We start from the raw sequence: 113,581 nt of genomic DNA on the forward strand, positions 1-113,581 counted from the left end.
GAGATCCTGCGGCTCGTCGCCGAGAGGCGTCCGGAGGAGGCCGCGGAGCTCATCCACCGCCACATCGTCGGCACGCACGAGCGCCTGCTGCAGGCGCTGGATGCGGATGCCCGGACGCTGCGCGGCCGCGGCCTCGCGATCGTCCGTTAGCCGCGAGGGCCGTCCAGCAGCTCCGACACCGGGGCGATCCGCACGAGGCGGTCGGCGCCGGGATACTGCGCGGGTGCGTCGCTGACCAGGGTGTCGGCGTGGAGCCGGGTGAGCGCCACGTACTCGGCCGCCTCGGTCTGCGCCCAGCCCAGCTCGGATGCGACCTTCCACGCGGTGCGCCGGAGCACCCGGTCGCCCAGCAGACGCACGCCGAAGGCGTCCACGGCAGCGAGGAGGGCGCGCGCCTCCTCATCCGGCCGGCGGCCCGTGACGGTGTCTGCGTGCAGCGCGGAGAGCGTCTGCGCGCGGAGCAGGGTCGGGGCGAGCAGATCGTGGCCGCCGCTCCAGCCGGCTTCGGCGAGCCGGATGGCGGCGGAGGCGTCGATCACGTAAGCGGCCATCCCGCATTCCACCATCCGTGGCGGGGAAACGGAAGAGGGCGACCCGTCCGAGTCGCCCTCTCAGTCCTCGTCGCCCGCAGGCTCGTCGCCCGCAGGCTCGTCGCCCGCAGGTTCCGGGTCGTCGTCCGGCAGCTCCTCGAAGAGCCCGGCCGGCGGCGTCAGCGTCACGGTCCCGGCGGCCAGATCGACCTCGGGGACGATCGCCTTCACGAACGGGACGAGCACCTCGCCGTTGCCGGTCGCGATCGCGAGCAGGTCCTGCGCCGGCAGGTGGTCGACACGGACGACCCGGCCGACGCTGGCGCCGTCACGGATGGCGTCGAGCCCGACCAGCTGGTGGTCGTACCAGGCGTCGTCCTCCTCGGGCAGCTCCTTCACGTCCTGGCTCACCCAGAGGATGGCCTTGACGAGGGTCTCCGCCTCGGTCCGGTCGTCGACGCCCTCGAAGAACCCGACGGGGTGGCCGTTGTACCAGCGCAGCTCGCGGAGCTCGAGGGTCTTGCCGTGCCATTTCGACGCCGTCGGCACCTGGAGCGTGAACACAGCGCCCGGGACGAACCGCTTCTCCGGCTCGTCGGTGTACAGCTCGAGCTTGATGGCGCCCTTCAGCCCGTGGGCCTTGGTGAGGCGCCCGACGCGCAGCTCGGTCTGACCGGGCCGGGGGGCGACCTCCTTGCGGGGCAGTTTGTGGTCCGCCACCTCAGTCGTCGACGACGTCGACACGGACGCGCCGGCCGTCGGCCAGCGCGGTCACGAGCGTGCGGAGAGCCTTGGCGGTCCGGCCGGAGCGGCCGATCACCCGGCCGAGGTCCTCGGGATTCACACGAATCTCGAGGACCTCGCCACGCGGGGAGCTCTTGGCCACGACGTGGACGTCGTCAGGGTGATCGACGATTCCCTTGACCAGGTGCGTGAGCGCGGGTGCGAGCAAGACGTCAGGCCTTCTCGTCCGACGCGTCCTCGGCAATAGCCTCGGCCTCGGCGACGACGTTGGCCTCGTCGGCCTCCTCGCGCTCGACCTCGGCCTCGACGACGGCCTCCGCCTCGGCGGCGGTCGGCTTCTCAGCCTTGGGCTTGAGCACCGGCTTCTTCTTCTCGTCGGCGACGAACGCGACCTTCTCGTCGGCGACCTTCACGGTCGAGACGGCGTTCTTGTCGCCCTTGAACTTGCCCCAGTCGCCGGTGAGCTTCAGCAGCGCGGCGACCTGCTCGGTCGGCTGGGCGCCGACGCTCAGCCAGTACTGCGCACGGTCGGAGTCGACCTCGATGCGCGAGGGCTCCTCGGTCGGGTGGTACAGACCGATCTCCTCGATCACACGACCGTCGCGCTTGGTGCGCGAGTCGGCGACGACGATGCGGTAATACGGAGCGCGGATCTTGCCCAGGCGCTTCAGTCGGATCTTTACAGCCACGATTCTCCTGTATGAGTGGATGAGTTGTGTCGAACTGACTGCCGTGGGCGTGGGGGCACACGCGGCAGGAGGTCTAATGTTCGTCCCACGCACCGGATAGAGGGTCGGGTACGTCGAACTCAACTAGCTATTCTGTCAGACATTGCGCCGCTTTGAACAATCGGATGGACGGTACCCGACGCATGCAGATCGAATTCTCGGAGTCCGAGCGCTCCACCGTGGGTATCGAGTGGGAGCTGGCGCTGGTCGACGGCGCCACCGGCGACCTCGTCAACATCGCCGACGAGGTGCTGCGTGAGCTCGGAACGCCGGACGGCGAGGAGCACCCGCAGATCACCCACGAGCTGCTGCTGAACACGGTGGAGCTGGTCAGCCGCGTGCACAAGACCGTTCCGGCCGCGATCACCGACCTGCAGGAGCTGATCGGGCTCGTCCGCGGAGTGACCGACCCCCTCGGCGTCGAACTCATGTGCGCAGGGACGCATCCCTTCGCCCAGTGGTTCGACCAGAAGGTCACCCCGAACGATCGCTACGACCGGCTGCTCGACCGCACCCAGTGGTGGGGCCGGCAGATGATGATCTGGGGCATCCACGTGCACGTGGGCATCGACTCGGTGGACAAGGCGCTGCCGATCGTGAACGGCCTGCTCACCTACTACCCGCATCTGCAGGCGCTGAGCGCGTCGAGCCCGTTCTGGGCGGGCGCGAAGACCGGGTACGCCTCGAACCGCGCCCTGATGTTCCAGCAGCTGCCGACCGCGGGCCTCCCCTGGCAGTTCGGCACCTGGGCGAACTACGAGGAGTACGTGCAGGACCTGGTGACGACCGGTGTCGTGGAGGACCACAGCGAGGTGCGCTGGGACATCCGGCCGTCGCCGAAGTGGGGCACGGTGGAGATGCGCGCCTGCGACGGGCTCTCGACGGCCGACGAGGTGGGCGCGGTGTCCGCGCTCATCCACTGCCTCACGGACCGCATGTCCGGGCAGCTGGACGACGGGGTCGAGCCGGTCACGCTGCAGCCCTGGTTCGTCCGCGAGAACAAGTGGCGTGCCGCCAGGTACGGGCTCGACGCCGAGATCATCCTCGCCCCGGACGGCAACGAGCGGCTCGTCTCGGACGACCTGCGCGACCTGGTCGAGGACCTGCAGCCGGAAGCCGAGCGCCTGGGCTGCGTCGACGAGCTCGCGACGGTCCTCACCATCCTGGGCACCGGGGCGAGCTACCAGCGGCAGCTGGCCGTCGCCGAGGCGAACGGCGGCAGCCTGCAGGCGGTGGTCAGCTCGCTGACGCACGAGCTGCGCAGCGGCCTCTCCCGCTGACGAACCGGGCAGCGGATCCATAGGATCCGAGCGTACTTTTGATGTCATGCTCGCCCGTCGCCCCCTCGCCGCAGCGGCGGCCTCGATGACGGCCGCGCTTCTGGCGCTGGTCGCGCTCTCGGGCTGCGCGGTGGCCGCTGCCGGTCCGCTTTCCGGCGCGGTCGTTCCGACGGGCGCCGAACGTGTCGCGGTGATCGGCGACTCGATCGAGTCCGGCCTCGGCCTCGACCCCGACGAATCGTGGCCCGCCCTCGTCGCCGCCAGTCGCGGCTGGCGGCTGAGCAACCTCAGCGTGCCGGGGGCCGGCTTCGTCGCGCAGGGCACGGACGGAGGCGACTTCTCGGCGCAGGTCGCGACCGCGATCGCCCAGCATCCGCAGCTCGTGTTCATCGGCGCGTCCGACAACGACCTCGGCACCGACCCCGCCACCGTTGGCGCGGCCGTCGAGAAGGCGGTCGACCAGATCCGCTCCGCCCTGCCGCACGCCAGGATCGTCGGCTTCAACGCGCTGACGGGACAGGCGGGCGACGACGACCTCGCTCCTCTCGACGCCGCCGTCAAGAAGGCGGTGGAGGCCGACGGCGGCACCTGGCTCGACCTGGGCCAGCCCTATCGCGGTCGCGCCGGCCTCGTGCAGGACGACGGCGAGCATCCGACGCTTCCCGGGCAGCAGGCCATCGCCGCGGCCGTCGAGGCGCAGCTCCCCGACTGAACGACCGCCCGGCGGCCTCCAAGAATGCGTGCATATGCTGTGGGGCGTGACGAACCGACGCCCCCGCCACCGTGTCGCCACGGCCCTCCTCGCCGGCGCGCTCGCGCTGTCGACGGTGGGGTGCACGGCCGCCGGCGGCCAGGCGGCGCAGCCGACCGCCACCACGACGCCGGAGTCGCGTCCGCCGACGGCGGCGGCGATCGGCGACTCGATCGCCATCGGCTATGGGGTGCCTGCCGACGACGCGTGGCCGCTCCTGGTCGCCAAGCGACTGGGCTGGGACCTCACCGACCTGGCCGACAGCGCCTCCGGCTTCACGCGCAAGGGCGGAAGCTCGCACACCTTCGACGACCAGGTCAGCGCCGTCATCCGGCTGCGACCCGACATCGTGGTGGTGGCGGCGACCCGCAACGATGCGGATGCGCCTCCCGCGACCCTGAAGGCCGCCGCCACCTCCGCTCTCGAACGCCTTCGCGCCGCACTCCCGGACGCCCGCATCATCGGCGTCAGCCCGATCTGGGGCGCCGACGCCCCCACTGCCCAGCTCGGCTCCGTCCGCGCGACGGTCCGCGCCGCCGTCCTCGACGTGGGCGGTTCGTGGGTGGACATCGGCCAGCCGTTCACCGGCCATCCGGAGTTGCTCATCGACAGCAAGCACCCCACCGTCGACGGCCAGGAGGAGGTCGCGACGGCTGTCGCGGAGAAGGTCGCCGCGATGCTCGCCCGCGGGTGACTCACGGCGGTTACCACCCCGCCGACACTCCCGGAAGCCAGTCACAGGCTGTTCGCAGCTTCGAGGCCGTAGCGTCGCTTCCGTGCGCACCCGTACCCGACGCCTCGCAACGCGGCTCCCCCTCGTCGCCACCGCCGCTCTGACGGCCTCGCTGCTGGCCCTCGCGGGCTGCTCCGCCGCGCCGGCGGCGCACCCCGTCGCCGCGCAGTCGAGCGACGTCGCAGCCCCCGTCGCCGGCACCGCCGCCGGAAGCACGGCCACGGTCGACGCGGTCGCCATCGGCGACTCGATCGCCTTCGGGAAAGGCGTGACCCCGGCGGAGGCCTGGCCCGCGCTCGTCTCCGCCGCCCACGGCTGGCGCCTCACCGACCTCGCGGTGTCGGGCTCGGGCTTCGTGAAGCCGGGCTGGAACGGCTCCACGTACCGTCAGCAGGTGGACGCCGCCCTCCGCCTCCACCCGCAGGTCATCCTCCTTGCCGCCACCCGCAACGACCGCGAGCAGGACCCCGCCGCGGTGACCGCCAACGCCGACCGGATGCTGCGCGAGCTCCGCGAGCGGTTCCCGAAGGCGACGATCGTCGGCATCACGGGCATCTGGGGATCCGACCAGCCGCCCGCGACCATGACGCGCGTCGACGGGATCGTCGGGGATGCGGTGCGCGACGTGAACGGCACCTGGCTGGACATCGGCTTCCCGCTGGTGGGCCACCCGGAGCTGGTGCAGGCCGACGGCATCCACCCGAACGCGGCAGGGCAGAAGGTCGTGGCGCACACGATCGAGTCGAAGCTGCGGCCGCTCGACCTGGCGCTCTAGCAGGCTCCGGCCAGCGACCTGGCGCCCTAGCGACCTGGCGCCCTAGCGGCCCAGGAACTTCTGCAGCGCGGCCATCTCGTCCTCGGAAGGGCCGCCGTCCTTCGCGCCGCCGCCCGAACCGAGACCGAAGCCGCTGCCGCCGCCCGGGGCTCCGGCCGGCTTCACACCGGCCGCGAGGGCCGCGTTCTCCGCCGCCCGCTTCGCCGGGTTGCCCGAGCGCGAGCCGCCCTTCTTCTTGTTCTTCTGCTGCTTGCGCCCGGCGTAGGAGGCACCCGGGATCGGGCCCATGCCCGGCACGTTCGGCACGCCGCCCTTCGCGACCGTCTTCATCATCTTGGCGGCCTGCTCGAAGCGGGTGACGAGCTGGTTCACCTCGGTGACGGTCGTTCCGGAGCCCTTGGCGATGCGCAGGCGACGGGAGCCGTTCAGCAGCTTGGGGTTGGTGCGCTCGGACTTCGTCATCGACTGGATGATCGCCTCCGTGCGCACGATCTCCTTCTCGTCGAAGTTGTCGAGCTGCTGCTTCATCTGGCCGGCGCCCGGCAGCATCCCCATCATCTTCTTGATGGAGCCCATGTTGCGCAGCTGCTGCATCTGCTTGAGGAAGTCGTCGAGCGTGAAGCTGTCGGTCGCGAACTTCTCGGCGACCTTGCGCGCCTCCTCCTCGTCGAAGGCCTCCTGGGCCTGCTCGATGAGGGTGAGGATGTCGCCGAGGTCGAGGATGCGCGACGCCATGCGGTCCGGGTGGAACGGCTCGAAGTCGTCCAGCCCCTCGCCGGTGGACGCGAAGATGATCGGGCGGCCGGTCACGGACGCGACCGACAGTGCTGCGCCGCCTCGGGCGTCGCCGTCGAGCTTGGAGAGCACGACGCCGGTGAAGTCCACGCCGTCCTGGAACGCCTTCGCGGTCGCCACCGCGTCTTGACCGATCATCGCGTCGATGACGAACAGCACCTCGTCGGGGTCGGTCGCCTTGCGGATGTCGGCCGCCTGCTTCATCAGCTCGGCGTCGACGCCGAGCCGGCCCGCGGTGTCGATGACGACCGTGTCGTACTGCTTGGTCTCGGCGAACTTCATCGCGTCCTTCGCGACCTTCACCGGGTTGCCGACGCCGTTGCCCGGCTCCGGCGCGAACACGGCGACACCGGCCTGCTCGCCGACGACCTGCAGCTGCGTGACGGCGTTGGGGCGCTGGAGGTCGGCGGCCACCAGGAGCGGCGTGTGGCCGTCCTTCGCGAGCCACTTGCCGAGCTTCCCGGCGAGCGTCGTCTTGCCCGCACCCTGGAGGCCGGCGAGCATGATGACCGTCGGCGGACGCTTGGCGAACTCCAGCCGGCGCTGCTGGCCGCCGAGGATGGCGACGAGCTCCTCGTTGACGATCTGCACGACCTGCTGCGCCGGGTTGAGGGCCTTGTTCACCTCGTCGCTCAGCGCGCGCTCGCGCACCTTCGCGGTGAAGTCCTTGACCACAGGGAGCGCGACGTCGGCATCGAGCAGGGCCCGGCGGATCTCCCGCACGGTGCCGTCGACGTCGGACGGCGACAGCTTGCCCTTGGTGCGCAGGTTCTTGAAGGTGTCCGCAAGACGGTCGGACAGCGTGCCGAAAGTAGCCATGATCTTCTCATTCTACCGGGCACGGCTGGTGGAGCGCCGTGCACGGCAGACCGGTCAGGACTGGGTCTCCACGTTCACGACGTCGCCGCGCACGTCGAACGACACCGTGAGCAGCGCATCCGACTCGTCCGGCGCGATCGAGTAGTCGAAGGTCGCGAACACCTCGTCCTCGTCGGCGTGGTCGGCCTGGATGACGACGGTCAGCAACTGAAGCGACCGCAGCACGTCGATGGCGATGTCGCCGGAGTTGTAGACCAGCAGGTCGACCAGGCTGTCGCCCAGCTTGTCCACGTGCTCGTCGATGTAGCTCGTCGTGGCCGACTGCCGCGAGCTCAGCTCGGCGACCAGCGCGTCCCTGGCCCGGGCGTCGAACCCCTCCAGCGCCTGGATGAGTGCCGCCGCGGCATCCAGAGCGAACTCCGGGACGCCGGACTCGTCGTCGGCCAGCAGCTCGACCGCGACCGCCTGGTCGCCCAGCTCGACCGTGTCGTCCCAGGCGAGACCGCCGCTCGCGGTCTCGTCGATGATGCCGAAGAAATCGTGCTCGATCGCCATCGGAACCCCCCTATCCGACCAGCTGCTGCGCGAACACGTGCGGCGTGAAGCCGGTCAGGTCGTTGATGCCCTCGCCCTGCCCGACGAGCTTGATCGGGATGCCGGTGCGCTCCTGCACCGCCAGCACGAAGCCGCCCTTCGCGGAGCCGTCGAGCTTGGTCAGGACGAGTCCCGTCACGCCCGCGTGCTCCAGGAAGGCCTCGGCCTGCGCGAGCCCGTTCTGGCCGGTCGTCGCGTCGAGCACGAGCAGCACCTCGGCGATGGGCGCCTGCTTCTCGACGACGCGCTTGATCTTGGACAGCTCGTCCATGAGGCCGCCCTTGGTCTGCAGCCGGCCCGCGGTGTCGATGATGACGATCTCCGTGCCGTCGCGCTTGGCCTTCTCGACCGTCTGGAAGGCGACGGACGCCGGGTCCTGCCCCTGCTGCTGCGGCCGCACGATCTCGGCACCCGCACGCTCCGCCCAGGTGGCCAGCTGCTCGACGGCCGCCGCACGGAACGTGTCGGCGGCCCCGACCACCACCGACCGGTCGTACGTGCGCAGGAACTTGGCGAACTTGCCGATCGTCGTGGTCTTGCCGACGCCGTTCACCCCGACCACCAGCACGATCGCCGGCCGGTCGCTCAGCTTCAGCGTCGTGTCGAGCTTCGACAGCCGCTCCTCCATCGTCTCCCGCAGCATCCGCTGCAGGTCGGCGGGGTCGGTCGTGTGATAGCGCTCGACCTTGGCGCGGAGGTCGTCGACGACGGCCTCGGTGACATCGGGACCGAAGTCGGCCGTGATCAGCGCGGTCTCCAGGTCGTCCCAGGTGTCGTCGTCGATGGTCTTCTTCGCGAACAGCCCGCGGAGGGCGCCCGACAGAGACCAGGGGGTGCGGTCAGCCATGACACTCAGACTAGCCGCGGATGTACGGTGTGCTCGTGTACGCACTGGTGGGGGTCTCCGCGGAGCTGGCCGAGCAGCTGGTCGCGATCGAGACGGGAGGCGAGGATGCCGTGCACCAGGCGCGCACGCGCGTGCGGCGGTTGCGCAGCATCCTGAGCGTCTACAAGAAGGCGTTCGACCGCGAGGAGGCGCGCAGGATGCGCGACCGCCTGACCCGGCTGGGCGAGCGGCTCGGCGCCGTCCGCGACCTGGAGGTGCGCAGCCGCGACCTCGAGGATCTGCTGCAGGCCGAGTCCTCCCCCGAGCTCGTGGACGCGGTGGAGGCGCTGGCCGCCGAGTCGCGTGCCGCCCACGACCGGGCGCTCGCCGAGCTGCTCTCGCACCTGCGCGGCCGGAGCCACCGCGTGCTCCTGGCCGACCTGCAGCGGTTCGCCGCCGACCCTCCGCTGGCGAAGGCCGGACGCAGGCATCCCGGGCGCGTCACGCGGAAGGGCCTGGCGAAGGCCGTCGAGCGCGTGCGCCGGAACACCGGCATCACCCTGGAGCAGCGGCACGAGCTGCGGAAGGCCGCCCGCCGCCTCCGCTACGCCGCGGAGGCCGTCATCGACGACCGCGGGCGATCGGCCGTGCGGCTCGCCGCCGCAGCGGAGACGGTGCACGACCGGCTGGGCGACCACCGCGACCTGGTGCTGCTCGGGCGGCACCTGCGCGAGCACACCGCCGGCCGCGGGCTCAGCCCGTCAGCCACCGCGGGAATCGCGATGCTCGCCGCCGACTGCGACCGGCGCGCGGAGGAGAAGCTGGACGGCCTGGACGAGGCGCTGGACGCGATCGAGTGGTGAGCAGCGGGCGCCTCCGGCCTCAGCCGGCCTGCTCCTGCGCCACGCGCTGGCCGACGACGGCCGAGACGCCGTCCTGGCGCATCGAGACGCCGTAGAGGGCGTCGGCGATCTCCATCGTCCGCTTCTGGTGCGTGATGACGATGAGCTGGCTGCTCTCGCGGAGGTCCTCGAAGATCGTGAGCAGCCGGCCCAGGTTGGCGTCGTCGAGCGCCGCCTCCACCTCGTCCATGATGTAGAACGGGCTGGGGCGCGCCTTGAAGATCGCGATCAGCAGGGCGACCGCGGCGAGCGACCGCTCCCCGCCGGACAGCAGCGAGAGCCGCTCGATCTTCTTGCCCGCAGGCTTCACCGTCACCTCGATCCCGGTGGTGAGCAGGTCGTCCGGGTTCGTCAGCCGGATGCTGCCCTGCCCGCCGGGGAACAGGATGGGGAACACGCGGGTGAAGGCCGCCTCGGTGTCGGCGAAGGCCGACTCGAAGATGGTCTGCATCCGCTCGTCGATGTCCTCGATGATCGTGAGCAGGTCTTTGCGGGTGTTGGTCAGATCCGTGAGCTGCTCGGTGAGGAACTTGTGCCGCTGCTCCAGCGCGGCGAACTCCTCCAGCGCCAGCGGGTTCACCCGGCCGAGCTGGGAGAGCTTGCGCTCGGCCGACGCCAGGCGCTTCTGCTGCTGCTCGCGGGAGAACGGGACGGTCTCGACCTCCCGCTCCTCCTCCGCCTCGCCTGCAGCCTCTGCGGCCTCCGCCGCCTCGATCTCCTCGCGCCGCCGGTCGACCGGGACGGGGACCTCCGGGCCGTACTCCGCGACCAGCACGTCCTCGACCAGACCCAGCTCGCTCCCCGCGCGCTCCAGCAGGCTGGAGAGGTGCAGCTTCTTCTCGTAGATCTGCAGCTCCAGCCCGTGCACCGACTCGGTGATCGCCTGCAGGCGCTCGCGCACGGCGTTCTCGTCCCGGCGGAGGGTGGCGAGCTCCTCGTTCTGGCTTGCGCGCTCCGCCTCGGCCGCGGCGAGCTCCAGCCGCGCCTGCGCCACCGACCGATCGGCGGAGGCCAGCACGGCGGGGAGGGCGGCGATGACGCTCTGGGCGGCGTCCAGCTGGCGGCGGCGGATGACGGCGCGCCTGGCCGCCTCCTCCGCGGCGGCGCGCTCGGCCTCCAGCCGGCGGGCGAGCGCCTCGCCGCGCGCCTGCTCTGCGCGGACGCGCTCCTTCGCGGTCTCGACCGACAAGCGCACCTCCACCTCCGCCTCGCGCGCGGCGTCGAGTTCGGCCGACAGGGCGTCGCGGGCGCTCACATCCAGGATGGGACGGGGACGCGATCGTGCCGCCTCCAGCTCCGCCTTCGCCTTCTCGGCGGCCTGCTCGGCCTCGGTGACCCGCTCCGACGCCTGCTCGAGCGCACGGTTGAGCCGGTCGGACTCCGCTTCCGACGCCTCCAGCTGCACCTTCAGGCGGTTCAGCTGCTCGGTCTGCGCGGCGAGCTTTGCGTCGAACTCCCGGAGGGTGGCGAGCGCCGCCTGCGACTGCTCCTTGGCGACCTGCAGCACACCGCGCTGTTCCGCGAGGGCGAACGTCGCCCGGTCGATGAGGGAGGTCACCTCGCTGAGCCGCTCCTGCGCGGCCTCGCGGTCGGCGATCAGCTCGATGCGGCTCTGCTTCGCGCCGGACCCGCCCCGCAGCACGTGCTCGCTCAGCACGTCGCCGTCGCGGGTGATGATCGTGACGGGAACGCCGAGGCCGCGGCCACGGAACGCGTCGAAGGCGCGGCGTGCGGCCTCCACGTCGTCGGCGATGGCGGTGAAGGCGAGGATGCCGCGCACGCCGTCCGGCGCGTCCACCACGCTCGTGGCGGGCACGACGCCCGCGACGCCGGTCAGGTCGACACCGGCGGCGGGAGCATCGGCGACGACGACCTCCACCCGGCCCAGGTCGTCGGCCGCCGCGTGCGCGACCGCCGCCATCGCGGAGTCGCGGTCGTCGGCCAGCACGGCGTCGGCGAGCGTCCCGAGGGCTGCGGCGATCGCGGCCTCGAAGCCCGGGTGCACGCGGACGTGCTCGGCCACGAGGCCCCGCACGCCGGAGAGCCGCGCGGAGACCAGTGCGGCGGAGCCGTCCTTCTGGTCGAGGGCGAGCGACAGAGCGCTGGTGCGGGCGGCCAGGGCGTCCCGCTCGCGCTCGAACGTGTGCAGTTCCTCGCGCAGCCGCTCGATCTCGGCCTCCGCCTCGAAGACGGTCGCCTGCGCCAGCTCGTACGCCTCGTCGAGGTCGCCCTCGCCCACATCGGAGAGCGCGGCCTCGGCCTCGCGGGCGGCGAAGTCGGCGCGGGCGCGCTCGCGACGCTCGGTGGCGGCGTCGAGCGCGTTCTGCTGGCGGAGCACCTCGCCCCGGACCGCGGCGAGCCGCTGCGCGGCGGCGTCGGCCTGGCCGTTCAGCTTCGAGATCTCCAGGTCGTGGCGGGAGACGAGGGCGCTCTGGGCGGCGATCTCCTCGTCGACCGCGTCGAGCCGGGCGCGGGCGTTCCTCGTCGCCGCCTGTGCCGCCGTCCAGGCGGTCTCCGCCTCCACGACGACGCCGCGCAGGCGCTCGACCTCGTCCCGGGCGTCCTGAACGTTCTGCGGGGTGACGCTGGGGCCCGAGTCAGGAGCGTCGCCCTGGCTGCCGAGCAGCGCGACCCGCTGGTTGGCGAGGGTGAAGAGCCCGCGCAGCCGCTCCTGCACCGACTCGAGGGCGAACGCGGTGCTGCGGGCGGTGTCCACCGCGTCGCCGACCTGCGCCTGCTCCAGGCGGGTACGGCGCAGCTGCTTCTGCTCCAACTGCTCCTGCAGCACGATCTGCTCGCTGTGCCGTTCCGCCTCGGTGCGGCTGTGGTCGTCGAGGGTGCGCCGAAGGGTGACCACCTCGTCGGCCAGCAGACGGGCGCGCGCGTCGCGCACGATCGCGGCGATGGACTGCGCCTCCCGCGCGATCTCCGCCTGGTGGCCGAGGGGCTTCAGCTGGCGGCGCACCTCCCCCGCCAGATCGCTCAGGCGGGTCAGGTTGGTCTGCATCGCCTCCAGCTTGCGAAGGGTCTTCTCCTTGCGGCGGCGGTGCTTCAGGATGCCGGCGGCCTCCTCGATGAAGCCGCGGCGCTCCTCCGGGCTGGCGTGCAGCACCGCGTCGAGCTGGCCCTGTCCGACGATGACGTGCATCTCGCGGCCGAGGCCGGAGTCGCTCAGCAGCTCCTGCACATCCAGGAGCCGGCAGGACTGCCCGTTGATGGCGTACTCGCTTCCGCCGTTGCGGAACAGCGTGCGCGAGATGGTCACCTCGGAGTACTCGATCGGCAGCGCGCCGTCGGAGTTGTCGATGGTCAGCTGCACCTCGGCGCGGCCGAGCGGGCCGCGGGTGGCGGTGCCGGCGAAGATGACGTCCTCCATCTTGCCGCCGCGCAGCGTCTTGGCGCCCTGCTCGCCCATCACCCAGGCGAGGGCGTCCACCACGTTCGACTTGCCGGACCCGTTCGGCCCGACCACGCAGGTGACGCCCGGCTCGAAGGCGAACGTCGTCGGCTGCGCGAACGACTTGAAGCCTTTGAGCGTCAGACTCTTCAAGTACACGCAGGCGAATTTACCGGACGTTCACTGCCGCGCCGCGCCGGAACGCCGCTCCAGCAACGAGGTATCCCTCGGGACGTTGCTGTAGAAACTGGGATGCCCGTCCGGATACCCGAGCGTTCGGAGGAGCATCACCGCCTTGTCGGGAAGCGACTCTCCGCGGAAGTAGTCAGCGAAATGGTCGTCCGCGTTGACGATGGTCTCGATTCCGCAGGCCGTCATCAGGGCCCGGATGTCGTCATCGTCGCGCCCCGCGCGAGAAGCGTTGAGCTTCATGGCGAGAAGCGCTTCCTGCGTCGCAAGCTCCACCGTCAATGCACCGTGGGACAGCTGCGGACTCGCCTCCCAGAGCGGCCGTCCGGAGTACGCGGGATACAGCCCCTGGGCTTCGAGGTTGATCCAGTTGGTCGGCCATCCACGCTGCTGAGCGACACGGGCGGCGATTCGGCCGATGACATCCTCAGGAAGCAGGACGACCGCGTCGATATCCACGGTGGACCGGCGCTCCGCGTGGCCGCCGAGGATCATCGCCGAGCCGCCGATGATCTTGAGGGTGCCGTGCTCGCCGTGAGCAGCCAGGCCATCGCGGATCTGCTCGAGACCCCAGATGATGTCATCCTCGGTGAGGATCCGGTCACCGGCCATCAGACACTCGCGAGGGTCTCACGCGGCAGGATCACGCCGTGCTCGATCAGGATCGGATCGGTGTCGTCGTAGTGGCGCACGTACCACCGGTACCCGAGCGACTCCTCCGCGATCGGCGCGTACCGCCCCTCCGCCGTCACCCATGCCGGGCTCTCCAGCCCCAGCTCGCGGAGTCGAAGCTCCGCTAGCCCCGCGATGGCGGCGTCGAAATGCGGGTCACCCGTCGGGTCGGGCTCGACGGCGAGGGTGAGGGCGATCCGGAAGGAGTCGCCGGCGCGCAGGTCGTCCGAGAACTGGATGAGCGCACGGAACGCCGTCGCCGTGTCTCCGTCGGCCAGCTGAGCGCGGATGAACTGGGCCACATCGGCCGCCGCGTTGATCCGGCCGGGGACCGCGATCAGGGTCACGCCGAGGCTGTCGGCCAGGGTCTCGAGCGTCCCCGTGGTGACGCCGGCCTTCCCGCTCTCGTAGCGGGAGATCGCGCTGTGAGCGATGCCGGAACGGGCGGCGACGTCTTTCTGCGTCCACCCCGCCTGTTCGCGCGCCTTCTTGAGCTGTCCGTTGAGCTGCATGGTCGGCGTCCTTCGATTAGCGAATTCACTAATCGTAGCCGACGAGAATGAGACCGTCATACCCTTCTGACGCAGAAGTGCGCCGGCCCGTGACGGGCCGGCGCACTCTATGAAGGCAATGCAGACGTCACGCGACGCCCAGGTAGGCCTCCTTGATCGCCGGGTCGGCGAGCAGCTCGCGTCCGGTGCCGGCCCGGGTGATGACCCCGGTCTCCAGCACGAACGCGCGATGCGCGCGGGCCAGCGCCTGGTTGGCGTTCTGCTCCACGAGCAGCACCGTGGTGCCCTGCTTGTTGATCTCGGTGACGATCGTGAAGATCTGCCGGATGAACTGCGGCGCGAGACCCATCGACGGCTCGTCCAGGAGCAGCAGGCGCGGGTTCGACATCAGCGCGCGGCCGATCGCGAGCATCTGCTGCTCGCCGCCCGACATGGTGCCGCCGACCTGCGTCTTGCGCTCGGCGAGCCTCGGGAACAGGGCGAACACCCGGTCGAAGTCCTCGCCCATCTTGGAGCGGTCCTTCCGACCGAACGCGCCCATGTCCAGGTTCTCCATCACCGTCATGCCGGGGAAGATCCCCCGGCCCTCCGGCGCCTGCGAGATCCCGCGGACCACGCGGATGTGCGCCTTCATCTTGGTGATGTCCTCGCCGTCGAACAGGATCGACCCCTTCGACGGGTTCAGGATGCCCGAGATCGTCTTCATGGTCGTCGACTTGCCGGCGCCGTTCGCCCCGATGAGGCTGACGATCTCGCCCTCCTCCACGGAGAAGGACATGTCGTGGATGGCCTCGATGCGGCCGTAGGACACGCTGATGTTCTTCAGCTCAAGCAACGTCATCTTCGGGCTCCCCGAGGTAGGCGGCGATCACTTTCGGGTCGTTCCGGATCTCCTCCGGGCTGGCGTCGGCGATCTTGCGCCCGAACTCCAGCACCACGATCCGGTCGGTCACGCCCATGACCAGCTTCATGTCGTGTTCGATCAGCAGCACGGTGTACCCGTCGGCGCGGATGGTGCGGATGAGCTCCATCAGCTCCTCCTTCTCCGCCGGGTTGAAGCCGGCGGCCGGCTCGTCCAGGCAGAGCACCTTCGGGTCCGTGGCGAGCGCCCGCGCGATCTCCAGCCGGCGCTGATAGCCGTATGGGAGCGACCGCGACAGGGACCCCGCGTGGTCGGCGATGCCGACGAACTCCAGCAGCGCCATCCCGCGGTCGATCGAGGACTTCTCCTCGCGCTGGTGCCGCGGCAGACGCAGCAGCGCGCCCGGCACGGACGTGCGGTGCCGCGCGTCCAGGCCGACGACCACGTTCTCCAGGGCGGTCATCTCGCCGAACAGGCGGATGTTCTGGAATGTGCGCGACAGGCCCATGCGGGTGATCTGGTGCTGCTTGCGGCCCTTGATCGTCGCGCCCTCCAGCAGCACGTCGCCGCTCGTCGGCTTGTACACGCCCGTCATGGCGTTGAAGCAGGTGGTCTTGCCCGCTCCGTTCGGGCCGATCAGGCCCAGGATCTCGCCGCGCTTGATGTCGAAGGTCACGTCGTCGAGCGCCGTCAGACCGCCGAACTTGACGGTCAGGTTGCGCACCTCCACGATGTTCTCCCCGACCTCGACCGCGATCTCGCGGTCCGGCGCTGCGGCCTCGGCGACCGTCAGGTCCACGCCTGCGGCCTCCAGTTCGTCCTCGTTCGCGCCGAGGACCGGCTCCTGCTCCGGAGCGGTGTTCCGTGCATCCGTCATCGTGCGCCTCCCTTCGCGCCGTCACCGTCGAGTGATCCTTCGTCGAGCGCTCCGCCGCTGACCGCGGGCGTCGCGCCCGTGGCGGTCGTCGGCCGACGCTTGGCCGCATCCGTCACCAGGCGGTACGCATGCCTCCCGTATGCGAGCAGCTTCTGCCGCGCCGGGAACAGGCCCTGCGAGCGGAAGATCATGATCAGCACGAGCGCGATGCCGAAGATCAGGTACTTGTAGTCGGCGATCACGGTGAACCGGAGCGGGATGTACGCGACGATGGCGCCGCCCAGCATCGCGCCGACCTTGTTGCCCGCACCGCCGAGGACGACGGCCGCGAGGAACAGGATCGAGGTCTGGACGTCGAACTTCTGGTTGTTGACGAAGCCGACCTGACCGGCGAACAGCGCACCCGAGAGACCGCCGACGCCCGCGCCGATCGCGAACGCCCACACCTTGTACTTGAAGGTGGGCACCCCCATGATCTCCGCCGCGTCCTCGTCCTCGCGGATCGCCACCCAGGCGCGGCCCACGCGGCTGCGCTCCAGGTTGCCGACCAGCAGCAGGATGACGATGATCACCGTGATGGTGAGCCAGTACCAGGGCACGCCGTTGGAGTTGGAGAAGATCGGGACGCCGTTCGCGTTCTCCCCGGGCGGGTGGCCGACGTTCTGGAAGCCGACCTGGCCCTTCATCGCCGGGATGATCGTGGCGAGGATGCGCACGATCTCACCGAAGCCGAGGGTCACGATCGCCAGGTAGTCGCCGCGGAGGCGCAGCGTCGGGACGCCGAGGATGATGCCGAACGTCATCGTCACCGCGATGGCGACCGGGATCGTCCACAAGTACGGGATCTTGAGGAACGGCGAGTCGGGGCTGGTCAGCATGGCTGCCGTGTACGAACCGACCGCGAAGAACGCGACGTACCCGAGGTCGAGCAGGCCGGCGTAGCCCACCACCACGTTCAGGCCGATCGCGATGAGCGCGTAGACGGCCATCGAGAAGCAGGCGAGCGCCCAGTCGTTGCCCGGCGCCGTGCTCAGCGGGAAGAAGTTGAGGTACGGCAGCGCGTACGCCAGCGCGACGACGATCAGCAGCCATGCCCACTGGATGGGGCGGGGCAGGTTGTTCCAGCGGTCGCGGAGCTGCTGGAACGGGCCATGGCCGCGCTTGCCGCGGCCGGCCTCCATCGCGTCGACGGCCTGCTCTTCGCGGCCGTCGGGGAGGACCCGGGGACCTTCCGTCATGCTCATGCGCGGCTCCTTCCGAGGGAGGTGCCGAGGATGCCGCTGGGCTTGACCAGCAGCACCAGCACCAGGACGACGAAGGCGACGACGTCGGTCCACTGCGAGTCGCCGAGCAGGATCTGGCCGTAGTTGCCGATCACGCCGAGCAGCAGACCGCCGAGCAGTGCGCCTCGGACGTTCCCGATGCCGCCGAGGACGGCCGCGGCGAACGCCTTGACGCCGAGGATGAATCCGCCGTTGTAGATGACGCCGGAGGGCACCAGCATCACGTAGAACAGGGCGGCGGCACCGGCGAGGATGCCGCCGGTGATGAAGGTGATCTGGATGATCCGCTCCTTGTTCACGCCCATCAGGGTGGCCGTGTCCGGGTCCTGCGCGACGGCGCGGATGCCGCGCCCGGTGCGGGTGCGGCGGATGAACCAGTCGGTCGCGAGCATCAGGATGACGGAGGCGATCACGATGATCAGCTGCTGGCTGTTCACGATGGTGCCGAAGACGTCGAAGATCGGCTGCGGGATGAACATCGTGACCGCCGGCTCCGCGTTCGCGCCGCGGATCAGGAAGATCAGGTACTGGATCGTGAAGGACGCGCCGATCGCGGTGATCAGGAACACGAGGCGAGGGGCGTTCCTCTTGCGCAGCGGCCGGTAGGCCACGCGCTCCAGGATCCACGCCGTGCCGCCGGCCGCGACCATGCCGACGAGGAGCGCGAGTATCAGGTCGCCGATGATCGCGACCGGACTGAGGTTGGGGGCGCTCGGGCCGAAGCCGAGCGTGGTGAGGGTGACGACGACGCCGTAGGCGCCGACGATGAACACTTCGGAGTGTGCGAAGTTGATCAGGTTGAGCACGCCGTAGACGAGCGTGTAGCCGACGGCGATCAGACCGTAGACGGCGCCGAAGGTCAGGCCGTCGAAGGTCGCGCTCCAGAAGTTCTGGACGAGCGCATTGACGTCGAAGTTGATCCAGGAACTGTCGAGGGCGGGATGGAGGACGAGGGTTTCGAGCATTCGAGCATCCAGGGTTCAGTGCCGGATCATCGTCGATCCGATCGATTTTCGAGCGTAGTCCGAAAAGAAGGGTGCCGCGGACCGCCGGCCCGCGGCACCCCTCCCTGTCGGTGGATCAGCCGATGGTGCCGATCGGCACGATCTTGCCGTTCTCGACCTTGTAGCCGTAGACGGCCGGGGCCTGCAGCTCACCCGTGGAGTCCCACTTGTAGTGCTTGCTCAGACCGTCGGCGTCGTAGTCCTTGACCCAGGAGAGCAGGTCGGCGCGGGTCGTCTTGCCCTTGTCGATGCCCGCCAGGAGGACGGTGGTGGCGTCGTAGCCCTCGATCGAGTACGTGCCCGGCTCGGCGTTGGCGAGCTTCTTGTAGGCCGACTCGAAGTCGGGGATCAGCTCACCCGGGATGCAGGGGCAGGTGAAGTAGGCGTTGCCCGAGGCGTCGCCGGCCAGCTTGATGAACTGGTCGTCCTTCACGCCGTCGGGGCCGACGAACGTGCCCTTGTAGCCCTTGTTGACCAGCTGCTGGTCGAACGGAGCGCCCTCGGCGTAGTAGCCCGCGTAGTAGACCGCATCCGGCTTCGCGTTGATGATCTTGGAGATCGTCGCGGAGAAGTCCTTCTGGCCGGTGGTCACCTTGTCGGTGCCGACGAGCGCGTCGCCGAGCGCCTTCGAGGTCTGCGTGCCGAGGCCGATGCCGTAGTCGGAGTCGTCCTGGACCAGGTAGACCTTCTTGGCCTTCAGCTTGTCCGTGAGGAACTTCGCCGCGGCCGGACCCTGCACGGCGTCGTTGCCGAGGCCGCGGAAGAAGGTCTTCCACCCGTTCTGGGTCAGGCCGGGGTTGGTGGCCGACGGGGTGATGTGGACGAGACCCTGCTGCTCGAAGATGTTGCCGGTCGCCTTGGACTCGCCCGAGAACGGCAGGCCGACGACGCCGACGATGTCGGACTCGTTGACCGCCTGGGTCACCGGACCGGTCGCCTTGTTCGGGTCGCCCTCGGTGTCGAACTTCTTGAAGCCGACCTGGCAGCCCTTGTTGGCCTCGTTGTGCTGGTTGATCGCCAGCTGGATGCCGTTGTAGATGTTGATTCCGAGCTGGGCGTTCGGGCCCGTCTCGGCACCCACGTAGCCGATGGTCAGGCCAGCAGGACACGTGGCCTTTCCGTCGCCGGCGGGGAGGACGGCGTCCTTCGGGACATCGACCGACGTGATCGCCGGGATGTCCACCTTGGACGAGCCCCCGTTGCTGGATCCTCCCGTGGACGGCTGGTTGGCACATCCGGCGAGGAACAGTGCGACTGACGCTGCAACAGCCGCACCGATGATGACTTTCTTCCGTAGCATCTCTTGCCTCTCGACGTTATTGCGTCACGAACTCGCCGTTTTCGCCGGTTCGTGCCACGAATATGTGTGCTGAGAATACAGGGCTCGCAACGATTTGCAACCAACATCGGAACGCAGATTTACACGATCGAAACCAAACGGTGAAGGCGGGTTCACACGCAATCGGCGCCTGGATAGGCTGATTGCCTCGCGACCGGCCCGAGGAGGTGTTCGCGCGATGCGTGTGATGCGGCTGCCCATCCCTGAGGCCGTCGGCACGCCCGGATCCGCCGCCTTCGAGGAGCTCGTCGGCGTGCTGAACGGCATCGTCGTCGACCTGTGGGGCGACGACGACTTCGTCGAGACCGCGGAGCAGGCGCTCGCCGCCCACCAGGAGCAGGACTACACCGAGCGCACCGTCTTCGTGGCCGTTGAGGAGGGGGCGATCGTGGGGCGGGTCGAGGCGATCTTCCCGCTGGAGCCGGACTCGGAGACCGTGTCGTTGCTGGTCGACGTCGTCCCCGCTCTGCGCGGCCGTGGGATCGGGTCGGCGCTGCTGGCGAAGGGCGAGGAGCTCGCGGCCGACGGCGGCAGGCGGGTGATCTCGACGTACACCGAGCACCCGATGCGGACCCTGGAGCCGACCGACCGGCTCGTGCGGGCGCAGGCGGGGACCGCCGGGCTGCCGCCCGAGTCGCGCGACGTGCGGTTCGCCCTGCGCCATGGCTACACCCTCGGCCAGATCGAGCGCTCGAGCGAGCTGCAGCTCCCGCTCCCCCGCGAGCGGGAGCACGGGCTGACGATGACGCTCGACGGCTACCGGCTGGTGTCGTGGTGGGGCGCGGCGCCCGACGACCTGCTCGAGCAGTTCGCTGCGATGAAGTCACGGATGTCGACCGACATCCCGCAGACCGGCATCGCGGTCGACCCGGAGGACTGGGACGGCGAACGCGTGCGGTCGCAGGAGCGCACCCTGGTCGCGCACGGCGAGCCGCTGCTGGTCACCGCGGCCGTGCACGAGGCGACCGGCGGGATCGCCGCCTACACGGAGCTCGCGGTCCCCGCCGACGGGACCAAGGCGGAGCAGTACGACACGCTCGTCGCCCGCGCGCACCGCGGCCACCGGCTGGGGACCGCGGTCAAGCTGCGCAACATCCAGGAGCTGGGGCGGCGCGCCCCGCACATCCGCCGCATCCTGACCTGGAACGCGGACGAGAACGACCCCATGCTGGCGATCAACCGCGCCTTCGGCTTCCGCCCGCACGCGCTGACCGGCCACTGGCAGAAGACCCTCGACTGAGCCCCCGCGATCAGGCGGCGGCGCGCGGGCGGCGCAACCGCTGGCAGTGCGGGCAGAAGTGCGAGCCGCGGTTCATGAACTGCTCGCGGACGATGAGGGTTCCGCAGCGCGGGCACGGCTTCCCCTGCTGGCCGTACGCGTTGAGGCTGTGCGAGAAGTACCCCGACGCGCCGTTCACGTTGACGTACTGCGCGTCGAAGCTCGTGCCGCCCTCGGCGAGGGCCTTCTCGAGCACGTGCCGCACCTCCGCCAGCAGCGTGCGGGCTTTCGCCCGGCTGAGCGTGTTCGCGGGCTGGGCGTAGTGGATGCGCGCCGCCCAGAGCGCCTCGTCGGCGTAGATGTTGCCGATGCCGCTCACCAGGGTCTGGTCGAGCAGGGCGCGCTTGATGTCGGTCTTCTTGCACGCCAGCGCAGCGAAGAACGCGGCATCGTCGAACGCGGGATCGAGCGGGTCGCGCGCGATGTGGGTGACCTGCGTGGGGATGAGCGCCTCGTCGGTCCCGAGGCCCGCCGGTGCGCCGTCGGCGGTCGGGACGAGCGCATCCACCGCCATGGAGCCGAAGATGCGCTGGTCGACGAAGTGCACCCACAGTTCGCCGTGCACAGGATGTTCGATGTGCAGCCGGATGCGCAGCAGCCCCGCCTCGACCATCCCCGGCTCGCGGAGCAGGATCTGGCCGCTCATCCCGAGATGGGCCACGATCGCGCGGCGAGGCATCCCCTCCAGCGGGAGCCAGAGGAACTTGCCGCGGCGCACCGGGCGTTGCATGACCCGGCCGGTCAGCAGCGTCTCGAAGACGCCGGCGAGCGGGTCGTGCCGTTTCAGCGAACGCGGCTCGAAGACCTCGACGCCGAGGATGGTCGCACCCGTGACCGCCGGTTCGAGCCCGGCGCGGACGACCTCAACCTCGGGGAGCTCTGGCACGTCGTCTCGTCAGTTCCGTCCAGGCGCTGAGCGCCGCGGCCATCTCGGCCTGCTTCTTGCTCGTTCCCTCGCCGGTGGCGGTGACGAGCTCGCCGACCTCGACGGTGGCGTGGAAGGTCTTGGAATGGTCCGGGCCGGAGTTCGTGACCGAGTAGACCGGGGCCCCGGCGCCGCGGCGCGCGGCGACCTCCTGCAGGCTGGTCTTCGGGTCCATCGCGGCGCCGAAGCGCTCCGGGTCGTCGAGCAGGGGTTCGACCAGCCGCAGGACGAGCGCCGTCGCGGCGTCCCCGCCGGCGTCGAGGTAGGCGGCACCGATGAGCGCCTCCACCGTGTCGGCGAGGATGGAGGCCTTCTCGCGGCCGCCGCTCTGGTTCTCGCCACGGCCGAGCCGCAGGTACTCCCCCAGTCCGATGCCGCGCGCGACCTCGGCGAGGGCGACGGAGCTGACGAGGCTGGCGCGCCGCTTGGCGAGCTCCCCTTCGTCGAGGTCCGGGTTCTCCCGGAACAGCTTGACGGTGACCGCCTGCCCGAGGATCGAGTCGCCGAGGAACTCCAGGCGCTCGTTGTTCGGGATGCCGCCGTGCTCGTACGCGTACGAGCGGTGCGTCAGCGCAAGCTCGAGAAGCTCGGGGCCGATCTCGACCCCGAGCTTCTGGAGAAGTGCAGTGCGGTCAGTGTTCTCTCCGACCACGGTGTTCACTCGCGTGAGCGCGACGATCAGACGTCGGCGACCTTGCGGCCCTTGTACTCGAGGAAGAGGGCGGTGCCCGCCGAGTCCTCGACGACCTTGGCGCGGTGCGGCAGGCTGTAGGTGACCTTGCCGTTCTCGATCGTCTTCACGAGCGTGGGGGCCGAGGCCTTCCACTGCGAACGACGGGCGTGGGTGTTGGCGCGCGACTGCTTCCGCTTGGGAACGGCCATGGCTATCTCTTCTCTGTGTTCGTTCCGGACACATCCGGGCGGTCATCGGTGTCGGAAGCCTGGAAACCAGCGAGCGCGGACCAGCGAGGATCGATGGTCTGCGTGGGCTCACGGTCCGGTACATCCGCCAGCCTCTCCCCGGTCTCGGGGTCGAGACCCGGGCAGTCCGGCCGGCACACCGGCTGGAACGGCAGTGACAGCACCACCGCATCCCTGATCAGAGGTTCAAGATCCACGTGGTCGTCGTGAACCTCATGATCGAAAGCTTCGTCAGAAGGATACGCGAAAAGTTCCTGGAAATCGACTTGGACAGGCTGCTCGATGTCGATCAGGCAGCGTCCGCAGACGCCGACGGCGGTCGTCGTGGCGTCTCCGGTGGCGAGGATCCCCTCGTGCATCGACTCCAGCCGAAGGTCGAGATCGATGGTCGCGCCCTCGGGGACGCTGATCAGCCCCTCGCCCAGTTTCGCCGTCACCGGGATGCTGATGCGCTCCTCGCGCATCGTGCCGGGACGGCGCTCGAGGTCGTACACATTGATCGCGTACGGGGAGTTCTTGGTAGTCACGAGGGACTATTTTACGCGGCATTCCGCGGCCTGACGGCGGAAGACCAGCCCGCTGGCAGCAACGACACAGGAACGAGCAGCGCCTTCGCGCGCAGCGCAGGGCCGGCCTGCGCCTCCAGCGCGCCGAGCACCGCCTCGAGGTCGTCGGCGAGGCCGCCCGCCCACCTCCGCATCGGCGGTCCGTAGGCGTCGCGCTCCATCGCCGCGAGCAGCCGGCGGAGCGCCTCCTCCGCCGGCGTCCCGGCGACGGCCGCGCCCACCCGGTCGGCGAACACCCGCGGCGTCTCGGTCGGCGGCGCGGTCCAGCCGAGGTCGCGCACCGTGTCGCGCAACTCGTCCCACGCGAGGGACGCACCGCCCCACTCGTCGCTCAGCTCCCGCAGCCGCCGTCGGCGCCGCAGCCGCCGCCACACCGCGGGGGTGAGGAGGACGCCGACGGCCAGCAGGGCGACGCCGATGCCGGTCGCCAGCGGCTGGCCGCCGGAGGTCGTGGTCGAGGTGGCGGCGCCGGCCGGGTTCGCCGGGTCGGTCGGGACGAGGGCGCGCGGGGCGGAGGTGGAGCCGGAGGTCGAGCTCGGCGCCGGCGCGGCGGCATCCACCTGCGGGCGGGTGTAGTCGGGAACGGTCCCCCGCCCGACGGTCGGCTCGAACGGCACCCAGCCCACGCCCGCGAAGTACAGCTCCGGCCACGCGTGCAGGTCGTCGCTCGTCACGGTGTACTCGCCGGGGTTGGTCGCGGTCCCCCCGCTCGTGGCGCCGGGCAGGTAGCCCTCCGCGACACGCGATGGGATGCCGAGCGTGCGCGCCATCAGGGCCATCGCGGACGCGAAGTGGACGCAGTACCCGCTCTTGACCTCGAGGAACCGCGCGATCACGCGGGAGCCGTCGCCGTCGTAGCCCTGCTTCAACGGTGTCTGGGTGGAGTAGACGAAGCTGTTGTCGCGGAAGTAGTCCTGCAGCGCCACCGCCTTGTCGTACTCGGTGAGCGCGTCCTTCGTCGCCGAGAGCGCGGTGTCCTGGATGATCGACGGCAGGTTCGGCGGCAGGAAGAGGTCGCGCTGAACGTCCGCCGGGACGAACCCGCCCGCCGCCTTCAGCTGATCGGCGGTCGGCTGCAGCACGAGGCTCGTCGCCGTGTACTTCTGGCCCTGCGTCGTCGCGTTGATGCCACCGATCGTGAGGTCGTCCGGATCCCACGACCAGGTGCCGTTCAGCCCCTTCACCGACTGCACCGGCGCCGGGGCGGGAAGCCAGCGGCTGGTCATGTTGTCGATCGAGACGGTCGTGGTGATCTTCGTCGTCTTGACCGTGTCCGCGAGCCCCGCGACGGGCCCGATCTTCGCGCCGTCGCTGAGCCGGTTGGTGTCGCGCTCGCGGTGCTTCCAGACCGACCCGGTGAACTGGTCGAGGGAGGCGAGCTTGAGGTACTGGCCGCTCTTCGCCGACGTCGTGTACGTCAGTGCACGCACGGCGGCGGGGCGGCGCAGGTCCTTGCCCAGGTCCACGAGCGGCGTCACGGTGCCACCGATGGAGATTCCCCCGGCGGTGAAGGACGTGGCTCCTCCCTGGTCGAAGCCGGGCGCCGTGCCGGCGAGCAGCACCGCGACGACGACGGCGGACGCCCCGACGGAGAGCGCGGGCACCGGACGCGGAGTGCCCTGCCGCCGCGTCCGGATGTCGCAGCGCAGCAGCCAGAGGTAGGCGGCGGCCGAGGCGGCGAGGGCGATCGGGTCGAGACCGTCGCCGAGCAGGGCGCCGGGCACGACCAGCACCGCGCCGACCCCGAGGGCGGTGAAGGCCGGTGCGCGGATGGCCACGGCCAGGAGGTCGAGGATGACCGCGAGCAGGCAGCCGCCGCCGACCACGAGGAACAGGAACTCGGGGAGCGCCTGCGCGGGCGTCCCCTGCTGATAGATGGAGAGCAGCGCCTGCTGCCCGTAGTCGGACCAGCTGCGGACGGTCGCCGGCGTCGGGATGAGGCCGAGCAGCCCTGTGCCCCGGCCGAACGCCACCGTCATCACCACCGCCGCCTCCACGGCGAGCAGCACGGGGACGAGCCCGCGGTGCACGCCGACGGCGCGCAGCCCTGCGCCGGTGACGAGGATGCCGGCGGCGGTCGCCACCAGGGCGAACCACCATCCCGCGCCCTGGATGAGGCCCGAGAGCGCATAGCTCAGCGCGAGCACCTGGACGATCAGCGCACCCGTGATGCGCCAGTACGCGACCCGGTGCCGACCGGCGACCCGGGGCACCGCGACGGCGAGCGACTCAGTCGCCACGCGAGACCACCCCCTCCCGCTGGCGGCGGACGGCGCGCTGCCACGCGTCCGCGGGGTCGTCGCCCGCCTCGAACCGCACGCACATCCACCCGGCGTCCGCGAGCACCTCGACCGCGTCGTCCGGCAGGGACGCGGCGACGAAGGCCACGGCGGGGTCGCCCATCGAGCGCAGCGAGGCGAGCGCCCCGAGCTCCGTCGGCGGGGTGCTCCCGAGCACAGCGAACACGGGCACCGGGCGGCCCGCGCGGCGCAGGCCCGCCCCGAGCTCGGCGACCGCGTCCTCCCGCCCCGCAGGCGACGACTCGACCGCGGCGAGGTCCGCCAGCAGCATCCGGTCGGCGCTTCCGGTGTCGTAGGTGGCGGTCGTCGCGCCCATCGTGCCCGTGCGCCCGGCGCCGCTGCGGCCGGAGAGCTGCCGCTCGCCGGTCTCGACGATGCTGAGCACGAAGCCCTCGTCGAGCAGATGCACGCCGATCGAGGCGACCAGATCGACGAGGGTCTCGAACTCGGCCGCGGCGGCCGCGTCGTGCGCCGGCAGGGGCCGCGTGTCCATCAGCATCCACGCCTCGGGGTTGCTGCGCTGCTCCTCCTGCCGCACCATCAGCTGGTCGTGCTTCGCCGTCGCTCGCCAGTGCACCCGCCGCAGCGGATCGCCGGGCCGGTACTCGCGCGCGATGAGCTCGTCGGCGCTCGGGATGCTGTGGCGCAGCAGCTCGTGCTCCGTGCCCTCGCTGTGCGCGACATCCAGCTCGCCCCGGCTCAGCGCGACCACGCGCGGCGTGACGAGCAGCTGCCGCGGCTGGCCGAGCGCGTACTCGGCGTACGCGACGCCGAACGGGTCGGTGCGGCTGACGACGAGCGGGCCGACGGGATGAGCGCCGCGCCGCTCCGGGACCACCTCCTGCCGGAGCACCGTGGTGTCCCTGCCGTGATAGCCCTCGGCCTGGTGGGCGCCCAGCCGCGGAAGCGGTGCCGGCCCCTGCACCCCGACCTCCGGCGCCGCCGACTCCCGCCAGCGCGCCGCAGGGCTCGGCCGCGCCGACTGGTTGCGCACGGTCGTCACGATCGTGGTCCGCTCCCCCGCCGCGACCACGTCGGGGTGGAAGCTGCGCGTCACGGTCAGTCGCGGCCGGTCCACCGTCACCGAGATCATGGCGGCGAGGGGCAGCACGGTCAGGAAGACGCCCACGAACAGCACGTCGGTGCGCCCGAACCAGGCGGAGGCGATCAGCGCGACGACGCCGACGGCGCCGAGGGTCCAGCCGCGCGCGGTCGGCCGCGGCCGCTTCAGCGGCGAGGAGGCGCGACCGCGGGCGGGCACCCTAGCGACCCTGGCCGCCGACCGAGCCGGAACCCACCGGGACCGGCGTCGACGCGACGATCCGCCGCACGATGTCGGCGATGACGGGCGCACTCTCGTGGTGGTGCCCGAGAGCGCGGCTGGTGGGGAGCAGCCGGTGGCCGAGCACGGGAACGGCCAGCGCGTCCACGTCGTCGGGGAGGACGAAGTCGCGGCCGGCGAGCGCCGCCATCGCCTTGGCGGCTCGGATCAGCTGCAGGGTCGCACGCGGGCTGGCGCCGAGCCGCAGGTCGCGGTCCTCGCGCGTCGCGCGCACCAGATCCACCGCGTACTGCTTGACCGGGGTCGAAGCGAAAACGCTGCGCGCGGTGACCATCATCGCCCGCAACTCGTCGGAGGTGACGACGGGACGGATGCGCGAGAGCGGGCTGGAGGTGTCGCGCGTGGTCAGCATGGCGAGCTCGGAGCCTTCGTCGGGGTAGCCCATGGCGATCCGGGCCATGAAGCGGTCGCGCTGCGCCTCGGGCAGGGCGTAGGTGCCCTCCATCTCGACCGGGTTCTGCGTCGCGACCACGATGAACGGCGCGGCGAGTGGATAGGTCGATCCGTCGACCGTGACCTGGCGCTCCTCCATGCACTCCAGCAGCGCGGACTGCGTCTTGGGGCTGGCCCGGTTGATCTCGTCGCCGATGACGATGTTCGCGAAGATGGCGCCCGGCTTGAACTCGAACCGCCGCTCCGCCTGGTTGTAGACCGACACGCCCGTCACGTCGCTCGGCAGCAGGTCCGGCGTGAACTGGATGCGGCTCACCGTGCAGTCGACCGATTTGGCCAGCGACTTGGCGAGCATGGTCTTGCCGACGCCGGGGACGTCCTCGATCAGGAGGTGCCCCTCGGCCAGGAGCACGACCAGGGCGGTCTGCACGGCTTCGTGCTTTCCGTCGATGACGGACTCGACGTTGGCGGTGATCTGCTCCGCGGCGCGTCTCAGCTCGTCCAGGTCCATCCCGGGCGCCGCGCCCGTCTCCTCCTCCGGCGCGACCGAGGACTCGGTGGGCTGACGCGTCGCGTAACTGTTCATGGCTCCCCCGGTGGCTAGGTCTCTTGGAGGTACTCGTGGACGGCCGGCGGCACGTACGGGCTGACGTCGCCGCCGAGGGCGGACACCTGGCGCACGAGCGAGCTCGACACGTGGGCGTTCGCCGGGTTGGGCAGGAGGAACACGGTCTCGACGTCGGCGAGATGCCGGTTGACGATGGCCATCGGGGTCTCGTAGGTGACGTCCACCTGCGAACGGATGCCCTTGACCAGGACGTGGGCTCCGACATCCGTGCAGTAGTCGACGAGCAGGCCGACCGACCAGGACGCGATGACGATGTTGCCGACGATGCCCGCGTCCTCGATCGAGCGCTCGATCAGCGCGACCCGCTGCGCGATCGGCAGCAGCGCGGATTTGTCCGGATTGTGCACCACGACGACGTGCACTTCGTCCCACAGGCGCGCCGCACGCTCGATCACATCGAGGTGCCCGAGGGTGACCGGGTCGAACGATCCAGGGACAACGGCGATCCTGTTCATAGACCTCCAGACTATCCCGCGGTTCCCGGCATTTCGTTGTGAATCCGTTACCAAACGATTGCGTCGGCGTGGCGTGGGCCCGCGGCTACGACTTGCCGAGGAAGGCGCGCTCGCTCTCGTCCAGGCGCCGGGCGAGCGCGGCGGCGAGTGCAGGGTGGGCCGCGAGAGTCGGGTCGCCCTCCAGCGTCTCCTCCGCGGCGACGCGCGCGTCGGCGATCAGCTCGCCGTCGCTGGCGACGCGCAGCAGCCGCAGCGACGAGCGGCCGCCGGACTGCCTGCTGCCGAGCACGTCGCCTTCGCGGCGCAGCTCCAGGTCGACGTTCGCGAGCTCGAAGCCGTCGAGGGTCGCGGCGACGGCCTCCACCCGCTCGCGGGCGAGGGTGTCCTGCTCGGCGGAGGTCACCAGCAGGCAGAGGCCCGGGATGTCGCCCCGCCCCACACGCCCGCGCAGCTGGTGCAGCTGCGACACGCCGAAGCGGTCCGCGTCGAGCACGACCATGGCCGACGCGTTCGGGACGTTGACGCCCACCTCGATCACCGTTGTGGCGATGAGCAGGTCGATGTCGCCCGCGGCGAACGACCGCATCACCTCGTCCTTCGTCTCGGAGGGCAGCCGTCCGTGCAGCACGCCGATGCGGGCCTGGGCGAAGAGCGGGTCGGCCCGCACCTGCGCGGCGACGGCCTCCACGTTGGCGATCGGCCGCGGCGTCGCGCCCTCCGCGGACTCGGTCGGCTCCGGCTCCTCGCCGTCGTCCTCCACGTCCTTGCCGGAGATCGCCGGGCAGACGACGAATACCTGCCGCCCCTTCGCGATCTCCTCGGAGGCGCGCTCCCAGATCCTGCGCTCCCACCCCGGCCGGTCGGCGAGCGGGACGACGAAGCTCTCGATGCCCTGGCGGCCGGCGGGCAGCTGGGCGATCGTCGAGACGTCCAGGTCGCCGAAGACGGTCATGGCGACGGTGCGCGGGATGGGTGTCGCCGTGAGCACGAGCACGTGCGGCGGCGTGCCACCCTTCGCGCGCAGCGCCTCCCGCTGCTCGACGCCGAAGCGGTGCTGCTCGTCCACCACCACCAGCCCGAGGTCGAAGAAGGTGACGGCGTCGCCGAGCAGGGCGTGTGTGCCGACCACGATCCGCGCCTGCCCGGAGACCGTGCGCAGCAGGGCACGCTTGCGCTCGGCGGTCGAGAGCTGCCCGGTGAGGAGCGTCGGCATGAGCTGGGCCGAGAGGTCCGGACCGAGCATCGAGGCGATCGATCGCAGGTGCTGCGCGGCGAGCACCTCGGTGGGGGCCAGCAGCGCCGACTGGCCGCCGGAGTCGGCGACCGCGAGCATGGCCCGCAGGGCGACCAGGGTCTTGCCGGAGCCGACCTCGCCCTGCACCAGCCGGTGCATCGCCGCCGTGTCGGCGAGGTCGCGCTCGATCTCACGGCCCACGACCTCCTGGTCGCCCGTGAGCGAAAACGGCAGGGCCGCGTCGAAGCGCTCGAGCAGGCCGCCCGGCACGGCGGTCCGCGGGGTGGCGGCGACCTGACGGGTCGCGGCGCGCTGCTGCAGCAGGGCCGCCTGCAGCACGAACGCCTCCTGGAACCGCAGCGCGTCGCGGGCGCGCTGCCACTGCGCGTCCTTCTGCGGGCGGTGGACGCCCTCCAGCGCATCGCGGAACGACACCAGCCCGCGCTCGGCGACCACCGCGTCCGGGACCGGATCCGGAACCGGCCCGAGGGCGTCGAGCGCGAGACCGACGGCCTTCTGCACCTGCCAACTGGCCACGGTGCCCGTCGCCGGGTAGATCGAGATCGGCGTCTGCGCCCACTCCTTCGCGGCCGCGCCGCCGGGGATGACGGCGTCGGCGGCGTCCGGCTCGAACAGCTCGTAGTCGGGATGCGCCAGCTGCAGAGCGCCGCGATACGCGGACACCTTGCCCGCGAAGATGCCGCGCACGCCAGGGACCAGCTCGCGGGAGCGCCACGCCTGGTTGAAGAACGTGAGCGTGAGGATGCCCTCGCCGTCGGAGATCTTCACCTCGAGGATGCTGCCGCGTCGCGCCCGCATCGGACGCTCCTGCACGCGCAGCACCTCGGCGATGATCGTGACGTTCTCGTCGAGCGGCAGGTTCGCCAGCGCGGTCAGCTCGCCGCGCTTCGCGTACCGGCGCGGGTAGTGGCTGAGCAGGTCGGCGACGGTGCGCATCCCGAACGCCTTCTCGAACGCGGAAGCGGTACGCCCGCCGAGCACCCCGCTCAGCCGTGCGTCGAGGCCGACCGAGCCTGCGTCGGCGGCGGCCGGGGCGGAGGAGGTCATGACTCGATCGTAGGCGTGTCCTCCGACGCATTCGGCCCGAGGATCGCCTCCAGCTGCTCCAGCTCCTCCCGCACCGCCGGCTCGTCGGGCCGTTCGGCGGCCAGGCGTCGCTGCAGGGGCATGGCCTCCTCCGCCCGCCCCAGCTCGCGCAGACACCGGGCGACGGCCCACTGGGCGGCGAAACGCTGATCCGGCGTCCCGACCTCCTCGGCGAACGACAGGGCGTCCTCGAACGACACGAGCGCGGCTGCGGCGTCCCCGTCGGTGAAGCGGGACCAGCCGCGGAGCTCGTGCAGGACGACGCCCCAGCGCAGTGTGCGCGGATCGTCGGTTCCGGACAGGTCGGAGAGGGCCTCGTCGATCCACTGCTCGGCGTGCGCCGCGTCGCTCTCGGCGAGGACGGCGCCGGTCTCGACCGCGAGGGCCACCTCTCCGTCCCGGCGGGCGGCCCGCAGCGCCTCCTGCAGCACCTCGACGGCCTCCTCGTAGCGGCCCTCGGCACTCCGCAGGCGGCCGCGCTCCAGCAGCACGCGCACCTCCAGCCGGCCCGCGGCGGGTTCGAGCGAGTCGAGCAGCGCCTCCGCCTCCGCGAACCGGCCCTGCATCCCGAGCGCGCGGGCGCGCTGGGTCTCCAGCTCCGCCCGGACGAGCTCCGACCACCCCGGCTGCGCGGCGGCGGCGGCGAGCCGCTCCGCCGAGGCGATCGGGTCACCGGGGAGCCACAGGGCGTCGAGCTCTGCCTGCTCCAGGCGTTCCTCCATCCCTTCATCTTGGCGGCAGAGGGCTCCCCGAGGCTAGGCTCGGAGGGCAATGACCCGAATCGTCTCCGGCTTCGCCGGCTCGCTGACCCTGCAGGTTCCCAAGAGTGGAACCCGGCCCACCAGCGACCGGGTGCGCGAGGCGATCTTCTCGGCCCTGGACGCGCGGGATGCGGTGCACGGCGCCCGCGTGCTCGACCTGTATGCCGGCTCCGGGGCGCTGGGGCTCGAGGCGGCCAGCCGCGGAGCGTCGTCGGTGGTCCTGGTCGAGAAGAGCCCGGCGGCCGCGCAGGTCTGCCGCCGCAACGCCGCCGCGGTGACCGCCGCCGCCCGCTCCGCGAAGGTCGCGCCCCCGGCGATCGAGGTGCGCGCGACCAGCGCCCAGAGCTATCTGTCCGGCGCGGCCGGTCCCTTCGACGTCGTCTTCCTCGACCCGCCGTACGACGTCGGCGACGCGGAGCTGCTCGCGGTGCTCACCGCCCTCGTCCCGCTGCTCTCCGACGACGCCGAGGTCTGCGTCGAGCGCAGCACCCGCACCCCCGCCCCCACGCTGCCCGCGAGCCTCGCCCTGGCCCGCCACAAGCCCTACGGCGAGACCGCCATCCACTGGCTCACACCCGCGTCCTGACCCGCCGACCTCCATCGAATCCTCGAAGAGTGCACGCGACACGCCGCGCGGGCGTGGAGCTTTCGCGGACTCGATGGTTGGGGGTCAGCCGGCGCGGCCGGACCAGTCCTGGTACGGGTCCCAGCCGCCGCGGTCGGTGAAGGGGCGGCCGTCGATGAGGAGGACGCCGTCGCCTGCGCGGACCTCGCCGACCCGGCGGAAGCCGCCGGGGAGGGCGGTGCCGGGCGGGAAGGCGGCGAGCAGGCCGTGGTCCTCTCCGCCGCTCAGCGCGGTGCGCACGTCCGGGCCGAGGGTGGACGTGTCCAAGTCGATGGCGACGCCGCTCGCCTCGGCGACCCGCCGCGCGTCGAGGGCCAGCCCGTCGCTCAGGTCGAGCATCGCGGTCGCACCGGCCTCCGCTGCCAGCGGGCCGTCCGCGATCGGGGGACGCGGGCGCAACTGGGCGCCGACGAGCTCGGGATGCTCGGCGACGACGGCGGCGAAGCGGTCCGCGTCGGGCTCGCCGGCCTCATCCACTGCCTCGGCGAACAGCAGGCCGAGGCCGGCCGCCGCCGCTCCGAGTGGCCCGGACACGGCGACGACGTCGCCCGGGCGTGCTCCGCTGCGGAGGACCGGCGAGCGGCCCTCCAGGTCGCCGAACGCGGTCACCGCGAAGGTCAGCGTGGCCGACACGGAGAGGTCGCCGCCGACGACGCCGCACCCCGGCTGCAGCGCCTCGCACGCCAGCCGGAAACCGTCAGCGACCGACTCCAGCCACGCCACCTCGGTCTCCGGGGGCGCGGCGATCGCCACCACGAGCGCCGTCGGGACGGCGCCCATCGCGGCGACGTCGGAGAGGTTCGTCACCGCGGCCTTCCAGCCGAGATCCTCCGGGCCCGACCAGGCGAGCCGGAAGTCCGGGCCGTGCACCATCATGTCCGTCGTCACCACGAACCGCCCGTCCGGGGCGGCGAGCACGGCGGCGTCATCCCCCGGGCCGACCAGGGTGGCGCGCGACTCCGGGAGCCGGGGGAAGATGCGCCGCAGCGCCTCCCGCTCCGACGCCTCGCCGATGGTGAGGCCGGACCCGTCGCTCCCAGAGATTCCCATGAACTGAAACGGTAGCCTGAAACCGATGAAGTCCCGTCGCGCCCTCCCGGTCGTCCTGCTCGCCTCCGCCGCCGTCCTGCTCGCGGGGTGCGCCCCGACCGTGTCGCTCGACCCCGCCGCGAACGCCAACGCCCCCGGCTGCGCCGAGATCAGCGTGCGCCTGCCGGACTCGGTCGCCGACAAGGCGAAGCGGGAGACCGACGCGCAGGCGACCGGTGCCTGGGGCGACCCGGCCGCGGTGATCCTGCGCTGCGGCGTGCCCCCGATCGGCGCCACGACGAAGCCGTGTGTCAACGTCAACGGGGTCGACTGGGTGCTGATGACAGACCCAGCCGCCAAGACGATCGTCTACCAGACGTTCGGGCGGACGCCGGCGACCGAGGTGATCATCGACCACGTCTCCGGGGTCTCCGACTCGTCGGTGCTGCCCGAGTTCGCGAGCGCGATCTCGACCGTGAAGCAGACGCAGAAGTGCCTCTCCACGCTCGACACCGACCCGACGGCGACGCCGAGCCCGTAGCCCCGGCCGTCAGGCGGCGGCGCGCGCCAGGGCCACCTGGATGAGCTCGTCGATCAGGGCGGGATACGGAAGCCCGCTCTCCTGCCAGCAGCGCGGGAACATCGAGATCGGCGTGAAGCCGGGCATGGTGTTGATCTCGTTGATGACGAAGCCGCCGTCGGTCAGGAAGAAGTCGACGCGCGCGAGGCCCTCTCCCCCGATCGCGTCGAAGCCGCGGATCGCCAGGTCGGCCATCTCGGCCAGCTGCGTCTCGGTGAGGTCGGCCGGGCAGACCAGGTCGATGCCGGGAGCGTCGAGGTACTTCGCTGCGAAGTCGTAGAAGTCGCGGCCGCTGACCACGATCTCCCCGGCGACCGACGCCCGCGCCGGCTCACCCGGGCGGCCCCCGAGCACGGCGATCTCGACCTCGCGGCCGGTCACCATCGACTCGATGAGCACCCGGTCGTCCTCGGCCAGGGCGGTCTCCATCGCGGCGTCGAGTTCCGACCAGTCCTTCACCTTGGTGACGCCGACGCTCGATCCGGCCCGGGCGGGCTTCACGAACGCGGGCAGCCCGAGACCGGCGGCGGCCTCGCGGACCGCGTCCGCATCCTGCCCCCACTCGTACGCGGTCACCGTGAGCCAGGGCGCGACCGGGATGCCCGCCTGCTGCAGCACGGTCTTCGTGAAGTGCTTGTCCATGCCGAGCGCGCTCGCCAGCACGCCGCTCCCGACGTACGGGAGGCCGACGAGCTCGAGCAGGCCCTGCAGCGTGCCGTCCTCGCCCCACGGTCCGTGCAGGATCGGGAACACGATGTCGACCTCTCCGAGCGACCGGCGGGCGCCGTCGGCGTCCACCACCGTCAGCTCGCGCGTGGCGACGCTGTCCGGCCACAGCACACGCGTGCCGTTGTCCTCGACCTCGGGGAGGTGCTCGGCGTTCAGCGCGAAACGCGCCGCGTCGTCCGGCTGCAGCGTGAACGCGCCCTCGTGCGTGATCCCGACCGGGATGACGTCGTAGCGGTCGCGGTCGATCGCCTCAAGGACGCCGGCCGCCGTCGCGCAGCTGATCGAATGCTCGCTTGAGCGACCCCCAAACAGAAGTGCGACCGTGACCTTGTCCGTCATCCGTTGTCCTTTCGCCCTGCGGCTCGTCCGAATCCGTCGTGAGATGCGGAGCGATGTCTTTCGGATCGAGCGTACCGGCGAGCACCTGGCTCACCTGACGGACGATCGGCATGTCCACCCCGCGCGCCTCGGCGAGGCTCAGGATGGGCGCGACGGAGGCGAGACCCTCCGCCGTCTGGTTCATCTGCTTCACGACGTCGTGGAAGCCGTAGCCCTGCCCGAGCAGGCGCCCGGCGGTGTTGTTGCGGCTGAGCGGCGATTCGCAGGTGGCGATGAGATCGCCGAGGCCGGCGAGCCCGGACAGCGTCTCCGGCTGTGCGCCGTACGCCACCGCGAAGTCGGTCATCTCGACCAGCCCGCGCGTGATGATCGACGCCTTCGTGTTCTCGCCGTAGCCGACGCCGTCGACGATGCCGATGGCGACGGCGATCAGGTTCTTGAGCACGCCGCCGAACTCGGTGCCGATGACGTCGGTGTTGACGAAGCTGCGGAAGTAGCGGTTCGTCGCGGAGATCGCGACAGCCTGCGCGGTCTCCAGGCTCGCCGAGGACACGACCGCCGCCGTCGGCTGCTCCCGGGCGATCTCGAGCGCCAGGTTCGGCCCCGAGGCGACCGCGATGCGCTCCTGCTCGATCGGGAGGCCCTGGGCGATCACCTCGCTCATCCGCAGGCCGGTGCCCTTCTCGACGCCCTTCATCAGGCTGACGACGATCGTCTCCGGCCCGAGGAACGGGATCATCGCCTCGAGGTTCGAGCGGAGGGTCTGACTCGGGATCGACACGAAGACCTGCTCCGCGTCCCGCATCGCCTCGCCGAGCCGGGGGGTCGCACGCAGGTTGCGCGGGAGGTTGATGCCCTCCAGGTAGTCGCTGTTGCGCTTGACCTCGTTGATCTCGCGCGCCAGCTCCGGACGCCGGGCCCACAGGACGACGTCGGAGCCGCCGTCGGCGAGGATCTTCGCGAACGTCGTGCCCCAGCTGCCCGCGCCGAGAACGGCGATACGGCGGGGACGCGCGACGGGAGCCTTCACTGCCTTAGCCATCGAAGCGTCCGGTCTCCTTCTGGTTGTGCTGCGTGGGGTCCCACCGCTCCGCGGGGGCCTTCTCACCGCGCAGATCCTCCAGGAGGCGGGTGATCGCGTCCATGATCACCCCTGTCGCCTCGGTGAGGGTCGTGTTGTCGAGCGGGCGGTCCCGGAACGCCGAGAGGTCGACGGGGTCGCCGACCTTCACGTCGATGGTCTTGCGCGGGAACCAGCTGATCTTCTTGGAGTACCGCGCCATGACCTGCTGGGTGCCCCAGTGGGCGATCGGGATCACCGGGAGGCCGGTCTCCAGTGCCATGCGGGCCGCACCCGTCTTGCCGCGCATCGGCCACATGTCGGGGTCGCGGGTCAGCGAGCCCTCCGGGTAGATGATGACGATCCGGCCCTCCTCCGCGATCTTGCGCGCGGCGTCGAGGGGCGCGGCGCCGCGGGCGCTGCCGCCGCGGGCGACCGGCACCTGGCCGGACCGGCGCAGGAACCAGCCGAGGACCGGGACCGTGAACAGGCTCTCCTTGGCGAGGAACCGCGGCAGCCGGCCGAGCTTCCAGGAGACCATCCCCATCATCACGGGGTCGATCTCGCTGTAGTGGTTGGGCGTCAGGATGAAGGCGCCGGTGCGCGGGAGCTTGTCGGCGTCCACCACCCGGAACCGGGCGAGCAGCGACCCGATCGGGATCACGAGGGCCGCCAGCACCCAGAACACCGACGGACGGCTCTTCTCGGATCGCTGCTTCTTCACGGGCGGGTTCGAATCGGGCACCGTCCCATTATCCGCGACCCGGGATGGTGCACGGCGCATACGCGCGAGGTCACGCCGGCCGGCCGACCACAGAGACCGGCCGAAGGTCGAGCTCGGGGATGCCGTCGAAGTCGGACGGGTTGCAGGTGTGCAGCGGCAGATCGCGCGAGATCGCCGTCGCCGCGATGAGGGCGTCGAACGCCCGCGCGGACTGCTTTCGGCCCGCGTCGCGCAGCGATTGGGCGACCCGGCCGAAGGCACGGGCGGCGGCCGAGTCGAACGGGATCGGGTCGAAGTCGGCCTCGGCCAGCTGCAGGTGCGCCTGACGCGCCGCCCGCTCCTCGGCCGAGCGGGCGACCAGCGGGCCGACCGTCAGCTCGGCGAGGGTGACCGCGCTGATCGACGGGATGTCGGGAAGCTGGGCCGGGTCGGCGACCCGGCCCAGCAGGATCAGCGTCGACGTGTCGAGCAGGCCGGGCTGCATCACCATGACTGGTCGACGATCTCGTCGATGTCGGCGAGCAGCGTACGCGGGTCGACCGCCGGGATCGCACGCCGAGCCTCCAGCAGCACGGACAGGGCGCGCCCCGGAGGCGACAGTGGCGACAGCTCGGCCACCGCCGCCCCGTCACGCGTGATGGTCAGGTGTTCTCCGCGGGCCACCCTGTCGAGGATGTCGCCGCCGTGGTTGCGTAGATCTCTCACGCTGACAGTCTCCATGAAGGGACTGTATCACGGGTGAGACACGGAGCGATCTGTGGATAAGTCGCGTTCAGCCCTCGAGGACGAAGTCGGCGCCGAGCAGCTCCAGCTTGGTGATGAAGTTCTCGTAGCCGCGGCTGATGATGCCCACGTTGCTCACGGTCGAGCGGCCCTCGGCCGTCAGGGCCGCGATGAGGTGGCTGAAGCCGCCGCGCAGGTCCGGGACCTCGATGTCGGCGCCCTTCAGCTCGGTGGGGCCCATGATGACCGCCGAGTGGTTGAAGTTGCGCTGACCGAAGCGGCAGGGGTGCCCGCCCAGGCACTCCTTGTGCACCTGGATCTTCGCGCCCATGTCGTTCAGCGCCTCGGTGAACCCGAACCGCTGCTCGTAGACGGTCTCGTGCACGATCGACACGCCCTCCGCCTTGGCGAGGGCGACGACGAGCGGCTGCTGCCAGTCCGTCATGAAGCCGGGGTGCACGTCGGTCTCGATGATGACCGGCTTGAGCGGCCCGCCCGGGTGGTAGAACCGGATGCCGTCGTCGTGGATCTCGAACGCGCCGCCGACCTTGCGGAAGACGTTGAGGAAGGTCAGCATCTCGGGCTGGCGTGCGCCGCCCACGTAGATGTCGCCGCCGGTCGCGAGCGCGGCCGCGGCCCAGCTCGCGGCCTCATTGCGGTCGAAGAGCGCGGTGTGGGTGTAGCCGACGAGCTTGTCGACGCCCTCGATGCGGATCACGCGGTCGGTGTCGACCGAGATGATCGCGCCCATCTTCTGGAGGACGTTGATGAGATCCATGATCTCCGGCTCGATCGCCGCGCCCTTGAGCTCCGTGATGCCCTCGGCCCGCACAGCGGTGAGGAGCACCTGCTCGGTGGCGCCGACGCTCGGGTACGGGAGCTCCAGCTTCGCGCCCTTGAGGCGGGTCGGAGCCGTGATGCGGATGCCGCTCGGCAGCTTGTCGACGACGGCGCCGAACTTGCGCAGCACCTCGAGGTGGTAGTCGATCGGACGGTCGCCGATGCGGCAGCCGCCGAGGTCGGGGATGAACGCCTCGCCCAGGCGGTGCAGCAGCGGCCCGCAGAACAGGATCGGGATGCGGCTCGAGCCCGCGTGCGCGTCGATGTCGGCCATGTGGGCCGACTCGACCGCGCTCGGGTCGAGGAGCAGCTCGCCCTCCTCCGCTCCGTCGGTCACCTTGACGCCGTGCACCTCCAGCAGGCCGCGCACCACGCGGACGTCGGAGATGTCCGGCACGTTCCGGAGGACGCTCGGGCTTTCACCGAGGATGGCCGCGACCATGGCCTTGGTGACGAAGTTCTTGGCCCCGCGGACCTCGATGCGGCCCTGAAGCGGGCGGCCGCCGTTGATCGTGATGCGGTCGCCCTTGAGGCCCACGCGGGCTCCTGCTGCCTGTGCGTCCTGAAGAAGTGAGTTCAAAGTTTCACCGGGAGGGTCGTGGGCCGCCAGCTCGCGCGGCCCGATTCGTATTCTGAGATGCGCGCCTCATCGCGCAGGGTCAGGGCGATGTCGTCCAGCCCTTCGAGCAAACGCCAGCGAGTGTAGTCGTCGATGTCGAAAGACACCTGGACCTCACCGACGGTCGCAGTCTTGGCAACCAGATCGACGGTCGCCGCTATTCCCGGCTGCGCCTCGATCGCCTCCCAGAGCCGCTCGGCGTCCTCTTCGGAGACGACGCCGGTGAGCAGCCCCTGCTTGCCCGAGTTCCCCCGGAAGATGTCGGCGAACCGGGGGCTCAGCACGACGCGGAAACCGTAGTCGCGCAGCGCCCACACCGCATGTTCGCGTGACGAACCCGTGCCGAAATCGGGGCCCGCGACGAGCACGGTCGCCCCCTGGTACTCGGGACGGTTGAGGATGAAGTCGGGGTCCTGGCGCCACGCGTGGAAGAGCGCGTCGTCGAAGCCCGTCTTGGTGACGCGCTTGAGGAACACCGCAGGGATGATCTGGTCGGTGTCCACATTGGAGCGGCGGAACGGCACGGCCGTCCCTGTCACGGTCTCGAACTTCTCCATCAGGCGCCCACCTTCTCCCCGATCCGGGTGTCCGTGCCGCCATCGTGCGGCGTGTCGTCGCCTTCGTGCTCCAGGTCCCACGGGCTGGACAGCGTTCCGCGGATCGCCGTCGCGGCCGCCACGAGCGGTGAGACCAGGTGCGTCCGGCCGCCCTTGCCCTGGCGTCCCTCGAAGTTGCGGTTCGAGGTGGAGGCGCAGCGCTCCCCCGGCGCCAGCTGGTCCGGGTTCATGCCGAGGCACATCGAGCAGCCGGCGAAGCGCCACTCGGCGCCGAACTCCTCGACGATCTTGTCGATGCCCTCCGCCTCGGCCTCGATGCGCACACGCGCCGAGCCGGGGACGACCATCACACGGACGCCGTCCGCCTTCTTGCGCCCCTTGATGATGGAGGCGAAGGCGCGGAGGTCCTCGATGCGGCTGTTGGTGCAGGAGCCCATGAACACGGCGTCCACCGGGATGCTCTTCATCGGAGTGCCGGGGGCGAGGTCCATGTACTCCAGCGCCCGCTCTGCGGCGGCCCGCTGGTTGGGGTCGGCGATGGCGGCGGGGTCGGGGACGGGCTCGCTCAGCGAGACGCCCTGGCCCGGGTTGGTGCCCCAGGTGACGAAGGGCTCGATGTCGGCCGCGTCGAGGTACACCTCGGCGTCGAACACCGCGTCGTCGTCGGTCTGCAGGGTCTTCCAGTAGGCGACCGCCTCGTCCCAGTCGGCGCCCTCCGGCGCGTGCGGGCGGCCCTTGAGGTAGGCGAACGTGGTCTCGTCCGGTGCGACCATGCCGGCGCGCGCGCCCGCCTCGATCGACATGTTGCAGATCGTCATCCGGCCCTCCATCGAGAGCGAGCGGATGGCGCTGCCGCGGTACTCGAGCACGTAGCCCTGGCCGCCGCCTGTGCCGATCTTGGCGATGACGGCGAGGATGATGTCCTTCGCGGTCACGCCGGGCCGCAGCTCGCCCTCGACGGTGATCGCCATCGTCTTGAACGGCTTGAGCGGCAGCGTCTGCGTGGCGAGCACGTGCTCCACCTCGCTGGTGCCGATGCCGAACGCCATCGCGCCGAAGGCGCCGTGCGTGGAGGTGTGCGAGTCGCCGCAGACGACGGTGATGCCCGGCATGGTGAGGCCGAGCTGCGGCCCGACGACGTGGACGATGCCCTGCTCGACGTCGCCGAGGGAGTGCAGGCGGATGCCGAACTCCTCCGCGTTCCGCCGGAGCGTCTCGATCTGGGTGCGGCTGGTGAGGTCGGCGATCGGCTTGTCGATGCCGATCGTCGGCGTGTTGTGGTCCTCCGTCGCGATCGTGAGATCGGGGCGGCGGACGGGACGGCCGGCCATGCGCAGGCCGTCGAAGGCCTGCGGGCTGGTCACCTCGTGCACCAGGTGCAGGTCGATGTAGATGAGGTCGGGCGAGCCGTCCTCGCCCTTGGCGACCAGGTGGTCGTTCCAGACCTTCTCGGCCAGGGTCAGCGGACCGGCCGGATTCTGGGAAATCGGGGTGCTCATTCTCTTACGAACTCCTTAGCGTGTGAACGGATCAGCCGTCGACGGACTCCGCGGCGAGGGTGGCCTGAGACTAGGACTCGCCGCGGCGGCTAAGGAGGAGAAGACCCGCGTACACGAGTGAAAGGGTATCACCCGAGCCCGGCGGCCCGGCGTCAGGCGAGCTCGACGTGGACGCGCAGGTCGCCCAGCCGCAGTTCGGACCCCGCGGGGACCTCGGTCTCCACGCCCGGCGGGACACGCTCGCCGCCGATCACGACGCCGTTGGTGGAGTACAGGTCGGTCACCCGAAGCACGTCACCGTCGGGCACGAGCACGGCGTGGGTCTTGGACACCGTCGAGGTCGGGTCCTCCAGCGCGATCGCGTCCGCGTCGCCGGCGTGGGCGGAGGGGGACGGATTGCGGCCGAGCAGCACCGGCCGGGTGAGCGGGACGCTGCGCCCGCCCGGAAGCAGCAGTCGCCAGACCGGCCGGACGGGAGCTGCGGGACCCGCGGGTCCGGCGGGCGGCGTGAAGGTCGGGAGAGGACGCACCGTCGCGGGCGGGTGCTCCCCCGGTCCCGCGTCCGCCGGCGGCCGGGACGGGATGAGCCCGGGTGGCGGGACGATGAATCCGCTGTCGTCCATGCCGCCCACTATACGGACGCCGGCGGCGGGACGCCGCTACCGGCGGGCGCGCCGGTAGCGGAACGCCGCCAGGCGGGCGCGGAGCGGGCCTGCGGCCTTCGTCGCCTCGGCCAGGGTCTCGTCCGCGGTGGTCCAGGCGTGCTCGATGCGCTCCTCGGTGACCACGCTCCCGTCGAAGACGGCGGCGTCGACGTGCCGTGCGAGGTCCTGGAGGGTGTCGCCGGGAACCGGGAGGTTCTGCGCCGCCGACTGCTGCGCCAGCGCGGAGGCCGTCTGCAGCCGCGTCGCCCGCTCCGGCGGCGTCAGCCCCAGTTCCGCGTACCCGTCGGTGAGCTCATCCCACGCTCCGGCCGCCCGGCGGTCCGGAGGTCCGGTCGTCTCCCGCCGTTTCCGTCGACGCCTCTTCAGGGCGGCGATCAGGAGCAGGGGCACGAAGTACGCGATGAGCGGGATGCCGACGACACCGAGCACGACCCAGGCCCAGGCCGGCAGCTGGAACGTGGACGCCTTGCCCTTCGGGTCGTTGTCCTTGGTCTTGACCGGGGTGAGCAGGTCGTCGGCGCGCGGGTCGGCGGGCGGGGGCTGCCGCACCTGCGGCTGGGGCTCGAGCTTCGGCTTGGTCGTCTGGTTCTTCGGCGCGTCCGTCTTCGTGGGCGTCGGGAAGAACGGCACCCAGCCGACGCCCTCGAAGGCGACCTCGTCCCACGCCGTCACATCGTCGCCGGTGACCGTGGTGGTGCTTCCGGTCACCTTCGGCGCGAAGCCCATCACGACGCGGGTCGGGTAGCCGAGCCGGCGGGCCATGAGCGCGAAGGCGCTGGCGTACTGCTCCTGGTCGCCGACCATGGGCGACTCGGAGAGGAGGTCCGTCATCCTGTCCGCGCCCTCGCCGGCGCGGGAGGGCACCGGGTCCGACGCCCGCCCGTGGCTGAGGTAGCCGAGCGACTTCAGGGAGCGCTCGATGTTCCGGAGCTTCTGGATCGCGGTGTCCGCCGATCCCGCGTACTCCTCGGCCTTGGCCGACACCACGTCCGGGACGTTGGTGACCGGCGGAAGCGTGAGCTTCGCGGGAGGCACCTTCGCGAGCGAGCGGTCGTTCGGCACCTTCTGCGCGGTCGCGCCGACCGTGTACGAGAGGCCGTCACGCACACCGCTGGTGACGGCCGCCGTCCCGGTGGCGGTGTTGACGCGGACGGTGCTCCGCGGGTCCTGGCCCTGGAAGGAGTCGAAGGTCAGCGTGCTGGTGTAGCCGAGGGTGGGGAGCCACACGTCGGAGTAACCGAGCACGTCGATGGACGCGGTCGACGTGCCGCCCGCGGTGAAGAGCGGAGGCCTCGGGATGGTGCTGCCGAGGAGCTCGAACGCTCCGGACGCGTCCGTGTCGGTCCCCGGAGCGGCGACCGACCAGATGATGCCGTCGTAGCTGTCCATCGTGGCCAGCCGCACGACCTGGCCCTGCTTCAGGCCGGTGACGGTGAACAGCTTGGTCTTCTGCAGGTCTTTCGTGTACTTGCGGAAGCCGGCGAGCGGGCTCGGGTAGTCGAGCGGGTCGAACGGAGGCGTGATCTGGTCGCGCACGACGAAGCGGGAGGCGGCGGGCGGTGCGAGCAGCGAGCCGGCCAGCGCGCCCACGGCGACCGCGCCGAGGATGACGGCCGCGCCGCCGAGGAGGCGTCTGCGCCGCACCCCGGCGTCGGTCTCGACCCGGTCGCGGGCGAAGCGCCCGCGACGCCAGGAGAGCCAGACGAGCGCGACGGCCGCGAACAGCACGCCGCGGACCCCCGCGAAGAACGGGTCGCGCGTGCCGAGCAGGATCGCTGCGAGCAGCAGAGCGGCGGGACCGGCCAGCAGCACGGCGGCCCGGCCGGCGGAGCGGTGCCGCAGCCGCGGCAGCCAGCGGACCGCGAGCGTCACCGAGACGAGCGAGACCAGCCAGCCCGCGACGTACGGCACGACGGCGACGTACGGCGGCGCCTCGAGCGGGGCCTGCAGCGTCACCGCGTCCGACCAGCCGAACACCGCCCCCAGGACGAGCCCGGAGAGGCTGTCGAGGGTCGGGAGCACGCCGTACAGCGCCTGACCGGGAAGCGCCAGCGGCGTCCCGAGCAGGAAGTAGGCGGCGAGGGCGATCACGACCGTGAGCGGCCAGGAGAGCCGGAACAGCCTTCCGAGCAGGGCGACTCCCCCGCCGACCACGATTCCGCCGACAGCGGCCGCGGCGAAGGCGTAGTGGCCGAACGCCGGCTCGAAGCCCGCGACGGCCACGAGGCTCAGGGCGGTCAGCACGGCCACGTCGATCCAGGTGGTGGCGCTCAGCCGGTCGAACAGCGGTGAGGCGGCGGCGGAGGACGCGCGGCGGCCGGTCGCCCCTGTCGACCCGCTCCCCCCGGCCGCTCCCGTCGCGGCGGTCATCGCCCGGCCCGCTTCAGGAGGGCCGGAAGCTCCGGCAGGGCGGACACGGTGAGGAGCATGGACCGCCCGAGGCGGGTCAGGCGCGGCTCGGCCGCCTCGTCCACGCGGATGACGATGGTCTCGGTGTCGAGGCCCCAGAGCGCCGCCGCGCCGCGCAGCTCGGCCGGATCGACCTGCGAGCCGACGACCGTCACGGCGAGGCTGGGCGCCGCGATGCGCAGGGTCGCCTGCCGCAGGAACTCGCGCAGAGTCGGGTTCGCCCCCTCCACCGGCTGGATGCGGCAGGAGTCGTCGAGCAGGGCCGTCGGAGTGGTGACACGCATCGGGCCGCCCTGCCAGAGGGCGCGGATCTCGGTCTCCTCGCGGATCACCTGGCAGCCGACCGACGCCAGGACGGAGACGCCGAGCTCGAATTCCTCGTCGGAGGCGAAGTGCGAGCGCTCCGCGTCGAACGCCAGCAGGAGCTGGGAGCGCCGGGTCTCCTGGTACTGCCGCACCATCAGCTGCCCGGTACGCGCCGACGTCCGCCAATGGACGTTGCGGATGTCGTCGCCCGGCTCGTAGGTGCGGAGCGCGTGGAAGGCCAGGTCGCTGTCGGTGATGACCTTGGTGGTCTGGCCCTCGAGGTCGCGCACGAGGCCACGCGCCGTGGCGGCGAGCCGCACCGTCTTGGGATGCACGAACAGCTCGATCTGGTCCGTCCAGCGGTGGGTGCGGCGAAGCAGGCCGAGCTGGTCGCCGCGCACCGACAGCGCGGGTCCGGCGAGGATGAGGGCGCGCCGGGCGGTCGGCACGGCGAACAGCTCCTCCGTCTCGGCCCCCGGGGCGAGTCGCGGGATGGTGAAGTCGGCCTGGCCGTCGCCGACGGGGAGCTCCATCCGGGTCGGGAGGACCGGCCGCGAGCCGCTGTTGGCGACCGTGAGGCGGCCGAGCGCCCGGTCTCCGGCGACGACACGCCGCGGGTTGAGCTCGATGCCGACCCGGTAGGTGGACCGGCCGAAGACGAAGGCGGCCGCGATCAGCAGCGCGGCGATCAGCGTCGCGGCGATGAAGGCGAACTCCGCCCACCCGAGCCACACGGCGAGCACGACCGACACGACGGCGGAGGCGAGCACGATCCAGCCCAGGGTGCTCACCACGCGCACGACCGGCGCGACGCGGCCGAGGACGGTCCTGCCGACGGGCGCGACCCGCGCACCGAGGCGACGGGACGCTCCCGCCACGGCGCCCCCGACGAGACCGGCCGCGATGCGCGCCTGGTCGGCGGCGGACAAGCGCCTGCGCCGTCCGCGGACGGGGCTGTCGGTGGTCATCGGGTGGTCCTGTCGGTCGGGGTCGGCAGAGGGGGAAGGGCGGGACTCAGGCCGCGCGGTACGCGGGCGGGTTCGCCGAGGCGACCGCCCGTTCCACGATGTCGGTGGCGGTCACGCCCGCGAACTCCGACTCGGGGTCGACGATCACCCGGTGGGCGAGCACCGGCTGGGCGAGGTCGCGCACGTCGTCCGGCGTCACGAAGGTGCGGCCCGCGGCGATGGCCCACGTCTTGGCCGCGCGGGCGAGTGCGAGAGCGCCGCGGATGCTGACGCCGAGCGCGGCGTCGCGGTCGTCGCGCGTCGCCGTGACGATCTCGCTGAGGTACCCCATGACACTCGCGTCGGTGTGCACCTCCGACGCCAGCTGGGCGAGCGTCGACACCGAGTCGGCCGCGATGATCGGCCGCACCGACGACGCCCGCGACCGGTTGGACGAGTCGAGCAGCAGGTCGACGGTGGTCGCGTGGTCCGGGTAGCCGAGCGAGGTCTTGATCAGGAAGCGGTCGAGCTGCGCCTCCGGCAGCGAATAGGTGCCCGCCTGCTCCACCGGGTTCTGGGTGGCGATGACGACGAACGGCGTCCCCACCGGGTGCCCAACGCCGTCGACCGTGACCACACCCTCCTCCATGACCTCGAGCAGCGCGGACTGCGTCTTCGGGCTGGCGCGGTTGATCTCGTCGGCCAGCACCACCGAGGCGAAGATCGGGCCCGGGTGGAACTCGAACCGCCCGCTCGACTGGTCGTAGATGGTCACGCCGGTGACGTCGGAGGGCAGCAGGTCGGGCGTGAACTGGATGCGCGACTGGGTGCCCTCGATGGTGTTGGCGAGCGCCTTCGCAAGCACCGTCTTGCCCGTGCCGGGCACGTCCTCGAGCAGCACGTGGCCGCCGGAGAGCATCGCGGTGATGACCAGGCGGATGCTGTGCTCCTTGCCGAGGATCGCCTTGTCGACGTTCGCCACCAGCTGCGCGAACGCTCCGGCGAACCAGTCCGCCTGTTCCTGTGTCACTGCCACTGCTGCTTCTCCCTGTTTCTCACTTGGACCAGTCCTGGACGCTGCTCTGCACGCCGTTCACGACCACGTACGAGCCCGGGTACCCGCACCACGGATCGAGGTTGCTGTTCGGGTTGCCGCGGTAGTGGCCGTAGCCGCTCCCGTCGGTCGAGATCGACTTGTTCGACAACGTCCCTCCATTGCAGTGCACCTGCATCGAGAACGTCTGGTTCTTCGGGAAGTTGTGGAGAGTCACGTCGTATGTGTAGCTGTGGACATATCCCGGCTTCAGGTCGCCCTTGTTCAGGTCGATCGACGGCGACGGCGGCGGCGGGTCGTTCACCTGGACGGAGTTGGAGGTGACGGTCGGTCCCTTGTTCCCCCCGGCGTTGGTCGCGTAGATCTGGAACGAGTAGGTCCCCGCGCCCTTGTTCGACGCCGTCGCGCTCGTGCCCGTCGTGCTCTGCCACGGCCCGCCGTTGAGGCTGTAGTGGTAGGTGGCCTTGCCGCCGCCGGTGCCGCTCGGGTCGGACAGTGCGTCCCAGCTCATCGTCAGGTCGCTCGGCGCGTTGCCGCTGCTGCGGATGCTCGCCCCGCTCACGCGCGTCGGCGTGCCGTACGGGGTCACGCTCTGGCTCGGCGCGGATGTCTCGGACCAGCCGTCCGCGTTGTGGGCGGCGACCGTGAACGAGTACGACTTGCCGTTCGTCAGCCCGGTGATCGTCACGGTCCCGATGCTCGACGTCGTGACATCCTGCGGGCCGCCGCTGACCCTGTACTGGTCGATCGGCTTGCCGTTGTCGGCCGGAGCCTTGATCGTGACCGTCGCCTGGCCGTCGCTCGCCTTCGCGTTCGACGGCGCGGCCGGCTTCGACGGCACGTCGTGGATGGTCACCTGCAACTGGCCCACGGCCGCCGCCGTCCGCTTCGGGTCCTTGGTGGCATCCTCCACGTGGTAGATCACGTTGACCGTCCCGATCGCGGCGCCCGAGGCCGCGCTCACGCTGATCGACGAGCCGGTGTGCGTGACCGTCACGCCCGACGGCGCGGTCTGCGCCGTCGCGTCGACGATCGTGAGCGGCTGGCCGGGGAACGGGTTGACCCATTGCGCGTCGCTGGAGGCGCCGTCGATCGTGGCCGTGTTGCCGCGCTTCACCTCGCTCTTCTGCGGCGGGTTCTTCTGCGTCGCCACCGGGCGGCTGGAGCTGACCACCTGCACGTTGACGGTGCCCTGGATGGTGTGCGTGCCGGAGCTGATGGTGACCGGGATCGACGCGGTCTCCCCCGCCTGGGCGCCGAGCGGCGCCGACAGCGTGAGGGTCGATCCGCTCAGCGACGACTGGATCTTCGGGTTCGGCGAGGTGCCGCCCGTGTAGGTGAGGGCGTTGAGGATCGCCGGGTTGGGGTGGAAGCTCGACGCCCGCAGGTCGACCGTCAGCGGAGCCTCCCCCGGCTCGATCTTCTCGCTCGGCGAGGTGAAGGTCGGGGCGACGTCCGACTGGTCGGGCTCGCCGACCGTGATCGGCAGCACGAGGGTGGTCACCCGGTCGGAGTCCTGGCCCGCCTCACGGCCGTCGTTCACCTTGAACGTGATCGCGGCCGGCCCCCGGTAGCCCTTCGCAGCGGTGAAGGTGAGCGTCTGGTCGTCGCCGTAGGGCGACCCTCCGGAGCTGTTCGTCGCGCTGACGCCGGAGGCGCCGGTGAGCTTGACGCCGCGTCCCGACGGCACGGTCAGGATGTCGGAGAGCTTCCAGCTCTTGGAGCCGTCCGCCTGCACGATCTGCTGCGGCAGCCCGTCCTTGATCCGCGGCGGCGCGGTCGCGTCGCCCTTCGGCGGCACCACGATGAACGCGGTCCCGGTGAGGCCCGTTACCGGATCGGTGAGCCGGTACGCGATGGCGACGCGGCGCTCTCCCGGCTTCACGGTCACCGTGCCGTCCTGCCCGACGTCGGCGAGCGACGCGTTCGGGCCGGTCACGTCCACCTTCAGGTCGTCGGGCAGACCGGACGGGTTGGTGGCGCCCTTGACCGCGTCCACCTTCACCGCGGTCTTGTCCGCGACCTCGTCGGGCTCCAGCACGTGATCGATCGCGGTCGGCGGCACGTCCTTGGCGTTGGGCGTCACGGTCACCTGGATGAAGGCGCTGGAGACACCGCCCTGGCCGTTCGTGATCTGGTAGCGCACGACGAACGAGCCCTCGGTCTTGGGTGCCGTGACCAGCACGATCTTGCCGTGGACGGACGCCTTCAGCCCGTCGTCGACCTGTAGGAGCTTGCGCTGCAGGGCGATCGCGTAGCCGTTGGGGTCGGAGTCGTTGTCGAGCACCGGAACGGCGATGGTCCGGCCCGGCTTCACCTGCACCGGGTCGTTGACGGCGATCGGCGGCCGCACCTGGCCCGGGCGCGGGATGACGGCGATCGAGACCGTGCCGGTCGCGGCCTTCCCGTAGGTGTCCTTCACCTGGTACGTGAACGTGTCGGTGCCCGCCGAGTCCGGATACGCCTCGTACGTGAACGACCGGCTGGTCGAGTCGGAGATACGCCCCAGCGTGGGCTGCGTGGCGAGGCCCGACAGCGTGACGGAGTCGCCGTCCGGGTCGATGCCGTCGAGCGGCACCTCCACGGGGACGGACGACCCGGCGAACGCCCGGACCGTCAACGGCTGCGGCTGCGGTGCGCGGTCGGAGCCCTTGTCGGGCGCCCCGACGACGAAGGTCACGGTCGCCTGCGCCTTCTGCCCGTACTTGTCGGTGATGCCGTAGACGACGCTGTACTGGCCCGGCGCGGTCGGCGCCTGGTAGCGGACGGTCTCCCCGCTGACGAACGCGGTCGCGCCGTCCCCCGCCGCGCTCGTGTCGCGCAGCTGGGGGTCGAGCGTGAAGGGCGCGTTGTCGGGCGAGTAGTCGTTGGCGAGCACGCTGACGGTCGCCACGTCGCCTGCGCGCACGGGCACCTGGTCGTCGACCGCGATCGGCGGCTGATGCTGCACGAGCGGCGGGACCGGGACGACGGTGATGCCCGCCGTCGCCTCCCCGATGCCGTCGGAGACCACGTAGCTGAGCTGCACCTGCTGGGTGAGGACGGTCGGGGCGGTGATCTTCACGACGGCGTTGTCGAGCACCTCCACGTTGAGGTCCTCCGCGCCCTTGCCGATTGTGACCGAGCGCACCGCGAGCACCCGGCCCGATGGCGACACGTCGTTGTCGAGCACGGCGACGGAGGTCGGCTCGCCCGGCCGAACGTACGCCTTGTCGGTCACCGCGATCGGCGGAGCATCGCTCGCCCCCTGCGCCGCGATGTCGACACGGGCCAGGCCCGTCGTCGTCTTCGGGCCGGCGCCGAGCGTGTACACGACGTAGTACGCCCCGGGCGAGTTGCTCTTGACGGTGATCGTGCTGCGCGTGGTGTCGGCCGTGACCTGCGCGCCCCCGCTCCCCTCGTCGAGGTTCGCCCCGACCAGGGTCAGTGGCTCGCCCGAGGGAGACTGGTCGTTGTCGAGCGGATGCAGCACAACCGGGCGGCCGGTGAAGCCGTCGCCGAAGTCGGTGACCGCGACCGGGTCCAGGGTGCCGGCGGGCTTCACGGTCACGATCAGGCTGCCTGTCGTCGACGCGCGGCCGTCGGAGACGGTGACCCGCACCTCCTTCGAGCCGGCCTGGCCGGTCTTGCTGGTGAACGTGACGTCGCCGTTCGGTTTGAACCGCACGTCGTCCTCGGTCGTCGCCGTCGCGGCGACCAGGCTCAGGTCGTCGCCGTCGGGGTCGGCCCAGTCGTTCAGCACGTTGTAGGTGACCGACTGCCCGACCTCGGTCTGGGCGGTGCTCGACCGCGTGGAGGCGGGAGCCGTGTTCTCCTGCGGCTGCTTGAGGGTCGCATCCACCTGGGCGGAGGCGGTGCCCCCGCGGCCGTCCTCCACGGAGTACCGGAAGGAGATGGTGCCGGAGAGGCCCTCCTTCGGGGTGAACTGCAGCGCGCGGCCGCCCTCGACCGGCTGCAGCACGCCCTGGTCGGCGGGGATCGCCGACACGTCGGAGATGGTGAGCACGTCGCCGTCGGGATCGGTGTCGTTCGACAGCACGTGCAGCACCGTCGAGCGGCCGGGACGGACGCCGTAGCTGTCGTTCACCGCGATCGGCGGCCGGTTCACCGCGGTACGCTGCGCGAGGGTGTCCGCGAACGACTGCACGACCGGCTTCTCCTCGCCGGTGTCGCCCTGAACGGTCGTGTCGTTGGGCTTCAGCTGCGCCCAGTTCTGCACCAGCCGCATGTTCGACGAGACGACCCAGGCGTTGCCGTCGCGCAGGTTGTTGAGGGCGATGACGTCGTGGTTGACGCGGAACTCCAGGTCGTCGCCCTTGACCGGCTGGTCGATGTCGAGCGCGACGGGCTTCTTGCCGTCGCAGGCGTAGAGATAGCGGGCGGAGCCCGACCAGGCGCCGTAGGAGCACGAGCCGAGGCGCACCGGCGCCGAGACCGCGCGGGTGCCTCCGTCGGAGGTCGCTCCGGCCGGAGTCGAGGTGACCGTCCCGCCGCCGAGCGGCACGCTGAGCAGGCTGCTCGCCGTCGCCACGAGCGCAGCGCCGTCGTCCTGGCCGGGCTGCTGCAGCCGGACGCCCTTCGCGGGCAGGTCGATCGCCTTCCCGTCGCCGGACAGGAGGCGGTTGCGCTGCGTGTCGAGCACGACCGGCTGGTCGCCGACCGCGCTCAGCTGGAAGGCACCGGGCACCGGGAAGTCCCGGGTCTGCGGGGACGCACCCGGACGCTCGACCGTGACGAGGCGCTTGCCCTTGGGCGCGACCGCGAACGTCATCCCGGATTTCGCCACCGCCAGCTTCGCGCCCTGGCCGAGCTTCGCGACCGGCTTCGTCTTGGAGCGGTCGAAGTCGAGCCGGCCGGAGGCGTCGAGCACCCAGAGGGATCCGTCCGGCGAGAGCACCGAGAGGGTGTTGTCGCCGTAGCCCACCTGGGAGTTCTGCGGCACCTGGATGCGGCCGCCGAGCGACACGAACGCCGGGTCGATCTTGTCGACCGTGCCGTGCGGGAGGTCGGTCAGGAAGTACGAGGAGCCGTCCTGCAGCACGTCCAGATCGGAGCTCGCGCCCGTGACCGCGGCATCCAGCTCGTCGATCTGGTGGTTGAGGCGGCCTCCGAGCAGCTTCTCGCCGTTGGTCACCCAGACGTCGCGTGTGTCCAGGTCGACCGCGTTGACCGGGAAGCCCTTATGGAGCACCGCGATGGTGAGGGGAACGCCGGCGACGACGGCGAGTGCAGTGATCATCGCGACCGTCTTGCGTTCGCGGAACCACGTACTCATCGAAACCAAAATCCTGATATCCCCCGGGCCGGAAACGCGTCAACGCTAACACGACCCCCCGGCAGGGGTGGAATGGGGAGCACTCCCCATTCCCGCCGGGCCACGCGCCTGTGCCGGTCGGCGGTGCACCTGGCGCGTCAGTCGTCCGCCCCACCATCGACTGGATCCGCAGCCTGGTCAAGGCGCGCGGCACCCCCCTCTAGGAGGGGCAGATCCTCGACGCCGACCAGGCGGGTCGTGACCGCGTACTCCACCAGCCGGGCGCGGCGGTTCGTCGCCAGCTTGCCCCGCCCGCCGCGCAGCCCGGCGACCCCGAGCTTGTCGAGCTTGTCGCACACGTTGTCCAGCTTGCGGTTGAAGGTGGTCATGCTCCACCCCAGCCGCTCCGCGGCCTCCGCCGAGGTCGGGATGGTGCCGCGCCCCGGGACCGCCTGCGTCAGCACGCCCTCCGCCAGCGCGACGATGAGCTGCCGCTGGCTGGTGGTGAGCGTGACCGGGAGCACGGTCGTCGAGCCGCCGGAGGAGTCGACCTTCACGGTGGTGTCGAAGTAGTCCTCGTCGCTCGTGATGGTGAAGTCGTAGGTCGTCGCGCCCGCGCTGAACATGACGTGCATGGTCTGGAACACGATCGGCAGCTTGGCGCCGGGGGCGAGCCAGGCCTGCATCGTCCCGGTCGCGTCGGTCACGGTGGCGGTCAGGAGGGTGCCGACGTTGCTCAGCCACCACATCCCGAAGTCGCGGCTGACGGTGAGGAACCGGCGGTGCAGGTAGGGGTTGTCGTCGATGGTCAGTTCGGCCTCGCGGCCGATGCCGAACTCGGCGTCGGGCTCGACGCGGTACAGCTCGCCGCAGTACTCCACGGTGAGCGGGGCTGCGGTGCCCTCCGTCGCGACGCTCACGGGGCGCACGCCTTCAGCTGCTCGGACGTGCGGCCGGCCCGCACCGTCGCGATGTCGATGCACACCGGCGCACCGGGCGTGATGCCCGTGACCGTGACCGCGGGCTGGTCGACGACGGCCGGCCCGTTCGTCGTGCCCTCCTGCAGCCAGGTGAAGCGGTCGTCCTTGCGCGGGTCCTTCGTCTTCCAGGTGAAGGTGGCACTGGTGCCGTCCGGCGCCCGAACCGCGGAGACCAGCACGGGAGGCGGCACGACGGTGACCGCGATGCCGCCGTCTCCGTCACCTCCGCCGTTCCCGGCCTGCGGGGTGCCCGGGGTCTGGGCGGGCGCGAGGACGCCGGCCAGGACGGCTGCCGCCACGCCCAGCACGATGACGGCCGCGGCGCCGGCGCCGATCCAGCCGAGCAGCCGCCGGCGCGGGTCGCGGGCCGGGGCGGCCTCCGCGTCCGTCGCCGCCTCGTCGTCGTGCTGCTCGGTCTGCGTGGGGCGCTGCCGGAGCACGGTGTGCTCGGGGACGCCCGCGGCGTCGTCCGACGCTCGGGGTGTCACCGGCACCACACCGCGGACGCGCGTCGGCTCAGGCGCAGGAGCGGACGGCGCGTCCGTCGCTTCGCGGACGGCAGGCGACGACGTTGCAGACGACGACTCCCCAGACGTCGGCGCGGGTGACGACGGGGCCGCCGGCGCGGGCGCCTGGGCGCGGATCGTCGCCACCGACCGCGCGCGCGTCTCCTGCTCCCCGCCGCCGTCGGCCGCCGGCGCCGGGCGGGCGTCGCCCAGGCTCAGGTTCGGGACGTCGATGCTGGTGGGCGCGAGGCCCAGCTCGAGCTCGACCCGCTGCAGGGCGCGCGCGAAGTCCACCGCCGACTGGTAGCGGTCCTCCCGCCGGGTGGCCATCCCTCGGCGCATCGCGGCGGTGAGCGAGGCGGGCACGTCGGTGCGCTCGAGCGGGGTGATCATCCCGCGCTCGATGCGTCCCATCAGGTCGAGGGTGCCGTTGGAGCGGCCGGGCACCTCGAACGGCGTGCGCCCGGCGAGCAGCGTGTACACGGTCGCGGAGAGAGAGAAGATGTCGCTTCGCACACCGGGGTCGGGATCGTCGGAGAACATCTCCGGCGGCGACCACGGCACGCTCAACCCGACGCTGCGGCTGCCGGAGGTCGCGGTGTCCGACGGCTCGCGGCGCAGCTCCGACAGCGTCGTCGTGTGCACCGGGAGCTCCTCCAGCGCCGACGCGATGCCGAAGTCGGTGAGCGCGGGCCAGCCGAGGGCGTTCGTCAGCACGTTCGCCGGCTTGATGTCGCGGTGCAGGATGCCGGCCGCGTGGGCGGTCGCGACTGCGCTCGAGAGCCTCACGCCGGTGCGAAGCGCATCCTCGACGCCGATCCGCTCGCGCTTCAGCCGGTCGGCGAGCGAAGGACCGGAGCAGTACTCCATGACCAGGTACGGCCGGTCGTCGCCCGCCACGCCGGCGTGGAAGATCGTCACGATGTAGGGATGGGCGGAGAGCCGCGCCATCACGTTCGCCTCGGCGACGAAGCGGGCGCGGGCGGTCTCGTCGACGCCGTCGGTCAGCAGCACCTTCACGGCGACGCTGCGCCGGGGCAGGTCCTGTTCGTAGAGGAACACGTCGGAGAACCCGCCCGACCCGAGCAGCCGGATGAAGTGGAAGCCGCCGAGCTCGGGCGGCTGCGACGCCATGCGCCTCATCCGGCGGCCTCGACGGTCAGCGTGGCGCCGCTCCCCAGGTCGATGACCGTGCCGAGCACCACGGTGGTCGGCTCGCCGCTGCGCAGCTTCTGCGGGGACTTGCCCGGCAGCACGATCATCGTGCCGTTCCGGGAGTGCAGGTCGGTGACCACGACGCTGTCCCCCTCGACCGCGACGGCCACGTGCGAACGGGAGATGTCGTCCTCGGCGCTCGTGAGAGTGACCGGCCGGGCGCCGCGCAGCGACGGAACGGCCGTCACACTCGGGGCGCGCCCGACCACGACCGGGGCGGACAGCGGCTCGCGCCGCCCGTCGGAGAGCAGCACCGCGAACGTCTGCGGGGCGGGGGCGGGCCCGGCATCGGACGCGTCGGGCTCGAACGCGGGGCGCTCCGGGAGGTCGCCGCTCATCACGGTCAAGCCGTCGTGGTCGCCGACGAGGCGGTCGGCGCCGGACGGGAACGAGTCGGTGATGAAGCCGGGGAGGTCGATCCGCGATGGAGCCGCCTCCTCGTCCGCCTCGGCGGGGCGGACGGCCGCCTCCTCCACGCTGCGGACCATCGTGGCGCCGAACAGGTGGTCGTAACCGGCCGGCTCCGCCGCGACGGCCGGCGCGGCGGCGGGCGCGGCGGGCGGGGTCTCGGGGACGTCGGCGATCGTCGCCTCCGGCACCCGCGTGTGAGGGTCGGGCTCGGCCGCAGGCTCCGGCTCGGGCTCGGTTCCGGGCTCGGGAAGCGGCGCATCGGCGAAGGGCTCAACGGCGGGACCGGCCACGATCTCCTCCGGCTCCGGCACGACCGCCGGAACAGCCTCCACCGGGCCCGTGTCGCGCTCGCGCTTCGGCGGCGCGGCGACGGTCGCGCCCACGTCCTCCGCCGTGACGGCCGGCGTCCAGCGCAGCGTCGACCCCCGCACCACGCCCTCCGTCAGCGGCAGCGTGGCGCCGGTGGCGGCGGGCCCGAGCGTCGCGGACTCCACCCCGGGCAGCTGCAGCTCGACCCAGGACGACACCCCGGTCGCCGCGACGACGCGCTCGCTGCCGCGCTCGGAGACGGACGCAAGGCCCGTCCCGCGGACCGCGAGCAGCGCGGTCTCGGCGGAGACGTCGATCAGGGCGAACGACGGCGTGCGGCTGAGCCCGTGCGCCACCAGGGCGTCCAAGGTCTCCGCGAAGCCGGCGCGCACCGCTGCGAGGAGGTCGCGGAGCCGCGCGGCGTCCGTCTCGGCCACCAGGAGCGCCCGTCCGCCGCCCGCGACGACCGCCCACTCCCCTGCTGCCGCCTGCTGAACCTCGAACACGGACGAACTACTCCCTCGGCTGCGTCTGTCCGACCCGCCGTCGTCGCACCACGATGGCGCCCACGATCGGTCTAGGTCACTTCCCCGCCGACGATTCAACCACGTCCTGCGCCGGGAGGTCGACGCGTGGGCCTGCGGTCAGCCGCGCGGGCGGGTGTCCTCGAGGTCGCGGCGACCGTCGTCGCCCGCCCGCTCGCGGGTGTCGACGGGCGGTGCCGCGTCCTCCCCGGTCGTCGACTCCAGCACGATCACGGTGATGTTGTCGTGGCCGCCCGCCTCGTTCGCGGCGTCCACCAGCGCCGACGCGGGGTCGGCGGGGCTCGTCGCCAGGATCTCGGCGATGCGCCGGTCGTCCAGCTCGCGGGTCAGCCCGTCGGAGCAGACGAGGAAGATCTGCCGCCCCTCCTCCGGGAGGAGCGTGGTGTCGGCGTCGACGAAGTCCTCGGCGCCGAGGGCCCGCGTGATGACGTTCCGCTCGGGGTGCACGGCGGCCTGCGCCTCCGAGATGAGGCCCGCGTCCACCAGCTCCTGCACGGCCGAGTGGTCGACGGTGATCTGGCGGAGCTCCCGGCCGTCCCAGGAGTAGACGCGCGAGTCGCCGACGTTGACGACCATCCACTGCTCGGCCGCGAGCTCCGGAACACGGACGCGGACGACTCCGGTGAGCGTCGTGCCTGCGACCGCGGCGCCGGACTCGTCGGCGCCGGAGAGCGCGCGGACGGCCGCGTTGGCCTCGTCGATCGCCCTGATCACCTCGTCCGGGGTCGGGCGGGTGCCCGCCTGCAGCGTCCGGGCGAGGCTTTCGACGGCCGTGCGGCTCGCCAGGTCGCCCCGGGCGTGACCGCCCATGCCGTCGGCCACCACGAACACCGGATCCTGCGCGAGCGCGCTGTCCTCGTTGACGTGCCGGACCGCGCCCGTGTCGCTGCGCACCGTCACGCCGACGAGAGAGCTCATGTTCGGGGGTCCTCCTGCGTGCCGTCGGCGGCCGCGTTCTCGGCCTCGACCTCTTCCGGGTCGTCGCCGTGGATGGCCTCGGCGACGCTGGTGCCGCTCATGCGCAGCTTCACCAGACTTGCAATCGTAGCGACAAGCATGGCACCCACGATGACCGCCAGCGACGTCCAGGTGCTGATGTCGGGCGCCCACTCGATGTGCTGGCCGCCGTTGATGAACGGCAGCTCGTTCTCGTGCATGGCGTGGAAGATCAGCTTCACGCCGATGAACGCCAGGATGAAGGCGATGCCGTACTTGAGGTACACCAGCTTGTCGAGCAGGTGGCCCAGCAGGAAGTAGAGCTGGCGCAGGCCCATCAGGGCGAAGACGTTCGCGGTGAACACGATGAACGGGCTCTGCGTGATGCCGAAGATGGCCGGGATCGAGTCGAGCGCGAACAGCAGGTCGGTCGTCCCGAGCGCGAGGAACACGATGATCAGCGGCGTGAACATGCGCCGGCCGTCCACCGTCGTGCGCAGATGGTTGCCCTCGTACTGGCTCGACACCTTCAGGTGCTTGCGGGCGAAGCGGATGAACCAGGAGTCCTGCTCGCCCTCGTCGTCGTGGCTGCGGAACGCCTGGTTGAACGCCGTCCAGAGCAGGAACGCGCCGAAGAGGTAGAAGATCGAGCTGAAGCTCGCGATCAGTCCCGCGCCGAGCAGGATGAAGACACCCCGGAAGATCAGCGCGAGGATGATGCCCACCATGAGCACCTCCTGCTGATACTTCCTGGGCACCTGGAACCTCGCCATGATGATGACGAACACGAACAGGTTGTCGATGCTCAGGCTGTACTCGGTCAGCCAGCCGGCGAGGAACTGGCCCGCGTGCTCCGCATCGCCGATCAGCAGCATCAGCAGCGCGAACAGCAGCGCCAGCGCGATGTAGAACGTGACCCAGAGCGCCGACTCCTTCGGGCTCGGGATGTGCGGCCGCTTGAAGATGATCAGAAGGTCGAAGGCGAGGATCAGCAGGAGGACGACGAACGAGCCGATCTCGAACCAGAGGGGCAGAGCGACGGTCACGGAGGAACCTTTCGAAGGGCAGCGGCAACGGCCGAAAGTCTCTCCCGCACCTCGCGGTGCCCCTGCGCCCGGGACCTCGCCGTTGGGATCCGTGATGACGTGCGCAGCGCCGGCCGTGACGCGGTCACCCGCAGCAGGCCGTCCGGGATACTCCCCTTCGCTTCCGACATCCTAGTTGCCCGGGCGGCGCCACCTCGACGGGGTAGGGTGCGGGCATGGAACGGGAGGCATTCGCGAGCTCGGTGATCGCGTCGGCGGGCTACGACGCGGGGTGCAGACGCTCGAGGTCGAGTTCGTCTCCGGCGAGGTCTACCGGTACCTGCTCGTGCCCCGCCGGGTGTGGCGCGAGCTGCGCACGGCGGAGTCGGCCGGCGCCTACTTCTCGGCGGAGATCCGCGGCCACTACCCCGACCAGTGGATGCCGCGCGGCGGCACGGTCTGAGCCGGCCCCGGACAAGCGGGAAGAGGGAAGCGAAAAGCCCTCCCGGACAGGTGTCTGGGAGGGCTTCTCGTGGTGTTGTGACCCCAGCGGGATTTGAACCCGCGTTACCGCCGTGAGAGGGCGACGTCCTAGGCCGCTAGACGATGGGGCCGTCTGGCAACTAGAAGATCATGCCACAGATGGGGGTGCGGTGCCAAAACGAGGCGTGCGTCCCGGGCGCGTCGCCGACGCCCGTCACACGAGCACCCGGAGGACGCCGGGGGCGACGGCGACCTCGATCGGAAGCGGCCCGATGCGCTCCCCGTCCGCATAGGCCACGATGCCCTCCGCGTCCACACGCACAGCGCTGACGGGGAGGGTCGTCACCTCCGGGAGGCCGGTGTGCTCGCCGCGGAAGACCGACGGGAAGACCCGCAGGAACCTCAGCCGCGACATCCGCCCGACGATGAACAGGTCGAGCAGGCCGTCGGCGAGGTCCGCGTCGGGCACGATCCGCATCCCACCGCCCAGGGAACGGTTGTTGGCGACCGAGACGAGCATGGCGTTCACCTCGATCAGCCGTCCGTCGGCGCGGATGCGGTAGCGCCGCGCCTTCAGTGTCGCCAGCTCGCGCAGCAGGGCGACCACGTAGCGGCTGCGCCCGCGGGGCCGGGTCATCAGGTTGGCGCGCTCGTTCACGATCGCGTCGAAGCCCGCCGACACCACGCAGCCGAACCAGGTGGTGAGCTCGCCGTGCCGGATGGTACCCGCGTCGATGGTGCGCGGCTCGCGCTGCAGAGCGGCGAGCAGGAGGTCGACGGCCGCCTCGGTGTCGCGGATCGGGATGCCGAGGCCGTCGGCCAGGTCGTTCCCGGTTCCGCTCGGGACGATGCCGAGCGGGGTGCCGGTGCCGGCGACGAGGTCGATCCCGAGGTTGGCCATGCCGTCGCCGCCCACGACCACCAGCGCGTCGGGCCGGTCGGTGTCGTCGTGCAGGGCGCGCGCGGTCTCGCGGCGCAGCAGCTCGATGTTGGCCTCGTCCATGGCGATGACGCGGTGCCCCGCCTCCCGCAGCCGCTCGACGACCCGGGGGCCGACCTCGCGACGGTGCCCGAACGACGCCATGGGGTTGACCGCGACGACGACGGTCCGCGCAGCAGCGGTCACAGCCACGATGATGGCACACCCGCCGTCCGCGGCCGGCGCCGCGCGCCGCTCAGGGGCGCGGCGTCAGAGGCGCAGGCGGCGGAGCAGCTGGGCGTTGAGGGCGACGACGATCGTGGAGACCGACATCAGCACCGCCCCGAACGCCGGGGAGACCACGATGCCCAGGCCGATCGCGACGCCCGCCGCGAGGGGCAAGGCGATGACGTTGTAGCCGGTCGCCCAGCCGAGGTTCTGCAGCATCTTGCGGTAGGTCGCGCGCGAGAGGGTGATGACGGCCGCGACCCCGCGCGGATCGCTGGAGGCGAGCACGACGCCGGCCGACTCGATCGCCACGTCCGTTCCGGCGCCGATGGCGATGCCGACGTCCGCCTGCGCCAGGGCCGGGGCGTCGTTGACGCCGTCGCCCACCATGGCGACCCGGGAGCCGTCCGCCTGCAGGCCGGACACCGTGGCCGCCTTGTCGCCGGGCAGGACCTCGGCGAACACCTCGGTGATGCCCAGCTCCGCCGCGACGGCGTCGGCGACCGCGCGGGAGTCGCCTGTCAGCATGGCGACCCGGACGCCGCGATCGCGAAGCGACCGGACGGCCTCCTTCGACTCCGGCCGGATGACGTCGGCGAGCGCGATCATCCCGGCGACGGCGTCGGCGCGGAGCACGTACACGACCGTCTGGCCGGCCGTGGCAGCACGATCGGCGGCGTCCTGGATGCTCGGCGGGGCGGTCAGGGACCGCTCGTCGAGGAGGCGCGGTGCGCCGACGACGACCGTCTCGCCTCCGACCTCTGCGGACGCACCTCGACCGCCCAGCGCCTCGAAGCCGGAGACGGGCTGCAGCGCGAGTCCGCGCTCCCGGGCGGTGCGGACGATGGCCGCGCCGATCGGGTGCTCGGCCGGGGCCTCCACAGCGGCGGCGAGCGCAAGCACGGCGTTCTCGTCGCCGTCGGCCGCGGCGACCGCGGCGACGCCCTGCCGCCCCTCGGTGAGCGTGCCGGTCTTGTCGAACAGGACCACGTCGACCCGGCGGGCGTCCTCCATCGCGTGCCGGTCGCGGATGAGGAGGCCGTGACGCGCCCCGAGGGCGGTCGAGATCTGCGCGACGAGCGGGATGGCCAGGCCCAGTGCGTGGGGGCAGGCGATGACCAGGACGGTGACCACGCGTTCGAGGACGAACCCGGGGTCGCCCGGGCGGAGGATCGCCCAGGTGATCAAGGTCAGGGTCGCGACGGCGAGCGCGACGTAGAAGAGCCAGGCCGCCGCGCGGTCGGCGAGCACCTGTGCGCCCGACTTGCTCGCCTGCGCGTCGGCGACCAGCTTCATGATCCCGGCGAGGGCGGTGTCCCCGCCCGTGCGGCCGACGCGGATCACGAGGGATCCGCTCCCGGAGATGCTGCCGGCGACGACCGGCTCCCCCGGCCCACGCGTCACGGGCTTCGATTCGCCGGTGAGGAGGGACTCGTCCAGCTCGCTCCGCCCGTCGACGATCTCGCCGTCCGCGGGCACGGCGGAGCCGGGGCGCACCCGGACCAGGTCGCCGACGCGCAGATCGGACACCGCCACGGTCTCCGGCTCTCCGTGCACGTCGGGCACCCGCTCCGCCGTGTCCGGCAGGAGCTTCGCCAGCTCCCCGAGCGCGTCCTGCGCACCCATGACCGCGGACATCTCGATCCAGTGCCCGAGGAGCATGATCAGGATGAGGGTCGCCAGCTCCCACCAGAAGTCCATTCCCGGCAGCCCGAGCGTCACGGCGAGGCTGTACCCGAAGGCGACGACGATCGCCAGCGAGATCAGCGTCATCATGCCGGGCTGCTTCGCGCGCAGCTCGTCGACCGCGCCGCGCAGGAACACGAGGCCGCCGTAGAAGAAGATCGCGATGCCGAACGCTGCCGGAATGTACTGGCTGCCCGGGAACCGCGGTCCGGACAGCCCGAGGACCTCCTGCAGTCCCGGCGAGAAGACCAGTGTCGGGATCGTCAGGACCAGCGTCAGCCAGAACTTCCGTCGGAACACCGCCGGGTCGTGCCCGGCATGCCCCGAGTGGTCGCCGTGCCCTTCGTGCCCGGCATGCTGCGAATGGTCCATGACCGCAGCCTGCTCCCCGTGGGCCGCGTGGTCGTGCGCCGTGTGGTCGTGCGCCGTGTGGCTCCCGGCGGTGGTCGTCCGCTCTTCGTTCTCGTCCATAACGGCTGCAACGGTACCCCTAGGGGGTATATTCCGCAATGGGGCGCTGCTTGCATGTCCTTCCCTTCCGGTATTTCCTAAGAGCCATGAGACTCACCAAGTTCGAGCACGCGGGACTTCAGCTGGAGCAGGACGGCCGGAAGCTGTTCATCGACCCGGGAAGCTTCACCTCCCCGCTCACCGACACCGCGAACACCGTCGCGGTCGTCATCACCCACGAGCACGCCGACCACTGGACTCCCGAACAGCTGACCCGGGTGCTCGACCTCTCCCCGGATGCCACGATCTACGGCCCGGAGGGCGTGGCCGCGGCAGCTGCGGACTTCGACATCCACGTCGTGCACCCCGGCGACAGCGTGGAGGCCGGCCCGTTCTCGCTGCGCTTCTTCGGCGGACGTCACGCCGTCATCCACGAGAGCATCCCGGTTGTCGACAACGTGGGCGTCCTCGTGAACGACACCCTGTACTACGCGGGCGACTCCTTCTTCGTCCCGGAGGGCGTGGAGGTCGACGTGCTCGCCGCTCCGGCCGGAGCACCCTGGATGAAGGTCTCCGAGACCATGGACTACGTGCTCGCGGTGAAGCCGAAGCGAGCCTTCCCCATCCACGAGATGGTGCTCTCCCGCGCGGGCAAGGACATGTCCAACGGCCGCCTCCAGTGGTCGACGGAGCAGAACGGCGGAACCTTCTACCCGCTGGAGCCCGGCGACTCCCTCGATCTGTGAGCCCTCGATCCGCGAAGACCGAGAAAGGCCACTCCGGCCCTGCGGTGGTGTGGTTCCGCGACGATCTGAGGATCGCCGACAATCCGGCGCTGTACGCCGCCTCCCGATCGGGTGCGCCCGTGCTCTGCGTCTACGTCTGGGATGACGAGTCCCCCGGCTTGCGGCCTCCGGGCGGGGCGGGCCGGTGGTGGCTCCACCACAGCCTCGCCGACCTTGCGGCCTCCCTCGAGCGCCTCGGAGGTGCTTTGACCGTGCTGCGCGGCCCGAGCGAGAAGGTGATCGGCGACCTGCTGCGCGAGACGAACGCCTCCGCGATCTTCTGGAACCGCCGCTACGGCGGCGCGGAGCGGCGCATCGACGCGGGCGTCAAGACCAGTGCGCGCGAGGCCGGGGTCGAGGCGAGCAGTTTCGGCGCATCGCTGCTCTTCGAGCCGTGGACCATCCGCACCGGCCACGGCACCGCGTTCTCGGTTTACACGCCGTTCTGGCGGGCCTGCCTCTCGGCCCCACCGCCGCGCAATCCCGGCCCCGCTCCGCGCTCTCTCGACGGGGCTCCGACTCCGCGTTCTGCGCGCGCCGTCAGCCTCGACGACCTCGGACTGCTTCCGACGCATCCCGACTGGGCCGGCGGCCTGCGCGAGACGTGGGCGCCCGGCGAGGCCGCAGCGCACAAGCAGCTCACCCGCTTCGTCGACGGCGACCTCGCGTCGTACACCGAGGACCGTGACGTCCCGGGCGTCGACGCGACCTCGCGCCTGTCTCCGCGACTGCGCTGGGGCGAGCTGAGCCCGCACCAGGTATGGCACGCCGCCCGGGAGAGGCGCGACCGCCACGCCGACCCGGCGACCGCCCGCAGCGCCACCACCTTCCTCGGCGAACTGGGCTGGCGGGAGTTCGCCTACCACACGCTCTTCGAGCACCCCGACATCGCGACCGTGAACATCCATCGTCAGTACGACTCCTTTCCGTGGGCCCGCCTGCACCCGAGCGTGCTGGAGGCCTGGCAACAGGGTCGCACCGGCATCCCGCTCGTGGACGCGGGAATGCGAGAACTGTGGACAACCGGGGTTATGCACAACCGGGTGCGCATGGTCGCGGCGTCGTTCCTCATCAAGAACCTGCTCATCGACTGGCGCCGCGGAGAGCAGTGGTTCTGGGACACGCTGGTGGACGCGGACCCCGCGAACAACCCGTTCAACTGGCAGTGGGTCGCCGGGAGCGGCGCCGACGCGGCGCCCTACTTCCGCGTCTTCAATCCGGAGCTGCAGCGCGAGAAGTTCGACCCGCACGGCGACTACGTCCGCCGCTGGGTGCCGGAATGGGACACCGAGGAGTACCCGGAGCCGGTCGTCGACCTGAAGGAGTCCCGGCGGGCCGCGCTCGCGGCGTACGACGTCGTCAAGGCGTCACGCTAGCCGCCGGTGCCGGCGGCCGGCGCCGGCGTCCGGCCTCAGCGGCGAGCCGTCAGCGCCCGTGCTCCGCGAGGATCTGGTCCACGTCGATGCGGCGGAGCAGGGCCTCCCAGTCGAGATCCCTCGCCACGTCGGCCACCTCCTCCTCGGCGAACACGCGCCCGCTCCGCTCGACCACGACGCCGGCGGGCAGCATCCGGTTGAGCTCGGCGAGGATGGCGTCGTCGACGGCCTCGGTGTCGAAGTCGGCGCCGACGCGGGCGAGGTAGTCGCCGGAGAGGGTGTACGACACGATCCCGGTTTCGATACGGCTCATGTGCCGCATGCTAGTCCGTCGGCCGTCGCCCTCGCACACCGGCGCCCGGCGCGTACAGTGCGCGGCATGAGCGACCGACCGGATGACACCCAGTCCCCGCACGCAGAGCCCCGCGACGCCGACGAACTGACCGACGCCGTCAGCGACCTCGGTGAGACAGACACCGATCGGCTGGAGGCCGTCCAGGAGCACAACGACTCCCTCGAGGAGCGCCTGCCCTCGCCGGACGACCTGCCGCGCACGCACGGCACCCCCGGCCAGGGGTAGTCGCCGCCGGCTGTCCCCGGCTGGGGACTGGGACCGACGACGCGCGCTCTGTACGTTTGCCGGGTGAGTGGACAGCGGATGCGCGACCGGGCCCCCGGTGCGGCGGTGATGGAGCAGGTCGTGCGGCTGCAGGCGTCCTCTCCCCCGCGCTCTCCGCTGGCCCGGGCGTTCGGCGTCCGGCCGCTGGCGGACGAGGCCCAGTCGTGGTTCTCCGGTGCGCTCGGCGAGCGGGAGGTCGGAGCCGCCCTCTCCCGGCTGCCCGACGGCTGGAGCGTGTTCCATGCGGTCCCGGTCGGTTCCGGCGAGGCCGATGTCGACCACCTGGTAGTGGGTCCGGGCGGTGTCTTCGTGATCAACACGAAGCGGCACCCCGGAGCCTCCCTGGCGATCTACGATCGTGCCGTACTCGTCAACGGCGTCAAGCAGCCCTACCTCCGCAACTCTGACCTGGAGGCGTCGCGGGTGCGCGGGCTGCTCGTGCGCGCAGGGCTCGACTCGCCCGTCCATCCCGTGATCGCGGTGGCCGGCGCGAAGGAGGTCCGCACCTACCACCAGCCTTTGCGGGCCGCGGTGCTCCGGGCAGAGACCCTGGTGCGCTGGTTGGCGCGCCGGCCCGCGGTGCTGGATGCGTACACCGTCGCGCAGGCCGCCCGCCTGTTCGACGACCCCGCGACCTGGCGCCCGCTTCCGGCCGAGTCCGACACCGCGGAGCGCTTCGTCGCGATCGAGCGCGAGGTGCGCAGTGCGCGACTGGTGCGCGCCGGCTGGGCGCTGGCGGGCGCCCTCGGGGCGGTGGCGGTGGCTCTGCCCTTCGTGACCCGCTGACCCGTCCCCTACCCTTCACGCTCCGCTCAGGCGGGTTCCGCCGTCGTGTGCATGGTGAGCCCGAGCGCACCCTCCGCCTCGGCGAGGTCAAGACGCACCGTCACGCGGGCGAGCTCGCCGAGGGAGTGCAGGTGCGTGCCGCCGCACGGGATCTCGACCGCCCCCTCGGGCAGCTCGGCCCGCCAGCGCCGGCGGTCGCCGAGACCCGACGCCTCGCGGACGATCGACACCGCGCCGCCGGTCGCGACCCACCCGGCCAGCAGCTCCGACGCCCGCGCCGTCACCTCGTCGAGCCGGGGAGCGAGCTCCGCTGCGGCGAAGCCCTTCTTGCGCAGGCTCTTGCCGATCCGGTACTCATCGACGGACCCGCCCTCCAGGATGCGCGAGCTGACGATCGCGAGCTGGTCGAAGTTCGGGTTGCCGCGGCCGTCGACCGAGATCTCCTTGGTCCACAGGTCCGCGAGCGCCTCGTTCAGCGCGAGCGATGCGAGGTGGCACGCCGTGTGGCCGGCCGACAGCGCCTCACGGCGTGCGGCGCCCACTCTGACCGCGACGGGCGTCCCCTCCGCGAGGCCGGTCGCGTCGTCGACCAGGTGGCAGACGACGAAGGCCCAGCCCTCGGTGCCGGTGCGGACCGGCGCGTCGCCCACGTGGAGGACCGAGCCGTCCGTCGCGCCGACCACGGCATCCACCACCGGGTAGGACCGGTCGCCCGAGACGAGCTCGCCGCCGTCCGCAGGCTGGTCGGGCCACACCGGGTCGACGGGATGGAAGGCCGTTCGGTCGAGGAGGACGGCGGTGCGCCCGTCCGCCAACGGTTCCAGGTGCACGACGACGCCGGTCGAGGTGAGGTCGCCGTCCGGGTAGGTGACGGCGGTGTCGATGCTCGGGAGACTCATCCCTCCAGCCTAGGCGGAGGACTTGGGGGTTCCCGGGTGGCGACCGTGGCCGCCGGTACGGCACGATGGCGTCATGGCGAACACCGGCGACCAGCCCTGGCAGCGCGTCCCCATCGATCCGCAGAGCGTCGACGCGCCGCTGTCGCGCGCCGCCGTGTTCCTCGTGGTGACCGTGAGCGATACCCCCGAGGCCCTCGCGACGGCGAAGGACGTGCTCAGCGGGATGACCGACCTGGTCAAGACCGTCGGCTTCCGCGACCTGGGCGCCCGGCTGTCGTGCAACGTCGGCATTGGCTTCGACCTGTGGCGTCGGCTCACGGACTCGCCGCCGCCGCGCGAGCTGCATCCCTTCCGGGAGATCGTCGGTCCCGTGCACACGGCGGTGTCGACCCCCGGCGATCTGCTGTTCCACATCCGGGCGGAACGCGGCGACTTCACGTTCGAGTTCGAGCGGCAGCTGCTGGACGGGCTCGGCGACGCCGTGCAGGTGGTCGACGAGGTGACCGGCTTCCGCTACTTCGACGCGCGCGACCTGCTCGGCTTCGTCGACGGCACCGCCAACCCGGCCGGCGGCGACATGGCGGGAGCCACCACGGTGGGCGACGAGGACCCGGAGCACGCGGGCGGCAGCTACGTCGTCGTGCAGAAGTACTTGCATGACCTCTCGTCCTGGAACCGCCTCCCGGTCCCGTCGCAGGAGGGGGTGATCGGGCGCACGAAGGTGGAGAACATCGAGCTGCCCGACGCCGAGCACGGCCAGAAGTCGCACAAGACGCTGGCGACGATCGTGGACGAGACGGGCGTGGAGCACGAGATCCTGCGCGACAACATGCCGTTCGGGCGGCCGGGGCAGGCCGAGTTCGGGACGTACTTCATCGGCTACTCGCGAGCCCTCTGGGTGATCGAGCGGATGCTGGAGCGCATGTTCGTGGGCGATCCGGAGGGCAGCTACGACCGGATCCTGGACTTCTCCACCGCGGCGACCGGGTCGACCTTCTTCGCGCCGACGCGCAGCTTCCTGGAGTCCCTCGGCGACTGACCGGCCGGCGGGCGCAGGCGACCGGCGGCGATGCCCGCCAGCACGATCCCGAGCCCGAGGAGCTGGCGGAGGGTGAGCAGCTCGCCGGCGACGATGGCGCCGAGCACCACCCCGGTCACGGGGTTGAGCAGGCCGACGAGCCCGACCGTCCCGGCCGGAAGATGCCGGAGTCCCGCGAACCAGACGACGAAGGCCAGCGCGGTCGCGACCACCGTGACGTAGGCGAAGCCCAGCACGGCGGCGGCATCGAGGGCAGGAGGAGCGCCCTCGACGAGCAGGGCGAACGGCAGCATCAGCAGGCCTCCGGCGAGGAGCTGCCAGGACGTGGACGCCACCAGATCGACGCCGCCCCACCGCGTCGCGAGCGCGAAGCCGGTGGAGGAGGCGATCAGGGCGACCACCGCGAGGAGTACCCCGATCGGATCGATCGGTCCGTCGCCCCCGAACAGCATGAGGGCGACCCCCGCGATGCCGGCGACTCCCCCGGCAAGGGCGACGGCCCGGGGCCGCTGGCCCAGCACGATGCGGGCGGCGGCCATCATCACGAGCGGCGAGGCCGCCATCACCGTCGCCGCGATGCCGGACGGCAGGCGCTGCGCCACCGCATAGACGAGAGCGAAGAAGCCGCCGGTGTTGAGGATGCCGAGGACCGCGGAGCGCCACCACCACCGTCCGCGCGGCAGCTTCCTGCTCAGCACCAGCAGCAGCACGCCTGCCGGCAGTGCCCGGATGACGGCGCCCCACAGCGGCTCAGCCGGCAGGACGGCGCGGGTCACGACGTAGGTCGAGCCCCAGGCGACGGGCGCGATCGCGGTGACGAGCATCCATCGCCAGGCGCCTCGCGACGAATTATCTTCCACGGAAACTACTTTAGCTTCCCTGGAAGGTAAAGTGAAGGGCATGAAGACAGAACCCGACGCCGTCGCGCGCATCCAGGCGGAGTGGCGGCGCGAGCGACCCGACCTCGACAGCTCTCCGCAGGGCGTGATCGGGAGGCTGCACCGGGTCGCCGCGCGGCTCACGACCGAGCTGACCACCGTCTACGAAGCGCATGGGCTGGCAGAAGGCGACTTCGACGTGCTCGCAACCCTCCGCCGTGCGGGTGCACCCTACGAGCGCACGGCGGGTGAGCTGGCCGAGCGCACGATGATCACGACCGGGGGCATGTCGAAGCGCATCGACCGCCTGGAGCGCGCCGGTCTGGTCACACGCCGGTCCTCCGAGGTGGACGGCCGCGGACGGGTCATCCGGCTGACGGAACGCGGCCGGGAGACGATCGACGCGGCCGTCACCGACCACCTGGCGAACGAGCGCCGGCTGCTCGACGAGCTCGACCCGGCCGACGCGGCGGCGCTCGAGCGCATCCTGACCGAGTGGCTCGCACGCCTCGGCGGATGACCGGTTCCGTCGACCGTTCGCGCAGGCTTCGCAACAGGTCGTCATCTTCATGGCGAGGGGATGCGGCCGCGCGGTACAAACGGTCGATCATGTCGCGCATCTTCACGAGCAAGTTCAACCCGGGGCGGGCCCGCTGGGAGCTGGTCGTCAGCCCTCAGGGGGACGTCTACGCGTTCCCGCTCACCCTTCCGATCGCCCAGCGGCAGGTGCTCGGCGGGCATCGACGCTACCTCGTCGGCCGCGTCACCCGCGGCGGTCAGGCGTGGACGGCCGCGGGACCCTCCGGCCTGGTCTACGGGACGACGTTCCCGTCGCTGCCGTCCGCCCTCGAGGCGATCGCGGACGAGGTGGACCTGGCGCCGGTCCCCTGAAGCCCATGCACTGACGCGCGTTGCGCGACTGCGGCGCCGCGGAACGACTGCGGCGGGTCGCGCGGGCGCAGTAGTTCCGAGGGGACGCAGTCGCGTGCGACGACAGGCGGGATCGCGCGGGGTCAGGCGGACTTGAGGAGCGCGTCCTCGAGGGCGACCCAGGGCAGCATCGCGCACTTCACGCGCGTGACGTACTTGGAGACGCCGGCAAGCGCCACCGCGTCGCCGAGCAACTCCTCATCACCCTCCAGCGTGCCCTTCGAGTGCATGAGCTCGCGGAAGGCGGCGATGGATGCGGCCAGCCGCTCGCGATCGACGTGCTCGACGAGATCGCTCAGCAGGGAGGCGGACGCCGTCGAGATCGAGCAGCCGTGGCCCTCCCAGGCGATGGCAGCGATGCGGCCGTCCGACCCGGTGCGAACGCCGACGGTGACCTCGTCGCCGCAGGTCGGGTTGTACTGATGCGAACTGGCCGCCTCGTCGCCGGCGAGCCCGTACCCGTGCTTCTCCCGGGCGTGGTCGAGGATGACCTGCTGGTAGAGGTTCTGCAGGTCGGTCATCGGGCCCCTCCCGTCGTGGCGACGCCGAAGAACACGCGCGCGTCGGCGATGGCGGCGACGGCCGCATCCACCTCGTCCGCGGTGTTGTAGAGGTAGGTGCTGATGCGGGTGCTCGCCGTCGCATCGAAGCGGCGGTGGACGGGCTGCGCGCAGTGGTGACCCACCCGGACCGCGATGCCGCGGTCGTCGAGGAACTGGCCGACGTCGTGCGCATGGATGCCCTCGACGACGACGCTGGCGAGCCCGACGCGCGGAACACCGGGGCCGGGGCCGAGGATGCGGACGCCCTCCAGCTCGCCGAGGCCGGCGAGCAGTCGCTCGCCGAGCGCCTCCTCGTGCGCTGCGATCGCGGACATGCCGACGGCGTCGAGATAGTCGACCGCGGCCGCGAGGGCGACCGCCTGGGAGACACGCTGGGTGCCTGCCTCGAAGCGCTGCGGCGCCGGAAGGTACTCGGCGCCCTCCAGCGTCACCTGCGTGATCATGGAGCCGCCGGTGAGGAAGGGCGGCAGCGCGTTCAGCAGCTCGCTGCGACCGTAGAGCGCCCCGATGCCCGTGGGCCCGAGCATCTTGTGGCCCGAGAAGACGGCGAAGTCCACATCGAGGGCCGGGAGGTCGACCGCGAGGTGCGGGACGGACTGGCAGGCGTCCAGGACGACGACCGCGCCGTGCTGATGCGCGAGGGCGACCAGCTCGGCCACCGGGTTGAGGCCGCCGAGGACGTTGGAGACGTGCGCGAACGCGACGACCTTGGTGCGCGGTCCGATCAGCTCGGCCGCCTGGTCGAGGCGCAGTCTGCCGTCGTCGCTCAGGCCGATCGCCCGAAGCGTGGCGCCGGTGCGCGCGGCGAGCTCCTGCCACGGGATGAGGTTGGCGTGATGCTCGGCCTCCGTGACGACGATCTCGTCACCCGGCCCGAGGCGGAACCGCTCCGCGGCCGCGCCACCGCGCCCGAGGGACGCGTTGGACATCGCGTAGGCGAGCAGGTTCACCCCCTCGGTCGCGTTCGAGGTCCAGACCAGCTCTTCCGGCTGCGCGCCGACGAAGCGGGCGACGCGGGCGCGCGCCTCCTCGAACAGCTCCGTCGCCTCGCCCGCCACCGTGTGGGCGCCGCGGTGCACCGCGGACGTGTACCGCTCGGCGAAGGCGCGCTCCGCGTCGAGCACCTGGCGCGGTTTCTGCGACGTCGCCCCGGAGTCGAGATAGACGAAGGGGTGCCCGTTCACCTCGCGGGAGAGGATCGGGAAGTCCGCGCGGAGGGCGGCCGTGTCGAGGGTGTCGGTGCGCATACGGTCCACAACGCTACCGGGGTCCACTTCAATCCCGCTGAGTGTTGCGACGCCGCCATGCTTTCGTCCCGGCCGCTCTGCCGCTAGGCTGCCCCCGTCCCCCGAACAGGGGCAGACTCCTGCGATCGTGAAGGTGCGCCGATGTCTCATACTCCCTCCTCTCCCTCCCGCCTGCGGCGCGCGCTCGTCGGCGCTGCCGGCGTCGCCGCGCTCGCGCTCGGCGTCGGACTCGCGGACGCCCCCGCCGCCGTCGCGTGGGATCCGGGCCACGGCGACGCCGCCCTGACGCCGCGCACGTCGTTCACGATGGCCCCGGACGGCTCGAGCGGCGCCACCCAGGGCGGCGAGGGCATCCCGAACATCGACTCGGTGAAGAAGACCATCGCCACGTACTACGGCGACCCCGGCACCGGCATCGCGAACAAGACCGACTCGCCCTACATCCGCGACCTGGGCGGCATCCTCGGCAAGGAGAAGGCGGAGCTGAAGCGGGACTACGACCGCGCCGTCCGCCACGGCCAGAAGCCTGCGATCGTCTTCGACGCCGACGACACCACGCTCTGGACGTACGACATGGAGGTGGCGGACATGCACTTCACCTTCAACCCCACCGAGCAGAACGTCTGGGTTCAGGACCAGCGGTTCCCCGCGACGCCCGGGATGGTCGACTTCGTCAACCAGGCGCAGGCCATGGGCTACACCGTGTTCGGTCTGACGGGTCGCAACGACGGCCAGAAGGACGCCACCCTCGGCAACCTGGCGAAGGTCGGCTACACCGCGTTCACGGCGGGCCGCTTCTACACCAAGTGGACGGGGACCGGCGCCTCCCAGCAGCCGTCGTACATCACCTGCGCCACCGCGAGCTGCACGACGGTCGAGTACAAGGCCCTGACGCGGAAGCACATCCAGGACCTCGGCTACACGATCACGCTCAACGTCGGAGACCAGTGGTCCGACCTGCAGGGCGGCTACGCCGAGCAGGAGCTGAAACTGCCAAACCCCACGTACTACCTGCCGTCGCCCGACCTGCCGGGCGTGAACGAGCCGCAGCTGTCGCCGCGCACCCACTTCTCGATGGCCCCGGACGGCTCCAGCGGCGCCACCCAGGGCGGCGAAGGCATCCCGAACATCGACTCGGTGAAGAAGACCATCGCCACGTACTACGGCGACCCCGGCACCGGAATCGCGAACAAGACCGACTCGCCCTACATCCGCGAGCTGCGCTCGATCGTGCAGCGCCAGGCGCCCGTGGTGGCGGCGCAGTGCTTCGTGGAGAGGAAGCTGCACAAGAACCCGGCGATCGTGCTCGACACCGACGACACCACGCTCTGGACGTACGACATGGAGGTGGCGGACATGCACTTCACCTTCGACCCGGTCGAGCAGAACGTGTGGGTCCAGGATCAGCGCTTCCCGGCCACTCCGCAGATGACCACGCTGGCGGCCGTCGCCCAGAAGGCGGGCTGCACACTGATCGGGCTGACCGGACGGAACGACGACCAGAAGGCGGCGACGCTCGGCAATCTGGCGAAGGTCGGGTACACGGGCTTCACCGCCCAGAACTTCTACACCAAGTGGACGGGGACCGGCGCCTCCCAGCAGCCGTCGTACATCGCGTGCGCCACGGCGAAGTGCACGACGATCGAGTACAAGTCGCAGACCCGGAAGCACATCGAGTCGGCCTCGGGAGGCCGCTATGACATCGTCGCGAACTTCGGCGACCAGTACAGCGACCTGATCGGCGGGTACGCCGACCGGACCGTCAAGCTGCCGAACCCGACCTACTACCTCCCGTGACCTCCGCGCTCGGCCGTGCCCGGGCCTCCGCTCGCCGGTAGGCTCGTGGCATGGTCGAGCGCACGAACGGGTCGCCGTGGTTCCTGATCCTCGGTGTGCTGCTCGTGGTGGCGGGTCTGGGCGGTCCTCTCGCGGTGGACGCAGCCACGGGCGACGTGCAGTGGCTCGTTCGCGGGGTCGGCGTGCTCGTCGCCATCGGCGGCGGCGTGCTGATCGGCTTCTGGGTCCGCCGTCGCCAGGGCCGTTGACGGCGGGGTCGTCGACGACAGGGCTGCCGATCGACCGGAGGGCGCCCCGGCTACAGTGTCCGTCATGAGCACGCTCACCTCCCCCGACGGAACGTCTCTCGCGTATGAGATCGTGGGCGACGGTCCAGCGGTGATCCTCGTCGACGGCGCGATGTGCTTCCGCGACGCCGGACCGATGCGGCCCATCGCCGACGCCCTCAGCGACCGGCTCACGGTGGTGCTGTACGACCGCCGCGGGCGGGGAGGGAGCGGCGACGCCCTCGCCGACCCCTCGGCGCGCGCGGACGCGGTAGCCCGCGAGATCGACGACCTCGCCGCCCTCGTCGAGGCGGCAGGCGGCAGGGCGGCGCTGTTCGGGATGTCGTCCGGCGGCGCGCTCGCCCTTGCGGCCGCCGTCGCGCTCGGCCCGGACCGCGTGCCGCGCGTCGCCGTCTACGAGCCGCCGTACCTGCCCGATCCGATGCTGCCGTCCGCGCAGGCCTACACGCACGACCTCCTCGCCGCGCTCGCCTCCGGCGACCGAGCGGCGGCGGTCGAGCTCTTCCTGCGTCGCGTCGGTGTGCCGGAGGCGGGCATCGAAGCGATGCGCCGCTCCCCCGGCTGGGACGCGACGCTCGCCCTCGCCTCGACGCTCGCGTACGACGACGCCGCGATGGGAGACAGCCGCGTGCCCGACGAGCTGCTGCAGGCCCTGACCGTGCCGGTGCTCGCGCTGGCGGGCGAACAGACGCCCGAGTTCCTGCGCCTCGGGGCCGAGGGAGTGGCGAGCGGAGCGCAGGACGGGAGCGTCGAGGTCGTCGCGGGTCAGACCCACGACGTCGCCGCCGACGCCCTCGCCCCTCACCTGCTCCGGTTCCTGGCCGGCTGAACCCGGCTCACGGCTCAGCCGCGCGCCGGCTCCGGCTCCCGGGAGAGCCCGCGGATCGGGCTGACCGCCTGCTCCGCCTCGTGGTCCGGCCCCAGCGGGATGCCCGTGCGATCGCGCAGGACGAGGGTCGCCAGCAGCCCGAGGACCGTCATGCCCGCGAGGTACCACGTGACCGAGAGGGTCGTCCCGGTCGCCTGGACCAGTGTGGTGGCGATGGTCGGTGCGAAGGCGCCGCCGAGGATCGCTCCGATCGCGTACGAGATGGAGACGCCGGAGAATCGGATCGAGGCGGGGAAGAGCTCCGAGTAGAGCGCCGACTGCGGACCGTAGGTGAAGCCGAGGCCGATCGTCAGGATCGCCAGCCCCAGGAACAGCAGGCCCACGCTCCCCGTGTTCACCAGCGGGAAGAGGGTGAAGACTCCGACCAACTGCAGGATCCAGCCCACGATGTAGGTCGTGCGCCGGCCGATCCGGTCGCTCAGCCAGCCGGCGAACCAGGTCGCGAGCAGCCAGGTGACCGCCGAGGCGGCGACCGCCCACAGCACAGGGCCACGGTCCAGCTTCAGCGGCCCCTCCGGGTTGGTCGAGTAGTTCTGGATGTAGCCGCCCGTCGTCATGTAGCCGACCGCGTTGTTGCCCGCGAAGACGAACGCGGCCACGATCACCAGCAGCCAGTGCTTGCGGAACACCTGGACGATCGGCATGCGGGTGCGCTCGCGACGCTCGGCGATCTCTGTGAAGACCGGGCTCTCCTCCACGCGCCGGCGCACCCAGTAGCCGATGAGGATGAGGACGATCGAGAGCAGGAACGGCACGCGCCAGCCCCAGGCCAGGAACGCCTCCCCCGGAGCGACCGCGGTCATCACGGCCATCGCGCCCGAGGCGAGCAGCAGCCCCAGCGGGACGCCGATCTGCGGGGACGCCCCGAACAGCCCGCGCTTCGCGGTGGGAGCGTGCTCGACCGCCATCAGCACGGCCCCGCCCCACTCCCCGCCCGCGGAGATGCCCTGCAGGACGCGCAGCAGCACGAGCAGGATCGGCGCGGCGATCCCGATCGCCTGGTAGGTCGGCAGCAGGCCGACGAGCGCGGTCGACGCCCCCATGAGGATCAGCGTCGCGACGAGCACGACGCGGCGCCCGTAGCGGTCGCCGATGTGGCCCGCGAGGAACGCCCCCAGCGGACGGAAGAGGAAGCTCACGCCCACGGTCAGGAACGACAGCACGGTCGCGAACTGCGGTCCGGCCGGAGCGAAGAACAGCTCGCCGAAGACCAGTCCGGCTGCGGAGGCGTAGATGAAGAAGTCGTACCACTCGACTGTGGTGCCGATGACGGTGGCGAAGACGACCCGGCGGCGGTCCGTCTGGGAACGGATGCTTCCCGTCGGGGTGAAAGGGGATGTGCTCATCGTTGTGTACTCCCGGAATGCGACATCGTTGTCCGGAGCGGCGCTCCGATCCGGCAATGATATACGATTTCGCATCCGACGCAACGGTCGATTTCCGCGCCGTGGTCATCGCTTCTCGGTGGGGGTGATCGCCTGTCATGCCTCTACCCTGCGGCGTTCGAACGCTCGCCCGGACGGCGCCCGCGATTCTGGGGATAAGACGCCGGCGGGGCCCCCTGTGGACACCAAGACGACGGCGCGGCGTGGACCCCGAGGTCCACGCCGCGCCGGTTCTCGCCCGGGGGCGGATTACTTCCGAAGGAAGGCGAGAAGCGCCTCCGTCACCTCCGCCGCGTGGGTCCAGAGCAGGCCGTGCGGCGCGCCCTCGACTTCCACGTAGTCGGCGTCGGGGAGGAGCTTGTGGAACGGACGCGCGGTCGCGTCGATCGGCAGGATGTTGTCGGCGGTGCCGTGCAGGATGAGGGCGGGCACGTCGATCTTGGGGATGTCGGCGCGGAAGTCGGTGAACCAGGTGAGCGGCGCAGCGGCCGCGGCGTACGCCCCGCTGCCGGCGGCGACGTTCCAGCTGTTTCGCACGGCCTCCTCGCTGATCCGGGAGCCGAGGTTCTCGTCGAGGTTGTAGAAGTCGCGGTAGAACTGCGTGAAGTACGCGTACCGGTCGGCCTTCACCGCGTCGACGATGCCCTCGAAGAACTCGCGCGGAGCGGCGCCCTCGGGGTTGTCGTCGGTCTTCAGGAGGAACGGCTCGAGCGACGCGAGGAACGCCACCTTCGCGATGCGCTCCGTGCCGTACGCGCCGACGTAACGACCGACCTCGCCGGTGCCCATCGAGAATCCGACCAGGACGACGTCGCGCAGATCGAGCGTGTCGAGCACGACCTTCAGGTCGGCGGCGAAGGTGTCGTAGTCGTAGCCGGTCGTCACCTGGCTCGACCGGCCGAAACCGCGGCGGTCGTAGGTGATGACGCGGTAGCCCGCGTCGAGCAGCGCTGCCGTCTGCTTCTCCCACGAGTGGCCGTCGAGCGGGAAGCCGTGGATCAGCACGACGGGCTGGCCGGAGCCGTGGTCTTCGTAGAAGAGCTCGATGGGCGTGCTGTTCTCGGTTCCGACGGTGATGTACGACATCGTCGCATTCCTTTCGTTGTCATCCACTCGGCGAGAACGATCGTTCTCACCGACGTTCACGACAATACGAGAACTATCGTTCTCAGTCAAGCTACAATCGACGAATGGTGGATGAAGAGGTGCGTCGGCAGATCGTCGACGCGGCGGATGCGCTCTACTACGCGCAGGGTTTCCACGCGGTCGGGATGGACCAGGTGCGCGACGCGGCAGGCGTCTCGCTTCGGCGGCTCTATACGGAGTTCCCGTCGAAGGACGACCTGATCCTCGCGGTGCTCGCGAAACGGCACGACCTCTGGACGGCAGGCGTCGCGGCGCGCGTCGCGACCGAGCAGGATCCCGAGGCGAAGCTGCTCGCCATCTACGACTACCTCGCGGACTGGTTCGTCGAAGACACCTTCCGGGGCTGCGGCTTCATCAACGCCTTCGGGGAGCTGGGCGCGGCCGACCCGCGGGTCGCCGAGGCCGCGCGACGGCACAAGGAGTCGTTCCAGGCGTTCGTGGCCGAACTCGCGGCCGCCGCGGGGGCATCGCCCGCCCTCGCACCGCAGCTGGCGATCCTCGCCGAAGGCGCGCAGACGACCGCGGCGATCGCCGGGACACCCCAGGCTGCGGCGGACGCTCGGGCGGCCGCGCAGGTGCTCATCCGCGCCGCGCTCCCCGCACACGCCGCCTGATCACACCGCCCAGGGATTGAAGAGCGGGACGCCGAAGCCCTCGAAGTCGCGGACGTTGCGCGTCGCGACCGCGTACCGGCCGACCTCGGCGGTCGCGGCGAGCAGGGCGTCGCGCTCCGGGCGCGGATCGGGGAGGTGATACCCGGCGGCGACCTCCGCCACCTCGTGGTCGATGGGCAGGATGCGGCCGGCGAAGACCTCCAGCACCTCGTCGGCCCAGCGCCGCAGGGCGCGACCCTGATCGGGATCGGTTTGCATCCTCCGCTCCACGCCGAGCTCGACCTCGAAGACGGTCATCGCCGAGATGTGCAGCGAGTACGGGTTCTGTTCCTCCAGCCAGCGCACCACTGCGGGATCCTCCCCATTCGGGCGACGCGTGGCCGAGAGCACCATCGTGTCGATCAGCCACTTCACAGTTCGACCTCGCGCAGGGCGCCGACCGACGCGCGGGGGAACTCGACCGCGAAGTCGGATTCCGGGTCGTCTTGACGCAGCACGTCGACCACACTGCGGAGCCGACCCGCCAGACGCTCGAACTCCGCGTACGTCATCAGCACGAACGCCGGCTCGCCGCGATCGGTGATGACCACCGGCTCGAGGCCGGCGCTCCGCTTCGCCGCCGAGACGTCCTGATTGAACTCACGCGCCGTCATCAGTGCCATGCGCTCCCCCTTTCGTTTGATGCTACGTAGGATCATACCAGGGGCGGGAGGGGCGTCACTGGCTGGCTGGGGATGGAAGATATACGATCCAAGCGGGGGCCATCGCGCCCCTCCTCCGACGACGAAGGGAGCCTCGTGCTCGACAGTCCGACCATCCAGGCCATCGCCGACGAGCTCGCGGCGGCCGAGCGCGACCGCACGACCGTCCCGCTGCTGACCGCACGCCACCCGGACATGACGGTCGAGGACTCCTATGCCGTGCAGCGGGTGTGGGTGGAGCGCGGATTGGCCACCGGACGACGGCTCGTAGGCCGCAAGATCGGTCTGACCTCCAAGGCGATGCAGCAGGCCACCGGCATCACCGAGCCGGACTACGGCGCGATCTTCGCCGACATGGTCTACGAGACGGGGGCCGTCATCCCGTTCGACACGTTCTCGAACGTGCGGATCGAGGTGGAGCTGGCCTTCGTTCTCGACAGGGCACTGGAGGGCCCGGACGTCACCCTGTTCGACGTGCTGAGTGCGACCCGGTACGTCGTGCCCGCGCTGGAGATCCTCTCCTCGCGCATCGAGCTACAGGGGCGCACGATCGTCGACACGATCTCCGACAACGCGGCGATGGGCGGCATGGTCGTCGGGGGGCGCCCGGTCGCCGTCGACGCCGTCGATCTGCGCTGGGTGAGCGCGCTGCTCTACCGCAACGAGACCATCGAGGAGTCCGGGGTCGCGGCGGCGGTGCTCGACCAGCCCGCCACCGGCGTCGCCTGGCTCGCCAACAAGCTCGCGCAGCACGGCACACGCCTCGAGGCCGGCGACATCGTCCTCGCCGGCTCGTTCACCCGCCCGATGTGGGTGGAGCGCGGCGACACCGTCCACGCCGATTACGGAAACCTGGGAGCCGTCACATGCCGTTTCGTCTAGACCCGACGCCCACGTTCGCCGACCGCCTCCGGAGCACGGACCGCACGCTGTACGGGATGTGGTCCTGCGCCGGCAGCCCCCTCTCCGCCGAGATCTGCGCGGGGAGCGGGCTCGACATCGTGCTGATCGACGGGGAGCACTCCCCCATCGGCCTGGAGTCGATCCTGTCGCAGCTGCAGGCCGTCGCCGCCTACCCGGTCGTTCCGGTGGTGCGCGCACCGTACGGCGACCCGGTCGTGCTCAAGCAGCTGCTCGACCTCGGCGCGCAAAACGTCCTCGTCCCGATGGTCGACAGCGTCGAGCAGGCAGAGGACATGGTGCGGGGCGTGCGGTATCCCCCGCACGGCATCCGGGGCGTGGGCAGCGCGCTGGCGCGGTCGTCGCGCTGGAGCCGCATCCCGGACTACCTGGCCCGCGCGAAAGACCTCGTCTCGCTGACGGTGCAGATCGAGACGACGGCGGCGCTGGCGGTCGCGGGCGACATCGCCGCAGTGGACGGTGTGGATGCCCTGCTCGTCGGCCCCGCCGACCTCGCCGCCTCGATGGGGAAGCTCGGACAGCAGAACCACCCCGAGGTCGTCGCCGCCGTCGAACGCGTGATCGCGGCGGGACGCGCGGCGGGCACGCCTGTCGGCGTGAACGCCTTCGACCCGACGATGGCCGAGCGCTACGCCACCGCGGGCGCCGCCTACGTGCTGGTCGGCTCCGACGTGACGCTGCTCGCCCGAGCCTCGGAGGCCCTCGCCGACCGGTTCATCGGCGCGGCCCCCGACTCGCCCGCACCGGCCGGCTATTGACGTGTTGTCGAGTGCATCCAGATTGTATATGATCCTGAATACGGTCTTGAGGGACCCGTCCCCGACGATGAGGAGCCGCTGCCCGTGAGCGCCACACCTTTCGCCGATCTGCGCGCGCAGGCCGGCAAGATCATCGCGGTGCATCTGAACTACCGTTCGCGTGCCGCCCAGCGCGGGCGCACCCCCGCCCAGCCCAGCTACTTCTTCAAGCCGTCCTCGTCGCTCGCCCCCTCCGGCAGCGAGTTGGAGCGCCCCGCAGGCACCGAGCTGCTCGCGTTCGAGGGCGAGATCGCGCTCATCATCGGCCGTTCGACCCGCCGCGTCTCACCCGAGGAGGGCTGGTCCGCCGTCTCCGGCGTCACGGCCGCGAACGACTTCGGGCTGTACGACCTGCGCGCGGCGGATAAGGGCTCCAACGTCCGATCGAAGGGCGGTGACGGCTTCACGCCCCTCGGGCCGGTCGTCCTCCCCGCCGCCTCCCTCGATCCCGGCGCCCTGCGCGTGCGCACCTGGCTGAACGGCGAGCTCGTGCAGGAGGGGGCCACCGACGACCTGCTGTTCCCGTTCGGGCGCCTGATCGCGGACCTCTCGCAGCTGATGACGCTGGAGCCGGGCGACATCATCCTCACCGGGACCCCGGCCGGCTCGTCCGTCACCCGGCCCGGCGACACCGTCGAGGTGGAGGTGGATGCGCCGACCGCGGCCGGCGCACCGACCACGGGCCGCCTGGTGACGCGCATCGCCGAGGGCAGCGTGCCGTTCGGCGACTTCGGCACGAAGCCCAGCGTCGACGACCACCAGCGCGCGGAGGCCTACGGCGTTCCCGAAGAGCCGGCGTGGACGCTGACCGACGACCTGCGGGAGAAGCTCGCGTCCGTCGCGACCGCCACGCTCAGCTCGCAGCTGCGCAAGCGCGGCTTGAACAACGTCTCCATCGACGGCCTCGCCTCGACCCGGCCCGGCACGAAGGTCGTGGGCACGGCGCGCACGCTGCGCTACGTCCCGAACCGCGAAGACCTCTTCGCCTCGCACGGCGGCGGCTACAACGCGCAGAAGCGCGCCTTCGACGCCGTCGGCGCCGGGGAGGTGCTCGTGATCGAGGCCCGCGGCGAGCGCGGCAGCGGCACCGTCGGCGACGTGCTCGCCCTGCGGGCCCAGGTCAACGGCGCCGCCGGCATCGTGACCGACGGGGGCGTGCGCGACCTGGAGGTCGTCGCGGCACTCGAGATCCCGACCTATCACAACGGCCCGCACCCCGCGGTGCTCGGCCGCAGGCACGTGCCCTGGGACACGGACGTGACCATCGCGTGCGGCGGCGCCACCGTGCAGCCGGGCGACGTGATCGTGGGCGACGCCGACGGCCTGCTCGTCATCCCGCCCGCGCTCGTCGATGAGGTCGTGGCCGACGCGATCGAGCAGGAACGCGAGGAGGAGTTCATCGCCGAGCAGGTCGCCAAGGGCGCCCGCGTCGACGGCCTGTTCCCGATGAACGCCGAATGGAAGGAGAGGTACCGCGCATGGTCGACTCAGCGGTGAAGACGACGGCCCCGAGCAAGTCGCAGCTGGCCTACGACTTCATCCGGGCGCGCATCGACGACGGCCGGTACGTCTCCGGCTTCCGGCTCGTGCTCGGCCAGATCGCGGGAGAGCTCGACATCAGCGTCGTCCCGGTGCGCGAAGCCATCCGGCGGCTGGAGGCCGAGGGGCTGGTGACGTTCGAGAAGAACGTCGGCGCCCAGGTCGCGCTGCTGCAGGAGGCCGAATACACCTACACGATGGAGACGCTCGCCCTGGTGGAGGGGGCGGCGACCCAGCTCTCCGCTCCCCTGCTGAACGGCGACCACCTCCACCGGGCCCGCATGATCAACCGCGAGATGATCGCCTGCCTCGACGACTTCATCCCGCACCGCTTCACGCAGCTCAACCAGGAGTTCCATGCAGTGCTGTTCGAGGAGTGCCCCAACCCGCACATCCTCGACCTCGTGCACCGCGGCTGGAACCGCCTCACCGTGCTGCGCGACTCCACCTTCAGCTTCGTGCCAGGGCGCGCCCGCGAGTCCGTCGACGAGCACGAGCACATCCTCCAGCTCATCGAGTCCGGCGCCGACGCGCTGGAGATCGAGCTCGCCGCCCGCCGTCACCGGCTGGCCACCCTGGACTCGCTGCGCGCCTACCAGGACGAGCACAAGCAGCACTGACCGCACCGACCGACAGGAGGCCGCGCGATGGCGCAGCACCACATCCCCGAGAACCTGCCCGCGAAGATCCAGCACTTCATCGACGGCGAGCTCGTCGACAGCGTCGCAGGCGCGACTTTCGACGTGCTCGATCCCGTGTCGAACGAGACCTACGTGCAGGCCGCGGCAGGCCAGAAGGAGGACATCGACCTCGCCGTCGCCGCCGCGACCCGCGCGTTCAAGGAAGGCCCCTGGCCACGGATGAAGCCGCGCGAGCGGGCTCGCGTGCTGAACCGCATCGCCGACGCGGTGGAGGCGCAGGACGCCCGTCTCGCTGAGCTGGAGACGTTCGACACCGGCCTCCCGATCACGCAGGCGCTCGGACAGGCGCAGCGCGCAGCGGAGAACTTCCGGTTCTTCGCCGACCTGATCGTCGCGCAGGCGGACGACGCCTACAAGGTCCCCGGCAGCCAGCTGAACTACGTCAACCGCAAGCCGATCGGCGTCGCCGGCCTCATCACGCCGTGGAACACGCCGTTCATGCTGGAGAGTTGGAAGCTGGCCCCGGCGCTCGCGACCGGCAACACCGTCGTGCTGAAGCCCGCCGAGTTCACGCCGCTGTCGGCGAGCCTGTGGGCCGAGATCTTCCGTGCTGCCGGCCTGCCCGACGGCGTCTTCAACCTCGTGAACGGCCTCGGCGAGGAGGCGGGCGACGCGCTGGTCAAGCACTCGGACGTGCCGCTCATCTCGTTCACCGGCGAGAGCCGCACCGGGCAGATCATCTTCGCCAACGCCGCGCCGTACCTGAAGGGGCTGTCGATGGAGCTCGGCGGCAAGTCTCCCGCCGTCGTCTTCGCCGACGCCGACCTGGACGCGGCGATCGACTCCACGCTCTTCGGAGTGTTCTCGCTCAACGGCGAGCGCTGCACCGCCGGCTCCCGCATCCTGGTCGAGCGTCCGATCTACGACGAGTTCCTGGAGCGGTACGCCGAACGCGCGAAGCACATCGTCGTCGGCGACCCGCATGACCCGAAGACCGAGGTCGGCGCGCTCGTGCACCCCGAGCACTACGACAAAGTCATGTCGTACGTCGAGCTGGGCAAGCAGGAGGGCCGCCTGCTCGCCGGCGGAGGACGGCCCGAAGGGCTCGAGACCGGCAACTACGTCGCCCCGACCGTGTTCGCCGACGTCGCCCCGGATGCGCGCATCTTCCAGGAGGAGATCTTCGGCCCGGTCGTCGCCATCACCCCGTTCGACTCCGATGAGGAGGCGCTGGAACTCGCCAACGGCGTGAAGTACGGCCTCGCCGCCTACATCTGGACCAGCGACCTCGAGCGCGCCCACACCTTCGCGCAGAACGTCGAGGCCGGGATGGTGTGGCTGAACTCCCACAACGTGCGCGACCTCCGCACCCCGTTCGGCGGCGTGAAGGCGTCCGGGCTCGGACACGAGGGCGGCTACCGCTCGATCGACTTCTACACCCACCAGCAGGCGGTCCACATCACGCTCGGCGCCGTCCACACCGCTCGGTTCGGCGCCACCGTGCACCAGCCCGAGGAAGCCGAGGAAGCGGCCGAGGACGCCGGCGACGCCTGACCTGCCCTCCCTCACATCACAGCAAGGAAGCTCTGACATGACCTCACCCATCACCCCGGACGCCCCCGAGCCCGCCGTGACCGACGGCGACCCGATCCCGGCGCCCGTGAACCGCATCCCGACGCCGAAGGCGACCCCGCCGGATGTGGTCCGCTGCGCCTACATGGAACTCGTCGTCACCGACCTCGCCGCCAGCCGCGAGTTCTACGTCGACGTGCTCGACCTCGTCGTCACCGAGGAGGACGAGAACACCGTCTACCTGCGGAGCTTCGAGGAGTTCATCCACCACAACCTGGTGCTGCGCAAGGGACCGGTCGCGGCCGTGGCCGCGTTCGCCTACCGGGTGCGAACCCCCGAGGACCTCGACCGAGCCGTGGAGTTCTACTCCGAGCTCGGCTGCCGGGTGGAGCGTCGCGCGGAGGGGTTCACGAAGGGCATCGGCGACGCGGTGCGCGTCGAGGACCCCCTCGGCTTCCCGTACGAGTTCTTCTACGAGGTGGAGCACGTGGAGCGCCTGGCCTGGCGCTACGACCTCTACACTCCGGGCGCGCTGGTGCGGCTCGACCACTTCAACCAGGTCACGCCGGACGTGCCGCGTGCGGTCGCGTACATGGAGGACCTCGGCTTCCGCGTGACCGAGGACATCCAGGACGAGGCCGGCACCACGTACGCCGCCTGGATGCGCCGCAAGCCGACCGTGCACGACACCGCGATGACAGGAGGCGACGGGCCGCGGATGCACCACGTCGCGTTCGCCACGCACGAGAAGCACAACATCATCGCCATCTGCGACAAGCTCGGCGCCCTCCGCCGCAGCGACTGCATCGAGCGGGGACCTGGCCGGCACGGTGTCTCGAACGCGTTCTACCTGTACCTGCGCGACCCCGACGGCCACCGCGTCGAGATCTACACGCAGGACTACTACACCGGCGACCCGGACAACCCGGTGGTCACCTGGGACGTGCACGACAACCAGCGCCGCGACTGGTGGGGCAACCCCGTCGTCCCGTCCTGGTACACGGAGGCCTCGACCGTGCTCGACCTCGACGGGAACCCGCAGCCGCTCACCTCCCGCACTGACGACTCCGAGATGGACGTGACCATCGGCGCCGACGGCTTCTCGTACACCCGCAAGGGCGACGACGCGCAGGGCTTCAAGCTGGGCGCGCAGGTGTAAGTGCCTCCGGGTGCACGACGTAGACGTGGAGCAGGCGGTCCTGCGATGCGAAGCCGTGGCGCTCGTACACCGGCACCGCGCGGGGGCTCGAGTGGACCGTCACCCGCTCGAGCCCCCGCTCGCGGGCCCGCTCGACGATCGCGTCGATGAGCCGGCCGCCGACGCCCGCGTCACGCCGGTCGGGCACGACGTAGGCGCACTGCAGGTCGCCGGAGGCGCGGTCGAACGCCCGCGCGCTCGGCACCCGGGGCACGACGGCGAGCCACGTCATCCCGATCACCCGGCCGTCGTCGACGGCGACGAAGCACTCGTGGCTAGCCGTGTCGGCCTCGGCCCACCGCGCGAACCGCTCGGCGAACACGTCGCGCGGGTCATCGGCCACTCCGCCGAACTCGGTCACGGAATCCCAGCGCAATCCCCCGACGGCCGCCCATTCGTCCGGCCGCGCCAGCCTCACCTCGACGTTCCCCATCCCGCCACCCTACGGCGCGCTCGCGCGACCGCGGCGGAGGACCTTCGGCCCTCATGTCACCCGCCGACCGATCGCACCCTTGGAGTATGAGTACCAAGACTCTTCGTGGGGACGGACGATGAGCGCGGGACGCCCTGCACGCTCCGGGGCGCTGCTGGAGATGGCGGGAGTGGCGGTCGTCTGGGCCGTCCTGCTCTTCGCGATCGCGGTGGTGGTGCTTCAGGTGCTGTCGGTGCTCTATGCGTCGCAGATCGACACGGTCCTCCGCGTCTTCGGGATGTCGGCGGGCTGAACCCGCGGCCCACGTCACCGGGCGGCGGCGGCCGCAGCCGGCAGTTCCTCCGCCGACCGGGCCGCCGTCGGCGGGGCCGCCTCGGCGTCCGCGATCCGTCCGATGGTGCGCAGCAGGCTGTCCGGGTTGAGCGAGATGGAGTCGATGCCTTGCTCGACCAGGAACGCGGCGAAGTCGGGGTGATCGCTCGGCGCCTGGCCGCAGATCCCGATCGTGATGCCCGCGTCGTGCGCCCGCCGGATCGCCTCCGCGATCATCCACTCCACGGCCGCGTCGCGCTCGTCGAACAGCGGCGCCAGCAGCTCGGAGTCGCGGTCGACGCCGAGCACCAGCTGCGTGAGGTCGTTCGACCCGATCGAGAAGCCGTCGAAGCGGCGGGCGAACTCGGCCGCGCGGATGACGTTCGAGGGGATCTCGCACATCATGTAGACGCGCAGGCCCTGCTCGCCGCGCACCAGACCGTTGGCGGCCATCTCCTCGAGAACCCGGTCTGCCTCGTCCGGTGTGCGGCAGAACGGCACCATCGGGATGATGTTCGCGAACCCCAGCAGCTCCCGTGCGCGCTTCAGCGCGGCGCACTCCAGCGCGAACCCTTCCCGGTAGCGCGGGTGGTAGTAGCGGGAGGCACCGCGGAAGCCCAGCATCGGGTTCTCCTCCGGCTCCTCGAACGCGTCGCCGCCGAGCAGGTGCGCGTACTCGCTCGCCTTGAAGTCGCTGAGGCGCACGACCACGTCGTGCGGGTGATACGGCGCGGCCAGCTTGGCGATCCCGCGCGCGAGCTTCTCGACGAAGAAGTCCTTCGGGTCGTCGAACCCGGCCGTCAGCTCCTGGATCCTCGCGCGCGCGTCCGCGTCCACCCGATCGGGATGCACGAGCGCCATCGGGTGCACGCCGATCACATTGTTGACGATGAACTCCATGCGGGCGAGTCCCACGCCCGCGGCGGGGAGGCGCCACCAGCGGAAAGCCGCGCTCGGGCTCGCCACATTCACGTTCACCCGGGTCCGCGTCGCCGGGATGCGGCTCAGGTCGACCTCGGTGGTCTCGAACGCCAGCTCCCCGCCGTAGACGTGGCCGACGTCGCCCTCGGCGCACGAGAGGGTCACCGGCTGGCCGTCGCGCAGCGCCTCGGTCGCCGACCCGGTGCCGACCACCGCAGGGATGCCCAGCTCTCGGGCCACGATCGCCGCGTGGCTGGTCGAGCCGCCGTGGTCGGTGACGATCCCGGAGGCACGGGCGATGATGGCCACCCAGTCGGGGTCGGTCATCTCGGCGACGAGGATCGCGCCGTCCGTGAAGCGCGAGATGTGCGAGGGGTCACGGATGACGCACGCCGTCCCCGACGCGATCGCGTCGCCGATCGCGGCACCGGAGAGCAGCAGCGGACCCGTCTCGGTCAGGTGGTGCTCCACGAACACCGGACGCGTCCTCACCGACTGCACGGTCTCGGGCCGCGCCTGCACCAGGAAGAGCTCGCCGGTCATCCCGTCTCGCGCCCACTCCACATCCATCGGCCGGCCATAGTGCTCCTGCACCGAGCGCCCCCAGCGCGCCAGCTGCAGGATCTCGTCGTCGGCCAGCGTGAACGCGGCGCGGCGGCGGGCCGGGGTGTCGAGGGTCCGGGTGCGGGCGGTGCCGCCCTCGCCGTAGACCATCATGCGGGCCTTCGCTCCGAGCGCCTTCTCGATGATGGGCTCTGCGCCGGGCTGGTCGAGCAAAGGTGTGAACACCTGGTAACGGTCGGGGTCGACGACGCCCTGCACCACGAGCTCCCCGAGGCCCCAGGCGGCGCTGATGACCACGACGTCCGGGAACCCGGACTCGGTGTCGATGGTGAACATGACACCCGACGCGCCGAGGTCGGAGCGCACCATCGACTGGACGCCGATCGAGAGCGCCACCGCCAGGTGGTCGAACCCCTGCGCCTCGCGGTAGGCGATCGCCCGGTCGGTGAACAGCGACGCGTAGCAGCGCCGGCAGGCCGTCAGCACGGCCTGCTCGCCCGCGACGTTCAGGAAGGTCTCCTGGGCTCCGGCGAAGCTCGCCTCCGGGAGGTCCTCCGCCGTCGCGCTGGAGCGCACCGCGACGGCGGGCGTCGGCGTGCCGGTCCGCTCGCCGAGCCGTCGGTAGGCGCGGAGGACGGCCTCCGCGATGGCGGGAGGGAACTCCGCCGACAGGAACAGCCTGCGCAACTCCTGCCCGGCCTCCCGCAGCGTCACGGCGCCGGACCGATAGCGCTCCAGCTGCTCGCGCAGCGCCGGCTCGATCCCGTTCTCCGCGACGAACGCGCGGTAGGCCGCGGCCGTGGTCGCGAACCCGTCCGGCACGCGGATGCCCTCGGGCGTCAAGAAACGGGTCATCTCCCCGAGGGAGGCGTTCTTGCCGCCGACCCGGGGCACGTCGCCCATCCCGACCTCGTCGAACCACAAGACGAACTCGTCCACCGGTCTCCTCCGATCCGCCGCGACGCCGCCCATGGCGCCCACGCGTCGGGGCGACGGTACGTCGGGCGGCGACGGCCGCCACAGGGGCTTTCGGCCCGCCGTCGGGGCCGGGCCGGTCAGCCCCGGTCGAGCACCGCCTCGAACCGTTCGACGTCGGCGCGATCGCAGAGGGCGGTCGCGGGGGTGATGACGGCGGCGGTGCCGGCCGCCACGGCCGCGCGGAACGCCGCCTCCACCGAGCGCGACTGCGCGAGCCGGAGGACGAAGCCCGCGACGAAGGCGTCGCCGGCGCCGACGGCGCTGACGACCTCCACCACGGGCGCCGCAAGCCGGAGGACGCCCTCGGCCGAGACGAGCACGGCCCCGTCGGCGCCGAGGGTGAGGGCGACGTAGCGCGCCGAGCCGTCGGCCGCGAGTGCGGTGGCCGCCTCGATCCGGTCGTCGGGGGTCGGCAGCGGAGCGCCCGCGAGCTGTTCGAGCTCCCGACCGCTCGGCGCGACCGCGAAGACGCCCTCGGCCAGGGCCGCGCCAAGCGCCGGCCCGGACGCGTCGACGATGCAGTCCGCCCCCGCCTCCTTGGCCAGCCGGACGGCTCTGGCGTAGAAGTCCGCCGGAACACCCGGCGGAAGGCTCCCGCTCGCCACCAGGAACCCGCCCGGGGCGACGGTCTGCCCGATCACGTCGAGGCACGCACCCCACTCCTCCTCGGAGAGGGTCGGCCCCTCGAGCACGAACCGGTACTGCGCTCCCGTCGCACGCTCCTCGACGCTCAGGCTCTGCCGGGTCTGCCCGGCGATCGGCACGACGACGCTCGGCACCCGCTCGGCGTCGACGAGGCGCCGGTAGGCCTCCCCGATCGCGCCTCCCGCGGTGTACAGGGCGAGGCTCCGGCCGCCCAGGCGGTGGATGACCCGCGACACGTTGACGCCGCCCCCTCCGGGATCCAGGCGGCTCCCGGTGCAGCGCAGCTTGTGCTCGCTCACCACGTCCTGCGTGGAGGCACTGATGTCGAGGGCCGGATTCAGCGTCACGGTGAGGATCTGCCGGACCGGGCGGGCGTCGACGGGATGCTGCTCCATGGTGGCGGCCTCCTTCTCGGGTACACCGCGCTCAGCCGCGGTGGCGCCGACTGTAGCGGCCCCCGCGTGCGTGCCATGGGCACTAGGTCCCGCCCGCGCGGCCAGGCGCACCGCGACTTCACCCAGACGACGGACGACGAGGTCGCGACGGTGCCCGCGCAGACCGCCGGCCGAACCAGCGGGCCGCCTCGTCCGCGCCCCAGACGATCACCGGGCACGGCAGCAGGAAGAGGATGAGCCACCACGGCGGCGGCGCCGTCCCGAACACCGTCTGCAGAACGGGCACGAAGCAGAGGGCGGCGGCGAAGAGCAGCTCGACGCCGATGGCGGCCAGCAGCGGCGGGTTGCTCAGCACGCCGAGCCGGCGGAGCGAGGTCCGCTCGGTGCGCGCCGCGAACGCCGTGCCGACCTGGCAGGCGACGATCGTGAGGAAGGTCGCCGTCGTCGCCTGCAGGTAGACGCCGTGGAGTGGGTCGCCGGGCCCCACGGGTGCCCCCGGCGTCCACCCGCCGGCGACGAGCACCGCGAAGAACGCGCCGAGGGCCAGCGCGGCCGAGAGCACCCCCATGAGCCCCCACGCCCGCACCAGCAGGCGGCGCGTGATGAGCGGCTCCGAGCGGGGGCGCGGGCGTCGCGACATCACGTCGGGCTCCGCCTTCTCCCGGCCGAGTGCGAGGGCGGGCAGGATCTCGGTCCCCAGATCGATCGCCAGGATCTGCAGCACCGTCAACGGGAGCGGGATCGCGCCGCCGGACAACGCGAACAGCATGAACGGCACGACCTCCGGCACCGCGTGCACGAAGATGTAGAGCACGAACTTGCGCAGGTTGTCGTACGCGCGCCGCCCCTCCCGGATCGCTGTCACGATCGTCGCGAAGTTGTCGTCGGTGAGCACCATCGTCGCCGCCTGACGGGCGACATCCGTCCCCGAGCGGCCCATGGCGACGCCGATGTCGGCCCGGTGGAGGGCCGGGGCGTCGTTCACCCCGTCGCCGGTCATCGCCACCGTCTGGCCCTCCTGCTGCAGCGCCTCGGCGATCCGGAGCTTCCCCTCCGGCGTGCTGCGGGCGAAGACGACCTCTCCCGGCTGGGCGAGCAGCGCATCCAGCTCGGGCTCCGAGAGGGCGTCCGCCTCGCTTCCCGTGACGACGCGGTCCGTCGCGATGCCGACCTGGCGCGCCACCTCGCTCGCTGTCGTGCCGTTGTCGCCGGTGACGACGTGGATGGTGATCCCCGCGCTGTGGCAGGCCGCGACCGCCGCGGGCACCTCGGGCCGCGGCGGGTCGAGGAGGGCGACCAGCCCGAGGAGGCAGAGGCCGGACTCGGCCGCGGCCGCGTCCTCCGGCGGAGCCGGCACCTCCCGGGATGCGAGCGCCAGCACCCGCAGACCGTGCCGGGCGAACCCGTCCACCTCATCGAGCACCTCCCGCCTGTCGCTCTCCGTCGCCGGCCGCGCACGCGTGCCGTCGAAGACCGAGTCGCACAGCGGGAGCAGCAGCTCCGGCGCCCCCTTCACCGCGACGAGAAGACGGTCGCCGCGGCGGCTCACCACGCTCATCCGCTTCCGCTCCGCGTCGAACGGGAAGGTCTCGACCCGCGGCGCCACGCGGGCGCCGAGCAGCTCCCCCGCCTCCCGCAGGGCCACCTCCATCGGGTCGGACAGGCGCTCCAGCTGGTTGCAGTCCACCATGACTTGGGCGAGCGGGCCGAGCGCCGCGTCCGGTGACACCGGGTCCACCGTCCGTCCCGCGCTCCACACCGCGGTGACCGTCATCGTGTTGCGGGTAAGCGTCCCCGTCTTGTCCGTGCAGATCACGGTGGTCGAGCCCAGCGTCTCCACCGCGGAGAGCTGCTTCACCAGCGCGCCCTGACGCGCCAGCACCCGCACGCCCACCGCGAGCGCGAGGGTGATGGTCGGCAGAAGGCCCTCGGGAACGTTCGCGACCAGCAGTCCGATGGCGAAGACGGCGGCCTCGGGCAGCGACAGCCCCGCCAGCAGCCCGAGCGGAAGGAAGAGCGCGCCGACCCCGACCGCGACCCCCGCGATCAGCCAGGTGGAGCGCCGGACCTGCCGCTCCAGCGGACTGAGCAGCGGCGTCGCCTGGCGCGAGAGGGTCGCGATCCGGCCGAGCTCGGTCGCCGCCCCGGTCGCGAACGCGACCGCACGCGCCTGCCCGGACGTGCACTGCGCGCCGGAGAACACCGCATCCGGAGCGTCGATCAGCCGGTCCGCCGTGTCCTCCGCACCGGCCGACCGGACGACGGGAGCCGACTCGCCGGTCAACGTGGAGAGGTCCATCTCGACGCTCCCCTCGATCAGCCGCGCGTCGGCGGAGACGCGGTCGCCCTCGGTCACCAGGATGACGTCGCCGGGCACCAGATCGACCGCCGGCACCTCAGACGCGACGCCGTCGCGGATCACCGTCGCCTGCTGCGGAAGGTAACGGGACAGCGCCTCGATCGCCCGCTCCGCCTGCCTCCCCTGCAGGTAGGCGACGACCGCGTTGATGACGATGACCGCGAGGATCGCCCAGCACAGGACGGGCGTCCCGGCCACCCAGGCCAGCCCGGCGGCCACCCAGAGCAGCAGCGCGAGCGGGTGCGTGAACTGCCGCACCAGCTCCCGCAGCCAGCTCGCACGCCGCCCCGTCGGCAGTGTGTTGGGGCCGTGGATGGCGAGCCGCCGGGCGGCCTCCCTGCTGCCGAGCCCGTCCCGTCCGGTCTTGAGGTCGCGGAGCAGGGTGTCGATGGGCTCCCGTGTGGGCCGTTCGTCCGGCTGCGGCGCCACCGCGCCTCCTCCCCGGCCGCGGACGCTCCCGAGCGCGCGACCCGCTCACTCCAATGGAGTCAGGTCCGCGGTCGGGGCGGCAGGGACGAAAGGCCCCCGCGGGAGGCGGGGCCCGGAGTGCGCGGGCCGCTCAGCGGGAGCCGAGCATGGAGCCGTTCATGGAGTAGCCGCCGCGCGGGTCTGGCGACGGCTCCGGCTCGTCGAACCGCGGGTTCGCCTTGCCGGGGAGGCTCTCCGGGCGTCGGTGCATCCGGCGGGCGAAGAGCACCGCGAGGACGGTCGCCGCGAGCAGCGCGACCCCCGCCGCGATCAGCGCCCAGCCGACGGTCTCGCCCCGGGCGACCAGCGCGACGCCGAACGGCGCGGTCAGCCAGGTGCCGGCTCCGGTGACGCAGGCCACCACCCACAGCAGAGCCACTCGCCGACGCCGGCGCTCGTCGTTCTCAAGTCCCGCAAGCAGTGCGCTCATCGTGACCACCCCCTGCTCCGAAGCATAGCGACTGGTCCCGACGATCCGCCAACGGGGAGCTAGCCCTGGTCGCGCTCGACGATCTCGAACCGGTTCCCCTCGGCGTCGTGCACCGCGAACATCGCCGGCACGCCGGACCAGCGCAGAAGCTCGCCGACATCCACACCGCGCTCGCTCAGACTGCGGTGCGCGCGTTCGGCATCCACGGTCTCGAACCGGATGCCGGTCTCGACGCCCGCGGGCGCATCCTCGCTCGCGCGCACCAGCGACACGGACACCGCGGAACCGGGCGGCGCGAGCATGATCCACCGCGCCCCGAGCTGCGGCAGCGGCGCATCGACGCGCACCTCGAAGCCGAGCACGTCGCGGTAGAAGGCGAGCGCGCGATCCTGGTCGCTCACCGGGATGCCGATGGTTCCGACGCCGACGATGCCGGGTCCTTCCGTGTCTGCCACGCGCCCATGATGCCTCGGGCCCGGACGCTGCGGGAAGCCCCCGCACGCGCTCATCCCGCGACTGCGGCGGTCCGGAACATCTGCGGCGCGGCGCGCGCCCGCAAACGTTCCGGGAGGGTGCAGTCGCGGTCGCGAGCCGGCCGCTCGGGTGCAACAGAAAAGGCCCGGGAAACCGGGCCTTCGAACGCTTTCGCTACTGCTGGGGTACCTGGACTCGAACCAAGAACAACTGAACCAGAATCAGCCGTGTTGCCAATTACACCATACCCCACTGCTCCGAACCGCGGCCCGGGCACGAGAACCAACTCTAGCCTACCCGCGGGCCGGACTACAAAACGGCGGCGTCGTCCAGAGCGAGCCCGATCAGGTCGCGGTTGACCGCGGCGGCGACCGTCGCGCCGGCGCCCGCGGCGACGATCAGCTGCTGCGGTCCGGGCGCCGTCGTCTCCCCCGCCGCATACACGCCGGGGAGGGAGGTACGGCCCTGCCGGTCGGTCACCAGGTAGCCCTCGTCGTCGCGATCCAGGTCGAGAGCGTCGGCGAAGCCGAGGGCCGGCGACCACACCGGTCGCAGGAAACCGCCGGCGCGCGGGACGACAGTCCCGTCCTCGAGCCGGACACCGGTCATGACGCCCTTCTCGCCCACCACGTCGTCGATTCGGCGCCGCTCGACGCCGACGCCGAGCCGGGCGAGGGCCCGCTCCTCGTCCTCCGTCACCGTGCCTGCTCCGTTCGTGAACACGATCAGGTCGTCCGTCCACTGGGTCAGCAGCAGCGCGCGCTCGGCCAGGTCGGCCGTCTCGCCGATCAGCGCGAGCGGCCGGCCGGCCTCCTCGTAGCCGTCGCACTCCACACAGCTGTGCAGCTGGGTGCCGTAGTAGGCGCGCAGGCTCGGGATGGCGGGCATCGCCTCGGTCACGCCGGTCGCGATCACCACGGTCTCGGCCGTGACGTCGACGTCCGCCCCGCCGCGCACACCGCGGCCGGCGACGCGGAAGCCGGAGCCCTCGACGGTCAGCGCGGCGACCTGGGCGAACACCACGGTCGCGTTGTCGTACGCGTCGACCTCTTCGCGGCCCATCCGGCGCAGGTCGAGCGGGGACACCCCGTCACGCGTGAGGAACCCGTGTGCGCGCAGCGTCGCCGCGTGCCGCGGGCGGTTGCCGTCCACGACGAGCACGCGCCGGCGCGCCCTGGCCAGGTTCAGCGCGGTCGACAGCCCGGCGGGTCCCCCGCCCACGACGACCACCTCGTACGACGCGTCCAGCGGCGACGCCTCCTCGGTCACGGCCGTTACCCCAGCGTCGCCGACAGGCGGTCGAGTCGGGCGATCGTCTCGGCCTTGCCGAGGATCTCCATCGACTCGAACAGCGGAGGCGAAACCCGGCGACCCGACAGCGCAACGCGAAGCGGACCGAAGGCGACCCGCGGCTTCAGCCCGAGGCCCTCCACGAGCGCCTCCCGCAGCGCCGTCTCGATGGCATCGTGCGTCCACTCCGACTCCGGCACGAGCTCGAGCGCGCCGAGCGAGGCGGCGAGCACCTCGCCCGCGTTCGCGGGCAGGGACGCGCGCGCATCGTCCTCGACGACCAGCGAGGCGGCGTCGGTGAACAGGAAGCCGAGCATCCCGGGCGTCTCGCCGAGCAGCTGCACACGCTCCTGCACCAGCGGCGCGGCCTTCGCCAGCACCTCCCGCTGTGCGGGCGTCAACGGCTCCTGCACCACCCCGGCCTTGATCAGATACGGGACGGTGCGCTCGGCGAAGTCGGCGACATCCAGCAACCGGATGTGGTCGCCGTTGATCGACTCCGCCTTCTTCAGGTCGAAGCGGGCCGGGTTGGGGTTCACATCCTTCACATCGAACGCGGCCACCATCTCGGAGAGGGAGAAGATGTCGCGGTCGTGCGTGAGCGACCAGCCCAGCAGGGCCAGGTAGTTCACCAAACCCTCGGGGATGAACCCGCGGTCGCGGTGGTGGAACAGGTTCGACTCCGGGTCGCGCTTCGACAGCTTCTTGTTGCCCTCGCCCATCACGTACGGCAGGTGGCCGAAGCGCGGCACGAACGTCGTCACGCCGGCGTCGATCAGCGCGTGGTAGAGCGCGATCTGGCGCGGGGTGGACGACAGCAAGTCCTCGCCGCGGAGCACGTGCGTGATGCCCATGAGGGCGTCGTCGACCGGGTTCACGAACGTGTACAGCGGGTGGCCGTTGGGGCGCACCACGACGAAGTCGCTGAACGACCCGGCCTTGAAGGTGATCTCGCCGCGCACCAGGTCGTCGAAGCTGAGGTCGTCGTCCGGCACGCGCAGGCGCAGCGCCGGCTGACGACCCTCGGCACGGTAGGCGGCCTTCTGCTCGTCGGTCAGGTCGCGCTCGAAGTTGTCGTAGCCGAGCTTCGGGTCGCGACCGAGCGAGAGGTTGCGCGCCTCGAGCTCCTCCGCCGTCGCGAAGCTCTCGTAGATGTGACCCGACTCGACCAGCCGCGCGATCAGGTCGCGGTAGATGTCGTAGCGCTGCGACTGCCGGTACGGGCCGTCGGGGCCGCCCACGTCGATGCCCTCGTCCCAGTCGAGCCGCAGCCAGCGGAGCGCGTCGAGGATCATCTCGTAGCTCTCCTCGCTGTCGCGAGCGGCGTCGGTGTCCTCGATGCGGAAGATCAGCTTGCCGCCGGTGTGCCGGGCGTACGCCCAGTTGAACAGCGCCGTGCGGATCAGGCCGACGTGGGGCGTGCCGGTCGGGGACGGGCAGAACCGCACACGCACGTCGGCGCCCGTGGCGGTGGAGAAGGGATGAGCGATCGAGTCAGACATACATCCGCGATTCTACCGGCCGGGATGCTGCCGACCGGACTACTTCGGGGCGCGCACCGGGTTGACGAGCGAGCCGACGCCGTCCACCTCCACCTCGACCGTGTCTCCCGCCTTCATCGGCCCGATTCCGGACGGCGTGCCGGTGAGGATGACGTCCCCCGGCAGCAGAGTGAAGACGCTGGACGCATAGGCGACGATCGACGGGATGTCGTGCACCATGTCCGAGATCGGCGCCTCCTGCTTCAGCTCGCCGTTCAGGCGCGTGCGAAGCACGGCGGTGGGCGAGAGCTCGGTCTCGATCACCGGGCCGAGCGGACAGAAGGTGTCGAAGCCCTTCGCGCGCGTCCACTGGCCGTCCTTCTCCTGCAGGTCGCGCGCGGTGACGTCGTTGGCGACGGTGTAGCCGAAGATGTGCTCCGCGGCGTCCTCCGCCCGCACGTTGCGGGCGATCTTCCCGATGACGACCGCGAGCTCGCCCTCGTAGTCGACGCGCTCGGACTGCGGCGGAACGACGATCGCGTCGCCCAGGCCGATGACGGCGGTGTTCGGCTTCAGGAACAGCAGCGGCTCCCCCGGCGCCTCGCCGCCCATCTCGGCGGCGTGCTCGCGGTAGTTCTTGCCGACCGCGACGACCTTCGACCGCGGAATGACCGGCGCGAGCAGCGAGCCGACCTTGCCGAGCGGGATGCGCTCCCCCGTCGTGTCGAAACCGGTGAACATCGGGTCGCCCGCGAGGACGACGAAGGCGTCCTCGTCGACGATGCCGTAGTCGATGGCGGGGGTGGGCTGGCCGTCGCGGGTGTGGCTGAATCGTGCGATCTTCACGCGTCCGAGCCTACCGCCGCGGGTGCCGGGCTCAGTCGGCGCCGTCAGTCGGCCGCGCTCAGCTCCACGACGATCCGGGCGATGGCCGGGGTCGAGATGCCGTGCCGCTCCCCCACGCGCAGCAGGGAGCCGCCGAGAGCGTCGAGCTCGCTCGGTGCGCCTGCGGCCAGGTCCTCCTGCAGCGAGGTGCGCATCCCGCCCGGGACGCTGCGCAGCGCGCGCACCAGGTCGAGCTCCGCCACGGGCACGCCCTCGGCCACGGAGCAGGCGACGATCTCGGACACCACGGCCTCGGTGAGCTCGGGGTCCTCGCTGAGGGCGGCGCCGGCCGGCTGGCGCCAGTACGACGTGAGCAGGGCGAGCGCGGCGAGCAGCCGGAACTTCGCCCACAGCACCTCCGCCTCGGTGCCGCCGGTCCGCACGCTGGGGCCGGCATCGGCGAGGGCGCGGATGGAGGCGAACTCCGCCGCCGCCTCCGGCGCCTCGATGCGGACGAACCGGCTGCGGTGGTCGATCACGGTCGTGGAGGCCCGCAGCGCCGACACGGCGACGGACGCGCCCGCGACCGGCACGCCGGGGAGCGCGTCGCGCAGCGGCGCCATGTGCTCGATACCGTTGAGGAACGACACGACCTCCACCGGCCGCGCGGCCGCGATGCCGGGAAGGACGTCGTCGAGGCCGTAGGCCTTGGTCGCGACGATCACGTGCGCGCCGGCCGGGACCTCGGTGTCGGCCCGGATGCGCTGCACGCCGTCGCCGAACTCCTCGCTGCGCACCTCGATGCCGTCGCGGCGGATGGCCTCCACGGTGTTCGGGCGCCCCACCGCGACGACCTCGTGCCCGGCCCGCTGCAACAGCCACGCGAACAGCCCGCCGACGGCGCCCGGGCCGACGACCGCGAACACCGTGTCACCCTCCTCCGTCACCGCTCGCTCCTCCTGCGCGCGCTACGCGTCGAGGCGGTACATCCAGTTGTGGCGGTCGCGGGCACGGCCGTACTGGATGTCGGTCAGCTCCTGGCGCAGGGACATGGTCAGCTCGCCGGGAGGGGCGGTGATGTCGCCGACCGTGAAGGTGTCGGACTTGAGCTCGCCGATCGGGGTGATCACCGCGGCGGTGCCGCAGGCGAAGACCTCGACGATGTCGCCGGACTCCACGCCGTCGCGCCACTCGTCGATCGTCACCTTGCGGCGCTCCACCTTGTGGCCGCGGTCGCGGGCGAGCTGCAGGACCGAGTCGAGCGTGATGCCTTCGAGGATGCTGTCGGATTCCGGGGTCACGAGGGTGCCGTCCTTGTAGACGAGCACGACGTTCATGCCGCCGAGCTCTTCCAGGTACTTGCCCTCCACCGAGTCGAGGAAGAGCACCTGGGCGCAGCCGTGCTCGTACGCCTCGGCCTGCGGCAGCAGGCTCGACGCGTAGTTGCCGCCGGTCTTCGCAGCGCCCGTGCCGCCCTTGCCTGCGCGCGACCAGCGGTCGGACAGCCAGATGGACACGGGGGCGACGCCGCTCGGGAAGTAGGCGCCCGCCGGGCTCGCGATCAGGTAGTACGCGACCTTGTTGGCCGGGCGGACACCGAGGAACGCCTCCTTGGCGAACATGAACGGGCGCAGGTAGAGGCTCGTCTCCGGCGCGTCCGGTACCCAGTCGCCGTCGACCGCGATGAGCTGCTTCAGCGAGTCGAGGAAGTGCTCGACCGGCAGCTCGGGGAGCGCGAGGCGGTACGCGGAGCGCTGCATGCGGGCGGCGTTGGCCTCCGGGCGGAAGGTGCGGATCGAGCCGTCCTCGTGGCGGTACGCCTTGAGGCCCTCGAAGATCTCCTGCGCGTAGTGGAACACCGCGGCGGAGGGCTCGAGCTGGATCGGGCCGTACGGCGAGACGCGCGGGCGGTGCCATCCGCCCTTCGCGGACCAGCAGATGTCGACCATGTGGTCTGTGAAGTAGTTGCCGAAGCCCGGGTCGGCGAGGATCTCCGCGCGTGCGGCGGCATCGCGCGCCGCTTCGTTGCGGGTGACGTTCCAGAGCAGGCCCGAGGTCTCGGTGGGTCCGGTGGTGAGGTTGATGCTGGTCGAGGTCATGTCAATCCTTTGCGCGACGGTGAATCAATTCTGCGCCACCCGGGCCGCGATCGCGTCCCCGATCTCCGAGGTGGAGCGGGACGCGCCCGTGCGGGCGGCGAGGTCGGCGGTCACCGCCTGCTCGACAAGCCCGGCGAGCTCCCTCTCGCCGAGGTGGCGGAGGAGGAGCGCGGTGGACAGGATCGCGGCGGTGGGGTCGGCCTTCTGCTGGCCGGCGATGTCCGGAGCCGATCCGTGAACCGGTTCGAACATGCTCGGGAAGGCCCCGGCCGGGTTGATGTTGCCCGAGGCCGCCAGCCCGATGCCGCCGCTGATCGCGGCCGCGAGGTCGGTGAGGATGTCGCCGAAGAGGTTGTCCGTGACGATCACATCGAATCTAGCAGGATCCGTCACCAGGAAGATGGTCGCCGCATCGACGTGGAGGTAGTCGACGGCCACGTCGGGGTGCTCGGCGGCCACCTGGTCCACGATCCGCTTCCAGAGGCCGCCGGCGAACGTGAGCACGTTGGTCTTGTGCACGAGGGTCAGCTTCCTGCGCCGCTGCTCCGCCTGCTCGAAGGCGTAGCGCACCACGCGCTCGACGCCGAAGGCGGTGTTGACCGAGACCTCGTTGGCGATCTCGTGCGGGGTGCCCTGGCGGATCGCGCCGCCGTTGCCAACGTACGGCCCCTCCGTGCCCTCGCGCACCACGACGAAGTCGACCTCGCCGGGAGCAGCGAGCGGGCTCGCGATGCCCGGGAACAGCGTGGTCGGCCGCAGGTTGACGTAGTGGTCGAGGGAGAACCGGAGCTTCAGCAGCAGCCCGCGCTCGATGTTCGCGCCCGCGAGGCGCGGGTCGCCCGGCTTGCCGCCGACCGCGCCGAGCAGAATGGCGTCGTGGCCGGCGATCGCCGCCAGGTCGTCGTCGGTCAGCACGTCGCCGGTGGCGAGGTAGCGGTCGGCGCCGAGCGAGAAGTGCGTCTTCTCGAACGACAGCCCGCTGCCCGTCGTCACCGCGTCGAGCACCTTCACCGCCTCGGCGATGACCTCTGGACCGATCCCGTCGCCCGGGATGACGGCGAGCTTGACGGAACGGGACATGGCACTCCTGCGGTGGTCGGCGATCGATTCGGTACAGCAACCCTATCGCCGCGCGCGCGACGCCGCGGCGTCAGGAGCGCACGTGCCGGAGCGTGACGAGCGCCACGATCGCCGCCGTCGCGACCAGCGCCACGCCGATCACCGCGGTCACGCCGACGCCGCTGTCGAACGCGGCCCGCGCCGAGTCCAGCAGCTGCTCGGCGAGCGGCCCGGGCAGCGAGCCGGCCACCGTGACGGCGCCGCCCAGCGTCTCCCCCGCCGCGTCCGCCTGCCCGGCCGAAAGGCCCTCGGGCACGACCAGCGCCGCCCGGTACGAGGCCGTGATGATGGTGCCCAGGATCGCGGTCCCGAGCACAGCACCCAGCTCGTAGGCCGTCTCCGAGACAGCGGATGCCGCACCGGCCTTCGCCGCAGGCGCGGTCGAGATGACGAGCTCGTTCGAGACCGTCTCCGCGGCCCCGATCCCCGCGCCCAGGAGGACGAACGCCCCGAGCAGCACGCCCCACGGCGCACCGCCGCCCGTCAGCGCGACCAGCAGGTACCCGGCGGCCGAGAGCACCAGGCCTCCGGCGATCACCGCACCCGGCCGGATGCGCCGAGCGACCGGAACGACCACGAGCCCGGCAACGATCATGGTGACGAGCCCGGGGAGCAGCACCAGGCCCGACTGGATGGGCGAGAGCCCGATCACCAGCTGCAGGTGCTGCGACACGAAGAACAGGAAGCCGACCAGCGAGATCACGCTGAGCAGGTTGACCACGATCGCCCCGCTGAACGCCGGCCGGGTGAACAGCCGCATGTCGAGCATCGGCTGCGGCCGCCGCAGCTGCCGCCGGACGAACAGGGCGCCCGAGGCCGCGCCGAGGACGATCGCCCCGACCGCGACCGGCGAGAACCCGTCGACCGCGAGCACCTTGATGCCGTAGACGACCGGCGCCATCGTGAGCAGCGAGAGCAGGATGCTCACCGCATCCACCGGACCGGGTGCGGGGTCGCGCGACTCCTTGACCAGCAGCGGCGCGAGCACCAGCAGCGGGATGAGGACGGGCACCGCGAGCAGGAACACCGAGCCCCACCAGAAGTGCTCCAGCAGCACGCCGCCGACGATCGGGCCGAGCGCCGACCCGGCCGCGAAGCCGGAGGCCCAGATCGCGATCGCGAGCCGCCGCTGCTCCCGGTCGAGGAAGACGCTGCGCAGCAGCGACAGGGTCGAGGGCATGAGCATCGCTCCGAACACACCGAGAGCGGCACGCGCTCCGACGAGCCACTCGGCCGTCGGCGCGAACGCGGCGAGGGCCGACACGGCGGCGAACCCCGTGGCGCCGACGAGCAGCAGCCGGCGGCGGCCGATGCGGTCGCCGAGACTGCCCATGGCCACGAGCAGCCCGGCGAGGACAAGCGGGTACACGTCGACGATCCACAGCATCCCGGTCGCCGAGGGCCGGAGCGCCTCGGAGATGGACGGCAGCGCGAAGCTCAGCACCGTGTTGTCGACCGACACCAGCAGCGTCGGGAGCATGAGCACGGCCAGCGCCGCCCAGCCGCGGGCACCCGCGCGGGTGACTGCGGGAACGGGGAGCGTGCTGGTCGAGGACATGACAGCTACTGTACCGTCTGGACGGTACAGTAGCAAGCGGATGCGGCTACCATGGGCGTCATGCCGCCCGCCGCCGCGTCCACTCCCGCCTCCTCCCCCGCCCCGGGTGCGGCGCAAGGCTCCGCGCGGGATCGCGTGCTCGACGCCTACGAGGAACTGCTGGCGGAGCAGAGCGAGCGCGCCGCCACCCTCGACGCCGTCGCCGCCCGCGCCGGGGTCTCCAAAGGCGGCCTGCTCTACCACTTCGCGTCGAAGGAGGCGCTCGCCTCCGGGGTGCTCGACCGGTTCGCGGACCTGATCGAGGACGACATCCGCCGCATGCGGGAGGCCGAGGACGGCCCGGTGGACTACTTCCTGCGCACGTCGATCCCCACCGACTCACGCTTCGAGCGGGCCATCGTCGCGATCGCCCGGCTGGCCCAGGCCGCCGACCCCCGCGCGCGGGACGCCCTCGCGAGCGCCCAGCGCCGCTGGCTCGAGGTGCTGCAGGAGGCCGTCGGCGACCCGCTGGTGGCGCGCACGATCATGCTCATCGGTGACGGGATGTACTACAACACCGCCCTGCTGCCCGCCGCCAACAACGTGCTGCGGGATGAGACGGACATCGACGACCTCGTCGCCCTGATCCGCCGGTTCGCGGAAGGCGGGAGGCCGTCGGGCCGCTGAGCCTCAGGACTCGGTGATGTCGATCTCCTGCATCAGGTCGGCGTCGATCGCGAGGCGCACCTTCTCGAGCAGGCCGTCGGGCACGCGCGAGTCGACCGTGAGGACGCTGAGCGCCTTGCCGCCGGCCGAGGTGCGGGCGATCTGCATGCCGGCGATGTTGATGTCGGCCTCGCCGAACTCCCGGCCGTAGACCGCCACGATGCCGGGGCGGTCGTCGTAGACCATGACGACGAGGTGCTCGGCGACCGGCACCTCCACGTCGTAGCCGTTGATGCCGACGATCTTCTCGATCTGCTTCGGGCCGGTCAGGGTGCCGGACACCGAGATCTGCGAGCCGTCGCTCAGCGCGCCGCGCAGCGTGATGAGGTTGCGGTACTCCTCGCTCACGGAGTCGGTGATGAGGCGCACCTCGATGCCGCGCTGCTCGGCGAGCAGCGGAGCGTTCACGTACGAGACGGTCTCGCTGACGATGTTGGTGAAGATGCCCTTCAGCGCGGCGAGCTTCAGGACGCTGACGTCGTAGTCGGCGAGCTCGCCGCGCACCTCGACGTCGACGCTGGTGACCGGGCTGCCGGCGAGGCCGGAGAACACCTGGCCGAGCTTCTCCACGAGCGGGATGCCGGGGCGCACGTAGGGGTCGATCACGCCGCCCGCGACGTTGACCGCGTCCGGGACCAGCTCGCCGGAGAGGGCGAGCCGCACCGAGCGGGCGACCGAGACGCCCGCCTTCTCCTGCGCCTCGTCGGTGGAGGCGCCGAGGTGCGGGGTGACGACGACGTTCTCGAGCGCCAGCAGCGGCGAGTCCTGCGGCGGCTCGGACACGAATACGTCGAGCCCGGCGCCGGCGATCGTCCCGGTGGTGAGGGCGCGGTAGAGGGCGTCCTCGTCGATGAGCCCGCCGCGGGCGACGTTGACGATGAACGCGGTGTCCTTCATCAGCGCCAGCTGGTCGTCGGAGATCATGCCGGTCGTCTCCGGAGTCTTCGGCATGTGGATGGTGACGAAGTCGGCCTGCGCGAGCAGCTCGTCGAGGGTCACCAGCTGGACGCCGAGCTGCTGCGCCCGGGCGCTGGTCACGTACGGGTCGTAGGCGATCACGTTGGTGCCGAACGACTGCAGCCGCGCCGTGATGAGCGCGCCGATGCGGCCCAGGCCGATGATGCCGACCGTCTTCTCGTACAGCTCGACGCCGGTGTACTTCGACCGCTTCCACTGGCCCTGCGCGAGCGCGTTGTGCGCGGCCGGGATGTGGCGGGCGAGGCTCAGGATGTGGCCGACCGTGAGCTCGGCGGCCGAGATGATGTTGGAGGTCGGGGCGTTGACGACCATGACGCCGGCGTTGGTCGCGGCCTTGATGTCGACGTTGTCGAGGCCGACCCCGGCGCGGGCGACCACCTTGAGCACGGGCGCGGCGGCGATGACCTCGGCGTCGACCTTCGTGGCGGAGCGAACGAGGATGGCGTCGGCGTCGGCGACCGCGGACAGCAGGGCCGGCCGGTCGGTGCCGTCCACCGAGCGGATCTCGAAGTCGGGCCCGAGGGCGTCGACAGTGGCGGGCGAGAGTTCTTCGGCGATCAGGACGACCGGCTTTGTCACGTGGCAGATCCTTACGGTGGTGCGAGGGCTGGCTTGGGATGAAGTGCGCCACGGTCGGTGGGGCGCCGAACGGCTTAACTCTAGCGGGGCGTCAAGCGCGCTTTTCGCCGCGTTACGGCAGCGGAGGCGGACGGTGCGGGAGAGGATGGACCGGTGACCCCGTTCGAGATCGTCCAGCTCGTCCTGCGCATCGCGCTCGCCCTCGTGTTCGTGGGGATGGGCGTCCTGCACTTCGTCCCGGGTCCGGCGCGGGGCATGGCCGCGATGATCCCGCCGGCCGTGAGGGTGGTCCCGCCGCGTGCGCTGGTGGCGTTCACGGGCGTCTGCGAACTGGCGGGCGGAATCGGGCTCCTGGTCCCGGCGACGCGGGTCGCCGCCGCGATCTGCCTTGTCGTGTTCCTCGTCGCGGTATTCCCGGCGAACGCCTACGCCGCGGGCAAGACGGAGCGGTTCGGAGTGTTCGCCACGCCGCTGGTGCCGCGCGCGGTCCTGCAGGTGGTGCTGATCGCCCTGTGCCTGGTGTGCGCGCTGTAGCGACGCCCCTCGCGCGTGGCGCGATCCCGGGGTACCGCACGCGATGCGCGGCACCCCGGTGATCAGGGCACGGTGACCGTGACTGTCGGGCTCAGCGAGCGACCTCGCCGTCGACGTAGTCGTCGTCGTTGGAGGCGTTCCAGGCGAAGAGCTTGCGCAGCTCGCGGCCGGTGGCCTCGATGGGGTGCTGCTCGCCCTTCTTGCGGAGGGCGAGGAACTCCGGCGCGCCCGCGTCCTGGTCGGCGATGAAGCGCTTGGCGAAGGTGCCGTCCTGGATGTCGGCGAGAACGGCCTTCATGTTCTCCTTGACGTGCGGGTCGATGACGCGCGGGCCGGAGACGTAGTCGCCGTACTCGGCCGTGTCGGAGACGCTCCAGCGCTGCTTGGCGATGCCGCCCTCCCACATCAGGTCGACGATGAGCTTGAGCTCGTGCAGCACCTCGAAGTAGGCGACCTGCGGCTGGTAGCCGGCCTCGGTCAGGGTCTCGAAGCCGTACTGGACGAGCTGCGAGACGCCGCCGCAGAGGACGGCCTGCTCGCCGAACAGGTCGGTCTCGGTCTCCTCGGTGAAGGTGGTCTTGATGCCGCCGGCGCGCAGGCCGCCGATGCCCTTCGCGTAGGAGAGGACGAGCGGCCAGGCGTTGCCGGTCGCGTCCTTCTCGACGGCGACGATGACGGGGACGCCACGGCCGGCCTCGTACTCGCGGCGGACCGTGTGGCCCGGGCCCTTCGGCGCGACCATGATCACGTCGACGCCCTCCGGCGCCTCGATGTAGCCGAAGCGGATGTTGAACCCGTGGCCGAAGACGAGGGCGTTGCCCTCCTGCAGGTTGCCCTGGATGTCGTCGGCGTAGAGGTGGCGCTGGACCTGGTCCGGCGCGAGGATGACGATGACGTCGGCCCAGGCGGCCGCGTCGGCCGCGCTCAGGACGCGGAAGCCCGCCTCCTCGGCCTTGGGCTTCGACTTCGAGCCCTCCTTGAGGCCGATGACGACCTCGACGCCCGAGTCGCGCAGGTTCTGCGCGTGGGCGTGGCCCTGCGAGCCGTAGCCGATGACCGCGACCTTCTTGTTCTGGATGATCGAGAGGTCCGCGTCGTTGTCGTAGTAGATCTCAGCCACTTGGCTTCTCCTTGCTGATTGGTTCGGGGACGTTTCTAGTTCTTGAAGACGCGCTCGGTGATGGACTTGCCGCCACGGCCGATCGCGAGCAGGCCCGACTGGGCCATCTCCTTGATGCCGTAGGGCTCGAGCACCTTGAGCAGCGCCTGCGTCTTGCCACTGTCGCCGGTGACCTCGATGACGAGGGCGTCCGTCGCGACATCCACCACGCGGGCGCGGAAGAGGTTGACCGCCTCGAGCACCTGCGAGCGGGTGGAGTTGTCCACGCGCACCTTGATGAGCAGGTGCTCGCGCTGCACCGACTGCGCGGGGTCGAGCTCCACGATCTTGATGACGTTGATGAGCTTGTTCAGCTGCTTCGTCACCTGCTCGAGCGGGAGGTCTTCGACGTCGACGACCACGGTGATGCGGGAGAGGCCGTCGACCTCGCTCGTGCCCACCGCGAGCGAGTGGATGTTGAAGCCGCGGCGGGCGAACAGCCCCGCGACACGGGTCAGCAGACCGGGCTTGTCCTCGACGAGGAGGCTCAGAACGTGCGTGCTCATGGGTCACTCCCCTCCGAAGGACGGACTGTGGTCGCGGGCGTACTGGACGTAGCTGTTGCTGACGCCCTGGGGCACCATCGGCCACACCATCGCGTCGGCGCTCACGACGAAGTCGATCACGACCGGGCGGTCGTTGGTCTCCAAGGCGAGCTTGATCGCGGCGTCGACCTCCTCCTCTTTCGTGACGCGGATGCCGAGGGCGCCGTACGCCTCCGCCAGCTTCACGAAGTCGGGGACGCGAACGGTGTCGTGGCCCGTGTTCAGGTCGGTGTTCGAGTAGCGGCCGTCGTAGAAGAGGGTCTGCCACTGCCGCACCATGCCGAGCGACGAGTTGTTGATGATCGCGACCTTGATCGGGATGTCATTGATCGTGCAGGTGGCGAGCTCCTGATTAGTCATCTGGAAGCAGCCGTCTCCATCGATCGCCCACACCGTGCGATCCGGCTGGGCCACCTTGGCGCCCATCGCCGCGGGCACCGAGTAGCCCATCGTCCCGGCGCCGCCGGAGTTGAGCCAGGAGTTCGGACGCTCGTACTTGATGAACTGCGCGGCCCACATCTGGTGCTGGCCGACGCCGGCGGTGTAGACGCCCTCCGGTCCGGTGAGCTCGCCGATGCGCTGGATGACGTACTGCGGCGCGAGGAGCCCGTCCGTGGTGGGCGTGTACCCGAGCGGGAACTCCTCGCGGAGCCCGTTGAGGTAGGTCCACCACTCGACCAGCTCGGGCTTGCCGGCCCTCGTCGCGTCCTGGTACGCCGCGGTCAGATCGACGATGACGTCCTTGGCATCGCCGACGATGGGGACGTCGGCGACGCGGATCTTGGAGATCTCGGCGGGGTCGACGTCGACGTGCACGATCTTCGCGTTGGGCGCGAACAGCGCCGTGTTGCCGGTCACGCGGTCGTCGAACCGGGCGCCGAGCGACACGATCAGGTCGGACTCCTGCAGCGACAGCACCGCCGGGACGGTGCCGTGCATGCCCGGCATGCCGAGGTGCTGCTTGTGCGTGTCGGGGAACGCGCCGCGCGCGGTCAGCGTGGTGACGACGGGCGCACCCGTCGCCTCGGCGAGCTCGAGGAGCTCCTGCGACGCCTTCGAGCGGATGACGCCGCCGCCGACGTAGAGCACCGGCTTCTTCGCCTCGGCGAGCAGCTGGGCCGCTGCCAGCACCTGCTTGCCGTGGGCCTTGGTGATCGGCCGGTAGCCCGGCAGGTCGACCTTCGGCGGCCAGACGAACGGCGCCGTGTTCTGCTGCGCGTCCTTCGTGATGTCGACGAGGACGGGACCCGGGCGGCCGGTGCCGGCGATGTGGTACGCCGCCGCTATCGTCGCCGGGATCTCCTCGACGCTCTTCACGAGGAAGGAGTGCTTGGTGATCGGCATGGTGATGCCGACGATGTCGGCCTCCTGGAACGCGTCCGTGCCCATCAGGGTGGAGAACACCTGGCCGGTGATGAAGACGACGGGCACGGAGTCCATGTGCGCGTCCATGATCGCGGTGACCAGGTTGGTCGCGCCGGGGCCGGAGGTCGCCATGGCGACGCCGACCTTGTTGCTCGCGACCGCGTAGCCTTCGGCCGCGTGGCCGCCGCCCTGCTCGTGGCGGACCAGGATGTGACGGATCTTGGACGAGTCCATGATCGCGTCGTAGATGGGGAGGATCGCACCACCCGGCAGCCCGAAGACGTCGGTGACGCCGAGGAGCTCGAGGGTGCGGACGACCGACTGGGAGCCGGTCAGGTTCTCGGGCGACGCCTTGCCCGGCGTCGCGGACGGCAACACTGTACTGGGGGTTGCATCCGTGGACATGCCTGTCATCAGTCCTTACGTACGAACGGTGGATTTCGGTGCGGAAGCCGCGCCTCAGCCGGTGACGGCTCCTTCTGCTGCGGAGCGCACGAGCTTGGAGAACTTCGCGAGAACGCCACGGGTATAGCGCGGAGGAAGAGGCGCCCAGCCTTCACGGCGGGCGGTCAGCTCGGACTCGTCGACAAGTAGGTCGAGGGAGCGAGCCGCGATATCGACCCGTATCAGATCACCATCGCGCACGAAGGCGATGGGACCTGCGTCCACCGCTTCGGGTGCTATGTGGCCGATGCACAGGCCGGTTGTGCCGCCTGAGAATCGTCCGTCCGTCAATAGTAGTACATCCTTGCCGAGGCCTGCGCCCTTGATGGCGGCGGTGATGGCGAGCATCTCGCGCATGCCCGGTCCGCCCTTCGGGCCCTCGTAGCGGATGACCACCACGTCGCCGGCCTTGATGCTGCCCTCGGTGAGGGCGTCCATCGCCGCGCGCTCGCGCTCGAACACGCGCGCCGGGCCCTCGAACACCGAGGCGTCGAAGCCGGCCGTCTTGACGACCGCGCCCTCCGGAGCCATCGAGCCCTTGAGGATGGTGATGCCGCCGGTCGGGTGGATCGGGTTGTCGAGCGACCGCATGACCTCGCCGTCGGGCGCCGGCGGGTTGATCTCGGCCAGGTTCTCGGCGACGGTCTTGCCGGTGACCGTGAGGCAGTCGCCGTGCAGCAGGCCCGCGTCGAGCAGCGCCTTCATCACGACGGGGACGCCGCCGTGGCGGTCGACGTCGTTCATCACGTACTTGCCGAACGGCTTCAGGTCGCCGATGTGCGGCACCTTGTCGCCGATCCGGTTGAAGTCGTCGATCGTCAGGTCGACCTCGGCCTCGTGCGCGATCGCCAGCAGGTGCAGCACGACGTTGGTGGAGCCGCCGAACGCCATGGCCACGGCGATGGCGTTCTCGAACGCCTCCTTGGTGAGGATGTCGCGCGCGGTGATGCCCTTCTTGAGCAGGTTCACCACGGCCTCGCCAGAACGGTGCGCGTAGTAGTCGCGGCGACGGTCGGCCGAGGGCGGAGCGGCGGAGCCCGGGAGGCTCATGCCGAGCGCCTCGGCGACGGAGGCCATCGTGTTGGCGGTGTACATGCCGCCGCACGCGCCCTCGCCCGGGGCGATGGCGCACTCGATGCGCTTGAGGTCTTCTTCGCTCATCTTGCCGGCCTTGCACGCGCCGACCGCCTCGAACGAGTCGATGATCGTCACGTCTTTCTCCGTGCCGTCGGAGAGCTTCACCCAGCCCGGCGCGATCGAGCCGGCGTAGAGGAAGACGGCCGAGAGGTCGAGGCGCGCGGCCGCCATGAGCATGCCGGGGAGCGACTTGTCGCAGCCGGCGAGCAGGACGGTGCCGTCGAGCCGTTCGGCCATCATCACGGTCTCGACGGAGTCGGCGATGACCTCGCGCGAGACGAGCGAGAAGTGCATTCCCTCGTGGCCCATCGAGATGCCGTCGGAGACGGAGATGGTGCCGAACTGCAGCGGGTACCCGCCACCGGCGTGCACGCCCTCCTTCGCGCCCTGAGCGAGGCGGTCGAGAGAGAGGTTGCACGGGGTGATCTCGTTCCAGGACGAGGCGATGCCGATCTGCGGCTTCTCCCAGTCTTCATCGCCCATTCCGACGGCGCGGAGCATCCCGCGGCTGGTGGTGGCTTCGATCCCGTCCGTGACGACGCGCGAACGCGGCTTCCAATCGACTTCTGGCATGTGACAACTCTAGGACGTCTCGAATGCCGCTCGGACCATGTGCCCGAGACCTGTGGACAGCGGGCCGCAGCGTCAGGCTGTGGACGGCTTCACGTGCGCCTCGCGGGCCTCCGCCAGCAGCGTGAGCAGGGTCGCGACCGCGCGCTCGTCCGCCACCCGGTACTGCGCGAGCGTCTCCCCCCGCCCGACCTTGATGCCGACGTCGCCGCGGGAGGGGTCCATGACGCGGAAGCCGTCCTCGTCGGTCACGTCGTCGCCCGCGAAGAGCACAGCGGTCGCCTTCGTGTACTCGCGGAGGCGCTCGACGGCGTCGCCCTTGTGGGCCTCCCGCACCGAGAACTCGATGATGTCCTTGCCGTCGCGGATGGTGAGGTCGTCGCTGATCGCGGCGGCGGCCTCGCGCGCCCGGGCGACCACCTCGGGTCCGCGCTCGGCGGAGACCAGACGGTAGTGCACGCCGAAGCCCACGGGCTTCGTCTCGAGCTTGGTCGAGGGGATGTCGTCGACGATCTGCTGCAGCGCCTCCCCCAGCCGCGCGAGCCTGTCCCGCTCCTCTTCCGTCAGGTCGACCGAGACGCCGTCGCGGCCGAAGCGGATCTCGACGCCGTGCGAGCCGATCAGCAGCGCATCGTCGTCGGCCTCTGTCACGATCTCCAGACTCGACAGCGGGCGTCCGGAGACATAGGCGACCCAGGTGTCCGGGAGGTGCTCCAGGCGGTCGAGCGCCGCCTTCGCCTCCGGCAGCGCCCGCGCGCCGCGCGGCACGTCGACGAACGGCGCGAGCGTCCCGTCGAAGTCGAGGGCGAGCAGCAGGCGGTCGGCGCGCGCCAGCCGCTGGAGGGCGTTCGCGAGTGCGACGGCGGCGGCGGGAGGCAGCGGGGAGGCGGTGTTCGTCATTCGTCTTCCGGGGAGGATCGGGTGGTTCAGCGCCGGTTGACCGGCGGGTTCTGCAGCGGGTGGTCGCCGTGGGCGCTCCGCGTGAGGGCGTCGAGGAAGGACGCCGACCAGCGCGCGACGTCGTTGGTGAGCACCTTCTTGCGCAGCGCGCGCATCCGGCGGGTGCGGTCGCGCTTGGGCATCGCCAGCGCCTGCATGACCGTGTCCTTGAGGCCCTCGATGTCGTGCGGGTTGATCAGCAGAGCCTGGCGCAGCTCGTCGGAGGCGCCGGCGAACTCGCTGAGGACGAGCACTCCGTCTTCGTCCACGCGCGTGGCGACGTACTCCTTGGCGACGAGGTTCATGCCGTCGCGCAGGGCGGTCACCAGCATCACGTCGGCGGCGAGGTAGAGGGCGACCATCTCCTCACGCGGGTAGCCGTGGTGCAGGTAGGCGATGGCGGTGTGGCCGAGGGTGGAGTAGTCGCCGTTGATCCGGCCGACGGTCAGCTCGATCTCGTCGCGCAGCTGGCGGTACGTCTCGACGCGCTCGCGGCTGGGGCTGGCGACCTGCACGAGAGTCACGTCCTCGACGCTCAGGCGACCCTCCTCCAGCAGCTCGCCGAACGCCTTCAGCCGGTGGCCGATGCCCTTCGTGTAGTCGAGCCGGTCGACGCCGAGCATGATCTTCTCGGGGTTGCCCAGCTCCTCGCGGATCTCGCGCGCCCGCGCCTGGATCTCGGGTCGGCGGGCGAGGTCCTGGTACTGGTCGGCGTCGATGGAGATCGGGAAGGCGCGCGCGAGCACCGTCCGCACGAGCCCGCCGCGGCGGTCGGTGGTGACGTGGCGGTGCGACCCGGCCTCCGGGTCGTCCGTGTCGATCGGCACCTCGATGATGGGCCCGCGGGTCTCGTAGCCCTTGAGGCGCCGGACCGCGCGCGAGAAGTTGCCGGCGTCGGCGACGCGCTGGAAGCCGATCACGTCGGCGCCGAGCAGTCCGTCGATGATCTGCCGGCGCCAGGGCAGCTGCGAGTAGATGCCGTACGGCGGGAACGGGATGTGGTTGAAGAAGCCGATCACCAGGTCCGGCCGCTCCTCGCGCAGCATCGCGGGCACGAGCTGCAGCTGATAGTCGTGCACCCAGACGACGGCGCCGGGAGCGGAGACGGCTGCGGCCGCCTGCGCGAACCGGCGGTTGACCTTCACGTAGGTCTCCCACCACTCCCGGTGGTAGCTCGGCTGCGCGATCACGTCGTGGTAGAGCGGCCAGAGGGTGTCGTTCGAGAAGCCCTCGTAGTACTCCTGCAGCTCCTGGTCCGACAGCGGGACCGGGTGGATGTTGATCCCGCCGGCCTCGAACGGCTCGATGTCCTCGCCCGCGACGCCGGCCCAGCCGATCCACACGCCGTCCTGCGACCGCATCATCGGCTCCAGCGCCGCGACCAGCCCACCGGGCGATGGACGCCAGTCGGCGTCGCCCCGGTCGTCGACCACCCGGTCGACGGGCAGTCGGTTGGACACGATGACCAGGTCGTAGGTCTCCTGGTGCGTCTCGTCCGTCGTGGATGCGGTCGTCGGTTGGGGCGTCGTGCTGATGGTCGGTCAACTCCCTCGAGGGGTCGCGGTGGACATCAGCCAGGGTACCAGCGTCCTCCAAGGCCCCTTCGGGCGGCCGGGCTACTTCGCCGTGCCGAGCAGCTGCGTCAGCCGTTTCGCGTACTGCGCGTACCCGGTGGCCGTCGGGTGGAAGATGTCGGCGCCGGAGGTGTTGAGCCAGGGGGTCTTGTCTCCGACGGCGTGCCCGGCGAAGTCGACCGGCAGGTAGGTCATGGCGACGCCCTTGGCGCGCTGCTCCTCCACCGCCTGCCGGATGACCTCGTTCAGGCCGATCGTCGCGGCGTTGATGGCCGCGGCGGTCTGGAAGTCCTTCGCGCTCGGGTCGGAGGAGTCGTACAGGAGCACGTAGCTGGTGACGACGATGCGCGCATTGGGGGCGGCCTGGGCGATCGCGGAGTACGTGGTGCGCAGGCGGTCGGGCAGCACATTGAGCAGCGACAGCGCGGCGGTCACCTCGTTGCGGCACGCGGTCACCTTGCCCGCGGCGCAGTCGCCCGCGATCTGGGCGACGCCCAGATCGTTGCCGCCGATGCTGACCGTGACGAGGTCGGTGCGGTCGTCGAGGGCGATCAGCTGGTGCTTCAGGAGGTCCGAGGTGGTCGCTCCCGCACAGGCGGCGTTCACGACGAGGTCGACGCCGGACTTCTGCGCGAACACGGCCGGGTAGGCGGCCGGGCTCAGGCGGCACTTCCCCTTCTCATCGCCGCCGCCCATGCCGGCCGCGAACGAGTCCCCGAGCGCGACATAGCGGGTGGACGGGGTGAGCGGCTGCTTCGGGAACGGGTCGGGCGTCGCGCTCGGCGTCGGCGCGCCGGTCGCCGCGGGCTGCTGCGGCTCTGCCCCGCTCGGTGCGCCGGAGCAGGCGCTCAGCGTCACGACGGTGGCGGAGACGAGCAGCGCGACGGCGGCGCGGAGCACGCGGGAACGCGCGGGCGCGGCAAGGGCGCGCTGGTGCCGTCGTGCTTCGGGTCGCATCCGACCGAGCGTAGCGGCGAAGGCTTGGCGAACGCTCAGACGCGCTCGGTGAGGGCGAGCAGGATCGCCGGGACGGACTCGGAGAGCCGCTCCGGGAAGGTGCGCTCGTCGCCGGAGAGCACGGCCCGGGCCTCGCCGTTCGCGCAGAGCTCGGCGATCACGCGCACGGCCTCCTCCGGCGCGATCGTGAACCGGCGCCGGGCGCTGGTGAGCGCCGCCACAACGGTCTGGGTGAGGTCGGCGAAGAACTCGTCCTGGTAGCGGAGGTAGTCGGCGGCGATGGTGTGGTCGCGCAGGGCGAGCAGCCGGAACTCCGCCTGCACCAGCCACCAGCGCGGGTCGTCGGACTGCAGCTCCAGGATGCGCGTGACCGTGCGCACCACGTCCTCGTCGCCGAGTTCCGCGCCCTCCTCGCCGACCAGCGGCCGCAGGAACTGGGCGACGCCGGTGTCGAGCTGCTCGAGCCGCATCTCCTTCTCGCGCTCCATCAGGGCGAAGAACAGCTCCTCCTTGCTGGAGAAGTTGGAGTAGAACGCTCCGCGCGTGAAGCCTGCGCGCTCCACGATGGTCTCGACGCTGGCGGCGCGAACGCCCTGCTCGGCGAACACCTCGAAGGCGGCGTCGAGCAGCCGAGCGCGGGTGCGCCGGCGGCGTGCCGACTCGGCGGGCGCGTCGTCGCGCTCGTCGCGCTCGTCGGCGTCGTGCTCGCTCTGCGGCTCGTCTCTGAGAGTCGTGGTGTCCAAGCTGAAACCTTCCTGAAACCGAGGTTCGATACAAGAGTGTATCCGATACGGTTCTGTACGGATACAACGGTGTATCGGAACCTCATCCGTCGCCTTCGCTACTCATCCCGGGAGAACGCGTGTCCTCGCTGCTGTATTCGATCGGCCGCTGGGCCTATCGCGCCCGCAAGCTGGTCGTCATCGTCTGGATCGGCCTGCTCGCCCTGCTCGGCGGCGGCGCCCTGCTGTTCAACCAGGGCACCGACAACAGCTTCAGCATCCCCGGAACCGAGTCGCAGGAGGCGCTCGACACGCTCAGCCGCACGTTCCCGCAGATCAGCGGCACGACGGCGCAGATCGTCGTCGTCGCACCGGAGGGGCAGACCGTCGACAGCGCCGACGTGAAGCGGCCGGTGGAGGACGCGGTCGCCGCGATCAAAGACATCCCGGGCGTCTCGGGCACCACCTCCCCGTACTCGAACCAGGTCAAGGACCTCATCTCGAACGACCGCTCCGCCGCCATCGTGCAGGTGCAGCTGAAGGGCCAGACGACCACGGTCTCGACCGAGACCAAGGACGCCCTGAAGAAGGCGGGGGCCGACCTCGCGAAGCAGCTGCCGGACGGCTCGAAGTCCGCGGTCGGCGGCCAGCTGTTCTCGCAGAGCCTGCCGACCCTTTCGGCGATCGAGCTGATCGGCGTCGGGATCGCCCTCATCGTCCTCATCGTGACGTTCGGCTCGTTCCTGGCCGCCGGGATGCCGCTGCTCACGGCCATCCTCGGCGTCGCGATCTCGATGTGCCTGATCTTCATCGCGACGCTCTTCGGCTCCATCTCGTCGACGACGCCGATGCTGGCCCTCATGCTCGGCCTCGCCGTCGGCATCGACTACTCGCTGTTCATCATCTCCCGACATCAGGGGCAGCTGAAGGCCGGGGTGCCGCCGGAGGAGTCCACCGCCCGGTCGGTGGCGACGGCCGGGTCGGCCGTGCTGTTCGCCGGCATCACCGTCATCATCGCGCTGGCCGGCCTCGCGGTCGCCGGGATCCCGTTCCTCACCACCATGGGCATCGCCGCGTCGGTCGCGGTCGGCGTCGCCGTGCTCGTCGCACTGACGCTGACGCCGGCGCTGCTCGGCTTCGCCGGAGCCCGTCTGACCCCGGGACGCCGCGCGGCACGCAAGGCGGAGAAGGCCGCCGCGAAGGCGGCGCACGCGGCGCAGGCCGAGGGCTCCGACGCG

General features: G+C 71.2%; 108 protein-coding genes and 2 tRNA genes (2 of these 110 only partly in view). 31 read left to right on the forward strand and 79 right to left on the reverse strand.

Features of this window, described 5'->3' with window-relative positions; all coding sequences use genetic code 11:
• Positions 1–150, forward strand: partial view of a GntR family transcriptional regulator gene (locus tag P5G59_RS04900; RefSeq protein ID WP_301216550.1) — the final stretch only. The gene continues 519 nt to the left of window position 1, outside the view; only the last 150 of its 669 coding nucleotides appear in the window; the start codon falls outside the window, past its left edge; the stop codon is at positions 148–150.
• Here P5G59_RS04900 and P5G59_RS04905 read toward each other — a convergent pair.
• Genes P5G59_RS04905 through rpsP form a run of 4 tightly spaced genes read right to left on the reverse strand, consistent with a single transcriptional unit; the run spans position 147 to position 1,963 of the window.
• On the reverse strand, positions 147–551 hold the full coding sequence (locus tag P5G59_RS04905) for a PIN domain-containing protein (protein ID WP_301216552.1): 405 nt from the start codon (positions 549–551) through the stop codon (positions 147–149). The genes P5G59_RS04900 and P5G59_RS04905 overlap by 4 nt on opposite strands.
• Positions 552–611: 60 nt before the next feature.
• On the reverse strand, positions 612–1,250 hold the full coding sequence (rimM, locus tag P5G59_RS04910) for a ribosome maturation factor RimM (protein ID WP_301216554.1): 639 nt from the start codon (positions 1,248–1,250) through the stop codon (positions 612–614).
• A gap of 1 nt (position 1,251) precedes the next feature.
• Complete coding sequence (locus tag P5G59_RS04915) at positions 1,252–1,482, reverse strand: RNA-binding protein (protein ID WP_115694959.1); 231 nt, start codon at positions 1,480–1,482, stop codon at positions 1,252–1,254.
• A gap of 4 nt (positions 1,483–1,486) precedes the next feature.
• Positions 1,487–1,963, reverse strand: a complete 477-nt coding sequence (gene rpsP / locus P5G59_RS04920; RefSeq protein ID WP_301216558.1) for a 30S ribosomal protein S16 — start codon at positions 1,961–1,963, stop codon at positions 1,487–1,489.
• A gap of 182 nt (positions 1,964–2,145) precedes the next feature.
• On the opposite strand from rpsP, the gene P5G59_RS04925 reads away from it, so the two are divergent.
• From P5G59_RS04925 to P5G59_RS04940, 4 genes are all read left to right on the forward strand, one after another.
• Positions 2,146–3,282: a glutamate--cysteine ligase gene (locus P5G59_RS04925; protein WP_301216560.1), complete on the forward strand. Its 1,137-nt coding sequence runs from the start codon at positions 2,146–2,148 to the stop codon at positions 3,280–3,282.
• A 46-nt stretch (positions 3,283–3,328) separates the two neighbouring features.
• Positions 3,329–3,994, forward strand: coding sequence for an SGNH/GDSL hydrolase family protein (locus P5G59_RS04930; protein WP_301216562.1), 666 nt, complete (start codon positions 3,329–3,331; stop codon positions 3,992–3,994).
• Positions 3,995–4,040: 46 nt separating this feature from the next.
• Positions 4,041–4,727, forward strand: coding sequence for an SGNH/GDSL hydrolase family protein (locus tag P5G59_RS04935; RefSeq protein ID WP_301216564.1), 687 nt, complete (start codon positions 4,041–4,043; stop codon positions 4,725–4,727).
• Between the two features lie 82 nt (positions 4,728–4,809).
• Positions 4,810–5,541, forward strand: coding sequence for an SGNH/GDSL hydrolase family protein (locus tag P5G59_RS04940; protein ID WP_301216566.1), 732 nt, complete (start codon positions 4,810–4,812; stop codon positions 5,539–5,541).
• 42 nt (positions 5,542–5,583) lie between these two features.
• Here the strand turns inward: P5G59_RS04940 and ffh are convergent, their stop codons facing one another.
• Genes ffh through ftsY form a run of 3 tightly spaced genes read right to left on the reverse strand, consistent with a single transcriptional unit; the run spans position 5,584 to position 8,596 of the window.
• Positions 5,584–7,155, reverse strand: a complete 1,572-nt coding sequence (gene ffh / locus P5G59_RS04945) for a signal recognition particle protein (RefSeq protein WP_301216567.1) — start codon at positions 7,153–7,155, stop codon at positions 5,584–5,586.
• Positions 7,156–7,209: 54 nt separating this feature from the next.
• Complete coding sequence (locus P5G59_RS04950; protein WP_301216569.1) at positions 7,210–7,710, reverse strand: DUF2004 domain-containing protein; 501 nt, start codon at positions 7,708–7,710, stop codon at positions 7,210–7,212.
• A 10-nt stretch (positions 7,711–7,720) separates the two neighbouring features.
• Positions 7,721–8,596 carry a signal recognition particle-docking protein FtsY gene (gene ftsY / locus P5G59_RS04955; RefSeq protein WP_175337453.1) on the reverse strand — a complete coding sequence of 292 codons (876 nt, stop codon included), beginning with the start codon at positions 8,594–8,596 and terminating at the stop codon, positions 7,721–7,723.
• A 35-nt stretch (positions 8,597–8,631) separates the two neighbouring features.
• Between ftsY and P5G59_RS04960 the strand changes: the two genes are divergently transcribed.
• Entirely contained in the window at positions 8,632–9,438 is an 807-nt protein-coding gene (locus P5G59_RS04960; RefSeq protein WP_301216571.1) for a CHAD domain-containing protein, read from the forward strand.
• 19 nt (positions 9,439–9,457) lie between these two features.
• Here P5G59_RS04960 and smc read toward each other — a convergent pair whose 3' ends face one another.
• The 8 genes from smc to P5G59_RS05000 form a co-directional block, all read right to left on the reverse strand.
• Positions 9,458–13,033 carry a chromosome segregation protein SMC gene (gene smc / locus P5G59_RS04965; protein ID WP_301216573.1) on the reverse strand — a complete coding sequence of 1,192 codons (3,576 nt, stop codon included), beginning with the start codon at positions 13,031–13,033 and terminating at the stop codon, positions 9,458–9,460.
• Between the two features lie 21 nt (positions 13,034–13,054).
• The gene (locus tag P5G59_RS04970; RefSeq protein WP_301216575.1) at positions 13,055–13,675 is read right to left on the reverse strand and encodes a hypothetical protein; all 621 of its coding nucleotides are present in this window, start codon (positions 13,673–13,675) and stop codon (positions 13,055–13,057) included.
• Complete coding sequence (locus P5G59_RS04975) at positions 13,675–14,247, reverse strand: helix-turn-helix domain-containing protein (RefSeq protein WP_301216577.1); 573 nt, start codon at positions 14,245–14,247, stop codon at positions 13,675–13,677. The genes P5G59_RS04970 and P5G59_RS04975 overlap by 1 nt, the downstream gene beginning before the upstream one ends.
• Before the next feature lie 127 nt (positions 14,248–14,374).
• A complete protein-coding gene (locus P5G59_RS04980; protein ID WP_175337458.1) occupies positions 14,375–15,088 on the reverse strand; it encodes an ABC transporter ATP-binding protein in 714 nt (237 codons plus the stop codon).
• Complete coding sequence (locus P5G59_RS04985; protein WP_301216580.1) at positions 15,075–15,986, reverse strand: ABC transporter ATP-binding protein; 912 nt, start codon at positions 15,984–15,986, stop codon at positions 15,075–15,077. The genes P5G59_RS04980 and P5G59_RS04985 overlap by 14 nt, the downstream gene beginning before the upstream one ends.
• Positions 15,983–17,230, reverse strand: coding sequence for a branched-chain amino acid ABC transporter permease (locus P5G59_RS04990; RefSeq protein ID WP_301216582.1), 1,248 nt, complete (start codon positions 17,228–17,230; stop codon positions 15,983–15,985). Before P5G59_RS04990 ends, P5G59_RS04985 begins: the two co-directional genes overlap by 4 nt.
• Positions 17,227–18,234 (reverse strand): branched-chain amino acid ABC transporter permease, encoded by a 1,008-nt coding sequence (locus tag P5G59_RS04995; RefSeq protein WP_301216584.1) that lies wholly within the window; start codon positions 18,232–18,234, stop codon positions 17,227–17,229. The genes P5G59_RS04990 and P5G59_RS04995 overlap by 4 nt, the downstream gene beginning before the upstream one ends.
• 115 nt (positions 18,235–18,349) lie before the next feature.
• Positions 18,350–19,573 carry a branched-chain amino acid ABC transporter substrate-binding protein gene (locus P5G59_RS05000; protein WP_301216586.1) on the reverse strand — a complete coding sequence of 408 codons (1,224 nt, stop codon included), beginning with the start codon at positions 19,571–19,573 and terminating at the stop codon, positions 18,350–18,352.
• Positions 19,574–19,790: 217 nt separating this feature from the next.
• Here P5G59_RS05000 and P5G59_RS05005 point away from each other — a divergent pair, with 217 nt between their 5' ends.
• Positions 19,791–20,852: a GNAT family N-acetyltransferase gene (locus P5G59_RS05005; RefSeq protein ID WP_301216588.1), complete on the forward strand. Its 1,062-nt coding sequence runs from the start codon at positions 19,791–19,793 to the stop codon at positions 20,850–20,852.
• A gap of 10 nt (positions 20,853–20,862) precedes the next feature.
• Here P5G59_RS05005 and mutM read toward each other — a convergent pair whose 3' ends face one another.
• The 10 genes from mutM to P5G59_RS05055 all read right to left on the reverse strand — a co-directional run bounded on the left by mutM (position 20,863) and on the right by P5G59_RS05055 (position 31,484).
• Positions 20,863–21,777, reverse strand: a complete 915-nt coding sequence (gene mutM, locus P5G59_RS05010) for a bifunctional DNA-formamidopyrimidine glycosylase/DNA-(apurinic or apyrimidinic site) lyase (protein WP_301216590.1) — start codon at positions 21,775–21,777, stop codon at positions 20,863–20,865.
• Positions 21,755–22,468 (reverse strand): ribonuclease III, encoded by a 714-nt coding sequence (gene rnc / locus P5G59_RS05015; RefSeq protein WP_301216592.1) that lies wholly within the window; start codon positions 22,466–22,468, stop codon positions 21,755–21,757. Before rnc ends, mutM begins: the two co-directional genes overlap by 23 nt.
• A 26-nt stretch (positions 22,469–22,494) precedes the next feature.
• On the reverse strand, positions 22,495–22,698 hold the full coding sequence (rpmF, locus tag P5G59_RS05020) for a 50S ribosomal protein L32 (protein ID WP_064108731.1): 204 nt from the start codon (positions 22,696–22,698) through the stop codon (positions 22,495–22,497).
• Positions 22,699–22,700: 2 nt separating this feature from the next.
• Complete coding sequence (locus P5G59_RS05025) at positions 22,701–23,264, reverse strand: YceD family protein (RefSeq protein WP_301216596.1); 564 nt, start codon at positions 23,262–23,264, stop codon at positions 22,701–22,703.
• Between the two features lie 11 nt (positions 23,265–23,275).
• Positions 23,276–25,543, reverse strand: coding sequence for a transglutaminase TgpA family protein (locus P5G59_RS05030; protein WP_301216598.1), 2,268 nt, complete (start codon positions 25,541–25,543; stop codon positions 23,276–23,278).
• Positions 25,533–26,864: a DUF58 domain-containing protein gene (locus tag P5G59_RS05035; RefSeq protein ID WP_301216600.1), complete on the reverse strand. Its 1,332-nt coding sequence runs from the start codon at positions 26,862–26,864 to the stop codon at positions 25,533–25,535. Before P5G59_RS05035 ends, P5G59_RS05030 begins: the two co-directional genes overlap by 11 nt.
• A gap of 1 nt (position 26,865) precedes the next feature.
• Positions 26,866–27,924: an AAA family ATPase gene (locus P5G59_RS05040; protein ID WP_301216602.1), complete on the reverse strand. Its 1,059-nt coding sequence runs from the start codon at positions 27,922–27,924 to the stop codon at positions 26,866–26,868.
• Between the two features lie 14 nt (positions 27,925–27,938).
• Positions 27,939–28,421 (reverse strand): pantetheine-phosphate adenylyltransferase, encoded by a 483-nt coding sequence (gene coaD, locus P5G59_RS05045; protein ID WP_175337473.1) that lies wholly within the window; start codon positions 28,419–28,421, stop codon positions 27,939–27,941.
• 85 nt (positions 28,422–28,506) lie between these two features.
• Positions 28,507–30,723: an ATP-dependent DNA helicase RecG gene (locus tag P5G59_RS05050; protein WP_301216605.1), complete on the reverse strand. Its 2,217-nt coding sequence runs from the start codon at positions 30,721–30,723 to the stop codon at positions 28,507–28,509.
• Positions 30,720–31,484, reverse strand: coding sequence for a hypothetical protein (locus P5G59_RS05055; protein WP_301216607.1), 765 nt, complete (start codon positions 31,482–31,484; stop codon positions 30,720–30,722). Before P5G59_RS05055 ends, P5G59_RS05050 begins: the two co-directional genes overlap by 4 nt.
• A gap of 49 nt (positions 31,485–31,533) precedes the next feature.
• On the opposite strand from P5G59_RS05055, the gene rsmD reads away from it, so the two are divergent.
• Positions 31,534–32,109: a 16S rRNA (guanine(966)-N(2))-methyltransferase RsmD gene (gene rsmD / locus P5G59_RS05060; protein ID WP_301216609.1), complete on the forward strand. Its 576-nt coding sequence runs from the start codon at positions 31,534–31,536 to the stop codon at positions 32,107–32,109.
• A gap of 84 nt (positions 32,110–32,193) precedes the next feature.
• Here the strand turns inward: rsmD and thiL are convergent, their stop codons facing one another.
• A complete protein-coding gene (gene thiL / locus P5G59_RS05065; protein ID WP_301216611.1) occupies positions 32,194–33,198 on the reverse strand; it encodes a thiamine-phosphate kinase in 1,005 nt (334 codons plus the stop codon).
• A gap of 25 nt (positions 33,199–33,223) precedes the next feature.
• Here thiL and P5G59_RS05070 point away from each other — a divergent pair, with 25 nt between their 5' ends.
• On the forward strand, positions 33,224–33,718 hold the full coding sequence (locus P5G59_RS05070; protein ID WP_301216613.1) for a DUF3515 family protein: 495 nt from the start codon (positions 33,224–33,226) through the stop codon (positions 33,716–33,718).
• Between the two features lie 9 nt (positions 33,719–33,727).
• On the opposite strand, the gene P5G59_RS05075 is transcribed toward P5G59_RS05070, so the two are convergent.
• The 18 genes from P5G59_RS05075 to P5G59_RS05160 form a co-directional block, all read right to left on the reverse strand.
• Positions 33,728–34,825: a D-alanine--D-alanine ligase family protein gene (locus P5G59_RS05075; RefSeq protein ID WP_301216614.1), complete on the reverse strand. Its 1,098-nt coding sequence runs from the start codon at positions 34,823–34,825 to the stop codon at positions 33,728–33,730.
• A complete protein-coding gene (locus tag P5G59_RS05080) occupies positions 34,737–35,867 on the reverse strand; it encodes an NAD(P)H-dependent glycerol-3-phosphate dehydrogenase (protein ID WP_301216616.1) in 1,131 nt (376 codons plus the stop codon). The genes P5G59_RS05075 and P5G59_RS05080 overlap by 89 nt, the downstream gene beginning before the upstream one ends.
• Positions 35,860–36,669, reverse strand: a complete 810-nt coding sequence (locus tag P5G59_RS05085; protein ID WP_435871236.1) for a lysophospholipid acyltransferase family protein — start codon at positions 36,667–36,669, stop codon at positions 35,860–35,862. The genes P5G59_RS05080 and P5G59_RS05085 overlap by 8 nt, the downstream gene beginning before the upstream one ends.
• 10 nt (positions 36,670–36,679) lie before the next feature.
• Positions 36,680–37,099 carry a type II toxin-antitoxin system VapC family toxin gene (locus P5G59_RS05090; protein ID WP_301216618.1) on the reverse strand — a complete coding sequence of 140 codons (420 nt, stop codon included), beginning with the start codon at positions 37,097–37,099 and terminating at the stop codon, positions 36,680–36,682.
• The gene (locus P5G59_RS05095; protein ID WP_301216620.1) at positions 37,093–37,329 is read right to left on the reverse strand and encodes a type II toxin-antitoxin system Phd/YefM family antitoxin; all 237 of its coding nucleotides are present in this window, start codon (positions 37,327–37,329) and stop codon (positions 37,093–37,095) included. Before P5G59_RS05095 ends, P5G59_RS05090 begins: the two co-directional genes overlap by 7 nt.
• Before the next feature lie 52 nt (positions 37,330–37,381).
• Entirely contained in the window at positions 37,382–38,710 is a 1,329-nt protein-coding gene (gene murA / locus P5G59_RS05100) for a UDP-N-acetylglucosamine 1-carboxyvinyltransferase (RefSeq protein ID WP_301216622.1), read from the reverse strand.
• Between the two features lie 38 nt (positions 38,711–38,748).
• Positions 38,749–39,348: a 3-isopropylmalate dehydratase small subunit gene (gene leuD / locus P5G59_RS05105; protein ID WP_175339022.1), complete on the reverse strand. Its 600-nt coding sequence runs from the start codon at positions 39,346–39,348 to the stop codon at positions 38,749–38,751.
• Positions 39,348–40,847, reverse strand: coding sequence for a 3-isopropylmalate dehydratase large subunit (gene leuC, locus P5G59_RS05110; protein WP_301216625.1), 1,500 nt, complete (start codon positions 40,845–40,847; stop codon positions 39,348–39,350). Before leuC ends, leuD begins: the two co-directional genes overlap by 1 nt.
• A 152-nt stretch (positions 40,848–40,999) precedes the next feature.
• Positions 41,000–41,470: an FHA domain-containing protein gene (locus P5G59_RS05115; RefSeq protein WP_301216627.1), complete on the reverse strand. Its 471-nt coding sequence runs from the start codon at positions 41,468–41,470 to the stop codon at positions 41,000–41,002.
• Positions 41,471–41,506: 36 nt separating this feature from the next.
• Positions 41,507–43,882: a transglutaminase-like domain-containing protein gene (locus tag P5G59_RS05120; protein WP_301216629.1), complete on the reverse strand. Its 2,376-nt coding sequence runs from the start codon at positions 43,880–43,882 to the stop codon at positions 41,507–41,509.
• Complete coding sequence (locus P5G59_RS05125; RefSeq protein WP_301216631.1) at positions 43,879–45,195, reverse strand: DUF58 domain-containing protein; 1,317 nt, start codon at positions 45,193–45,195, stop codon at positions 43,879–43,881. Before P5G59_RS05125 ends, P5G59_RS05120 begins: the two co-directional genes overlap by 4 nt.
• 46 nt (positions 45,196–45,241) lie before the next feature.
• On the reverse strand, positions 45,242–46,204 hold the full coding sequence (locus P5G59_RS05130; RefSeq protein ID WP_301216633.1) for an AAA family ATPase: 963 nt from the start codon (positions 46,202–46,204) through the stop codon (positions 45,242–45,244).
• Between the two features lie 25 nt (positions 46,205–46,229).
• A complete protein-coding gene (locus P5G59_RS05135; protein ID WP_301216635.1) occupies positions 46,230–51,503 on the reverse strand; it encodes an Ig-like domain-containing protein in 5,274 nt (1,757 codons plus the stop codon).
• A 137-nt stretch (positions 51,504–51,640) separates the two neighbouring features.
• A complete protein-coding gene (locus P5G59_RS05140; RefSeq protein WP_301216637.1) occupies positions 51,641–52,402 on the reverse strand; it encodes an FHA domain-containing protein in 762 nt (253 codons plus the stop codon).
• Positions 52,399–54,102 (reverse strand): serine/threonine-protein kinase, encoded by a 1,704-nt coding sequence (locus tag P5G59_RS05145; RefSeq protein ID WP_301216639.1) that lies wholly within the window; start codon positions 54,100–54,102, stop codon positions 52,399–52,401. Before P5G59_RS05145 ends, P5G59_RS05140 begins: the two co-directional genes overlap by 4 nt.
• A 5-nt stretch (positions 54,103–54,107) precedes the next feature.
• The gene (locus P5G59_RS05150) at positions 54,108–55,409 is read right to left on the reverse strand and encodes an FHA domain-containing protein (RefSeq protein WP_301216641.1); all 1,302 of its coding nucleotides are present in this window, start codon (positions 55,407–55,409) and stop codon (positions 54,108–54,110) included.
• A gap of 138 nt (positions 55,410–55,547) precedes the next feature.
• A complete protein-coding gene (locus P5G59_RS05155) occupies positions 55,548–56,366 on the reverse strand; it encodes a PP2C family protein-serine/threonine phosphatase (RefSeq protein ID WP_301216643.1) in 819 nt (272 codons plus the stop codon).
• Positions 56,363–57,430: a TerC/Alx family metal homeostasis membrane protein gene (locus P5G59_RS05160; protein WP_301216645.1), complete on the reverse strand. Its 1,068-nt coding sequence runs from the start codon at positions 57,428–57,430 to the stop codon at positions 56,363–56,365. The genes P5G59_RS05155 and P5G59_RS05160 overlap by 4 nt, the downstream gene beginning before the upstream one ends.
• A 271-nt stretch (positions 57,431–57,701) precedes the next feature.
• Here P5G59_RS05160 and P5G59_RS05165 point away from each other — a divergent pair, with 271 nt between their 5' ends.
• Positions 57,702–57,872, forward strand: coding sequence for a KTSC domain-containing protein (locus P5G59_RS05165; protein ID WP_301216647.1), 171 nt, complete (start codon positions 57,702–57,704; stop codon positions 57,870–57,872).
• Between the two features lie 78 nt (positions 57,873–57,950).
• On the opposite strand, the gene P5G59_RS05170 is transcribed toward P5G59_RS05165, so the two are convergent.
• The 3 genes from P5G59_RS05170 to P5G59_RS05180 form a co-directional block, all read right to left on the reverse strand.
• Positions 57,951–58,023, reverse strand: a tRNA-Glu gene (locus P5G59_RS05170).
• An 83-nt stretch (positions 58,024–58,106) separates the two neighbouring features.
• A complete protein-coding gene (locus P5G59_RS05175; RefSeq protein ID WP_301216649.1) occupies positions 58,107–59,018 on the reverse strand; it encodes a diacylglycerol kinase family protein in 912 nt (303 codons plus the stop codon).
• A 63-nt stretch (positions 59,019–59,081) separates the two neighbouring features.
• Entirely contained in the window at positions 59,082–61,196 is a 2,115-nt protein-coding gene (locus tag P5G59_RS05180) for a heavy metal translocating P-type ATPase (protein ID WP_301216651.1), read from the reverse strand.
• A gap of 86 nt (positions 61,197–61,282) precedes the next feature.
• Here P5G59_RS05180 and P5G59_RS05185 point away from each other — a divergent pair, with 86 nt between their 5' ends.
• Positions 61,283–61,921 carry an MBL fold metallo-hydrolase gene (locus P5G59_RS05185; RefSeq protein WP_301216653.1) on the forward strand — a complete coding sequence of 213 codons (639 nt, stop codon included), beginning with the start codon at positions 61,283–61,285 and terminating at the stop codon, positions 61,919–61,921.
• Positions 61,918–63,336 (forward strand): cryptochrome/photolyase family protein, encoded by a 1,419-nt coding sequence (locus P5G59_RS05190; RefSeq protein WP_301216655.1) that lies wholly within the window; start codon positions 61,918–61,920, stop codon positions 63,334–63,336. Before P5G59_RS05185 ends, P5G59_RS05190 begins: the two co-directional genes overlap by 4 nt.
• A gap of 49 nt (positions 63,337–63,385) precedes the next feature.
• Here P5G59_RS05190 and P5G59_RS05195 read toward each other — a convergent pair whose 3' ends face one another.
• Positions 63,386–63,649 (reverse strand): hypothetical protein, encoded by a 264-nt coding sequence (locus P5G59_RS05195; RefSeq protein WP_301216657.1) that lies wholly within the window; start codon positions 63,647–63,649, stop codon positions 63,386–63,388.
• A gap of 66 nt (positions 63,650–63,715) precedes the next feature.
• Here P5G59_RS05195 and P5G59_RS05200 point away from each other — a divergent pair, with 66 nt between their 5' ends.
• A complete protein-coding gene (locus tag P5G59_RS05200) occupies positions 63,716–63,916 on the forward strand; it encodes a hypothetical protein (protein ID WP_301216659.1) in 201 nt (66 codons plus the stop codon).
• Between the two features lie 63 nt (positions 63,917–63,979).
• Positions 63,980–64,741, forward strand: coding sequence for a nuclease-related domain-containing protein (locus P5G59_RS05205; protein ID WP_301216661.1), 762 nt, complete (start codon positions 63,980–63,982; stop codon positions 64,739–64,741).
• Between the two features lie 26 nt (positions 64,742–64,767).
• On the opposite strand, the gene P5G59_RS05210 is transcribed toward P5G59_RS05205, so the two are convergent.
• Positions 64,768–65,640, reverse strand: coding sequence for an alanyl-tRNA editing protein (locus P5G59_RS05210; protein ID WP_301216663.1), 873 nt, complete (start codon positions 65,638–65,640; stop codon positions 64,768–64,770).
• 73 nt (positions 65,641–65,713) lie between these two features.
• Here P5G59_RS05210 and P5G59_RS05215 point away from each other — a divergent pair, with 73 nt between their 5' ends.
• Complete coding sequence (locus P5G59_RS05215; protein ID WP_301216665.1) at positions 65,714–66,679, forward strand: Dyp-type peroxidase; 966 nt, start codon at positions 65,714–65,716, stop codon at positions 66,677–66,679.
• Here the strand turns inward: P5G59_RS05215 and P5G59_RS05220 are convergent.
• Positions 66,589–67,539 carry an EamA family transporter gene (locus P5G59_RS05220; protein WP_301216667.1) on the reverse strand — a complete coding sequence of 317 codons (951 nt, stop codon included), beginning with the start codon at positions 67,537–67,539 and terminating at the stop codon, positions 66,589–66,591. The two genes, P5G59_RS05215 and P5G59_RS05220, sit on opposite strands and share 91 nt — an antisense overlap.
• 40 nt (positions 67,540–67,579) lie before the next feature.
• Between P5G59_RS05220 and P5G59_RS05225 the strand changes: the two genes are divergently transcribed.
• Positions 67,580–68,077 (forward strand): MarR family winged helix-turn-helix transcriptional regulator, encoded by a 498-nt coding sequence (locus P5G59_RS05225; RefSeq protein ID WP_301216669.1) that lies wholly within the window; start codon positions 67,580–67,582, stop codon positions 68,075–68,077.
• A gap of 89 nt (positions 68,078–68,166) precedes the next feature.
• The gene (locus tag P5G59_RS05230) at positions 68,167–68,448 is read left to right on the forward strand and encodes a hypothetical protein (RefSeq protein ID WP_175339000.1); all 282 of its coding nucleotides are present in this window, start codon (positions 68,167–68,169) and stop codon (positions 68,446–68,448) included.
• A 122-nt stretch (positions 68,449–68,570) separates the two neighbouring features.
• Here the strand turns inward: P5G59_RS05230 and sufU are convergent, their stop codons facing one another.
• Both sufU and P5G59_RS05240 read right to left on the reverse strand, forming a co-directional pair.
• Positions 68,571–69,008 carry a Fe-S cluster assembly sulfur transfer protein SufU gene (gene sufU / locus P5G59_RS05235; RefSeq protein WP_301216671.1) on the reverse strand — a complete coding sequence of 146 codons (438 nt, stop codon included), beginning with the start codon at positions 69,006–69,008 and terminating at the stop codon, positions 68,571–68,573.
• A complete protein-coding gene (locus tag P5G59_RS05240) occupies positions 69,005–70,297 on the reverse strand; it encodes a SufS family cysteine desulfurase (protein ID WP_301216673.1) in 1,293 nt (430 codons plus the stop codon). Before P5G59_RS05240 ends, sufU begins: the two co-directional genes overlap by 4 nt.
• Before the next feature lie 141 nt (positions 70,298–70,438).
• Between P5G59_RS05240 and P5G59_RS05245 the strand changes: the two genes are divergently transcribed.
• The 3 genes from P5G59_RS05245 to P5G59_RS05255 all read left to right on the forward strand — a co-directional run bounded on the left by P5G59_RS05245 (position 70,439) and on the right by P5G59_RS05255 (position 73,210).
• Positions 70,439–72,094, forward strand: a complete 1,656-nt coding sequence (locus P5G59_RS05245) for an HAD family acid phosphatase (RefSeq protein WP_301216675.1) — start codon at positions 70,439–70,441, stop codon at positions 72,092–72,094.
• A 50-nt stretch (positions 72,095–72,144) separates the two neighbouring features.
• Positions 72,145–72,342, forward strand: a complete 198-nt coding sequence (locus P5G59_RS05250; protein ID WP_301216677.1) for a hypothetical protein — start codon at positions 72,145–72,147, stop codon at positions 72,340–72,342.
• A 64-nt stretch (positions 72,343–72,406) separates the two neighbouring features.
• Complete coding sequence (locus tag P5G59_RS05255; RefSeq protein ID WP_301216679.1) at positions 72,407–73,210, forward strand: alpha/beta fold hydrolase; 804 nt, start codon at positions 72,407–72,409, stop codon at positions 73,208–73,210.
• A gap of 14 nt (positions 73,211–73,224) precedes the next feature.
• On the opposite strand, the gene P5G59_RS05260 is transcribed toward P5G59_RS05255, so the two are convergent.
• A complete protein-coding gene (locus tag P5G59_RS05260) occupies positions 73,225–74,616 on the reverse strand; it encodes an MFS transporter (protein WP_301216682.1) in 1,392 nt (463 codons plus the stop codon).
• Between the two features lie 288 nt (positions 74,617–74,904).
• Entirely contained in the window at positions 74,905–75,741 is an 837-nt protein-coding gene (locus P5G59_RS05265) for an alpha/beta fold hydrolase (RefSeq protein ID WP_301216684.1), read from the reverse strand.
• Between the two features lie 104 nt (positions 75,742–75,845).
• On the opposite strand from P5G59_RS05265, the gene P5G59_RS05270 reads away from it, so the two are divergent.
• Positions 75,846–76,415, forward strand: coding sequence for a TetR/AcrR family transcriptional regulator (locus tag P5G59_RS05270; RefSeq protein WP_301216686.1), 570 nt, complete (start codon positions 75,846–75,848; stop codon positions 76,413–76,415).
• Here P5G59_RS05270 and P5G59_RS05275 read toward each other — a convergent pair whose 3' ends face one another.
• A complete protein-coding gene (locus tag P5G59_RS05275) occupies positions 76,416–76,829 on the reverse strand; it encodes a type II toxin-antitoxin system VapC family toxin (RefSeq protein WP_301216688.1) in 414 nt (137 codons plus the stop codon). It abuts the gene before it with no gap.
• On the reverse strand, positions 76,826–77,077 hold the full coding sequence (locus tag P5G59_RS05280) for a type II toxin-antitoxin system prevent-host-death family antitoxin (RefSeq protein WP_301216690.1): 252 nt from the start codon (positions 77,075–77,077) through the stop codon (positions 76,826–76,828). Before P5G59_RS05280 ends, P5G59_RS05275 begins: the two co-directional genes overlap by 4 nt.
• 135 nt (positions 77,078–77,212) lie before the next feature.
• Here P5G59_RS05280 and hpaH point away from each other — a divergent pair, with 135 nt between their 5' ends.
• From hpaH to hpaD, 6 genes are all read left to right on the forward strand, one after another.
• On the forward strand, positions 77,213–77,998 hold the full coding sequence (hpaH, locus tag P5G59_RS05285; RefSeq protein ID WP_301216692.1) for a 2-oxo-hept-4-ene-1,7-dioate hydratase: 786 nt from the start codon (positions 77,213–77,215) through the stop codon (positions 77,996–77,998).
• Positions 77,983–78,795, forward strand: coding sequence for an HpcH/HpaI aldolase family protein (locus P5G59_RS05290; protein ID WP_301216694.1), 813 nt, complete (start codon positions 77,983–77,985; stop codon positions 78,793–78,795). The genes hpaH and P5G59_RS05290 overlap by 16 nt, the downstream gene beginning before the upstream one ends.
• Positions 78,796–78,879: 84 nt before the next feature.
• Positions 78,880–80,331: a fumarylacetoacetate hydrolase family protein gene (locus P5G59_RS05295; RefSeq protein ID WP_301216696.1), complete on the forward strand. Its 1,452-nt coding sequence runs from the start codon at positions 78,880–78,882 to the stop codon at positions 80,329–80,331.
• Positions 80,313–80,993 carry a GntR family transcriptional regulator gene (locus tag P5G59_RS05300; protein ID WP_301216698.1) on the forward strand — a complete coding sequence of 227 codons (681 nt, stop codon included), beginning with the start codon at positions 80,313–80,315 and terminating at the stop codon, positions 80,991–80,993. Before P5G59_RS05295 ends, P5G59_RS05300 begins: the two co-directional genes overlap by 19 nt.
• A 27-nt stretch (positions 80,994–81,020) precedes the next feature.
• On the forward strand, positions 81,021–82,568 hold the full coding sequence (hpaE, locus tag P5G59_RS05305; protein ID WP_301216700.1) for a 5-carboxymethyl-2-hydroxymuconate semialdehyde dehydrogenase: 1,548 nt from the start codon (positions 81,021–81,023) through the stop codon (positions 82,566–82,568).
• A gap of 37 nt (positions 82,569–82,605) precedes the next feature.
• Positions 82,606–83,745, forward strand: a complete 1,140-nt coding sequence (gene hpaD / locus P5G59_RS05310; protein WP_301216702.1) for a 3,4-dihydroxyphenylacetate 2,3-dioxygenase — start codon at positions 82,606–82,608, stop codon at positions 83,743–83,745.
• Here hpaD and P5G59_RS05315 read toward each other — a convergent pair.
• Positions 83,723–84,217: a GNAT family N-acetyltransferase gene (locus tag P5G59_RS05315; protein ID WP_301216704.1), complete on the reverse strand. Its 495-nt coding sequence runs from the start codon at positions 84,215–84,217 to the stop codon at positions 83,723–83,725. The two genes, hpaD and P5G59_RS05315, sit on opposite strands and share 23 nt — an antisense overlap.
• Before the next feature lie 118 nt (positions 84,218–84,335).
• Here P5G59_RS05315 and P5G59_RS05320 point away from each other — a divergent pair, with 118 nt between their 5' ends.
• The gene (locus P5G59_RS05320) at positions 84,336–84,509 is read left to right on the forward strand and encodes a hypothetical protein (protein WP_301216707.1); all 174 of its coding nucleotides are present in this window, start codon (positions 84,336–84,338) and stop codon (positions 84,507–84,509) included.
• Between the two features lie 14 nt (positions 84,510–84,523).
• Here the strand turns inward: P5G59_RS05320 and ppsA are convergent, their stop codons facing one another.
• The 13 genes from ppsA to P5G59_RS05385 form a co-directional block, all read right to left on the reverse strand.
• A complete protein-coding gene (ppsA, locus tag P5G59_RS05325) occupies positions 84,524–86,986 on the reverse strand; it encodes a phosphoenolpyruvate synthase (protein WP_435871245.1) in 2,463 nt (820 codons plus the stop codon).
• An 83-nt stretch (positions 86,987–87,069) separates the two neighbouring features.
• The gene (locus P5G59_RS05330) at positions 87,070–88,032 is read right to left on the reverse strand and encodes a 1-phosphofructokinase family hexose kinase (RefSeq protein ID WP_301216711.1); all 963 of its coding nucleotides are present in this window, start codon (positions 88,030–88,032) and stop codon (positions 87,070–87,072) included.
• Positions 88,033–88,150: 118 nt separating this feature from the next.
• Complete coding sequence (locus P5G59_RS05335; RefSeq protein WP_301216713.1) at positions 88,151–90,820, reverse strand: cation-translocating P-type ATPase; 2,670 nt, start codon at positions 90,818–90,820, stop codon at positions 88,151–88,153.
• A gap of 130 nt (positions 90,821–90,950) precedes the next feature.
• Positions 90,951–91,289: a hypothetical protein gene (locus P5G59_RS05340; RefSeq protein WP_301216715.1), complete on the reverse strand. Its 339-nt coding sequence runs from the start codon at positions 91,287–91,289 to the stop codon at positions 90,951–90,953.
• A 59-nt stretch (positions 91,290–91,348) separates the two neighbouring features.
• Entirely contained in the window at positions 91,349–91,744 is a 396-nt protein-coding gene (locus tag P5G59_RS05345; RefSeq protein WP_301216717.1) for a VOC family protein, read from the reverse strand.
• A gap of 199 nt (positions 91,745–91,943) precedes the next feature.
• Positions 91,944–92,015: transfer RNA gene (locus P5G59_RS05350), tRNA-Gln, on the reverse strand.
• A 57-nt stretch (positions 92,016–92,072) separates the two neighbouring features.
• Positions 92,073–93,032 carry an NAD(P)/FAD-dependent oxidoreductase gene (locus P5G59_RS05355; protein WP_301216719.1) on the reverse strand — a complete coding sequence of 320 codons (960 nt, stop codon included), beginning with the start codon at positions 93,030–93,032 and terminating at the stop codon, positions 92,073–92,075.
• A 5-nt stretch (positions 93,033–93,037) separates the two neighbouring features.
• Positions 93,038–94,555: a glutamate--tRNA ligase gene (gltX, locus tag P5G59_RS05360; RefSeq protein WP_301216721.1), complete on the reverse strand. Its 1,518-nt coding sequence runs from the start codon at positions 94,553–94,555 to the stop codon at positions 93,038–93,040.
• Positions 94,556–94,594: 39 nt separating this feature from the next.
• Positions 94,595–95,380: a fumarylacetoacetate hydrolase family protein gene (locus tag P5G59_RS05365; RefSeq protein ID WP_301216723.1), complete on the reverse strand. Its 786-nt coding sequence runs from the start codon at positions 95,378–95,380 to the stop codon at positions 94,595–94,597.
• Positions 95,381–95,424: 44 nt separating this feature from the next.
• A complete protein-coding gene (locus P5G59_RS05370; RefSeq protein ID WP_301216725.1) occupies positions 95,425–96,306 on the reverse strand; it encodes a ketopantoate reductase family protein in 882 nt (293 codons plus the stop codon).
• Between the two features lie 21 nt (positions 96,307–96,327).
• Positions 96,328–97,458, reverse strand: coding sequence for a branched-chain amino acid aminotransferase (locus P5G59_RS05375; RefSeq protein ID WP_301216727.1), 1,131 nt, complete (start codon positions 97,456–97,458; stop codon positions 96,328–96,330).
• 24 nt (positions 97,459–97,482) lie between these two features.
• Positions 97,483–98,538 carry a 3-isopropylmalate dehydrogenase gene (locus P5G59_RS05380; protein WP_301216729.1) on the reverse strand — a complete coding sequence of 352 codons (1,056 nt, stop codon included), beginning with the start codon at positions 98,536–98,538 and terminating at the stop codon, positions 97,483–97,485.
• 70 nt (positions 98,539–98,608) lie between these two features.
• Complete coding sequence (locus P5G59_RS05385) at positions 98,609–100,135, reverse strand: MFS transporter (RefSeq protein WP_301216731.1); 1,527 nt, start codon at positions 100,133–100,135, stop codon at positions 98,609–98,611.
• 60 nt (positions 100,136–100,195) lie between these two features.
• Here P5G59_RS05385 and P5G59_RS05390 point away from each other — a divergent pair, with 60 nt between their 5' ends.
• Positions 100,196–100,801 (forward strand): TetR/AcrR family transcriptional regulator, encoded by a 606-nt coding sequence (locus P5G59_RS05390; protein WP_301216733.1) that lies wholly within the window; start codon positions 100,196–100,198, stop codon positions 100,799–100,801.
• A gap of 3 nt (positions 100,802–100,804) precedes the next feature.
• On the opposite strand, the gene serA is transcribed toward P5G59_RS05390, so the two are convergent.
• Positions 100,805–102,397 carry a phosphoglycerate dehydrogenase gene (gene serA, locus P5G59_RS05395; RefSeq protein ID WP_301216735.1) on the reverse strand — a complete coding sequence of 531 codons (1,593 nt, stop codon included), beginning with the start codon at positions 102,395–102,397 and terminating at the stop codon, positions 100,805–100,807.
• Positions 102,398–102,550: 153 nt separating this feature from the next.
• Here serA and P5G59_RS05400 point away from each other — a divergent pair, with 153 nt between their 5' ends.
• Complete coding sequence (locus P5G59_RS05400) at positions 102,551–102,931, forward strand: DoxX family protein (RefSeq protein WP_301216737.1); 381 nt, start codon at positions 102,551–102,553, stop codon at positions 102,929–102,931.
• A gap of 91 nt (positions 102,932–103,022) precedes the next feature.
• Here P5G59_RS05400 and ilvC read toward each other — a convergent pair whose 3' ends face one another.
• The 8 genes from ilvC to P5G59_RS05440 form a co-directional block, all read right to left on the reverse strand.
• Complete coding sequence (ilvC, locus tag P5G59_RS05405; protein WP_301216739.1) at positions 103,023–104,051, reverse strand: ketol-acid reductoisomerase; 1,029 nt, start codon at positions 104,049–104,051, stop codon at positions 103,023–103,025.
• A gap of 35 nt (positions 104,052–104,086) precedes the next feature.
• Positions 104,087–104,596, reverse strand: coding sequence for an acetolactate synthase small subunit (ilvN, locus tag P5G59_RS05410; RefSeq protein WP_064108653.1), 510 nt, complete (start codon positions 104,594–104,596; stop codon positions 104,087–104,089).
• Between the two features lie 3 nt (positions 104,597–104,599).
• Entirely contained in the window at positions 104,600–106,405 is a 1,806-nt protein-coding gene (locus P5G59_RS05415; protein ID WP_301216742.1) for an acetolactate synthase large subunit, read from the reverse strand.
• A gap of 54 nt (positions 106,406–106,459) precedes the next feature.
• Positions 106,460–108,154, reverse strand: a complete 1,695-nt coding sequence (ilvD, locus tag P5G59_RS05420; RefSeq protein WP_301216744.1) for a dihydroxy-acid dehydratase — start codon at positions 108,152–108,154, stop codon at positions 106,460–106,462.
• Positions 108,155–108,226: 72 nt separating this feature from the next.
• Positions 108,227–109,051, reverse strand: a complete 825-nt coding sequence (gene otsB, locus P5G59_RS05425) for a trehalose-phosphatase (RefSeq protein WP_301216746.1) — start codon at positions 109,049–109,051, stop codon at positions 108,227–108,229.
• 26 nt (positions 109,052–109,077) lie between these two features.
• Complete coding sequence (gene otsA, locus P5G59_RS05430; RefSeq protein WP_363324674.1) at positions 109,078–110,550, reverse strand: alpha,alpha-trehalose-phosphate synthase (UDP-forming); 1,473 nt, start codon at positions 110,548–110,550, stop codon at positions 109,078–109,080.
• A 156-nt stretch (positions 110,551–110,706) separates the two neighbouring features.
• Entirely contained in the window at positions 110,707–111,621 is a 915-nt protein-coding gene (locus P5G59_RS05435; protein ID WP_301216748.1) for an SGNH/GDSL hydrolase family protein, read from the reverse strand.
• Between the two features lie 35 nt (positions 111,622–111,656).
• Positions 111,657–112,364, reverse strand: coding sequence for a TetR/AcrR family transcriptional regulator (locus P5G59_RS05440; RefSeq protein WP_301216750.1), 708 nt, complete (start codon positions 112,362–112,364; stop codon positions 111,657–111,659).
• 119 nt (positions 112,365–112,483) lie between these two features.
• On the opposite strand from P5G59_RS05440, the gene P5G59_RS05445 reads away from it, so the two are divergent.
• Positions 112,484–113,581 carry the 5' portion of an MMPL family transporter gene (locus tag P5G59_RS05445; RefSeq protein WP_301216752.1) on the forward strand. Its footprint extends 1,797 nt past the window's final position, so the window shows 1,098 of its 2,895 coding nt (coding positions 1–1,098); its start codon is at positions 112,484–112,486; its stop codon lies beyond the right edge, outside the window.

Origin of the sequence: Leifsonia virtsii (assembly GCF_030433675.1) — a bacterium.
In the GTDB taxonomy this organism is placed as follows: domain Bacteria; phylum Actinomycetota; class Actinomycetes; order Actinomycetales; family Microbacteriaceae; genus Leifsonia; species Leifsonia virtsii.

Bases quoted from the DNA above. Each gene is read 5' to 3' on its own strand.
- P5G59_RS04905 (WP_301216552.1), bottom strand. From the start codon at position 551: ATGGCCGCTTACGTGATCGACGCCTCCGCCGCCATCCGGCTCGCCGAA.
- P5G59_RS04925 (WP_301216560.1), top strand. From the start codon at position 2,146: ATGCAGATCGAATTCTCGGAGTCCGAGCGCTCCACCGTGGGTATCGAG.
- P5G59_RS04930 (WP_301216562.1), top strand. From the start codon at position 3,329: ATGCTCGCCCGTCGCCCCCTCGCCGCAGCGGCGGCCTCGATGACGGCC.
- ffh (WP_301216567.1), bottom strand. From the start codon at position 7,155: ATGGCTACTTTCGGCACGCTGTCCGACCGTCTTGCGGACACCTTCAAG.
- P5G59_RS04950 (WP_301216569.1), bottom strand. From the start codon at position 7,710: ATGGCGATCGAGCACGATTTCTTCGGCATCATCGACGAGACCGCGAGC.
- ftsY (WP_175337453.1), bottom strand. From the start codon at position 8,596: ATGGCTGACCGCACCCCCTGGTCTCTGTCGGGCGCCCTCCGCGGGCTG.
- P5G59_RS04970 (WP_301216575.1), bottom strand. From the start codon at position 13,675: ATGGCCGGTGACCGGATCCTCACCGAGGATGACATCATCTGGGGTCTC.
- P5G59_RS04975 (WP_301216577.1), bottom strand. From the start codon at position 14,247: ATGCAGCTCAACGGACAGCTCAAGAAGGCGCGCGAACAGGCGGGGTGG.
- P5G59_RS04980 (WP_175337458.1), bottom strand. From the start codon at position 15,088: ATGACGTTGCTTGAGCTGAAGAACATCAGCGTGTCCTACGGCCGCATC.
- P5G59_RS04985 (WP_301216580.1), bottom strand. From the start codon at position 15,986: ATGACGGATGCACGGAACACCGCTCCGGAGCAGGAGCCGGTCCTCGGC.
- P5G59_RS04990 (WP_301216582.1), bottom strand. From the start codon at position 17,230: ATGAGCATGACGGAAGGTCCCCGGGTCCTCCCCGACGGCCGCGAAGAG.
- P5G59_RS04995 (WP_301216584.1), bottom strand. From the start codon at position 18,234: ATGCTCGAAACCCTCGTCCTCCATCCCGCCCTCGACAGTTCCTGGATC.
- P5G59_RS05000 (WP_301216586.1), bottom strand. From the start codon at position 19,573: ATGCTACGGAAGAAAGTCATCATCGGTGCGGCTGTTGCAGCGTCAGTC.
- P5G59_RS05005 (WP_301216588.1), top strand. From the start codon at position 19,791: ATGCGTGTGATGCGGCTGCCCATCCCTGAGGCCGTCGGCACGCCCGGA.
- rpmF (WP_064108731.1), bottom strand. From the start codon at position 22,698: ATGGCCGTTCCCAAGCGGAAGCAGTCGCGCGCCAACACCCACGCCCGT.
- P5G59_RS05040 (WP_301216602.1), bottom strand. From the start codon at position 27,924: ATGAACAGTTACGCGACGCGTCAGCCCACCGAGTCCTCGGTCGCGCCG.
- coaD (WP_175337473.1), bottom strand. From the start codon at position 28,421: ATGAACAGGATCGCCGTTGTCCCTGGATCGTTCGACCCGGTCACCCTC.
- P5G59_RS05050 (WP_301216605.1), bottom strand. From the start codon at position 30,723: ATGACCTCCTCCGCCCCGGCCGCCGCCGACGCAGGCTCGGTCGGCCTC.
- P5G59_RS05055 (WP_301216607.1), bottom strand. From the start codon at position 31,484: ATGGAGGAACGCCTGGAGCAGGCAGAGCTCGACGCCCTGTGGCTCCCC.
- rsmD (WP_301216609.1), top strand. From the start codon at position 31,534: ATGACCCGAATCGTCTCCGGCTTCGCCGGCTCGCTGACCCTGCAGGTT.
- thiL (WP_301216611.1), bottom strand. From the start codon at position 33,198: ATGGGAATCTCTGGGAGCGACGGGTCCGGCCTCACCATCGGCGAGGCG.
- P5G59_RS05070 (WP_301216613.1), top strand. From the start codon at position 33,224: ATGAAGTCCCGTCGCGCCCTCCCGGTCGTCCTGCTCGCCTCCGCCGCC.
- P5G59_RS05075 (WP_301216614.1), bottom strand. From the start codon at position 34,825: ATGACGGACAAGGTCACGGTCGCACTTCTGTTTGGGGGTCGCTCAAGC.
- P5G59_RS05080 (WP_301216616.1), bottom strand. From the start codon at position 35,867: ATGGCTAAGGCAGTGAAGGCTCCCGTCGCGCGTCCCCGCCGTATCGCC.
- P5G59_RS05085 (WP_435871236.1), bottom strand. From the start codon at position 36,669: ATGCGCCGTGCACCATCCCGGGTCGCGGATAATGGGACGGTGCCCGAT.
- P5G59_RS05090 (WP_301216618.1), bottom strand. From the start codon at position 37,099: ATGGTGATGCAGCCCGGCCTGCTCGACACGTCGACGCTGATCCTGCTG.
- P5G59_RS05095 (WP_301216620.1), bottom strand. From the start codon at position 37,329: ATGGAGACTGTCAGCGTGAGAGATCTACGCAACCACGGCGGCGACATC.
- leuD (WP_175339022.1), bottom strand. From the start codon at position 39,348: ATGGAGAAGTTCGAGACCGTGACAGGGACGGCCGTGCCGTTCCGCCGC.
- leuC (WP_301216625.1), bottom strand. From the start codon at position 40,847: ATGAGCACCCCGATTTCCCAGAATCCGGCCGGTCCGCTGACCCTGGCC.
- P5G59_RS05115 (WP_301216627.1), bottom strand. From the start codon at position 41,470: ATGGACGACAGCGGATTCATCGTCCCGCCACCCGGGCTCATCCCGTCC.
- P5G59_RS05120 (WP_301216629.1), bottom strand. From the start codon at position 43,882: ATGACCGCCGCGACGGGAGCGGCCGGGGGGAGCGGGTCGACAGGGGCG.
- P5G59_RS05125 (WP_301216631.1), bottom strand. From the start codon at position 45,195: ATGACCACCGACAGCCCCGTCCGCGGACGGCGCAGGCGCTTGTCCGCC.
- P5G59_RS05135 (WP_301216635.1), bottom strand. From the start codon at position 51,503: ATGAGTACGTGGTTCCGCGAACGCAAGACGGTCGCGATGATCACTGCA.
- P5G59_RS05145 (WP_301216639.1), bottom strand. From the start codon at position 54,102: ATGGCGTCGCAGCCGCCCGAGCTCGGCGGCTTCCACTTCATCCGGCTG.
- P5G59_RS05155 (WP_301216643.1), bottom strand. From the start codon at position 56,366: ATGAGCTCTCTCGTCGGCGTGACGGTGCGCAGCGACACGGGCGCGGTC.
- P5G59_RS05180 (WP_301216651.1), bottom strand. From the start codon at position 61,196: ATGGACGAGAACGAAGAGCGGACGACCACCGCCGGGAGCCACACGGCG.
- P5G59_RS05185 (WP_301216653.1), top strand. From the start codon at position 61,283: ATGAGACTCACCAAGTTCGAGCACGCGGGACTTCAGCTGGAGCAGGAC.
- P5G59_RS05195 (WP_301216657.1), bottom strand. From the start codon at position 63,649: ATGAGCCGTATCGAAACCGGGATCGTGTCGTACACCCTCTCCGGCGAC.
- P5G59_RS05200 (WP_301216659.1), top strand. From the start codon at position 63,716: ATGAGCGACCGACCGGATGACACCCAGTCCCCGCACGCAGAGCCCCGC.
- P5G59_RS05210 (WP_301216663.1), bottom strand. From the start codon at position 65,640: ATGAGTCTCCCGAGCATCGACACCGCCGTCACCTACCCGGACGGCGAC.
- P5G59_RS05215 (WP_301216665.1), top strand. From the start codon at position 65,714: ATGGCGAACACCGGCGACCAGCCCTGGCAGCGCGTCCCCATCGATCCG.
- P5G59_RS05225 (WP_301216669.1), top strand. From the start codon at position 67,580: ATGAAGACAGAACCCGACGCCGTCGCGCGCATCCAGGCGGAGTGGCGG.
- P5G59_RS05230 (WP_175339000.1), top strand. From the start codon at position 68,167: ATGTCGCGCATCTTCACGAGCAAGTTCAACCCGGGGCGGGCCCGCTGG.
- sufU (WP_301216671.1), bottom strand. From the start codon at position 69,008: ATGACCGACCTGCAGAACCTCTACCAGCAGGTCATCCTCGACCACGCC.
- P5G59_RS05240 (WP_301216673.1), bottom strand. From the start codon at position 70,297: ATGCGCACCGACACCCTCGACACGGCCGCCCTCCGCGCGGACTTCCCG.
- P5G59_RS05245 (WP_301216675.1), top strand. From the start codon at position 70,439: ATGTCTCATACTCCCTCCTCTCCCTCCCGCCTGCGGCGCGCGCTCGTC.
- P5G59_RS05250 (WP_301216677.1), top strand. From the start codon at position 72,145: ATGGTCGAGCGCACGAACGGGTCGCCGTGGTTCCTGATCCTCGGTGTG.
- P5G59_RS05255 (WP_301216679.1), top strand. From the start codon at position 72,407: ATGAGCACGCTCACCTCCCCCGACGGAACGTCTCTCGCGTATGAGATC.
- P5G59_RS05260 (WP_301216682.1), bottom strand. From the start codon at position 74,616: ATGAGCACATCCCCTTTCACCCCGACGGGAAGCATCCGTTCCCAGACG.
- P5G59_RS05265 (WP_301216684.1), bottom strand. From the start codon at position 75,741: ATGTCGTACATCACCGTCGGAACCGAGAACAGCACGCCCATCGAGCTC.
- P5G59_RS05270 (WP_301216686.1), top strand. From the start codon at position 75,846: ATGGTGGATGAAGAGGTGCGTCGGCAGATCGTCGACGCGGCGGATGCG.
- P5G59_RS05280 (WP_301216690.1), bottom strand. From the start codon at position 77,077: ATGGCACTGATGACGGCGCGTGAGTTCAATCAGGACGTCTCGGCGGCG.
- P5G59_RS05290 (WP_301216694.1), top strand. From the start codon at position 77,983: ATGCCGTTTCGTCTAGACCCGACGCCCACGTTCGCCGACCGCCTCCGG.
- P5G59_RS05300 (WP_301216698.1), top strand. From the start codon at position 80,313: ATGGTCGACTCAGCGGTGAAGACGACGGCCCCGAGCAAGTCGCAGCTG.
- hpaE (WP_301216700.1), top strand. From the start codon at position 81,021: ATGGCGCAGCACCACATCCCCGAGAACCTGCCCGCGAAGATCCAGCAC.
- hpaD (WP_301216702.1), top strand. From the start codon at position 82,606: ATGACCTCACCCATCACCCCGGACGCCCCCGAGCCCGCCGTGACCGAC.
- P5G59_RS05315 (WP_301216704.1), bottom strand. From the start codon at position 84,217: ATGGGGAACGTCGAGGTGAGGCTGGCGCGGCCGGACGAATGGGCGGCC.
- P5G59_RS05320 (WP_301216707.1), top strand. From the start codon at position 84,336: ATGAGCGCGGGACGCCCTGCACGCTCCGGGGCGCTGCTGGAGATGGCG.
- ppsA (WP_435871245.1), bottom strand. From the start codon at position 86,986: ATGGGCGGCGTCGCGGCGGATCGGAGGAGACCGGTGGACGAGTTCGTC.
- P5G59_RS05330 (WP_301216711.1), bottom strand. From the start codon at position 88,032: ATGGAGCAGCATCCCGTCGACGCCCGCCCGGTCCGGCAGATCCTCACC.
- P5G59_RS05340 (WP_301216715.1), bottom strand. From the start codon at position 91,289: ATGAGCGCACTGCTTGCGGGACTTGAGAACGACGAGCGCCGGCGTCGG.
- gltX (WP_301216721.1), bottom strand. From the start codon at position 94,555: ATGTCTGACTCGATCGCTCATCCCTTCTCCACCGCCACGGGCGCCGAC.
- P5G59_RS05375 (WP_301216727.1), bottom strand. From the start codon at position 97,458: ATGACCTCGACCAGCATCAACCTCACCACCGGACCCACCGAGACCTCG.
- P5G59_RS05380 (WP_301216729.1), bottom strand. From the start codon at position 98,538: ATGTCCCGTTCCGTCAAGCTCGCCGTCATCCCGGGCGACGGGATCGGT.
- P5G59_RS05385 (WP_301216731.1), bottom strand. From the start codon at position 100,135: ATGTCCTCGACCAGCACGCTCCCCGTTCCCGCAGTCACCCGCGCGGGT.
- P5G59_RS05390 (WP_301216733.1), top strand. From the start codon at position 100,196: ATGCCGCCCGCCGCCGCGTCCACTCCCGCCTCCTCCCCCGCCCCGGGT.
- ilvN (WP_064108653.1), bottom strand. From the start codon at position 104,596: ATGAGCACGCACGTTCTGAGCCTCCTCGTCGAGGACAAGCCCGGTCTG.
- P5G59_RS05415 (WP_301216742.1), bottom strand. From the start codon at position 106,405: ATGTCCACGGATGCAACCCCCAGTACAGTGTTGCCGTCCGCGACGCCG.
- ilvD (WP_301216744.1), bottom strand. From the start codon at position 108,154: ATGCCAGAAGTCGATTGGAAGCCGCGTTCGCGCGTCGTCACGGACGGG.
- otsB (WP_301216746.1), bottom strand. From the start codon at position 109,051: ATGACGAACACCGCCTCCCCGCTGCCTCCCGCCGCCGCCGTCGCACTC.
- P5G59_RS05435 (WP_301216748.1), bottom strand. From the start codon at position 111,621: ATGCGACCCGAAGCACGACGGCACCAGCGCGCCCTTGCCGCGCCCGCG.